The organism is Amycolatopsis japonica, assembly GCF_000732925.1.
Taxonomy (GTDB): domain Bacteria; phylum Actinomycetota; class Actinomycetes; order Mycobacteriales; family Pseudonocardiaceae; genus Amycolatopsis; species Amycolatopsis japonica.
Genome location: NZ_CP008953.1, coordinates 734,736 through 846,699, shown reverse-complemented (window position 1 = coordinate 846,699; position 111,964 = coordinate 734,736). Strand labels below are relative to the sequence as shown.

At 68.2% G+C, this 111,964-nt stretch carries 112 protein-coding genes, 2 tRNA genes and 1 riboswitch (2 of these 115 only partly in view); of the genes, 53 read left to right on the top strand and 61 right to left on the bottom strand.

The window, feature by feature from the left end; all coding sequences use genetic code 11:
* A protein-coding gene (locus AJAP_RS04275; protein ID WP_038522369.1) for a DUF4190 domain-containing protein crosses the window boundary here: on the bottom strand, positions 1 to 195 show its 5' portion. It extends 357 nt beyond the left edge of the window; the window shows 195 of its 552 coding nt (coding positions 1-195); its start codon is at positions 193 to 195; the stop codon falls past the left edge of the window.
* A 224-nt stretch (positions 196 to 419) separates the two neighbouring features.
* Between AJAP_RS04275 and AJAP_RS04270 the strand changes: the two genes are divergently transcribed.
* Both AJAP_RS04270 and AJAP_RS04265 read left to right on the top strand, forming a co-directional pair.
* Complete coding sequence (locus tag AJAP_RS04270) at positions 420 to 1,619, top strand: sensor histidine kinase (protein ID WP_174491995.1); 1,200 nt, start codon at positions 420 to 422, stop codon at positions 1,617 to 1,619.
* Between the two features lie 30 nt (positions 1,620 to 1,649).
* Positions 1,650 to 2,297 carry a response regulator transcription factor gene (locus tag AJAP_RS04265; RefSeq protein ID WP_038508305.1) on the top strand — a complete coding sequence of 216 codons (648 nt, stop codon included), beginning with the start codon at positions 1,650 to 1,652 and terminating at the stop codon, positions 2,295 to 2,297.
* On the opposite strand, the gene AJAP_RS04260 is transcribed toward AJAP_RS04265, so the two are convergent.
* From AJAP_RS04260 to AJAP_RS04215, 10 genes are all read right to left on the bottom strand, one after another.
* Positions 2,270 to 2,854 carry a DUF7010 family protein gene (locus AJAP_RS04260; RefSeq protein ID WP_038508304.1) on the bottom strand — a complete coding sequence of 195 codons (585 nt, stop codon included), beginning with the start codon at positions 2,852 to 2,854 and terminating at the stop codon, positions 2,270 to 2,272. The genes AJAP_RS04265 and AJAP_RS04260 overlap by 28 nt on opposite strands.
* The gene (locus AJAP_RS04255) at positions 2,854 to 3,690 is read right to left on the bottom strand and encodes an alpha/beta fold hydrolase (protein ID WP_038508302.1); all 837 of its coding nucleotides are present in this window, start codon (positions 3,688 to 3,690) and stop codon (positions 2,854 to 2,856) included. The genes AJAP_RS04260 and AJAP_RS04255 overlap by 1 nt, the downstream gene beginning before the upstream one ends.
* 22 nt (positions 3,691 to 3,712) lie before the next feature.
* A complete protein-coding gene (locus tag AJAP_RS04250; protein ID WP_148311445.1) occupies positions 3,713 to 4,243 on the bottom strand; it encodes a hypothetical protein in 531 nt (176 codons plus the stop codon).
* 346 nt (positions 4,244 to 4,589) lie between these two features.
* Complete coding sequence (locus tag AJAP_RS04245; protein ID WP_038508300.1) at positions 4,590 to 5,096, bottom strand: winged helix-turn-helix domain-containing protein; 507 nt, start codon at positions 5,094 to 5,096, stop codon at positions 4,590 to 4,592.
* A 1-nt stretch (position 5,097) separates the two neighbouring features.
* Positions 5,098 to 6,333 (bottom strand): sulfite oxidase, encoded by a 1,236-nt coding sequence (locus AJAP_RS04240; RefSeq protein ID WP_038508299.1) that lies wholly within the window; start codon positions 6,331 to 6,333, stop codon positions 5,098 to 5,100.
* An 81-nt stretch (positions 6,334 to 6,414) separates the two neighbouring features.
* A tRNA-Leu gene (locus AJAP_RS04235) sits at positions 6,415 to 6,488 on the bottom strand.
* Positions 6,489 to 6,527: 39 nt separating this feature from the next.
* On the bottom strand, positions 6,528 to 7,028 hold the full coding sequence (locus AJAP_RS04230) for a DUF4231 domain-containing protein (protein WP_228688245.1): 501 nt from the start codon (positions 7,026 to 7,028) through the stop codon (positions 6,528 to 6,530).
* 77 nt (positions 7,029 to 7,105) lie between these two features.
* Positions 7,106 to 8,434, bottom strand: a complete 1,329-nt coding sequence (locus AJAP_RS04225) for an NAD(P)/FAD-dependent oxidoreductase (RefSeq protein WP_005155795.1) — start codon at positions 8,432 to 8,434, stop codon at positions 7,106 to 7,108.
* Between the two features lie 84 nt (positions 8,435 to 8,518).
* Positions 8,519 to 9,211, bottom strand: coding sequence for a uracil-DNA glycosylase (locus AJAP_RS04220; protein ID WP_038508296.1), 693 nt, complete (start codon positions 9,209 to 9,211; stop codon positions 8,519 to 8,521).
* Entirely contained in the window at positions 9,208 to 9,888 is a 681-nt protein-coding gene (locus tag AJAP_RS04215) for an endonuclease V (RefSeq protein ID WP_038508293.1), read from the bottom strand. The genes AJAP_RS04220 and AJAP_RS04215 overlap by 4 nt, the downstream gene beginning before the upstream one ends.
* 28 nt (positions 9,889 to 9,916) lie before the next feature.
* Between AJAP_RS04215 and AJAP_RS04210 the strand changes: the two genes are divergently transcribed.
* Positions 9,917 to 11,413: a S10 family peptidase gene (locus AJAP_RS04210; RefSeq protein WP_038508292.1), complete on the top strand. Its 1,497-nt coding sequence runs from the start codon at positions 9,917 to 9,919 to the stop codon at positions 11,411 to 11,413.
* 344 nt (positions 11,414 to 11,757) lie between these two features.
* Positions 11,758 to 12,510, top strand: coding sequence for a hypothetical protein (locus tag AJAP_RS04205; protein ID WP_228694857.1), 753 nt, complete (start codon positions 11,758 to 11,760; stop codon positions 12,508 to 12,510).
* Positions 12,511 to 12,598: 88 nt separating this feature from the next.
* On the opposite strand, the gene AJAP_RS04200 is transcribed toward AJAP_RS04205, so the two are convergent.
* The 12 genes from AJAP_RS04200 to AJAP_RS04145 all read right to left on the bottom strand — a co-directional run bounded on the left by AJAP_RS04200 (position 12,599) and on the right by AJAP_RS04145 (position 25,564).
* Positions 12,599 to 14,320 (bottom strand): S8 family serine peptidase, encoded by a 1,722-nt coding sequence (locus AJAP_RS04200; protein WP_038508289.1) that lies wholly within the window; start codon positions 14,318 to 14,320, stop codon positions 12,599 to 12,601.
* 77 nt (positions 14,321 to 14,397) lie between these two features.
* Positions 14,398 to 15,396 (bottom strand): ABC transporter ATP-binding protein, encoded by a 999-nt coding sequence (locus tag AJAP_RS04195; protein WP_037340729.1) that lies wholly within the window; start codon positions 15,394 to 15,396, stop codon positions 14,398 to 14,400.
* The gene (locus AJAP_RS04190) at positions 15,389 to 16,381 is read right to left on the bottom strand and encodes an ABC transporter ATP-binding protein (RefSeq protein WP_038508287.1); all 993 of its coding nucleotides are present in this window, start codon (positions 16,379 to 16,381) and stop codon (positions 15,389 to 15,391) included. The genes AJAP_RS04195 and AJAP_RS04190 overlap by 8 nt, the downstream gene beginning before the upstream one ends.
* A 6-nt stretch (positions 16,382 to 16,387) precedes the next feature.
* On the bottom strand, positions 16,388 to 17,341 hold the full coding sequence (locus AJAP_RS04185) for an ABC transporter permease (RefSeq protein WP_038508285.1): 954 nt from the start codon (positions 17,339 to 17,341) through the stop codon (positions 16,388 to 16,390).
* Entirely contained in the window at positions 17,334 to 18,260 is a 927-nt protein-coding gene (locus tag AJAP_RS04180; protein WP_016337270.1) for an ABC transporter permease, read from the bottom strand. Before AJAP_RS04180 ends, AJAP_RS04185 begins: the two co-directional genes overlap by 8 nt.
* Before the next feature lie 87 nt (positions 18,261 to 18,347).
* On the bottom strand, positions 18,348 to 19,967 hold the full coding sequence (locus tag AJAP_RS04175) for a peptide ABC transporter substrate-binding protein (RefSeq protein ID WP_016337271.1): 1,620 nt from the start codon (positions 19,965 to 19,967) through the stop codon (positions 18,348 to 18,350).
* Between the two features lie 256 nt (positions 19,968 to 20,223).
* Positions 20,224 to 21,177: a Ppx/GppA phosphatase family protein gene (locus AJAP_RS04170; RefSeq protein WP_037342450.1), complete on the bottom strand. Its 954-nt coding sequence runs from the start codon at positions 21,175 to 21,177 to the stop codon at positions 20,224 to 20,226.
* Between the two features lie 23 nt (positions 21,178 to 21,200).
* Positions 21,201 to 22,355 carry a lytic transglycosylase domain-containing protein gene (locus AJAP_RS04165; protein WP_038508283.1) on the bottom strand — a complete coding sequence of 385 codons (1,155 nt, stop codon included), beginning with the start codon at positions 22,353 to 22,355 and terminating at the stop codon, positions 21,201 to 21,203.
* 184 nt (positions 22,356 to 22,539) lie between these two features.
* Positions 22,540 to 23,049, bottom strand: coding sequence for a DUF501 domain-containing protein (locus AJAP_RS04160; protein WP_038508282.1), 510 nt, complete (start codon positions 23,047 to 23,049; stop codon positions 22,540 to 22,542).
* Positions 23,050 to 23,073: 24 nt separating this feature from the next.
* Entirely contained in the window at positions 23,074 to 23,436 is a 363-nt protein-coding gene (locus tag AJAP_RS04155; protein ID WP_123799156.1) for an FtsB family cell division protein, read from the bottom strand.
* Positions 23,437 to 23,628: 192 nt separating this feature from the next.
* Positions 23,629 to 24,915, bottom strand: a complete 1,287-nt coding sequence (gene eno, locus AJAP_RS04150; RefSeq protein WP_038508280.1) for a phosphopyruvate hydratase — start codon at positions 24,913 to 24,915, stop codon at positions 23,629 to 23,631.
* A gap of 160 nt (positions 24,916 to 25,075) precedes the next feature.
* The gene (locus tag AJAP_RS04145; RefSeq protein ID WP_038508279.1) at positions 25,076 to 25,564 is read right to left on the bottom strand and encodes a VOC family protein; all 489 of its coding nucleotides are present in this window, start codon (positions 25,562 to 25,564) and stop codon (positions 25,076 to 25,078) included.
* Positions 25,565 to 25,635: 71 nt separating this feature from the next.
* Between AJAP_RS04145 and AJAP_RS04140 the strand changes: the two genes are divergently transcribed.
* Positions 25,636 to 26,049: a tetratricopeptide repeat protein gene (locus AJAP_RS04140; RefSeq protein ID WP_016337278.1), complete on the top strand. Its 414-nt coding sequence runs from the start codon at positions 25,636 to 25,638 to the stop codon at positions 26,047 to 26,049.
* A gap of 28 nt (positions 26,050 to 26,077) precedes the next feature.
* On the opposite strand, the gene AJAP_RS04135 is transcribed toward AJAP_RS04140, so the two are convergent.
* Positions 26,078 to 26,647 carry a helix-turn-helix domain-containing protein gene (locus AJAP_RS04135; protein ID WP_007028810.1) on the bottom strand — a complete coding sequence of 190 codons (570 nt, stop codon included), beginning with the start codon at positions 26,645 to 26,647 and terminating at the stop codon, positions 26,078 to 26,080.
* Positions 26,648 to 26,701: 54 nt separating this feature from the next.
* Here AJAP_RS04135 and AJAP_RS04130 point away from each other — a divergent pair, with 54 nt between their 5' ends.
* Complete coding sequence (locus tag AJAP_RS04130; RefSeq protein ID WP_038508276.1) at positions 26,702 to 27,622, top strand: NAD(P)/FAD-dependent oxidoreductase; 921 nt, start codon at positions 26,702 to 26,704, stop codon at positions 27,620 to 27,622.
* On the opposite strand, the gene AJAP_RS04125 is transcribed toward AJAP_RS04130, so the two are convergent.
* Positions 27,595 to 28,299, bottom strand: a complete 705-nt coding sequence (locus AJAP_RS04125; RefSeq protein ID WP_038508274.1) for a lysozyme family protein — start codon at positions 28,297 to 28,299, stop codon at positions 27,595 to 27,597. The two genes, AJAP_RS04130 and AJAP_RS04125, sit on opposite strands and share 28 nt — an antisense overlap.
* A 274-nt stretch (positions 28,300 to 28,573) precedes the next feature.
* Between AJAP_RS04125 and efeU the strand changes: the two genes are divergently transcribed.
* Genes efeU through AJAP_RS04105 form a run of 4 tightly spaced genes read left to right on the top strand, consistent with a single transcriptional unit; the run spans position 28,574 to position 32,255 of the window.
* Positions 28,574 to 29,413, top strand: a complete 840-nt coding sequence (gene efeU / locus AJAP_RS04120) for an iron uptake transporter permease EfeU (RefSeq protein WP_037340711.1) — start codon at positions 28,574 to 28,576, stop codon at positions 29,411 to 29,413.
* Positions 29,414 to 29,418: 5 nt separating this feature from the next.
* Positions 29,419 to 30,549: an iron uptake system protein EfeO gene (efeO, locus tag AJAP_RS04115; protein ID WP_038508273.1), complete on the top strand. Its 1,131-nt coding sequence runs from the start codon at positions 29,419 to 29,421 to the stop codon at positions 30,547 to 30,549.
* The gene (efeB, locus tag AJAP_RS04110) at positions 30,546 to 31,811 is read left to right on the top strand and encodes an iron uptake transporter deferrochelatase/peroxidase subunit (RefSeq protein WP_038508271.1); all 1,266 of its coding nucleotides are present in this window, start codon (positions 30,546 to 30,548) and stop codon (positions 31,809 to 31,811) included. The genes efeO and efeB overlap by 4 nt, the downstream gene beginning before the upstream one ends.
* 33 nt (positions 31,812 to 31,844) lie before the next feature.
* Complete coding sequence (locus AJAP_RS04105; protein ID WP_038508268.1) at positions 31,845 to 32,255, top strand: PPOX class F420-dependent oxidoreductase; 411 nt, start codon at positions 31,845 to 31,847, stop codon at positions 32,253 to 32,255.
* A gap of 67 nt (positions 32,256 to 32,322) precedes the next feature.
* Here AJAP_RS04105 and AJAP_RS04100 read toward each other — a convergent pair whose 3' ends face one another.
* From AJAP_RS04100 to AJAP_RS04075, 6 genes are read right to left on the bottom strand one after another with little or no spacing between them, the layout of a single operon-like run.
* Positions 32,323 to 32,883 carry a hypothetical protein gene (locus AJAP_RS04100; RefSeq protein ID WP_038508267.1) on the bottom strand — a complete coding sequence of 187 codons (561 nt, stop codon included), beginning with the start codon at positions 32,881 to 32,883 and terminating at the stop codon, positions 32,323 to 32,325.
* Between the two features lie 8 nt (positions 32,884 to 32,891).
* Positions 32,892 to 34,265, bottom strand: coding sequence for a hypothetical protein (locus AJAP_RS04095; protein WP_038508265.1), 1,374 nt, complete (start codon positions 34,263 to 34,265; stop codon positions 32,892 to 32,894).
* The gene (locus AJAP_RS04090; protein ID WP_038522363.1) at positions 34,262 to 35,065 is read right to left on the bottom strand and encodes an ABC transporter ATP-binding protein; all 804 of its coding nucleotides are present in this window, start codon (positions 35,063 to 35,065) and stop codon (positions 34,262 to 34,264) included. Before AJAP_RS04090 ends, AJAP_RS04095 begins: the two co-directional genes overlap by 4 nt.
* 17 nt (positions 35,066 to 35,082) lie before the next feature.
* Positions 35,083 to 35,898 carry an anti-sigma factor family protein gene (locus tag AJAP_RS04085; RefSeq protein ID WP_038508264.1) on the bottom strand — a complete coding sequence of 272 codons (816 nt, stop codon included), beginning with the start codon at positions 35,896 to 35,898 and terminating at the stop codon, positions 35,083 to 35,085.
* The gene (locus AJAP_RS04080; RefSeq protein ID WP_038508262.1) at positions 35,895 to 36,437 is read right to left on the bottom strand and encodes an RNA polymerase sigma factor; all 543 of its coding nucleotides are present in this window, start codon (positions 36,435 to 36,437) and stop codon (positions 35,895 to 35,897) included. The genes AJAP_RS04085 and AJAP_RS04080 overlap by 4 nt, the downstream gene beginning before the upstream one ends.
* 54 nt (positions 36,438 to 36,491) lie before the next feature.
* Positions 36,492 to 36,908, bottom strand: coding sequence for a winged helix-turn-helix transcriptional regulator (locus AJAP_RS04075; protein WP_037340693.1), 417 nt, complete (start codon positions 36,906 to 36,908; stop codon positions 36,492 to 36,494).
* A gap of 66 nt (positions 36,909 to 36,974) precedes the next feature.
* On the opposite strand from AJAP_RS04075, the gene AJAP_RS04070 reads away from it, so the two are divergent.
* Positions 36,975 to 37,889 carry an NADP-dependent oxidoreductase gene (locus AJAP_RS04070; RefSeq protein WP_228694855.1) on the top strand — a complete coding sequence of 305 codons (915 nt, stop codon included), beginning with the start codon at positions 36,975 to 36,977 and terminating at the stop codon, positions 37,887 to 37,889.
* Here AJAP_RS04070 and AJAP_RS04065 read toward each other — a convergent pair.
* The 4 genes from AJAP_RS04065 to AJAP_RS04050 all read right to left on the bottom strand — a co-directional run bounded on the left by AJAP_RS04065 (position 37,886) and on the right by AJAP_RS04050 (position 44,480).
* Positions 37,886 to 38,806: a MazG family protein gene (locus AJAP_RS04065; RefSeq protein WP_038508259.1), complete on the bottom strand. Its 921-nt coding sequence runs from the start codon at positions 38,804 to 38,806 to the stop codon at positions 37,886 to 37,888. The genes AJAP_RS04070 and AJAP_RS04065 overlap by 4 nt on opposite strands.
* Positions 38,803 to 39,807: a hypothetical protein gene (locus tag AJAP_RS04060; RefSeq protein ID WP_038508257.1), complete on the bottom strand. Its 1,005-nt coding sequence runs from the start codon at positions 39,805 to 39,807 to the stop codon at positions 38,803 to 38,805. Before AJAP_RS04060 ends, AJAP_RS04065 begins: the two co-directional genes overlap by 4 nt.
* 147 nt (positions 39,808 to 39,954) lie before the next feature.
* The gene (mfd, locus tag AJAP_RS04055) at positions 39,955 to 43,509 is read right to left on the bottom strand and encodes a transcription-repair coupling factor (protein ID WP_051972336.1); all 3,555 of its coding nucleotides are present in this window, start codon (positions 43,507 to 43,509) and stop codon (positions 39,955 to 39,957) included.
* 56 nt (positions 43,510 to 43,565) lie between these two features.
* Positions 43,566 to 44,480 carry an LLM class flavin-dependent oxidoreductase gene (locus tag AJAP_RS04050; protein WP_038508254.1) on the bottom strand — a complete coding sequence of 305 codons (915 nt, stop codon included), beginning with the start codon at positions 44,478 to 44,480 and terminating at the stop codon, positions 43,566 to 43,568.
* 85 nt (positions 44,481 to 44,565) lie between these two features.
* Here AJAP_RS04050 and AJAP_RS04045 point away from each other — a divergent pair, with 85 nt between their 5' ends.
* On the top strand, positions 44,566 to 45,330 hold the full coding sequence (locus AJAP_RS04045) for a helix-turn-helix transcriptional regulator (protein WP_038508252.1): 765 nt from the start codon (positions 44,566 to 44,568) through the stop codon (positions 45,328 to 45,330).
* Here the strand turns inward: AJAP_RS04045 and AJAP_RS04040 are convergent.
* Together AJAP_RS04040 and AJAP_RS04035 are read right to left on the bottom strand one after the other, a co-directional pair.
* Positions 45,320 to 45,826, bottom strand: coding sequence for a DedA family protein (locus AJAP_RS04040; protein ID WP_038508250.1), 507 nt, complete (start codon positions 45,824 to 45,826; stop codon positions 45,320 to 45,322). The genes AJAP_RS04045 and AJAP_RS04040 overlap by 11 nt on opposite strands.
* Entirely contained in the window at positions 45,798 to 46,400 is a 603-nt protein-coding gene (locus AJAP_RS04035; RefSeq protein WP_038508249.1) for a class I SAM-dependent methyltransferase, read from the bottom strand. Before AJAP_RS04035 ends, AJAP_RS04040 begins: the two co-directional genes overlap by 29 nt.
* 131 nt (positions 46,401 to 46,531) lie before the next feature.
* On the opposite strand from AJAP_RS04035, the gene AJAP_RS04030 reads away from it, so the two are divergent.
* The 3 genes from AJAP_RS04030 to AJAP_RS04020 are packed head-to-tail and all read left to right on the top strand — an operon-like array spanning position 46,532 to position 49,560.
* Entirely contained in the window at positions 46,532 to 47,698 is a 1,167-nt protein-coding gene (locus AJAP_RS04030) for a sensor histidine kinase (protein ID WP_038508247.1), read from the top strand.
* Positions 47,695 to 48,354 carry a response regulator gene (locus AJAP_RS04025; RefSeq protein WP_037340667.1) on the top strand — a complete coding sequence of 220 codons (660 nt, stop codon included), beginning with the start codon at positions 47,695 to 47,697 and terminating at the stop codon, positions 48,352 to 48,354. The genes AJAP_RS04030 and AJAP_RS04025 overlap by 4 nt, the downstream gene beginning before the upstream one ends.
* A gap of 21 nt (positions 48,355 to 48,375) precedes the next feature.
* A complete protein-coding gene (locus AJAP_RS04020) occupies positions 48,376 to 49,560 on the top strand; it encodes a PQQ-dependent sugar dehydrogenase (protein ID WP_038508245.1) in 1,185 nt (394 codons plus the stop codon).
* On the opposite strand, the gene AJAP_RS04015 is transcribed toward AJAP_RS04020, so the two are convergent.
* Positions 49,557 to 50,282 (bottom strand): SDR family NAD(P)-dependent oxidoreductase, encoded by a 726-nt coding sequence (locus AJAP_RS04015; RefSeq protein WP_038508243.1) that lies wholly within the window; start codon positions 50,280 to 50,282, stop codon positions 49,557 to 49,559. The genes AJAP_RS04020 and AJAP_RS04015 overlap by 4 nt on opposite strands.
* Before the next feature lie 33 nt (positions 50,283 to 50,315).
* On the opposite strand from AJAP_RS04015, the gene AJAP_RS04010 reads away from it, so the two are divergent.
* The gene (locus AJAP_RS04010; RefSeq protein WP_038508242.1) at positions 50,316 to 50,837 is read left to right on the top strand and encodes an isochorismatase family protein; all 522 of its coding nucleotides are present in this window, start codon (positions 50,316 to 50,318) and stop codon (positions 50,835 to 50,837) included.
* A 3-nt stretch (positions 50,838 to 50,840) separates the two neighbouring features.
* Positions 50,841 to 51,233, top strand: coding sequence for an NUDIX hydrolase (locus tag AJAP_RS04005; protein ID WP_038508241.1), 393 nt, complete (start codon positions 50,841 to 50,843; stop codon positions 51,231 to 51,233).
* A 3-nt stretch (positions 51,234 to 51,236) separates the two neighbouring features.
* Here AJAP_RS04005 and AJAP_RS04000 read toward each other — a convergent pair whose 3' ends face one another.
* The 3 genes from AJAP_RS04000 to AJAP_RS03990 all read right to left on the bottom strand — a co-directional run bounded on the left by AJAP_RS04000 (position 51,237) and on the right by AJAP_RS03990 (position 53,600).
* Positions 51,237 to 51,875 carry an LppU/SCO3897 family protein gene (locus tag AJAP_RS04000; RefSeq protein WP_038508240.1) on the bottom strand — a complete coding sequence of 213 codons (639 nt, stop codon included), beginning with the start codon at positions 51,873 to 51,875 and terminating at the stop codon, positions 51,237 to 51,239.
* An 82-nt stretch (positions 51,876 to 51,957) separates the two neighbouring features.
* Complete coding sequence (locus AJAP_RS03995) at positions 51,958 to 52,551, bottom strand: TetR/AcrR family transcriptional regulator (RefSeq protein ID WP_026466989.1); 594 nt, start codon at positions 52,549 to 52,551, stop codon at positions 51,958 to 51,960.
* Positions 52,552 to 52,649: 98 nt separating this feature from the next.
* Positions 52,650 to 53,600: an acyl-CoA desaturase gene (locus AJAP_RS03990; RefSeq protein ID WP_038508238.1), complete on the bottom strand. Its 951-nt coding sequence runs from the start codon at positions 53,598 to 53,600 to the stop codon at positions 52,650 to 52,652.
* Between the two features lie 173 nt (positions 53,601 to 53,773).
* Here AJAP_RS03990 and AJAP_RS03985 point away from each other — a divergent pair.
* From AJAP_RS03985 to AJAP_RS03965, 5 genes are all read left to right on the top strand, one after another.
* Positions 53,774 to 53,845 (top strand) — tRNA-Gln (locus AJAP_RS03985).
* A 43-nt stretch (positions 53,846 to 53,888) separates the two neighbouring features.
* A complete protein-coding gene (locus AJAP_RS03980) occupies positions 53,889 to 55,637 on the top strand; it encodes a GGDEF domain-containing protein (RefSeq protein ID WP_038508236.1) in 1,749 nt (582 codons plus the stop codon).
* Between the two features lie 44 nt (positions 55,638 to 55,681).
* Positions 55,682 to 57,169 carry a bifunctional UDP-N-acetylglucosamine diphosphorylase/glucosamine-1-phosphate N-acetyltransferase GlmU gene (gene glmU / locus AJAP_RS03975; RefSeq protein ID WP_037340648.1) on the top strand — a complete coding sequence of 496 codons (1,488 nt, stop codon included), beginning with the start codon at positions 55,682 to 55,684 and terminating at the stop codon, positions 57,167 to 57,169.
* Positions 57,166 to 58,146: a ribose-phosphate diphosphokinase gene (locus tag AJAP_RS03970; protein WP_037340645.1), complete on the top strand. Its 981-nt coding sequence runs from the start codon at positions 57,166 to 57,168 to the stop codon at positions 58,144 to 58,146. The genes glmU and AJAP_RS03970 overlap by 4 nt, the downstream gene beginning before the upstream one ends.
* Positions 58,147 to 58,275: 129 nt before the next feature.
* Positions 58,276 to 59,151 carry a TIGR03621 family F420-dependent LLM class oxidoreductase gene (locus AJAP_RS03965; protein ID WP_038508234.1) on the top strand — a complete coding sequence of 292 codons (876 nt, stop codon included), beginning with the start codon at positions 58,276 to 58,278 and terminating at the stop codon, positions 59,149 to 59,151.
* Here the strand turns inward: AJAP_RS03965 and AJAP_RS03960 are convergent.
* On the bottom strand, positions 59,145 to 59,762 hold the full coding sequence (locus AJAP_RS03960) for an NAD(P)-dependent oxidoreductase (RefSeq protein ID WP_038508233.1): 618 nt from the start codon (positions 59,760 to 59,762) through the stop codon (positions 59,145 to 59,147). The two genes, AJAP_RS03965 and AJAP_RS03960, sit on opposite strands and share 7 nt — an antisense overlap.
* A gap of 96 nt (positions 59,763 to 59,858) precedes the next feature.
* Entirely contained in the window at positions 59,859 to 60,980 is a 1,122-nt protein-coding gene (locus AJAP_RS03955) for a hypothetical protein (RefSeq protein WP_083649832.1), read from the bottom strand.
* 339 nt (positions 60,981 to 61,319) lie between these two features.
* On the opposite strand from AJAP_RS03955, the gene AJAP_RS03950 reads away from it, so the two are divergent.
* The 4 genes from AJAP_RS03950 to AJAP_RS03935 all read left to right on the top strand — a co-directional run bounded on the left by AJAP_RS03950 (position 61,320) and on the right by AJAP_RS03935 (position 63,380).
* Positions 61,320 to 61,925, top strand: coding sequence for a 50S ribosomal protein L25/general stress protein Ctc (locus tag AJAP_RS03950; protein ID WP_038508231.1), 606 nt, complete (start codon positions 61,320 to 61,322; stop codon positions 61,923 to 61,925).
* 10 nt (positions 61,926 to 61,935) lie between these two features.
* A complete protein-coding gene (gene pth / locus AJAP_RS03945) occupies positions 61,936 to 62,532 on the top strand; it encodes an aminoacyl-tRNA hydrolase (RefSeq protein ID WP_038508230.1) in 597 nt (198 codons plus the stop codon).
* A 159-nt stretch (positions 62,533 to 62,691) separates the two neighbouring features.
* Positions 62,692 to 63,051, top strand: a complete 360-nt coding sequence (locus AJAP_RS03940) for a DivIVA domain-containing protein (RefSeq protein ID WP_038508228.1) — start codon at positions 62,692 to 62,694, stop codon at positions 63,049 to 63,051.
* Entirely contained in the window at positions 63,051 to 63,380 is a 330-nt protein-coding gene (locus AJAP_RS03935) for a DivIVA domain-containing protein (protein WP_038508226.1), read from the top strand. Before AJAP_RS03940 ends, AJAP_RS03935 begins: the two co-directional genes overlap by 1 nt.
* A 60-nt stretch (positions 63,381 to 63,440) precedes the next feature.
* Here the strand turns inward: AJAP_RS03935 and AJAP_RS03930 are convergent, their stop codons facing one another.
* From AJAP_RS03930 to rsmA, 5 genes are all read right to left on the bottom strand, one after another.
* Positions 63,441 to 65,132 carry a fatty acyl-AMP ligase gene (locus AJAP_RS03930; RefSeq protein WP_038508223.1) on the bottom strand — a complete coding sequence of 564 codons (1,692 nt, stop codon included), beginning with the start codon at positions 65,130 to 65,132 and terminating at the stop codon, positions 63,441 to 63,443.
* A 51-nt stretch (positions 65,133 to 65,183) separates the two neighbouring features.
* The gene (locus AJAP_RS03925) at positions 65,184 to 66,956 is read right to left on the bottom strand and encodes an ABC-F family ATP-binding cassette domain-containing protein (RefSeq protein ID WP_038508222.1); all 1,773 of its coding nucleotides are present in this window, start codon (positions 66,954 to 66,956) and stop codon (positions 65,184 to 65,186) included.
* 67 nt (positions 66,957 to 67,023) lie between these two features.
* Positions 67,024 to 67,989 carry a 4-(cytidine 5'-diphospho)-2-C-methyl-D-erythritol kinase gene (locus AJAP_RS03920; RefSeq protein WP_007028772.1) on the bottom strand — a complete coding sequence of 322 codons (966 nt, stop codon included), beginning with the start codon at positions 67,987 to 67,989 and terminating at the stop codon, positions 67,024 to 67,026.
* A gap of 122 nt (positions 67,990 to 68,111) precedes the next feature.
* A complete protein-coding gene (locus AJAP_RS03915; protein ID WP_038522356.1) occupies positions 68,112 to 69,122 on the bottom strand; it encodes a methionine ABC transporter ATP-binding protein in 1,011 nt (336 codons plus the stop codon).
* A 213-nt stretch (positions 69,123 to 69,335) separates the two neighbouring features.
* A riboswitch (SAM riboswitch) is annotated at positions 69,336 to 69,426 on the bottom strand.
* 242 nt (positions 69,427 to 69,668) lie between these two features.
* On the bottom strand, positions 69,669 to 70,505 hold the full coding sequence (rsmA, locus tag AJAP_RS03910) for a 16S rRNA (adenine(1518)-N(6)/adenine(1519)-N(6))-dimethyltransferase RsmA (RefSeq protein ID WP_038508220.1): 837 nt from the start codon (positions 70,503 to 70,505) through the stop codon (positions 69,669 to 69,671).
* Between the two features lie 40 nt (positions 70,506 to 70,545).
* On the opposite strand from rsmA, the gene AJAP_RS03905 reads away from it, so the two are divergent.
* Positions 70,546 to 71,112, top strand: a complete 567-nt coding sequence (locus tag AJAP_RS03905) for a GNAT family N-acetyltransferase (RefSeq protein WP_038508218.1) — start codon at positions 70,546 to 70,548, stop codon at positions 71,110 to 71,112.
* Positions 71,113 to 71,273: 161 nt separating this feature from the next.
* Positions 71,274 to 72,299: a DUF222 domain-containing protein gene (locus AJAP_RS03900; RefSeq protein WP_051972335.1), complete on the top strand. Its 1,026-nt coding sequence runs from the start codon at positions 71,274 to 71,276 to the stop codon at positions 72,297 to 72,299.
* 58 nt (positions 72,300 to 72,357) lie between these two features.
* Here the strand turns inward: AJAP_RS03900 and AJAP_RS03895 are convergent, their stop codons facing one another.
* The 3 genes from AJAP_RS03895 to metG all read right to left on the bottom strand — a co-directional run bounded on the left by AJAP_RS03895 (position 72,358) and on the right by metG (position 76,788).
* Positions 72,358 to 73,737, bottom strand: coding sequence for a resuscitation-promoting factor (locus AJAP_RS03895; RefSeq protein ID WP_038508216.1), 1,380 nt, complete (start codon positions 73,735 to 73,737; stop codon positions 72,358 to 72,360).
* A 413-nt stretch (positions 73,738 to 74,150) separates the two neighbouring features.
* Positions 74,151 to 74,987 carry a TatD family hydrolase gene (locus AJAP_RS03890; RefSeq protein ID WP_038508215.1) on the bottom strand — a complete coding sequence of 279 codons (837 nt, stop codon included), beginning with the start codon at positions 74,985 to 74,987 and terminating at the stop codon, positions 74,151 to 74,153.
* 7 nt (positions 74,988 to 74,994) lie between these two features.
* Positions 74,995 to 76,788 (bottom strand): methionine--tRNA ligase, encoded by a 1,794-nt coding sequence (gene metG, locus AJAP_RS03885; protein ID WP_084098030.1) that lies wholly within the window; start codon positions 76,786 to 76,788, stop codon positions 74,995 to 74,997.
* A gap of 62 nt (positions 76,789 to 76,850) precedes the next feature.
* On the opposite strand from metG, the gene AJAP_RS03880 reads away from it, so the two are divergent.
* The 5 genes from AJAP_RS03880 (at position 76,851) to AJAP_RS03860 (ending at position 81,392) form a co-directional block, all read left to right on the top strand.
* Complete coding sequence (locus AJAP_RS03880) at positions 76,851 to 77,447, top strand: PadR family transcriptional regulator (RefSeq protein ID WP_037340610.1); 597 nt, start codon at positions 76,851 to 76,853, stop codon at positions 77,445 to 77,447.
* 87 nt (positions 77,448 to 77,534) lie between these two features.
* Complete coding sequence (locus AJAP_RS03875; protein WP_038508211.1) at positions 77,535 to 78,545, top strand: ATP-binding cassette domain-containing protein; 1,011 nt, start codon at positions 77,535 to 77,537, stop codon at positions 78,543 to 78,545.
* Positions 78,535 to 79,299, top strand: a complete 765-nt coding sequence (locus AJAP_RS03870; protein ID WP_037340604.1) for an ABC transporter permease — start codon at positions 78,535 to 78,537, stop codon at positions 79,297 to 79,299. Before AJAP_RS03875 ends, AJAP_RS03870 begins: the two co-directional genes overlap by 11 nt.
* A gap of 91 nt (positions 79,300 to 79,390) precedes the next feature.
* Positions 79,391 to 80,005 (top strand): glycoside hydrolase family 25 protein, encoded by a 615-nt coding sequence (locus AJAP_RS03865; RefSeq protein WP_037342442.1) that lies wholly within the window; start codon positions 79,391 to 79,393, stop codon positions 80,003 to 80,005.
* A gap of 109 nt (positions 80,006 to 80,114) precedes the next feature.
* Positions 80,115 to 81,392, top strand: a complete 1,278-nt coding sequence (locus AJAP_RS03860; protein WP_038508210.1) for an aminodeoxychorismate synthase component I — start codon at positions 80,115 to 80,117, stop codon at positions 81,390 to 81,392.
* Here the strand turns inward: AJAP_RS03860 and AJAP_RS03855 are convergent, their stop codons facing one another.
* On the bottom strand, positions 81,393 to 82,352 hold the full coding sequence (locus AJAP_RS03855; protein WP_038508209.1) for a quinone oxidoreductase family protein: 960 nt from the start codon (positions 82,350 to 82,352) through the stop codon (positions 81,393 to 81,395).
* Positions 82,353 to 82,529: 177 nt separating this feature from the next.
* Between AJAP_RS03855 and AJAP_RS03850 the strand changes: the two genes are divergently transcribed.
* Complete coding sequence (locus AJAP_RS03850; RefSeq protein WP_228694993.1) at positions 82,530 to 83,006, top strand: QsdR family transcriptional regulator; 477 nt, start codon at positions 82,530 to 82,532, stop codon at positions 83,004 to 83,006.
* Here AJAP_RS03850 and rsmI read toward each other — a convergent pair.
* Positions 83,003 to 83,839: a 16S rRNA (cytidine(1402)-2'-O)-methyltransferase gene (rsmI, locus tag AJAP_RS03845; RefSeq protein WP_038508206.1), complete on the bottom strand. Its 837-nt coding sequence runs from the start codon at positions 83,837 to 83,839 to the stop codon at positions 83,003 to 83,005. The genes AJAP_RS03850 and rsmI overlap by 4 nt on opposite strands.
* Positions 83,840 to 83,907: 68 nt before the next feature.
* On the opposite strand from rsmI, the gene AJAP_RS03840 reads away from it, so the two are divergent.
* Together AJAP_RS03840 and AJAP_RS44690 are read left to right on the top strand one after the other, a co-directional pair.
* The gene (locus AJAP_RS03840; RefSeq protein ID WP_038508204.1) at positions 83,908 to 85,479 is read left to right on the top strand and encodes a dolichyl-phosphate-mannose--protein mannosyltransferase; all 1,572 of its coding nucleotides are present in this window, start codon (positions 83,908 to 83,910) and stop codon (positions 85,477 to 85,479) included.
* A 103-nt stretch (positions 85,480 to 85,582) separates the two neighbouring features.
* The gene (locus AJAP_RS44690) at positions 85,583 to 86,143 is read left to right on the top strand and encodes a hypothetical protein (protein ID WP_228694854.1); all 561 of its coding nucleotides are present in this window, start codon (positions 85,583 to 85,585) and stop codon (positions 86,141 to 86,143) included.
* A gap of 82 nt (positions 86,144 to 86,225) precedes the next feature.
* Here AJAP_RS44690 and AJAP_RS03825 read toward each other — a convergent pair whose 3' ends face one another.
* Entirely contained in the window at positions 86,226 to 87,998 is a 1,773-nt protein-coding gene (locus AJAP_RS03825) for a serine/threonine-protein kinase (protein ID WP_038508203.1), read from the bottom strand.
* Between the two features lie 183 nt (positions 87,999 to 88,181).
* Here AJAP_RS03825 and AJAP_RS03820 point away from each other — a divergent pair, with 183 nt between their 5' ends.
* Together AJAP_RS03820 and AJAP_RS03815 are read left to right on the top strand one after the other, a co-directional pair.
* The gene (locus AJAP_RS03820; RefSeq protein WP_038508201.1) at positions 88,182 to 90,053 is read left to right on the top strand and encodes a propionyl-CoA synthetase; all 1,872 of its coding nucleotides are present in this window, start codon (positions 88,182 to 88,184) and stop codon (positions 90,051 to 90,053) included.
* Positions 90,054 to 90,162: 109 nt separating this feature from the next.
* Positions 90,163 to 91,743, top strand: coding sequence for a beta-N-acetylhexosaminidase (locus AJAP_RS03815; RefSeq protein WP_038508200.1), 1,581 nt, complete (start codon positions 90,163 to 90,165; stop codon positions 91,741 to 91,743).
* Positions 91,744 to 91,792: 49 nt separating this feature from the next.
* Here AJAP_RS03815 and AJAP_RS03810 read toward each other — a convergent pair whose 3' ends face one another.
* Positions 91,793 to 92,404 carry a TetR/AcrR family transcriptional regulator gene (locus AJAP_RS03810; protein WP_038508199.1) on the bottom strand — a complete coding sequence of 204 codons (612 nt, stop codon included), beginning with the start codon at positions 92,402 to 92,404 and terminating at the stop codon, positions 91,793 to 91,795.
* Positions 92,394 to 93,089 (bottom strand): MOSC domain-containing protein, encoded by a 696-nt coding sequence (locus AJAP_RS03805; RefSeq protein ID WP_038508198.1) that lies wholly within the window; start codon positions 93,087 to 93,089, stop codon positions 92,394 to 92,396. The genes AJAP_RS03810 and AJAP_RS03805 overlap by 11 nt, the downstream gene beginning before the upstream one ends.
* A 39-nt stretch (positions 93,090 to 93,128) precedes the next feature.
* Between AJAP_RS03805 and AJAP_RS03800 the strand changes: the two genes are divergently transcribed.
* Positions 93,129 to 93,701 carry a TIGR03086 family metal-binding protein gene (locus AJAP_RS03800; RefSeq protein WP_038508197.1) on the top strand — a complete coding sequence of 191 codons (573 nt, stop codon included), beginning with the start codon at positions 93,129 to 93,131 and terminating at the stop codon, positions 93,699 to 93,701.
* On the opposite strand, the gene AJAP_RS03795 is transcribed toward AJAP_RS03800, so the two are convergent.
* Positions 93,655 to 94,038, bottom strand: a complete 384-nt coding sequence (locus AJAP_RS03795) for a DUF779 domain-containing protein (protein WP_038508195.1) — start codon at positions 94,036 to 94,038, stop codon at positions 93,655 to 93,657. The genes AJAP_RS03800 and AJAP_RS03795 overlap by 47 nt on opposite strands.
* Complete coding sequence (gene exaC / locus AJAP_RS03790) at positions 94,038 to 95,561, bottom strand: acetaldehyde dehydrogenase ExaC (protein ID WP_037340578.1); 1,524 nt, start codon at positions 95,559 to 95,561, stop codon at positions 94,038 to 94,040. Before exaC ends, AJAP_RS03795 begins: the two co-directional genes overlap by 1 nt.
* A gap of 105 nt (positions 95,562 to 95,666) precedes the next feature.
* Between exaC and AJAP_RS03785 the strand changes: the two genes are divergently transcribed.
* From AJAP_RS03785 to AJAP_RS03765, 5 genes are all read left to right on the top strand, one after another.
* On the top strand, positions 95,667 to 97,148 hold the full coding sequence (locus AJAP_RS03785) for a helix-turn-helix domain-containing protein (protein ID WP_038508194.1): 1,482 nt from the start codon (positions 95,667 to 95,669) through the stop codon (positions 97,146 to 97,148).
* Positions 97,149 to 97,216: 68 nt separating this feature from the next.
* On the top strand, positions 97,217 to 98,017 hold the full coding sequence (locus AJAP_RS03780) for an SGNH/GDSL hydrolase family protein (RefSeq protein ID WP_038508193.1): 801 nt from the start codon (positions 97,217 to 97,219) through the stop codon (positions 98,015 to 98,017).
* The gene (locus tag AJAP_RS03775; protein ID WP_038508192.1) at positions 97,996 to 98,553 is read left to right on the top strand and encodes a TetR/AcrR family transcriptional regulator; all 558 of its coding nucleotides are present in this window, start codon (positions 97,996 to 97,998) and stop codon (positions 98,551 to 98,553) included. The genes AJAP_RS03780 and AJAP_RS03775 overlap by 22 nt, the downstream gene beginning before the upstream one ends.
* A 248-nt stretch (positions 98,554 to 98,801) precedes the next feature.
* Complete coding sequence (locus tag AJAP_RS03770) at positions 98,802 to 99,860, top strand: sensor histidine kinase (RefSeq protein WP_038508191.1); 1,059 nt, start codon at positions 98,802 to 98,804, stop codon at positions 99,858 to 99,860.
* Entirely contained in the window at positions 99,857 to 100,522 is a 666-nt protein-coding gene (locus tag AJAP_RS03765) for a response regulator (RefSeq protein ID WP_038508190.1), read from the top strand. Before AJAP_RS03770 ends, AJAP_RS03765 begins: the two co-directional genes overlap by 4 nt.
* On the opposite strand, the gene AJAP_RS03760 is transcribed toward AJAP_RS03765, so the two are convergent.
* Positions 100,486 to 101,949, bottom strand: coding sequence for a phytoene desaturase family protein (locus AJAP_RS03760; RefSeq protein WP_038508189.1), 1,464 nt, complete (start codon positions 101,947 to 101,949; stop codon positions 100,486 to 100,488). The two genes, AJAP_RS03765 and AJAP_RS03760, sit on opposite strands and share 37 nt — an antisense overlap.
* A 94-nt stretch (positions 101,950 to 102,043) precedes the next feature.
* Here AJAP_RS03760 and AJAP_RS03755 point away from each other — a divergent pair, with 94 nt between their 5' ends.
* From AJAP_RS03755 to AJAP_RS03730, 6 genes are all read left to right on the top strand, one after another.
* Entirely contained in the window at positions 102,044 to 102,778 is a 735-nt protein-coding gene (locus AJAP_RS03755; RefSeq protein ID WP_037340562.1) for a DUF2786 domain-containing protein, read from the top strand.
* Positions 102,779 to 102,857: 79 nt separating this feature from the next.
* A complete protein-coding gene (locus tag AJAP_RS03750) occupies positions 102,858 to 103,613 on the top strand; it encodes a GNAT family N-acetyltransferase (RefSeq protein WP_084098027.1) in 756 nt (251 codons plus the stop codon).
* A 28-nt stretch (positions 103,614 to 103,641) separates the two neighbouring features.
* The gene (locus tag AJAP_RS03745) at positions 103,642 to 103,983 is read left to right on the top strand and encodes an ArsR/SmtB family transcription factor (RefSeq protein ID WP_038522344.1); all 342 of its coding nucleotides are present in this window, start codon (positions 103,642 to 103,644) and stop codon (positions 103,981 to 103,983) included.
* Complete coding sequence (locus AJAP_RS03740) at positions 103,980 to 104,249, top strand: hypothetical protein (protein WP_038508185.1); 270 nt, start codon at positions 103,980 to 103,982, stop codon at positions 104,247 to 104,249. Before AJAP_RS03745 ends, AJAP_RS03740 begins: the two co-directional genes overlap by 4 nt.
* A gap of 108 nt (positions 104,250 to 104,357) precedes the next feature.
* A complete protein-coding gene (locus tag AJAP_RS03735) occupies positions 104,358 to 106,532 on the top strand; it encodes an MMPL family transporter (protein WP_038508183.1) in 2,175 nt (724 codons plus the stop codon).
* Complete coding sequence (locus AJAP_RS03730) at positions 106,525 to 107,247, top strand: class I SAM-dependent methyltransferase (protein ID WP_038508182.1); 723 nt, start codon at positions 106,525 to 106,527, stop codon at positions 107,245 to 107,247. The genes AJAP_RS03735 and AJAP_RS03730 overlap by 8 nt, the downstream gene beginning before the upstream one ends.
* Here AJAP_RS03730 and AJAP_RS03725 read toward each other — a convergent pair.
* The gene (locus AJAP_RS03725; RefSeq protein WP_038508180.1) at positions 107,244 to 108,617 is read right to left on the bottom strand and encodes a UTP--glucose-1-phosphate uridylyltransferase; all 1,374 of its coding nucleotides are present in this window, start codon (positions 108,615 to 108,617) and stop codon (positions 107,244 to 107,246) included. The genes AJAP_RS03730 and AJAP_RS03725 overlap by 4 nt on opposite strands.
* Before the next feature lie 31 nt (positions 108,618 to 108,648).
* Complete coding sequence (locus AJAP_RS03720) at positions 108,649 to 109,221, bottom strand: 5-formyltetrahydrofolate cyclo-ligase (protein ID WP_084098564.1); 573 nt, start codon at positions 109,219 to 109,221, stop codon at positions 108,649 to 108,651.
* A gap of 218 nt (positions 109,222 to 109,439) precedes the next feature.
* Between AJAP_RS03720 and glp the strand changes: the two genes are divergently transcribed.
* The 3 genes from glp to sepX form a co-directional block, all read left to right on the top strand.
* Positions 109,440 to 110,711 carry a molybdotransferase-like divisome protein Glp gene (glp, locus tag AJAP_RS03715; protein WP_038508176.1) on the top strand — a complete coding sequence of 424 codons (1,272 nt, stop codon included), beginning with the start codon at positions 109,440 to 109,442 and terminating at the stop codon, positions 110,709 to 110,711.
* Complete coding sequence (locus AJAP_RS03710) at positions 110,711 to 111,382, top strand: GNAT family N-acetyltransferase (protein WP_016337357.1); 672 nt, start codon at positions 110,711 to 110,713, stop codon at positions 111,380 to 111,382. Before glp ends, AJAP_RS03710 begins: the two co-directional genes overlap by 1 nt.
* Positions 111,383 to 111,543: 161 nt before the next feature.
* A protein-coding gene (gene sepX / locus AJAP_RS03705; RefSeq protein WP_038508173.1) for a divisome protein SepX/GlpR crosses the window boundary here: on the top strand, positions 111,544 to 111,964 show its 5' portion. The gene runs 395 nt beyond the window's last position; the window shows 421 of its 816 coding nt (coding positions 1-421); it begins with the start codon at positions 111,544 to 111,546; its stop codon lies off the right edge, out of view.

Sequence of the window (111,964 nt, the reverse complement as noted above, 5' to 3'; positions counted from 1 at the left end):
GGCGATACCGGTGATGGAGAGCCCCTTGTTGGAGGCTTTCCCGTTCTTGACGCGGATCAGCCCGATGATCGAGAAGATCAGGCCGAGGATCACCAGCGGCCAGGCGATGACGCCGACGAACGGGATCGGGGAGAAGACCAGCCCCACCAGGCCGAGGACGAAGCCCGTGACGCCGATGCCGTTGCGGGGCGGCATCGGGCTGGCGGGGGCTTGCGGGGCCGGCGTGTAGGGGGTTTGCTGGGTCACGGGGGATTTTCCTTTCCAAAGGGATGAACGAGGCGGCATACAACCAGCGATCGCGAGGTGTCCGCGTCGTCCTCGGCGCGCGAACCCGGTACGACGAAAGTCGTAATCCACGCGCCGTGAAGGACCGCTTCCGCTGATGCCTCCGGCCAAGCGGGTTTGCGTACGCTCAGCGCATGGCAAGGCGTGTGCTCGGTGTGGTGCTCACCGTCGTGGCGGTCGCGGCGTGCGTGATCAGCAGCATTTTCGTCTTCAGCGCCCAGGGTTACCTTCCGGCGACGCAATCCTTCGACCCGACGTGGTGGTCCACGCTCGGTTTCCTCACCGGGATCGCGGCCGCGGTCATGCTCTGCTGGCGGCACAAATGGCCGGAACTCGTCCTCGGTATCGCCTTGGTGCCGCCGCTCTGTTTCCGGTCCGACGCGCTGGCCGCGTTGGTCGCCCTCGCCGCCTTGGCCGCGCGCCGCCGCGACCGCGTCCTGTGGAGCGGGTCCGTCCTGGTCTACGTCGCGACCGCGTGGGCGTTGTTCGGCGACGCCAACCGCCATCCCGACGTGACCGTCGCGGGGCAGATCGTCGGCAAGCAGTTCTCCGCCGTGCAGCTGATGGGGACGTTGACGGTCGCCGTCGTGATGACGGCCGTGCCGCTCACCGTCGGAGTCGTCCGCGGGATGCAGGACACGCTCGCGATCCGTGAGGCCAAGGAAGAAGAACTCCGCGCCGAAATGACCCGCCGCGCGGAACGCACCCGGATCGCGCGCGAGATGCACGACGTCCTCGGGCATCGGCTCTCGCTGCTGTCCTTGCAAGCCGGTGCGCTCGAAGTCAGCAAGGGGCCCGCGACGACGGAGGCGGCGAAGACCGTCCGCACGACCGCGCGCCAGTCGCTCGAAGATCTGCGGCAGGTCATCGGGGTCCTCCGTGATGGCCAGGGTTTCGGCGAAAACAGCGAGAACGGAATCCATCCGGAGCCGCCGCAGCCGACGCTGGCGGACATCCCCGAACTCGTCGCCAATGCCCGCCGGGCCGGTTTGGGGGTCAACGTGACGATCCTGCTCGACGACGCGGGCGGCGCGCCGGCCTTGCTCGGCACGACCGCGTACCGGATCGTGCAGGAGTCGATGACCAACATCCTGAAACACGCTCCGGGCGCGACGGCCGACGTTTCGGTTCGCGGCGGGCCCGGGAACGGGCTCACCGTCGAGGTCGTCAATCCGCTGCCCGCGATCGCCGCGGCGGGAAAGCCGCCGGGCGCGGGCGCCGGACTGGCCGGGATCGGTGAGCGTGTCACGCTGATCGGCGGGAACGTCAGCGCGGGCCCCACCGAAGAGCGCACATTCGCCGTCCGGGCTTGGCTACCGTGGGGACACCACTAACCTGTCCGGGTGAACCAGCGCCCACTGCGAGTGCTGCTCGTCGACGACGACCCGCTCGTGCGAACCGGTTTGTCGATGATCCTGTCCAGCACGGGCGACATCGAGGTCGTCGCGGAAGCGGGCGACGGGGACGAAGCCGTGCCGAAGGTGTCCATGCACGCGCCCGACGTCGTGCTGATGGACATCAGGATGCGGCGGATGAACGGCCTCACCGCGACCGCCGCGGTCACCGCGCTGCCCAATCCGCCGAAGGTTCTCGTGCTCACCACCTACGACCTCGACGAATACGTCTTCGACGCGCTCGGCGCGGGCGCCAGCGGATTCCTGCTGAAGGAGGGCTCGCCCCAGGAGATCATCGACGCGGTGCGCGTGGTCGCGGCGGGTGAGGCGATGCTCTCGCCGAGGACGACGCGGAAACTCATCGGGCATTTCGTCGCGACCAGGACGAGCCCGCGCCGTCATCGGGCGCGAGCCGGGCTGGGCACCCTGACCGAACGCGAGCGGCAGATCGTCACCGCCGTCGCTCAAGGCGGGACCAACGCCGAAATCGGCGTGGAACTGCACTTGAGCGAGGCGACGGTGAAGACCCACATCACCCGGATCTTCGCGAAACTCGACGCGACCAACCGGGTCCAGCTGACGATCTTCGCTTACGAAGCCGGGCTCGTCGCTCCCTGACCTTCCGTCGCGAGCAGCCCGGCGGCGACGGTCCCCCAGAGCACCACGGCGCCTCCGAAGCCGGGCAGGAGCTGCCAGGCCGCGGCCCAGCCCGCGATCGCGAGCACGGCGGCCAGCACGGCGACAGCGCACAACAAGGCGCTCAGCACCAGGAAACGCCGTGAGCCGAACAATTTCGCGAACGGCAGGAAGTGCAGGCCGACCACGAAGAGCACCCAGGCGGGCACGGCTTCGGGAAGGTCGAAAACCGCCGAGAGCACCCTGGCCCCGGCGAAGATCCCCACCAGCATGAGCAGCACGGCGATCCCGTACTGCTTGCCGAACGGGCTTTCCTCCCGGCCGCCGCCCGCGGGCAGCCCGGCGCCCCGGCGGGCGGTCAGGACCAGCCAGCCCACCAAGCCCAGCACCGCGACGATGCCCACGACGACCAGCGGCGTCGATCCGTCGCCGACGGAGGAGGCACCGAAGAACCACCATCCGGCACCGAATCCCACACCGATCGCGGAACTGATCAGCAAGGTGATCAGATGCCCTTTGGTGAACCGCGCGTCCGTCATCACGCGAGCCCGGCGAGGATGGCGGCGGCCTCCTGCGGATGCACGAGGAAACGGACGTGGCTGCTCGTCAGCGACCGCACGTCCGTCGCGTTGCCCGGGGTGAGCGCGTCCGCCTCCTTGATGAAACGGTCCTGCAGCGCGAGCGGCATCGACCGGTCTTCGGTGAGCCTGATGTAGGTGCGCGGGATCCGGCCCCAAGTGGCGGCGTCGGCGAGTTCGGTCCCGGCGTCGAGGCTCTCGTCCGGTTCGAGAGTGTTGAGGTAGGCGAAGAATTCCTGGTCGGTGCCGTCCTCGATCATCGCGGTCTTCAACGCGGCCAGCAGCGCGGGATCGGCGGTGCGCCAGTTCATCCGGAGCGCGCCGAGTTCGGCCGGATTCGCGACGACGACCCCGCCGACGTCGTTCAACGCGCTGCTCGCGTACTCGGGCCCCTGCATGTACTTGCCCACCGTCGCGTCGACGCAGCACCACGCGGAGATGTAGACGATCCGGTCGATCAGCTCCGGGACGGCGTTCGCGACGCCGGTGAGCGGCAGCCCACCGCGGCTGTGCCCGACCAGGATGACGGGACCGTGCTCGGCGACCTTGCGCACGACGTCCACCACCTGCTCGACGGCCTCGGCCAAGGTGGCGCCCGCCTGGCTCGACGGCGCCGTGGCCAGCGCTTCGAGGTCTTGCGGCGCCTGGTAAGCGGGGTGGAAACCGGCGGCGAAGCCGTGTCCGGGAAGGTCGACGGCCAGCGTGCGGTGGCCGAGCAGGGCGAGCTCGCGTTGCAGCGGTCCCCAGGTGAACGAGGCGCTGTTGGAACCGTGGAGCAGGACGTAAGTGGGATTCACGGTTCGATCTTCCCATCCCGCATCAGCGCTTCTGGACGAAATACACCTTGTCATCCGTCACGGCGCCGACCTGGATCGTCACGTCTCCCGGTGCGTCGACGAACCCGACCCTGAACGTGAGTTCCTTGCCCGGCAGGATGTCCTGGCTCGGTGTCCCGCCGAGGCCGGCGTTGGTGTCGAAGACCTGCTCGGCGCTGGTGTTGCCCATGGTGGCTTGAACGAGCAGCATCGCCGCGGACCACGGCTTGTCCGAGTGGTTGACGACCGTCACCTGATAGCTCGTCGCCTTCGCATTCTGAGCCGGAGCGGCGTATTCACCGGTGGTGAAAGCCTTCGGGTCCGAGACGGTGATGTCCACGGCAGTGCCTCGATGGGTTTCTCCCACGGCGTACATCTGGCCGCTGGCCTTCTTGTCCGATTCGGGCAGACCGAGCTTTTCGTTCAGTTCCTTCACCGCCGCTCCCTGGGCGATGACTGTGAAGACGACGGCCAGCACACACAAGACAACGCCGATGGCGGCGAGGATCTTCTTCGAGCCGAAGAGCGCGATCACGCCGAGGACGAACCCGACACCGGCGACCACGGCCGTGAGGTTGTTGAAGAAGATGATCGGAGAGCCGACGACACCGACGATGCCGAGAATGAGCGCGGTCCAAGCGAGTCCCGCGAACTTCGTGGGACGCGGAACCGGATGGGCCGTGGGTACGGGCGATGGCGGGTTCGGGGCGTACATGTCAGACATCTCCAAGAGATCGAGGGCGACCGCTTAGAGGCCGCGGATCAGCCGAGTGTCTGACAATTCGAGAAAGTGTCGCGTTGTGTTACCTCGGAGGATCCCTCGTCATCGCACCGTAACCAATAACGACTTGAGTGAGTGACTGACGCACCGAGATCGTCACTCAGTCCGCGATGAGCACCTGGCCTGCCCCGTCGAACCGGTAACCGACCCCGCGCACCGTCGCGATCGGTGTCAGCACGGGTTCCAGCTTGCCGCGGATCTTGCGGACGTGGACGTCCACGGTCCGGACGTTGCCGCCGGACAGACCCCACACCCGCTCCATCAGCGTGATGCGGTCGAAGACGCGGTCCGGATTCCGGCTCAGGAACAGCAGGAGGTCGAACTCGAGCCTGGTGAACTCCAGTACCTCGCCGCGCAACAGCACTCGCCGCGAATCCGGCTCGATCCGCAGCGGCGGGCCGGACTCACTGGATCGCCGCCGTCCGGCGAGTTCGACGACCTGGCCGGTTTGGACGGTCCGTGCCGTCAGCGTCACACCGACAGTGTCCTCAAAGGACTCAAGTAGGCGTGCGGCGATAGTGGCGGCGTGCTCGGAGTCGGTGCTCACTCGCAACGCCAGGGTCAGCTCGACGGTCGGCTCGATGCTCACCGCGACCGACTGCGTCATCTCACACCACCCGGACCGGATGCCGGACGACGGCGTCGAACAGGTAGCCCTGGGTGTTGTGCGGGGTGACCTCGGGCTGGGTGACACCAGTGATGTCCGTGGCTCGCGCCCGCAGCGTGTGGACACCGGGAACACCGGCGCGCCAAGGGATCTCCCAGCGCTGCCACCCTCGATCCGCCGCCGCGCCCACGAACTTCGCCTGCCGCCAACCGCTTCCGGTATCGACGTCGACCCGCCTGATCCGGCCGTTGCCCGACCACGAGCGCCCGCGCAGCACCTGCCTGTCACCGGCCGCGAACTCGGCGTTCCAGGGCAGTTCGAACGCGCTCTTGACCACCTGCCGGGTCACGAGCGTGCCCTCCGCCGGATAGTCCGGCCCGAGCAGCCGGTAGTACTGCGTGTTCCACGGGGACACCAGTGGCGTTTCGGAGACTTCGATGCGCCCCAGCCATTTGATCGACGAGATCCCGGCCCAGGAGGGTACGACGAGCCGCACCGGATGGCCGTGATCCGGCGGAAGCGGGTGGCCGTTCATCTCGTACGCCAGCAGAACGTCCTGCAGCGCCTTCGCGACCGGTAGCGGACGGCGCACCTTTCCCAGGTTGACCCCGCCGGTGACGTAATCGGCGTCCAGCCCCTCCGGCAGGACGTCGACCGCGTTCCGCGTCAGGCCCGCTTTGGCCAGCACCGTGGCGAGCCGGACACCACGCCAGCGCGCGACGCCGATCGCGCCGAGCTTCCAGGCCGTGCCCGACACCGTTTGCCCTTGCTGGCTGGTGAAGTAGCTCCGTCCGTTGCCCGCGCATTCGATGGCGGAAGTGATCGTCTCCGACGGCAAGCGGAGCAGATCCCGGTAGCTGAACTCGACGGGCCCACCACTCAGCCCGCTCCCGAAGAGCTTCAGCCGCCAGGTGCCGACGTCGATCGTCGGAGTGGCGGTGTGGTTTCGCACGAAGAACCGCTCGACCGGAGTCAGGTAGCCCTGGCCGCTCAGCGCCTCCCAGCGCGTCTCCGCGTTGGTGCCGTAGACCTCGAAGATCTCCGGCGGCAGGGGTTTCACGATCGGTGTGGCCGCCGATGCCGTGCCGGACGGAAGCGCGCCGAGCGCCGTCAGCGCGAGTGAGCCGCCGGCCGTCAGCTGGAGCATCCCGCGCCGCGACAGCGCCTTCCCCGCCCGCCATTGCTCGATCCGCGTGCGGTCATAGGTGGCTTCGTCGGTCAGGCCGGTTCCGGTCATGCGGCTCATTGTCGGCAGCGGCCGACCGCGCGGACCAGCATGTCCACAGAGCGGAACACTTCAGGTCCGGGACGCCGTTCGTGCCCCGGACGGGGATCGAACCCGCACTGTGTCGATTTTAAGTCGACTGCCTCTGCCAGTTGGGCTACCGGGGCACGGGTCAGCCTAGGCGATGCCACAACCGAGGCGATGACCTAGTTCGCCTTGTCGGCTTGGCGATACTTCAGCCAGCTGTTCCCGACGAGGTCCCAGATCGCCTGGTACTGGTCGAATCTCTCGCGCAACACGGCCTGATCGAGCTCTTCGGGCGGCGTCGAAGCGATGTAGTAGGTCAGCTCGTCACGCAGCCGGTAGAACTTGTACTGGCCTTCTTCCATCAGCACCCACAGCGAACGCCACGCGAAGAACGGTTCGAGCACGTTCACCACGGTGACGACGGCGACCAGCGCGAACGCCGTCCCCGTCCACGGATTCAGATTCTGCAATCCGAGGATGATCGTCGAGGTCGCGGACAGCAGCAGCGCCAGTACCCGCAGGATGACCGACCTCGTCCGGAACCGGCGTTTGCGGATCCGCGCGTACTTCGTCCCCTGTTCGATCCGCTCCACGAGGTCGTGGGCGAGTTCGAGCGGGGTCAGCCCCGGCCGGGGAAGGGCGGATTGGATGGGCGGCTTCAACTTCCGGAATGCCTGCACCGGCACACCTTAAACGCCGTGAAGGCCTCCTTCCCTACGTTCAAGGTAGGGAAGGAGGCCTTCACGGAACTACGAAATCAGGACTTCGACAGCCGGTCGAACTCTTCGCGCGGGTTGTTGATCTGGCCGAGCGAGATGACCTCGCGCCGGAACAGGCCACCGAGCATCCAGTCGAACAGGATGCGGATCTTGCGGTTCCACGTCGGCATCGCCTTGAGGTGGTACGCGCGGTGGAAGAGCCAGGCCGGGAAGCCCTTGATCTTCAGGTTCAGCGCGTCGGCGACACCCTTGTGCAGGCCGAGGCTGGCCACCGCACCCAGGTTCTTGTGGTAGTAGTCCTTCGGCTTGCCGCCGCGGATCACCTTGATGATGTTCTTCGACAGCAGACGCGCCTGGCGCACGGCGTGCTGCGCGTTCGGCGGGCAGGTAGCGGTCGGATCCTGCTCGGTACGCGAGAGGTCCGGCACGGCGGCGTTGTCACCGGCGGTCCAGACGTCGGGGTGCCCGACGACCTGCATCGCGGCGGTGGCCTCGACACGGCCGCGCTTGTCCAGCGGCAGGTCCGAGCTGGCGAGCACCGGGTTCGCCTTCACGCCGGCGGTCCAGATGATCGTGTCGGTGTCGAATTCGGTGCCGTCCGAGAGCACGACGTGGCCGTTCTCGAACGACTTCGCCGCTGTCGACAAATAGACTTCGATTCCGCGCTTCTCGAGCTGCTCGACGGTGTACACACCGAGCGTCTCGCGCACCTCGGGGAGGATCCGCCCGGCGGCCTCGACGAGCACCCAGCGGATGTCCTCGACCTTGAGGTTCGGGTAGTAGTTCTCCACCGCGAACCGGGTCATGTCCTCGAGTTCGGCGAGCGCTTCGATACCGGCGAACCCGCCGCCGACGACGGTGAACGTCAGCAGGCGCTTGCGCTGCTCGGGATCGAGCGTGCTGGCGGCCTCGTCCAGCTTCGTCATGACGTGGTTGCGCAGGTAGATCGCCTCGCCGATGGTCTTGAAGGCGATACCTTCTTCGACCAGGCCCGGGATCGGCAGGATGCGCGCGACGGCGCCGAGGGCGACCACGAGGACGTCGTAGTTCAGCTGCTCGACGTGCCCGTCGGCGGCCTCGACCGTCACGGCTTTGCGCTCGTGCTCGATCTTCGTCACGCGCGCGGTGAGCACGTGGCAGCGCTTGAGCACGCGCCTCAGCGGCACGACCACGTGCCGCGGTTCGATCGCACCGGCCGCCGCCTCGGGCAGGAAGGGGGCATAGGTCATGTGCGGCTGCGGATCAACGACCGTCACGGACGCTTCGTTGGCCCGGAGCATCTTCTGGAGCCCGTACGCCGTGTAGAGCCCGACGTACCCACCACCAAGGACGAGGATCCGTGTCGGTTCCGACTTAACACCAGCCATATTCCTATAGTCGCACCCATCTGCTGAGATCGCTCGCAGACCCCATCCGGCTGTGACCAGCGTCGCCACGGTTTCCGCACCGATTCAGTTCAGGCCGGCCGCCGAGGTCGCGGAGGCCAGGACGTCGCACACCATGTCAAGCGTCAGGCGGCCGGTCTGGACATTGCGCTGCGACACGTGGTAACAGCCGAAAAGACGCAGGTCGCCGAGTTCTGCTTCCACCCCGTGCCCGAACTTCGGGCGTGGCGCGGGCACCGGCCAGCCCGCCTCCGCGAGCACCGGCAGCAACGCCTGCCAGCCGAACGCGCCGAGCACCACGACGGCCTTCAGTGTCGGTTTCAGCAACGCGAGTTCGGCCGCGAGCCACGATCGGCAGGTCTCCCGTTCCTCAGGTGTGGGCTTGTTGGCGGGTGGCGCGCATCTCACCGGGGAGACCATCCGGGTGCCACGCAGCTCGAGCCCGTCACCTATATGGGTCGAGGTCGGCTGTGACGCCACCCCGACCCGGTGAAGCGCCTTGAAGAGAACGTCACCGGACGGGTCGCCGGTGAACAGGCGGCCGGTCCGGTTCGCGCCGTGCGCCGAGGGAGCCAGTCCGACGATGGCCAATGACGCGTCCGGCGGGCCGAAGCCGGGCACCGGCCGGGCCCAGTAGGTCTCGCCGGCGAACGCCGCCCGCTTGACCACGGCGATCTCCTCACGCCAGGCGACCAGCCGCGGGCAGGCACGGCAGTCCACGACCTCGGCGTCGAGTTCGACGAGCGAACGGAACCTCATAACGCTTCTTTCAGGGTGTCTCGGGCGAGGCGGTCGGCGTGCCGGGTCGTCTCCGGCTGACGGAACGACGGTGCCAGCCGCAGCACCTGGCGGCACGCGTTCTCCAGCGAGATCTTGTGGCCGACGGAGACGTAAACGGGCTTCACGCCGTCCTGGGTGCGCAGGACCGCGCCGACGACCTCGCCCCCGTCCAGCAGGGGTGCCCGCGAGCCACGGGTGCCGCCGGGTTCGTCGTGCTCGCCGACGAACCGGGTCTTGCCGACCCCGATGGACGGCAGGCCCGTCACGACCCCGACGTGGCAGGCGAGCCCGAACCGGCGCGGGTGCGCCAGGCCGTGCCCATCGCAGACCAGCAGATCGGGGACGTGATCGAGCGCGCGGAGGGCGTCGAGCAGCGGAGGAAGCTCACGAAACGCGAAAAGGCCCGGTTCGTACGGGAACGAAACCCGGGAAACGACCGATCGCTTTTCCACGACGCGGAATCCGGAGGTTTCGAGGGTGACGGCGGCCGCGGCGATCAGGCCGCTGCCCTCGTCGTACGCGACGTCCAGCCCGGTGACCGTGACGATCTCTTGTGGACAGCGATCCTCGAGATCGACCAGGCCACGCAGGGTTTCCTGGATCTCGATCGCCTGCCCGGGCGTGCTCGGGCGATCATGCGCCGTGACGATGTCCACTCCTACAGACTGCCAGTAAGTTGGAGGCATGCCGGACACGAATCCCGATTCGAAGGCCACCGACGAGAAGGACACCCCGTCGGTGGAAACCAAGGTCGAGCCGACCGACGACCTGGTCACCACGAAGCACACGCTGACGCTCAAGCGCAAGAAGCTCGCCTACACGGCTCAGACCGGGCGGATCGTGCTGCGGAAGGAGGTCATCACCGACGGCAAATCCGAAGGCCACAAGGCCAAGGCCGAGGTGTTCCTGACCTCCTACACGCTCGACGACGCGGAGCCCGGTTCGCGCCCGGTCACGTTCGCGTTCAACGGCGGGCCCGGCTCGGCGAGTGTCTGGCTGCACATGGGCCTGCTCGGCCCGCGCCGCGTGCTTTCGGGCGATGTCGACGACCCGGTCGCGCCGCCCTACGGGCTGACCGACAACCAGGAAACCCTGCTGGCGCACAGCGACCTGGTGTTCATCGACCCGGTGTCGACCGGCTATTCCCGCGCCGTGGACGGCGAGGCGGCCAAGGAGTACCACGGGTACACCGCCGACATCGAGTCCATCGGCGAGGTCATCCGGCTGTGGGTCTCGCGCAAACAGCGCTGGCTGTCGCCGAAGTTCCTGGCAGGCGAGTCGTACGGCACGCTCCGCGCGGCCGGGCTGGCGTCGCATCTGCAGGAACGCCACGGGATGTACTTCAACGGGCTCCTGCTGATCTCGTCCGTGCTGGACCTGGGCACGCTGCGGTTCACCGAGGGCAACGACCTGCCGTACTCGCTCTACGTGCCGACGTACGCGGCGATCGCGCACTACCACGGGCTCCACGGCGACCGGCCGCTCGACGACGTCCTCGCCGACGCCGAGGACTTCGCGGCCAAGGAACTCCCCTGGGCCCTCGCCCGCGGCGCCCGTCTGTCCACACAGGACCGCGCGGAAGCGGTTGCGACGCTCGCTTCACTGACCGGGCTGAGTGAGTCCTATGTGGACCGGGTCAACCTGCGGATCGAGCACGTCCGGTACTTCACCGAACTGCTGCGTGACAAGGGCCTGGTCGTCGGCCGGATGGACGGCCGGTTCACCACCTGGGAGCCCGACGGCGGACGCGAGCACATGAGCGACGATCCGTCGATCTCGCGGATCATCGGCGCCTACACGGGCGGGCTCAACCACTACGTGCGGGCCGAACTCGGCTACGAGAACGACCTGCCGTACGAGATCCTCTCGACGGACGTCTTCAAAGCCTGGTCGTACTCGGACTTCGAGGGGCGCTCAGTGTCCTCTGTGGACTCGCTCGCCTCGGCCATGCGGGCGAACCCGCACCTTCGGGTGCACGTCGCCTTCGGTCACTACGATGGCGCGACGCCGTACTTCGCTTCGGAGCACGTGTTGGCGCGACTGCAGATTCCCGAGGAACTGCGGGAGAACATCGACACGGCGTACTACCCGGCCGGGCACATGATGTACGTGCACGAGGAGTCGCGGGTGCGGCAGGCGAAGGACCTGGCTAAGTTCATCAAGGCCGCTTCGGGAAAGTAGCCACCCGCGGCCACGTCGCTGACCACAGATGCCATGAAAGGTCCTTTCCTTGCAAAATTTGCAAGGAAAGGACCTTTCATGGCAGTGCGGGATCGAATTTTGTCGGGCCTGCCGGTCACTGTGTCGGCATGTACCTATCACGAGCTCCACAAACGGACTCATACCTACGTCAACACAGTCGACACGGCGTCATCCGCGTGGCGACCCTGGAGCAACTCGGGGTCACGCAAAGCACGTCGTATCGAAGATGTCAGCCTGGTGGACGGTGGACTCACCTGCTACCAGGCATCGTCCTTCTCTCGAAAGAGCAGCCAAGCGCGCGGCAACGAGTAGAAGCCGCGCTGATGCTCACTGACTCCAGGGGAATCATCACCGGCTTCGAGGCCGCACGACGATACGGACTACGGCAGTCCGGCCCTCATGGGACCGTCCATGTACTCATTCCACAACAGCGCAAGGTGCGAAGCGTCAAGTTCGCGATCATCGAACGAACGATCGCGATGCCGGAACGCCGCGTGATCGAAGGGGTACCGCTGGCGGCACCGGCTCGAGCCGTCTTGGATGGCGTAAGGCGCATCCGAGATCTCGACCCGGTTCGCGCTCTGCTCATCGAAGCCATCGAGACAGGCCTCTGCACAGTGGACGAGTTGAGCGCCGAGCTCGAATCCGGCAGCAGGCGAGGAACAGCTCTCCCTCGCGCCGTGCTCCGAGAGCTCGCCGCCGATGTCAAGTCCGTCCCTGAAGCGGCATCGCTCGCGATCTGGAAGAAAGCGGGACTGCCGCCTGCCGAGCGGAACGTCAAGATCTACGACGCCTTCGGCAACTACATCGGCAAGCCGGATTCATGGTGCGACGAGCTCGGCATGGCATGGGAAGTCGATTCGTATGCCTTCCACTTCGGCAGGGACGTCTACCGGAAGACCCTTCACCGCAACAATCGCTATGCGGCTGCGGGGATCATCGTCGTCCAGACCTTGCCGTCTCGGATTCGCGACGAACCGGAGAAGGTCATCGCCGAACTCCGTGCCGCGGCCGACGCAGCGGCGCGACGCCCGAGACCTGATGTCACTGTGGTCCGCACCGATCGAGCCGCCTAACGATCCACCCCCGCACATGCTATGAAAGGTCCTTTCCTTGCAAATTTTGCAAGGAAAGGACCTTTCATAGCACTCTAGAGACCGAAGATCAGCCGCGCAGGAACTCCGAACCGCGCGTCACGGCCGACCAGGCGTCAACGGCACCGTGACCGTAGAAGCCGTTGAACGAAGCGTCACCGGTGCAGGTCGCGGTGAACGACGCGTCCCGGCCTTCCTTCAGGTAGTCGACGGTCCGCGGCGTCGGGCAGGCGATGTCCGAAGCCGTGCCCTCGAGCACCCGCTGCACGGCGTCCGGGTTCATCCCGAAATCGCGCGAACCCTTGCCGTACTGCGAAACGATCAGCGCCGCGACACCCGTCGCGTGCGGCGACGCCATCGACGTCCCCTGCAGCCACTGGTAGTAGCCGACGCGGCCGTCAGCGGCGGTCGCCTTCTTGACACCGGCGGTGACACCGTCGGGGGTGACGTTCCCGTCCGCGTCGATCATGCCTTCGGCGACACCGACGTTGCGCGGGTAGGTCGAGAGGATCTGGTTCTCGACCGTGCGGAACCACGGAGTGCCGTAGTAGTCACGGAAGTAGCCACCGGGCGCGGAAACCGAGATCTGCTCGGTCCCGTAGTTCGAGTAGTCCGCCTTCGCCTGCGACGGGCCGAAGGACGAGACGCCGATCGTGTGCGGGCCTTCGATGGGCAGCGAGAGGCAGCTCGCGTTGTCGATCTGCCGCGGGTGCGTGCTGTTCGACGGGTAGCCCGGGCTCGACGCGTCCGGCTGCGGGGCGGCCAGGTCGCTGTGCTGGTTGCCCAGCGAGACCACCTGGGTGACACCCTTGCGGTGCGCGTAGTTCAGCGCGCGGGTGGTCGCCTCGATGATGGTGCGCTGCTCGGCCTGCTGCTCGGGCGTGTCCGCCGGGTTCGCGGTGCAGTTGTACAGCCAGGGGTCCGTGAAGAAGCTCATGTTCACGACGTCCACACCGGCGTCGCCGGCGTAGGTGATCGCGTCCACGGTCGGCTGCAGGAAGAAGAAGCCCGAGTCCTGCCCGGCGCGAAGGTTCACCAGCGTCACGTTCGGGGCGACGCCCGAGACACCGAAACCGTTCGCGGCGGCGCCGATGGTGCCGGCGACGTGCGTGCCGTGGCCGTTGTCGTCGTGGTCAACCGGGTCGACACAGCCGCGGAACTCACACGGTCCGTCGACGACGCCGCCGTTCACGTCGGAGACGATGTCCTTCGTGAAGTTCCGCGACGCGGCGCGGTCGAAGTTCGGCGCGATGTCCGGGTGGCTGCCGTCGACGCCGGTGTCGATGACGCCGACCTTCACCCGCTTGTCACCCGGCTGCTTGGTACGCGAAAGGTCCGACCGGACGGATTTGAGTCCCCAGAGCTGATCGTCGAGCGGGTCCATGCCGACGGTCTTCGCTTCGACCTGCTTCTTGGCCGACGCGGCGCCGCGGCCTTCCTTCTCGACGACACCCGGCTTGACCTTCGCCTTGCCCTGCTTCGGCGCGGTACCGATCGCCTTCGCCTTGGCGGCACCGAAAACCGCGCGGTCCGCGGAGACCCGCTCGGCGAAACCGTTGGCGGGCGCGGTCGCGGTGATCAGGCCGACCGCGGCGTTGCTCGTCACGACGGTGCCCCCAGCGGCGCGGATCGCCCTTTCCACCGAGGCCACGCTCTGGCCTTCACGGGCCAGTACGGAGAATTCGGTCGCCGCACCGGAAAGCTGCGGCTGCGCGGAAGCCGTCGGCGCGGCCACGATTGCACCGAACAGCGGTACCGCGAGCGCGATCACGAGAGATCTTGGCTTTTTCACTTCCTGCCTCCTGAAGAATGCTATTCGTGCAAACTACGTCAGCTGTCCATCACGTATCAACGAAGTCCCTACGAAAGTCAGGGGACGACGGTTTTCTCCTCCGCGAAATGACAGGCGGACAAATGCCCACCGGACCGGGTGATCAATTCGGGTTCCTGATCCGCGCAAATGTCCTGCGCCTTCCAGCATCGCGTGCGGAACCGGCAGCCGGACGGCGGATCCAGCGGGCTCGGAACGTCGCCTTCCAGGCGGATCACCTGCCGCTGCCCGCGTAACGCCGGATCCGCGACCGGCACCGCGGACAGCAGCGCCTGCGTATAGGGATGCGACGGATGTTCGTAGATCTCCTCTTCCGTCCCCATTTCCACGATCTTGCCGAGATACATCACCGCGACCCGCGTGGAAAGGTGACGCACAACGGACAGATCGTGTGCGATGAACACATAGGAAAGGCCGAATTCCTTCTGCAGTTCACCGAGCAGGTTCATCACCTGCGCCTGGATCGAAACGTCCAGCGCGGAAACGGGTTCGTCGCAGATGATGACCTTCGGCCGCAACGCCAGCGCCCGCGCGATCCCGATGCGCTGACGCTGCCCGCCGGAGAATTGGTGCGGATAGCGGTTGATGTGCTCGGGGTTCAACCCGACGACGTCGAGCAGCTCCCGCACCTTCGCCGCCCGCGACCCCTTCGGCGCCACCTCGGTGTGGATTTCGAAGGGTTCGCCGATGATGTCGCCGACCGTCATCCTCGGGTTCAGCGAAGTGTACGGATCCTGCAGCACGATCTGGATCTCGCGCCGCAGCCTCCGCAGTTCCGCTCCCCGCAACGCGAAGATGTCGCGGCCTTCGAAGGTCGCGAGCCCGCCCGTGGGTTCCTCCAGCCGCATCAGCACCTGGGCCAGCGTGGACTTGCCACAGCCGGACTCCCCCACGACGCCGAGTGTTTCCCCCGGCATCAGGTCGAAAGAGACACCGTCGACGGCCTTCACGTGCCCGATGGTGCGTTTGAAGAGGATCCCCGCCCGCACCGGGAAATACTTCACCAGGTTCTCGACCCGCAGAATGGGCTCAGACACGGCCGCTCACCACCTCGTCGGCGAAGTGGCAGGCGCTGACCCGGCCGAAACCGAGACTGTGCAGGGCGGGCCGTTCGGTCTCGCACCGGCTTTCCGCCCGTGGGCAGCGCGGATGGAACGGGCAGCCGGGCGGCACGTTCAGCAGGCTCGGCGGCAGGCCCTTGATGGTCTCCAGCGTCTGTCCTTTGAGGTCGAGCCGCGGCAGCGAGGCCATCAGCGCCTCGGTGTAGGGATGCCCCGGCGAGCGGAACAACTCGGTGACGTCGGCCTGTTCGACGATCCGGCCCGCGTACATCACGGCGATCCGGTCGGCGACCTCGGCGACCACCGCCAGGTCGTGGGTGATCAGGATCAGCCCCATCCGCCGTTCGGCCTGGATCTCCGCCAGCAGGTCCATGATCTGGGCCTGCACGGTGACGTCGAGCGCGGTCGTCGGTTCGTCCGCGATCAGCAGATCCGGGTCGAGCGCGAGCGACATGGCGATCATCGCGCGCTGCCGCATCCCGCCGGAGAACTGGTGCGGATACTCGCGGACCCGGCGGGCGGCCGCCGGGATGCGCACGATGTCGAGCAGTTCGATCGCCCGTTTGCGCGCATCCTTTTTGGACATACCGAGCCGCACCCGCAGCTGTTCCTCGATCTGGAAGCCCACGGTGAACACGGGATTCAGCGCCGACAGCGCGTCCTGGAAGATCATCGCGATCTCCCCGCCCCGCACTTCACGCCGCCGCTCTTCGGTGGCGGTGAGCAGATCCTCACCGCGGTACCGGACGGCACCACCGGTGACGACGGCGGGCGGACTGTCGAGAATGCCCATCACCGTCTGCGCCGTGACACTTTTACCGGAGCCCGATTCGCCCAGCACGGCAAGGGTTTCCCCTGCGTGCACGGAGTAGTCGACCCCGTTGAGCACGGTCGCGACCCCGTCGGAGGTGCGGAATTCGACGTGGAGGTCTTCCACTTCCAGCAGCAATTCGTCGGTCACGGCCGATCACCGGGCCTTCGGGTCGAGCGCGTCGCGGATCCCGTCACCGAGCATGACGAAAGCGAGCACGGTGATGGTCACGAACCCGGCGGGGAACAACAGCATGTGCGGATTCACCCGGAAGTAGTCCCGCGCGTCGCTGATCATCACGCCCCACGAGACGACCGGCGGCCGTACGCCGACACCGAGATACGCCAGTGTCGCTTCCGCGCCGATGAACGCGCCGAGCGCGATGGTCCCGTAGACCAGCACCGGCGCGACCGTGTTGGGCAGCAGATGCCGGAACACGATGCGCGGCGTGCTCGCGCCGAGACCACGCGCGGCCTTGACGTAGTCGAGCTGTTTGGCCACCAGCGTCGCCGACCGCATGATGCGCATCGCCACCGGCCAGCTCAGCGCGGCGATCGAGACGACCACCTGCACGATGATGGTGACCACGCCGGGATTCGAGCCGGGCGCGTTGAACGTGGTCAGGATGACGATCGCGCCGAGCACGAACGGCAGCGCCGCGAAGATGTCGCCCACCCGCGAGAACAGGCTGTCGACGAGACGGCCGTAGTACCCGGCGACGATCCCGACCACCGAGCCGATCAGGATCGTCAGGATCGTCGCGAAGACACCGACCAGCAGCGACGCCCGCGCGCCGTGGATGGTCCGCGCGTAGACGTCGTAACCCTGGTTGTCGTAACCGAACCAGGCGTCCGCGGACGGTCCTTCGTTGGCGTGGAGCAGATCGCTGAACCCGGCGGGCCGGGAACTGAACAGGTCCGGCGCGATCGCGATGAGCACGACGAGCGCGATGATGACGGCGGAGATGATGAACGACGGCCGCTTGCGCAGCATCCGCCAGGCGTCGCCGCCGAGACTGCGCGGTTTGTGCGCCACCGCGGAATCGTCGGCGACACCGGCGCTCGCGACGTCCACAGAGGACACCCCGCCGGCCACATTGGGGTCAGTCATAACGGATCCTCGGGTCGAGAACGGCGTAGAGCAGGTCGACGATGAGACTCACCAGCAGGTAGACCATCACCAGCAGGACGACGACGCCGGTGACGGTGGCGCCCTCCCGGTTCTGGATACCGCGGAAGATGAGCCCGCCGATGCCGTTGATGTTGAACACGCCTTCGGTGACGATGGCCCCGCCCATGAGCGCGCCGATGTCGGTGCCGATGAAGGTCAGCACCGGGATCACCGAGTTCCGGAGCAGGTGCACACCGACGACCCGGCTGCGCGGCTGTCCTTTCGCGACGGCCGTGCGGACGTAGTCGGCGTGCCGGTTCTCCGCGATGCTCGTTCTGGTCAGCCGGGCTATGTAGGCCATGGAAAGGCTGCCGAGCGCGATTCCGGGCACGATCAGTTCGCCGATCGTGGCGTCCTCGGACACGCTCGCGTCGATGATGCCCAGTTCCGAACCGAGGACGATCTGCAGCACGATCGCGGTGACGAACACCGGGATCGAGATCAGGAACGTGGTGGACATCAGCACGAGGTTGTCGAGGAAACCCTTGCCGCGCAGGCCGGTCAGGATGCCGGCGGACAGGCCGATGATCGCTTCGATGGCCACCGCGATGAGGGCGAGCCGGACGGTCACCGGATAGGCGTTGCCGATCAGCTCGCCGACCGAGACACCGTTGAAGGTCTCGCCCCAGTCGCCGGTGAACAGGTTGCCGAGGTATTTGAAGTACTGGACGAAGATCGAATCGTCGAGGTTGAACTTCGCCGTCATCATCTCGATGTAGGCGGGCGGGCAGGCGACCTGGCCGCATTTGCCGGCGAACGGGTCACCGGGCACCGCCCACACGAGGGCGTAGATGAGGAACGTCGTGCCGAAGAAGACCGGGATGAGTTGAAGTAGTCGTCGAAGGATGTACTGGGGCATGGGCGTGCCGTCCTGGGGATCGCGTGGTGGGAGCCGTGGGTCCGGCCGGCCGGGAGCGGTGCGCTCCCGGCCGGCACGACCACGCGATTACTTCGCCGCGACCTCGATGGACGAGTAGTCCGCGAGACGACCGAAGTCGAGCTTCGCGACCTTGAGCCGGTTCGACTTGCCGCCGACACCCTTCTCTTCCCACACGGGGATCTGCGGCAGATCCTTCGCGATCAGGTCCTCGGCCTGCTGGTACAGCTTGATCGCGGCCGCCTTGTCGGCGGTCTGGTCCGCCTGGGTCAGCAGCGCGTCGACGGCCGGGTTGTTGTACGTGGAGTCGTTCGACGAACCGGTGCTCTTGTAGCGCGGGTTCAGGTAGTTCTCGATCGACGGGTAGTCGGCGGACCAGTCAGAGCGGCCCATGCCGGTCAGCTGGCGGTTGTTGACGATGCTGCGCCACTGCCCGAAGTCGGTCGCCGGCACGAAGTCGCATTCGACGCCGAGCGCGTTCTTGATGCTGTTGCACGCCGCGACCAGCGGCTCCTTGCGGCCACCGTCGGCGTTCGAGGCGATGGTCAGCTTGCCGGTGAACCCGGACTTCGCGAAGAACTCCTTGGCCTTCACCGGATCGAACTTGCAGAACTCGCCGCAGACACCGGGCCGGTAGCCCTCGATACCGCGCGACACGTAGCCGTCGGCGGGCGCGTAGGTGTCGTTCATGACGGTCTTGACGATCTGCTCGCGGTCGATGGCCAGCGAGATCGCCTTGCGCAGGTCGAGGTTGTTGTAACCCGGGACGTAGTACGGAAGGGCGAGCGCGCTGATGCCGAGCAGCTTCCCTTCGACCAGACGCTCACCGAGGTCGGTCTTGTACTTGCCGCCGGCCTTCGCCGCGGGCGGGAGCGCCTCCATGAAGTCGAGGCGGTTGCTCAGCAGATCCTGGTACGCGGTCTCCTGGCTGGTGTAGATGCGGACTTCCAGGTCCTTGAACTTGACCTTGTCCTCGCCCTGGTACTCGTCGTACCGCGTGAGCTTCATGTTCTGGTTGGGCGTGCGCGAAACGAACTTCAGCGGGCCGTTGCCGATCGGGGCCTTGGCGAACGCCTCCGGGTCGGCGAAGAACTTGTCCGGCAGCGGCGCGAAGGCGAGGTAACCGATCTTGGTGGCGAACACCGAGAACGGGCCCTTGAGGGTGACCTGGAACTCGTAGTCGTTCACGACCTTGAGCCCGGACATCTCCTTGACGGCCGGTTCCTTGGCGCTGATCTCGTCGTAGCCCTGGATCTGCTCGAAGAACGACGCGTTCTGCATGCCGTTCTTGCCGTTCGCGCTGTAGTTCCAGGCGTCGACGAAGTTCTTGGCCTTGACCTCGGTCCCGTCGTGGAACTTCCAGCCCTTTTTGATCTTGATGTCGAAGACCTTGGAATCGGTCGTGTTGATCGATTCGGCCATCAGGTTGTACGGCTCGGCGGTGTCGGATTTGTAGCCGACCAGCGCCGAGAAGACCGGCTTGAGGGCCTTGGACCCGCCGAGCTCGTTGGTGTTGGCGGGAATCAGCGAGTTCTCCGGCTCGGTGCCGTAGACCGAAACCGACGCGTTGGCGTCGGTGGCGCCGGATCCCTTGTTCTCACCGGACCCACCACCCCCACAGGCCGTCAGCAGCAGGGCCGCCGTGGCCACCACCGCCGTCGCTCCCCAGAACCCGCGTGAAGCCCGCATGTCCCCTCCAACTCTCGTCGTCGGATTGTCGGCGGGCGCTGGTCGCGCCCTACCGCCCAGAAGGTGAGACGACGCTATGGGACAGGTGAAGGCGATCACAGTGCGTTGGTGTTGCAAATGTGTGACGGTCTCCCGGACCACCCGGTTAGAGCACAACGTTGGTAGGAACGACGCTGCGCCGAATGGCCCAATCCTGGCTGGAGGTCACCACTTGATCACCTAAAGAAATGGCTTCACGTAAGAGAAAACCCGGCTGTCAAGCCAAGGACAGCGCGATCCCGTCGAGGATGTCGTGCTCGGAGATCACCAGCTCGTCGGGACCACCGCGCGTGGCGAACTGCTCCGCCAGCACCTGCACGATCACCGAGCCGCCGCCGATCACGTCGACCCGGCCCGGGTGGATCACCGGGTTCGCGGCGCGGGTGGCGTGGTCGGCCGTGAGAAGCGACTGCGCGACCCGGTCGATGTCGGCGTGGGAGAGCTTCGAAAGGTGCGTGCGCTCGGAGTCGTACTCCGACAGGCCCTGCGCCACGGCCGTCAGGGTCGTGACCGTCCCGGCGACGCCGATCCACGTCTTGGCGGTGGACACGTCCACGACGTCGAAGGCCTCAGTGAGCACCTTCGCGGCCAGCTCGCGGGCTTCGGCGATTTCGGCCGCGGTCGGCGGGTCCGACTTCAGCGCGCGTTCGGTGATCCGCACACAGCCGATGTCGACCGACTTGGCCGCGATGACCTCGGCCTGGCGGCCGTCCCAGGTGCCGACCACGAGTTCGGTCGAACCGCCGCCGACGTCGACCACCACGAAGGGACCGTCGTCGGGATCCTGCTCACCGACTGCGCCGGTGAAGGAAAGGCGCGCCTCTTCGTCGCCGCTGATGACCTCGGCCTCGGTGCCGAGCACCTCGCGCGTCATCGCGAAGAACTCGTCGCGGTTGCTCGCGTCACGGGTCGCGGACGTCGCGACCATGCGGACCTTCTCGACACCCTTGCGGCGCGCGGCGATCGTGTAATCGGCCAGCGCCTTGCGGGTGCGTTCGAGCGCCTCGGGCGCCAACTTGCCGGTGGCGTCCACACCCTGGCCGAGGCGGACGATCCGCATCTCACGGTGCAGGTCGCGCAGGTCGACCGTCCCGTCGTGGCGGGGGGTCAGCTCGGCGACGAGCAGGCGGATGGAGTTGGTCCCACAGTCGATCGCGGCAACACGAGGCATGCCCCGAGCTTAGACAACGCCGATCAAGTGGGATTGACACCGTCACTGACCGGCGTCGACGTTCCGGTCCCCGACGGCTCCCCGCAGGGCGGCAATGTCGGAGTCGAAGTGGGCGACGTGCTCGACGATGGCGGGGTAGTCGACGAGGTACAGGTCGGTGTGGTCGACGTCGGAGGAGTCGGCGTATTCGAGGTGGTTCCCGGCTTCGACGACGACGAACCCGAATTGCTCGGCGGCAGCGAGGTCGACGGCGGCGGCGTCACCGAACCGGGTGGTGTCGACGGCACCGGAGGCGGCGGCACCGACACGGGCGGCGGAGCGGCACCGGCGTTCGGCGCGCCGATGGGCACCTTGCTGTCCGGTGTCGGCAGCACCCCCGTGCGGTAGGCCTCGGCCCAGATCAGCACGGTGTTCACGTAGGTGTCCGAGTTGTTGTAGCGGAACACGGCCGCGCGCAACTGATCCGGCTTCGACAGATCGAGACCGCCGGAGCACAGGTACCGGCCCGTGCCCAGCGCCGCGTCGAAGATGTTGTTCGGATTGGATTCGCCGTCGCCGTTGCCGTCGGAGGCGTAGCGGGCCCAGGTCGACGGGATGAACTGCGTCGGGCCGACGGCGCGGTCCCAGACCGTGTCGCCGTCGAACTTCCCGCCGTCTGTGTCCGGGATGGCCGCGAACGGGCCGGCGCCGTTGAGCTGCGGGCCCAGGATCGGTTCGAGAGTGTTGCCCTTCGCGTCGACGTAACCGCCGCGCGCGTGGTTGGACTCGATGCGGCCGATACTCGCGATCAGCGCCCAGTCGATGTGGCAGCCGGGCTGTTCGGCGATGAGGATGTCGGCGGCGTTGCGGTACGCGGCGAGCGCGGTGACCGGGATGCCGAGCGGTCCGTTGGGGAGTTCGTCCGCGGGGAGCGGGAGCGGGGTCGGCTCGTTCGGCAGGCTGCCGTCGACACCGATCTGCTGGACCAGCGGGTTCTTGGGGTCGTAGCCGCCGACGAGGGCGACGTTGTCGGTGTGGATCGTGCTCGCCGTCGCGGCCCAGCTGCCGGTACCGACGACCGCGGCACCGGCCGGGACGATGGCGAGGACACCTCCGGTCACCGCGGCGATCGTGCGGTGCCGGAGACAGAGTCTCCGGACATGACCGGAGACCGCGCCTGGCACCTGCCTCACGCGCATACCCCTGAACCCCTCCCGGCGGATCACGACTCGGCGATCCGGTAAACCCACCCCGACAAACCCAAGACTGGCACCCAGCCTGCCGCATGCGGTGACCGGTTTCACCCCATTGAGGACGACCAGTTGGCCGACATCGGGTGAATTAACCCGCCTGGAGGAACTATCTGTACACCAGCGGCCGGTGTTACCCCTGGCAGTCGCCCGATGGCCATCCGTTCGCCTTCAACAACGCGAGGGTCTCGTCGCCGAACGGGTTCACGCCGGGGCCGACGGCGAGCGTGTGCGCGAGGTGGACGTGCAGGCATTTGACGCGGCCGGGCATCCCGCCCGCGCTGACCTCGTGCCCGAGCGAGTCGATGGCGTCGCGTTCGGCGAGGTAGCTCTCGTGGGTCCGCTGGTAGGCGGCCGCCAGCTCGGGGTCCTCCGCGAGCCGGTCGGTCATCTCCTTCATCAGCCCGGACGCTTCGAGCGTGCCGACCATCGACGTCAGCTTCGGGCAGGTCAAGTAGTAGAGCGTGGGGAACGGCGTGCCGTCGTCGAGGCGGGGGCTGGTCTGCACGACCGACGGGTGGCCGCTCGGGCAGCGCGCGGCGACGGCGCGCAGCGCACGGGGTACCCGGCCGAGCTGTTCCGCGATGATCTCGCGGTCGGCGTCGGTCACGGGCTCGAAGGAAGACTTTTCCGTGCTGTTCACACCCCTAAGGCTAAAGGGAGCGCTTCAGCCGCCCGCGACCTGATCCCACAGCTTCTCGTACCAGGAGCCCGCGGGCACCGGCTGCTGACCTTGCGGCTGTCCCTGCTCGGGCGCCTTGTCCTCGGGGAGCTGCACGATGTACGGCGTCTCGCCGGGCTTCACGAAACCGAACCGTTTGCGGGCCTCGGCCTCGATCTGCGCCGGGTCGCTCAGCTCGGCCTTGCGGCCTTCCAGCTGGGTGACGCTGCGCTGCAGTTCGGACTGCAGCTGCTGCTGTTCGTTCACTTCGGACTTCTGGCTGAGGTACGTGCGCAGCGGGACGGCGATGGTGAACGCGAGCGCGCACACCACGATCGCCACCACCGCGGCCCGGCGGGTGGTGGACATGCCGAGCACCTTCGCGGCACCCGATGCCCGTTTCGCCGCCAGGCTGCGGCGCAGCCGGGTTCGGGCGCGGACCTCCGTCGTCGTCGTGCGACGGGCACGCTCCGGCCGGCGGCCCCTGCTGGAGCCACCACCGCTCACGCGCCCGCCGCCACGGCGGGTCGTCCGCGCCCTCCCCCGGTCCGCCATCGTTCGTTATCCCTCGGCGCTGAACCGCGGGAACGCGAGGTCGCCGGCGTAGCGAGCCGCGTCGGCGAGGGTCTCCTCGATGCGGAGCAGCTGGTTGTACTTGGCGATCCGCTCGCCGCGCGCCGGGGCGCCGGTCTTGATCTGGCCGACACCGGTCGCGACGGCGAGGTCGGCGATGAAGGTGTCCTCGGTCTCGCCGGACCGGTGGCTCATCATCGACTTGTAGCCGTAGGAGGTGGCCAGCGAGATCGCGTCGAGGGTCTCCGACAGCGTGCCGATCTGGTTGACCTTCACCAGCAGCGCGTTGGCGGCGCGGCGGGTGATGCCCTCCTCGAGGCGGTCCGGGTTGGTGACGAACAGGTCGTCGCCGACCAGCTGGACCTTCTCGCCGATCTCGGTGGTCAGCTGGACCCAGCCGTCCCAGTCGTCCTCGCTCAGCGGGTCCTCGATGGACACGAGCGGGTAGTCGCGGACGAGCTCGCCGTAGTAGGCGGACATCTGCTCGGCGCTCTTCTTCGCGCCTTCGAACGTGTACGCGCCGTCGGAGAAGAACTCCGTCGCGGCGACGTCGAGCGCGAGCGCGACGTCGCGGCCCGGGGCGTACCCGGCCTTCTCGATCGCCTGAAGGATCAGGTCGAGCGCTTCGCGGTTGTTCTTCAGGCTGGGCGCGAAGCCGCCTTCGTCACCGAGGCCGGTCGCCAGGCCGCGGCCCTTCAGGACCGACTTCAGCGAGTGGTAGACCTCGGTGCCCCAGCGCAGGGCTTCGCGGAACGACTCGGCGCCGATCGGCGCGATCATGAATTCCTGGATGTCGACATCGGTGTCGGCGTGCGCACCACCGTTGAGGATGTTCAGCATCGGCACCGGCAGCACGTGCGCGTTCGGCCCGCCGAGGTAGCGGAAGAGCTCCAGCTCGGCCGACTCCGCGGCGGCCTTCGCGACGGCGAGCGAAACACCCAGGATGGCGTTCGCGCCGAGGCGGGACTTCGCCGGCGTGCCGTCGAGGTCGACCAGCTTCTGGTCGACGATGCGCTGGTCGACGGCGTCGGTGCCGACCAGGTCCGGGCCGATCTCGTCCAGGACGGCCGCGACCGCGCGCTCGACACCCTTGCCGTTGTACCGGCCGGTGTCGCCGTCACGCAGCTCGACGGCTTCGTGTTCGCCGGTGGACGCACCCGAGGGGACCGCGGCCCGCGCCAGCGTGCCGTCGTCGAGAGCCACCTCCACTTCGACCGTCGGGTTGCCTCGCGAGTCCAGAATCTCGCGAGCGCCTACCTGCTCGATGAGCGCCACGCCATGCTCCTCATGTGGGTTGTGCCTGCGGTGACCGGGCCCAGCCTAGCCGTCACCGCAGTTCACCCGTTGGAGGCACGCGCCACATCAGCCGCCGACCGGGCTTTCCAACCTTCCTCCCCACCGCCACCCTCAACGGAGGAGCGTCGCTCCGCAGTACCTACTCCATGGCCGGTTCGTCCGCCCGGACTTCCTTCCAGCCCGACGGAAGCTCGACCGTGTCGGAGAACTGCTGCCAGAAGGTCCAGCTGTTGCCGCCGATGTCGGAGACGGTGAACACGCGGGCGCCGTACGGCTGGTCCTGGGGCGCGTCGATGTCGGCGTCGTCGCCCAGCGCGGCGCGAACCCGCTCGTACTGCGCGTCGGCGTCGGCGACGTAGACGATGTTCAGCTGCCCGACCGGGCCGTCGACGCCCTTGGCCTGCCAGTACTCGGGGCCGACACCGGCCAGCTGGATCTTGGCCGGACCGGCGCACAACGTGGCCTGGAACACCTCTCCGGAGCCGTCGGCGAAGCGCACTTCCTCGGTGAACCCGAACACTCTGACCAGCCACGCGACCGCCTCGGTGGCGTCGGCGTAGTAGAGGTACGGCGCGAGCCCGAGGTATCCGGGCTCGTTTTCGGGCCTATCCGCTTCGGTACTGCTCATGGCAGGACAGTCCACCATGACCGTTTCAGCAGTCGAGATCGGCCCTGCCCAGGCGTATCGTGGAGCGGACCATGATGGATGCCGAACCCGCCCCAGAACCCGGCCCGGACCCGTCCGGTGAGTCACGGTTCCGCGCCTTCCGTCAGGCGGAGGCGCTGGTCGAAAGCCGCAGGCCGCTCGACGCGCTCAAGGCACTCGAGCCCTTGCTGGAACACGAAACCGACAAACCGAGTGTTCAGTTGCTGGCGGGCCGCGCGTACTTCCACTCCGCACAGTTGCGGCGGGCCGAGCGTGCCTTCACCCGGGTGCTGGAGCTGGATCCCACCGATCATTACGCGCGGTTCGTACTCGGACGGACCCTCCAGCGCCTCGGCCGGTTGACCGAGGCGCTCGCGCAGATGCGGATAGCGTCGGCGATGCATCCGATCCCGGAGTATCTGGAGGCGATCAGCGAGGTCAGCGCGCGGATCGCGTTGCGCGACTGAGCCGCCGGGGAGCAAGGGACCTTTGCTCTCATTTCGACCTGGCCCGCAGATGCGCCCGTTCGCCCTGCTTGCCGAACAGCACCAGCAGCTCCACCGGCCCCGGACCGGCGCTGCCGAACCAGTGCGGCACCCGCGTGTCGAACTCCGCGGCCTCGCCGGGGCCCATCGTGAAATCGCGATCGCCGAGCAGCGCCCGCAACCGTCCACTGAGGACGTACATCCATTCGTAGCCCTCGTGGGTGCGCTGCACCGGCTCGATGTCCTCGACCGGGATCAGCAGTTTGAACGCCTGCGGCTGCCCAGGCTGCGCGGTCAGCGCCCACGCGGTGAACCGGCCGAACTTCTGCGCCTTCATCCGGACCCTCGGATCGGCGGGTTCGGGTTCGCCGACCAGTTCGTCGAGCGGGACCTGATGCGCCGCCGACAGCGTGAGCAGCAACTCCAGTGTGGCCTTCCGCGTGCCCGATTCGAGCCGCGAGAGCGTGCTGGCGGAGATCCCCGTCGCCTCCGACAGCGCGGAGAGGGTGGTGCCGCGTTCCTTGCGAAGGGCCTTGAGCTTCGGGCCGACCTCGGCGAGCCGCCGTTCGATGTCCTCCATGCCTTCAGTTTGCCAAATCGGCAATGAACTTTGCCAACTTTCGCAGAGATCCGGATGCTCGGGACCATGAGCGAAGAATTCGACGTGGTGATCATCGGTGGTGGCGTCGCGGGCCTCAGCGCGGCTTTGGTGCTGGGCAGGGCGCGGCGCAAGGTGGCCGTGATCGACGGCGGCACCCCGCGCAACGCGCCCGCCGCGCACGCACACGGTTTCCTGACCAGGGACGGCATCCCGCCCAAAGAACTACTGGAGATAGGCCGTGAGGAAGTCCGCGCGTACGACGTCGAGATCATCGACGACGTCGTCCACCGGCTGCGCCACGACAAGGCGGTGGAACTGGCGAGCGGACGGGTCGTCGGCGGACGGCGGATCGTGGTGACCACCGGGCTGGCCGACGAACTGCCGGACGTCCCCGGCGTCGCGGAGCGCTTCGGCGCCGACGTGCTGCACTGCCCGTATTGCCACGGCTGGGAGGTGCGCGATCAGCGGTTCGGCGTGCTCGCCACGTCCGAGAAGTCGGTCCACCAGGCGCTGATCGTCTGGCAGTGGAGCAAGGACTTGACCTTCTTCACGCATACCCAGCAGCTCTCGGCCGAAGACCGGGCGAAGTTGACCGGGCTGGGCGTCCGGCTCGTCGACGGGAAGGTGTCCGAGCTCGCCGTCGAAAACGACCGGCTGACCGGCGTCCGGCTCGTCGACGGAGAATTCGTCGAACGCGACGTCGTGTTCGTCGGCCCGAAGTTCGTCCCGCACGACCGGCTGCTCGCCCAGGTCGGCTGCGCCCGTACCGAAAGCGGCTCGATCGCGGTGGACGCGCAGGGCCGCACGAACGTCGACGGTGTCTGGGCGGCGGGGAACGTCGTCGATCCGATGGCGCAGCTCGTCGTCGCGGCGGGCGACGCCTACCGGATGGCGACGGCGCTCAACTTCGATCTGGTGCTCGAAGATCAGGGCGCGACGCTGGCGTCCGCGTAGGTGTCGGCCGCGCTGAAGACTTCCTGGACGTAGGGCACCGCGGGGTTGAACACCCGCATCGACTTCCACCAGCCGTCCGGGGTGGCGACGTCGTCGCCGGCGGCGCAGAGGTAGCGGGCGGTGGCGAAGGCGGCGTCGTCGAGGTCCTTCGGATCCGGCTGCTTGCCGTCGCTCCTGGCCCGGGCGGAGTGCTTGGCCCAGATCTCGGGCGCGAGCGTGATCGGGCCGGGCCTGCCCTGCGCCGTCTCGACGTGGGAGATGCCGGCGAGGGTCGCCCACGAGAGATGACAGCCCGGCTTCTGCCGCCGCAGCCACATCTCGGCCCGGCCGTAGGCGGACAGATCGGCGACGGAGAGCCGGGTCTTCGCGGCCACGCGCTTCGCCCAAGTCTCCAATTCGGCCGCGTCGGAAACGGTGGGCCGGTCGGGCGGTGCGGCGAGCCCGGCCCGCGGCGTCGCCGCCCCGGGCTGCGGCTTCTGGTCGGGAACGGCGAGCGCGGGCTGAGGCTGAGGTGCCGGAGGCGGTTCCTCACCGGCAGGCCGGTTCACCCCGACCGTCATGATCAGCACCACGCCCGTGAGCACGAGCCCGCCCGCGAAGGCGAGCCTGGGGACGTACGGCGGCAGAGGGCGCGCTGGATGCTCCGGGGCGTCGGTGCTCTGGGCGGTTTCGGCCACCCGGACAGGTTACTTCGCCACACTTCCGGGCGATGACCCATTCGGCTTACGAAGCCAACTGACGGTAAAGCGAATCGGTAACCGGTCCTCGGCGGCCGATTCGTTATCTGAAGCACCGAGTTCACGCTGACCTGGGAATGCTTCAAAACACCCCGTCCGATCAAGGTCTCTTCAAGCGTTTCGTCCAGTTCTGGACCGTGTCACTCCCCCTGGACTTTCAGGGAAGCCTTACCTAAAACCAGGAGGTTCAGTCGGCACGACCAGGGAGAACGACGTGTGGTTCGCGAGTGCGCTCATCGGCCTGCGTGAAGGCCTCGAAGCGGCCCTCGTCGTCAGCATCCTCGTCGCGTTCCTGGTCAAGACCGAACGACGGCACGCGCTGCGCTGGGTCTGGCTCGGGGTCGGCGTCGCGGTCGCGCTGTCGGTCGGGGTCGGCGCGATCCTCACCTACTCCACCGCCCAGCTGACCTTCGAACAGCAGGAGCTGCTCGGCGGCACGCTGTCGATCGTCGCGGTCGGTTTCGTGACGGCGATGATCTTCTGGATGCGCAAGGCGTCGAGGACGATCGCCGCGGAACTGCGCGGAAAACTCGACGAAGCGCTCGACGTCGGCCCGGTCGCGGTGCTCGTCCTGTCGTTCTTCGCCGTCGGCCGCGAAGGCCTGGAGACGGCGGTGTTCTTCTATTCCACCGTGCAGACCGCGCAGGGCGGCACTACCGAACCGTTGATCGGTTTCAGCGCGGGAATCCTCGTCGCGGTCGTGCTGGCGTACCTGATCTACCGCGGCGCCGTCCGGTTCGACCTCGGCAAGTTCTTCACGATCACCGGTGTCCTGCTGGTGTTCGTCGCGGCGGGCGTCCTCGGCTACGGCCTGCACGACCTGCAGGAGGCCGCCTTCCTGCCCGGGCTGACCACGCTCGCGTTCGACGCGTCGGCCGTCCTGCCGGAGGACAGCTGGTACGGCGCGCTGCTCAAGGGGATCTTCAACTACTCGCAGCAGACGACGGTCCTGCAGGCCGTCGCGTGGGTCGCCTACGTGGCGATCGTGCTGCCGCTGTTCCTCAGGCCCAAGAAGAAGGCCACGGCACCCGCCGCGGCCGCGATCAAGGAGTGACCCTCGTGTCTCGTCGATTCCCGCTCGTCGCGCTCGCCGGCGTCGGCGCCATCGTGCTCACCGCCTGCGGTGGCGGCGAGGAAGCGCCCACCGCGGCCGGCGGCCCGATCAAGGTCGAAGCCTCCGACTCGGCCTGCGCCGTCTCGGCGACCACCGCGAACGCGGGCAACGTGACCTTCGAGATCACCAACAAGGGCACCAAGGTCACCGAGTTCTACCTCTACGCCGAGGGCGACCGGATCATGGGCGAGGTCGAGAACATCGCGCCGGGGCTGAACCGGCGGCTCATCGTCGAGGTCACCGAAGCGGGCAAGTACCAGACCGCGTGCAAACCCGGTATGACCGGCACCGGCATCCGGGGCGACTTCACCGTCACCGGCGGCGGCGCGAAGCAGAACGACCCGAACTCGCAGAAGGCGCAGGCGGTCAAGAGCTACGCGGAGTACGTCGCGAACAACACCAAGGCGCTCGACGAGGAGACCGCCAAGTTCGTCGCGCTGGTGAAGGCGGGCAAGGTCGACGAGGCGAAGGCCGCGTACGCCCGCACGCGCGTCTACTTCGAGCGGGTCGAGCCGGTGGCCGAGAAGTTCGGCGACCTCGACCCGAAGATCGACGCGCGCGAGGCCGACCTCGAACCGGGCCAGAAGTTCACCGGGTTCCACCGGCTGGAGAAGGATCTCTGGGTGACCGGCCTGCAGGCCGACTCGCCGCAAATCGCCGATCAGCTCGTCGCCGACGTCAAGGAGCTGGTGACCAAGTCGGCGTCGATCGAACTGAACGCGCTCGACCTGGCCAACGGCGCCAAGGAACTGCTCGACGAGATCGCCACCGGCAAGATCACCGGCGAGGAGGAGGCGTTCTCGCACACCGACCTCTCGGACTTCCAGGGCAACCTCGACGGTTCGAAGGCCGCGATCGCCTCGCTGCGTCCGCTGCTGCAGGCGAAGGACCCGGCCTTGGTGTCCACTTTGGACAAGGAGTTCGGCAACGTCCAGGCACTGCTGGACAAGCAGCGTGAAGGCGACGGCTTCAAGCTGTACACCACGCTGAGCCAGGACCAGGTCAAGGAATTCGCGTCGGCGGTGGACGCGCTGAGCGAACCGCTGAGCAAGGTCGCCGAGGTCGCGGCGCAATGACCGGCGCGGAGCACACCCCGGTCACCCGCCGGAAGCTGTTCGGCATGGCGGGCGCGGGCGCCGCCCTGGTCGGAACCGGGGCCGCGGCGGGCTTCGGCGCGAACCAGCTCCTCGGCGGGGACAGCCCGGCGCAGGCGGCGCAGAGCGTCGTCGAGTTCCACGGCGAGCACCAGGCCGGGATCGTGACTCCCGTGCAGGAGAACCTGCATTTCGTCGCGTTGGACGTGACGACGAAGGATCGCGAAAAGCTGGTCAAGCTGCTGCGCACGTGGACGGACGCGGCGCGGCGGATGACCGCGGGCCAGGAGGTCGGGACGGGAGGCGCCGTCGGTGGCGCCCCCGCCGCCCCGCCGAGCGACACCGGCGAGGCACTCGATCTGGCGGCGTCCTCGCTGACGCTGACGATCGGTTTCGGCCCGTCGCTGTTCGACGACCGGTTCGGGCTCGCCTCGAAACGGCCCGCCGCGTTGATCGACCTCCCGCTGTTCCCTCAGGACAAACTCGATCCCACGCGTAGCGGCGGCGACATCTGCATCCAGGCTTGCGCGGACGATCCGCAGGTGGCGGTGCACGCCATCCGGAACCTGGTGCGGCTCGGTTTCGGTGTCACCGCGGTGCGCTGGTCGCAGCTCGGCTTCGGTCGCAGCTCGTCGACGTCGCGGGCGCAGTCCACGCCGCGGAACCTCTTCGGGTTCAAGGACGGGACGCGCAACATCAAGGCCGAGGAGACCGACGTCCTGCGCGACCAGGTGTGGGCGACGGCCGAAGACGGGCAGCCGTGGATGGCGGGCGGGTCGTACCTGGTGGCCAGGCGGATCCGGATGCACATCGAGACCTGGGACCGGGAATCGTTGAAGGGCCAGGAAGGGATCGTCGGCCGGTCGAAGGGCGCGGGCGCGCCGCTGGGCCAGGCCGCCGAATTCGACACCCCCGATTTCCAGGTCGGCGGTGCCGGCGGCGAGAAGCTGATCCCGGAGGATTCCCACGTCCGGCTGGCCTCGCACGAAAACCTGAACGGGGCACGGATCCTGCGGCGTGGCTACAACTTCGTCGACGGTTCCGACGGTGTCGGGCATCTCGAAGCGGGGCTGTTCTTCCTCGCCTTCAACCGGGACACGCGCAAGCAGTTCGTGCCGATGCAGCAGGCGCTGTCGTCGAAGGACGCGATGATGGAGTACCTGCAGCACACCGGATCCGCTCATTTCGCCGTGCCGCCGGGCGTGCGCGAAGGCGGTTTCTGGGGCGAGGGCCTGTTCTCTTGACCTCCAGTTAAGTGGAGGTCACACACTGGGCTCATGTTCAGTGAAGCGGAACTCGACTACCTCGCCACCCAAGGTCTCGGACGGCTCGCGACGGCGCAGCCGGACGGCACGCTGCAGGTCAGCCCCGTCGGCTACGCCTACAACACCGAGACCAAGACGATCGACATCACCGGCTACGAACTGGCGAAGAGCAAGAAGTTCCGGAACGTGGCCGCGAACGGGCAGGCCGCGTTCGTGGTGGACGACATGCCTTCACAGGACCCGCCGCGGATCCGCTGCCTCGAGATCCGCGGCCGGGCCGAGGCGCTCACCGGCGCCCGCACGGCCGACGGGCATTTCGACGGCGCGGTGATCCGGATCCACCCGTCGCGGATCATCAGCCTCGGCGTCGACGACCCGGACCACGACCCGCTCGATCTCGTTCCGCACAACCGGAACGTCTGAGCCCGTCGGATGTCATGAAAGGGCCGTTCCTGACGAAAAACGCCAGGAACGGCCCTTTCATGACATTTCAGCGGCGGTTACCGAAGACGGCGTAGCTCCCCAGGCCCGCCACGGCGAGCGCCACGGCGGTCCACGTGGCTTCCGCGACACCGGCGGGCTGGAAGAGCCACGTGATCACCAGCTGCGCGCTCTCCGTGCTCGACGTGGTGGCCCAGACCAGGAACGCGACCGCGAAGCCGAACAGCGGCAACGTCCACCCGAAGGCCCCGCCGAACAACACCGCGGCGATCCCCGCGAGACCGAGCAACCCGCCCGCGTTCCGCACGATGACCTCCACCGGGACCCGCTCCGCCTCCCACAGCCGCGGCAGCAGCGCGGCACCGGCGCCGAGGCCGCCGATCAGCAGGAGATGCAGGACGCGGCGAGGCGCCCAGCGGATCGCGGCGGTCCGGTCGAGATCGGTGTCCTGCCCGCTGAGGCCGATGGCGGTCACCGCGATCGCCACCAGGAGCGCCAGGGAGACGGGGATCTCCGACCAGCGGTCCCGCGCGAGGAACCAGATCACGGCCATGCTCACCGCCAGCCCCGCGAAGGACGCGGGCATGGCGCGCGAGCGCGCGTACAGCACCGCCCGCCTCATCGGGCGCCGCCGAGGAGAACGTCGAGCTGGTTGCCTTGGCAGGTCAAGCCGGCCTGCCGCTGCGCGACGATCCGCTCTCGCTGCACATCGGGCGGCAGAGCACGGAAGGTCTCCCACTTCCGCACGACCTCGTTCTTCGTGTCGTCGCTCAGCCAGGAGGCCCCGGTCACCTTCCACTCGCCGAGGAACCAGCTCGACGAGATCGACCGCGCGGTGAGTTCGTCCAAAAAGGACTTGTTGACGCCTCCAAGGCTGTAACAGGTCGGCGTCCCGGAGCCGGCGACCAGCGTCCGCGTCATGTCGTCCGAATTCAGGACCGAACGGATGGACCAATCCACCAGGTCCACGTAGACGGTGCCGGCGGCACGCGGCGGCACCTCGTCGTAGCCCAGCCGCCGGTCCAGCGCCGCGACCTTGACCGGCGCGTCCGGCAAGGTTCCCAGCAGCCGCAACGCTTCCTTGCCCGGCGCGGCGAGGCGTGGCAGTTCGGCTTCGAGCATGCGGGGAACGCAGACCGGGCCGTCGCAGACCATCTCGGTCGCGGCCGGGTCGGAGACCTCGGCTTCGGCCGTGCTGCCGGGAAGAACGGGCAAGGCGATCACGGCCGCCGCCAAGACGGGGACGGCGGCGAGCCACTTCGCCCGCTTGGAGCGGGCGGCCAGCAGGAGGAATCCGGTGGCGGCCAGTCCGGCGAGCCAGACCCCCTGCCCGAGATCCATCGAGCCCGCCGTGGTGTTGAACGGATCCCTGACGACGTCCATCGCGGGAGAGAGCAAGGAGATCCGGAACGGCACGATTCCGGCCAGCACGCTGCCCTCCGCCCCGGCGAACTGGAACAGGAGCACGACCACGAAAGCGGCGACGGCGACCGCGGGCGCGGTCAGCGGATGCGGCAGCAACCGGCCGACCCCGAGCCCGATCCAGGCTCCCGCGAGCATCGCGAGCACACCGACCACGACGATCGGCAACCAGCCGAAGGTGAAGAACCCGCCGTTGAAAGCGGATTGGACGGCACCGACGGCGAAGATCAGCAGGAAGCCCAGCACCAGGAGGCCGCCCAGCGCACCGGCGAGTTTCGCGGCCCGCTGCCAGCCGGGGCGCGGCATGGTGGTCATGAGTTCGACCGTGCCGGACCGGCTGTCGCGCATACCTTGGATGACCCCGGCGCCGATCGCGATCGGCCACAGGAACACCAGCAGGAACCGGCTCCATTCCGCGGCATGCGTCCAGTGCTCGTCCCAGGCGAGCGGCGGCTTCGTCCACGGCCCGCTGAACGAATAGAGGAAGCCGAACGCGACGACGAGAATGGCGAGCGTGGCCCAAGGGGCGATGGAACGGCGGGCTTCGGTCCGCAAGACGCGAGTGTTCACCAGTTCCCCTTCCCCGGCTCGTGCCCCAGCAGCGCCGAGTAGCCGCGCTCGATCGGGCTGTCGCCGACGTGCTCCGCGCTCCCGGCGGCGGCCAGTTCGTCCGGAGTGCCCTGGAAGACGAGCTTCCCGTTTTCGAACAGGACGACGTCGGTGCACGCCGTCGCGACGTCCTCGACGAGGTGGGTCGAGACGACGACGCAGGCGTCCCGGCCCAGTTCCTGCATGAGCTCACGGAAGCGCACTCGTTGCGCCGGATCGAGTCCGGCGGTCGGCTCGTCCAGCAGGAGGATGTCCGGATCGTTGACGATCGCCTGCGCGATCCCGACCCGCCGCACCATTCCGCCGGACAGCGTCTTCATCCGGTCGTCGGCGCGATCGGCGAGGCCGACGCGTTCGATCGACCGTTGCACCGCGCCTGGGATGGCCTCTTTGGGCATTTCCTTGAGCCAGGCGATGTATTCGACGAACTCGCGGACGGTGAATCGCTTGTAGAAACCGAAATTCTGCGGCAGATAGCCGATCCGGCGGCGCAGGCGGCGCTGATCGGTGAACCCCCCGACGGATTCACCGAGCAGCGCCAGCCCGCCTTCCGCCGGCCGGAGCACCGTCGCCAGTGCCCGGATCAGCGTGGTCTTCCCGGCCCCGTTCGGGCCGAGCAGACCGTGCACCCCCGTGCCGAGATCCAGGTCGAGCCCGTTCACGGCGAACTTCCGTTTGCCGACCCGGACCTTCAGCCCCTCCGCCTTGATCTGCCACGCGTAGGTCGTCGGCGCGACCTCCGCGGCCCCGACAGCACGCATCATGTTCTCCCCTTCGTTCAACGTTCGGATCCGGTGAGCAGGCCGAAGACGCTCCGCCGGAGCACCACCACGACCGCGGTCACCGCGAAGATCGCGCCCCACACCGGGAGCAGCCGGGGTTCGAGCGCGGTGGCACGCCCTTGCGAAGCCACCGCGGGCGCCAAGATCACCGCCACCCAGACCCCGGCGAGGACATAGGCCGCCCGCACCACGCCGATCAGCCCGCCGAGCGCGAGCGTCCCGGTGGTGAAGGCCAGGCTCGGCAGGAGACCGAGCCCGAATCCGCCGCCACCGAGCCAGCTCGAAAGGGCCTGGATCGGCAAGACGACGGCGAGGACCGCCGTCGTCCGGCGGAGCAGCAGGTAGAGCCCGGCCCTCGGCGTCGAAGTGACGAGTTCGTACGCGGGGTCGAGCCCCTTCGCCCACGACACCGCCACCCCGAGCACCGGCAGGACCGGTGAGAACAGCTGGACGAACGAGTAGCCCTTGCTCCCGGTGAACCCGACCCCGTCCAGCAGGACACCGATCGCCGGGATCAGGAGGATCATCACCAGCCACGGCAGCATCACCGGCGTCACCCAGGTGTGCAGCCGCCCGGCCCACCGCCTCCGCATCGGGCTCGGCCCCGCTTCGGCGAGTTTCGGCCCCAACCCGGCCCAGACGTCGTCCACCAGTGCAGACACCGACGGCAGGCTGAGGGCGGACAACCGCCCCCGGCATTCCGCGCACGATTCGAGATGGGCCTCGACCGCCCAGACCTCGTCACCGGCCAAGCCGTCGTCGCCGAGGACGTAACCGGCGAGGAGCTGTTCGGACACGTGTTCCTTGTTCACGACAGCGCCTCCCGCATCGCGATCCGAGCCCGCCTGGCGCGGGTTTTGACGGTTCCTTCCGGCACGCCGAGCAGGACCGCGGTCTCGCGGACGGTCAGCCCGTCGAGCACCATGGCCTGCAGGACCTGCCGGAGTTCGGGAGCGAGCCGTCGCAGCGCGTCACCGACGTGGTCACCGACCGCACCGGCCAGCGCCTCGTCTTCGGCCGCAGGTGAAACGGCCGTTTCCGCGACCGGCAGCGGCTGCGCGAACTTCGCCCGGCGGCGGAAGGCGTCGACCAGCCGCCTCGCGGCGATCGTCCACAGCCAGCCGACGGCGCTTCCGCCGACGGCCGCACCGGCGAACGCGCCGGCCGCGCGCCAGACCGCGAGGTAGGTCTCCTGCATCACCTCGGCGACGATCTGTTCGTCGGCGCAGCGACGACGCAGGCGCACGGCCAGCCACGGCGACGTGCGGCGGTAGAGCTCCTCGAACGCCGCACGGTCGCCTTTGGCGGTGCGACGGACGAGCTGCTCTTCGTCCGGTTCCGTTCCCTTCACATCCGGCAAGACGCCGAGATCACCGAAACGGTTCTCACCCGATTGTGTTCCGCATCACAGCGGCCGGACGGCTTCGGCGGCTTTCTCGTCGAAAGCGGAGCGTGAAGCGAGGATCTGGTCGACGTTTTCGACGGCCCATTCGGCGACGGCGTTCGTCAGCCTGCCGACATCGACGCCGAGCGGCGTGAGCCCGTACTCCACCCGCGGCGGAACGGTGGGATAGACGTCGCGCCGGATCAGCCCGTCCCGCTCCAGCGAGCGGAGCGTCTGGGTCAGCATCTTCTGCGTGATCCCGTCGAGCAACCGGCGAAGTTCGCTGAACCGCATCGGCCGTTCGTAGCGCCGGATCGCGCCGAGGACGTAGAGCGCCCATTTGTTCGCGAGCACTTCGATGACCGTCCTGGACGGGCAGTCACGGCCGTGCACGGCCACCCATTCCTCGAACAACCGCCGCTCGTCGAAGGTACCCATGAGGTACCTAGATATCAGTGGAGTGCCTACTTCACAACAGGTACCGACCGCGAAATGCTCATTTCCATGCGGAAGATCCAGCAAGTCTCCTTCGGCGGACCCGGCGTCCTCGAACTCACCGAATCCGAAAAACCCGTTCCGGGAGCGGGCCAGGTCCTGGTGCGCGTCCACGCGGCCGGGGTCAATCCGGCCGATTGGAAGATCCGGAACGGGCTGGTCGTCGGCGAACTGCCACTGACCGTCGGTCTCGATTTCTCAGGTGTGGTGGATTCGGCCGGGACACGGTTCCAGCCGGGGGACGAGGTCTACGGCGTCACCTTCCCGCCGAACGGCTCGTACGCCGAGTACATCGCGGTCAGCGAGGACGCGCTCGCGCCGAAACCCAAAAGTCTCGATCACGTCGAGGCTGCCGCGCTCCCCATCGCGGCACTGACCGCGTGGCAGCCGTTCACCAAGGTGTTCCCGGTCGGACCGGGACACCGCGTGCTCGTCCACGCCGCGGCCGGCGGGGTCGGACATCTCGCCGTCCAGATCGCGAAGGCCCGTGGCGCGTACGTCATCGGAACCGCCAGGGCGGCGAACCACGCGTTCCTGCGCGACCTCGGCGCCGACGAACTCATCGACCACACGGCCGACGATTTTTCGAAATCGCAGGTCGTGGACGTCGTACTGGACCCGATCTCCGGGGATTACGGTCCCCGGTCGCTCGACATACTCGAACCGGGCGGTTCGCTGATCGACATCGTCGGGCACGGCCCGGACCGGACGGAGGTCCGGCGGAAAGCCGCGGAACTCGGGGTCCGTTTCGACGAGTTCTACGTCTCCCCGTCCGGAACCGATCTGGCCGAAATCGCCACTCTGGCCGACGCCGGTTCACTACGCGTCTCGATCGCCGAGGTCCTCCCCCTCGCACAGGCGGCGAAGGCACACGAACTGAGCGAGTCCGGACGCGTCCGGGGCAAACTCGTGCTGACGATCTAGCTCGGCCAGAACTTGCGCCAGCCGTCGGCCTCAAGCGTCGTCGGCTCCAGGCCGGCGTCCCGGGCGGCCTGTTCGGCGTCCCGGATGTCGCGCGCGAACCGCTTCGCGACGGCGCGGAGCTCGCCTTCGGGATCGATCCCCGCCCGGCGCGCGGTCGCGGCCACCCGGAACAGCTGGGCCGCCGCCTCGGCGCCGTCGGGGAACAGGTCGAGCGGGATCCCGGCCCGGCCGCTGCGCTGGCCGAGCTTCCCGGCGAGCGCCACGGCGGGCTGCCCGAGCGCCACACCGTCCACAATGGACTGACGGCTCTTCTCGGCCTGCTTCAGTTCTTCCCATTTGAGGTTCTGATCGCTGACGGTCTCGACCCGCGGAGCGTCGGCGAAGACATGCGGATGACGCCCGACGAGTTTTGCGACCAGATCGGAAGCGACCTCGTCGATCCCGAACGGATCGGCCGCGTCCTCGACGGCGACGCGTGCGTGGAAGAGCACCTGGAGCAGGACGTCGCCGAGCTCCTCGCGCAAGGCGACCCTGTCGCCCTCCTCGATCGCGTCGAGCAGCTCGTAGGTCTCCTCGACCAGGTACTGGCGCAGCGATTCGTGGGTCTGGACGGCGTCCCACGGACATCCGCCCGGCGAACGCAGGCGGTCCATCACCTCGGCGGCCTCGACCAGCGGCGGAACAGGTCCTTCGATCACCCGCGCACCCGCCCTGATCAGCGCCGCGGCCTTGGCTTCCCGGCGCGAACCCGCGATGAGCACGAGGTCGCGGACCTGCGTGTCACCGAGCGCGGGCACCCCGAAAACGTCGGGATCGACATCGGAAGCCGCGTACACGGCGGCGCTGCTTCGCAGGATCGGGAGTGCCGCGGCGGGCAGTGTCGCCCCGCGGGCGATCACGACGACGGCAGCGGTCACGGGTTTTGCGGCGCGGCACCGTGCACAGGCAGCACGATGCCCTTCTTCGAAGCTTCGTTGGGCGCGAGGTCCATGCCGACAACATCCCACACGCCATAGCGCGGGTTCACCTTGAGGTCGACCTGGTCGAGGTACGGCTGGAGGAGCCGGATACCCACTCCTGCCAGCTGCTGAGCGGTCGGCTGCGTGGCCTGGTCCGACGCGACGGGCTTGTCCGCGGCCCGCTCGCGCATCACGACGACGACCCAAAGCGGCTGCTGCGGTGTCGGCTGGAAGGCGGCGACGGTGTTGGGTTCGAGACCGAACAGGACGGTGGCCGCGGTCGCGGGCGACTGCATCGCCGGCAGCTTCTGGCCGGTGCCCGCCTGCGTGTCGGCGGTCTGCTGGTCCTGCGCGATCAGCTCGGCGGCCGCGTTCGGCGACGCGGCGAACTTCTTGGCCTTCTCGATCGCCTGCTCGCGCAGCTTGTCCGCGTCGGAACCGGTGGCGTCGGTCGAGGAGACCGAGCTGAAATCGAACGTGACGGTGAGCTTGTCGAGGTACTTCATCGCGAGCTGGGTCTGCAGCGCCGCGTCGACCAGGGCGTCGCGGTGGTCCCGCACCCGCGCCACGAGCTGCTGGACGCTCAGCGCGGGATCGTTCTGCGGGTTGGCCTCCATCGGCTTGGCCAGCGGGTCGTTCTGCAGCGCGTTCACGACGAGGGACTCGTCGACCCGGACGCCTTCCCGCTGAGCGGCGCGCTCGGTGAGGTCGTGCAGGATCTCCTGCCGGACGATCTCGCGGCCGACGAGGTCGAGCTTGTGCTCGCTGGCGAGCTGCTGCCCGTACGGGTGTTCACGGACGGCCTTGTCGATCAGCTGCTGCACGCGATCCACCGAAACGGTTTTGCCGTCGATGATCACCGCGGCACCGACCTGCCCGGGGCCGGCGTTGCATCCGGCGAGAAGGAGAGAACCGGCAAGAACCCCGACCAGCGCGCGACGGCGCCCCATGATCCGCATCACAGGGCCTACCCTCTCATACCGGCCCCGGCGAGAGAACCAGGTCATAAGTCGCGATTCGGCTTCTCGCGAGCACCGAAAGTCCGTGAAGGCCTCCTTGACGGACTCTGGGTCCCTCAAGGAGGCCTTCACGGACAGGCACGCCGTCTACGCGACGGGTGCCGGCGACTTCATCAGATTCGTCAGCAGCTTCGCGCACCAGTCCAGCAATTCCTCGTCGCGCAGCGCCGGGGCGCCCATACGACCACCGGCAGGGCCCTCCGTCGGCTTCGGCACGGAGACCGTGTTCGTCACAGCCTTGTAGAGAGCCTTGGGGTACAAGCGCTTCAGCCGCACCATCTGCGAATCCGCCAGCGGCAGCGGCGCGAACCGGATCGACGTGCCCTGGACGGCGACCTCGGTGACGCCCGCCGCACGGCAAGTGTGCCGGAACGCGGCGACCGCGAGCAGCCTCCGCACCGGGGCGGGCGGCTGACCGTAGCGGTCGATCAGTTCCTCGCGCACGGCGTCGAGCCCGGCCTGGTCGGGAGCGGCCGCGATCTTGCGGTACGCCTCCAGCCGCAGCCGCTCGCCCGGCACGTAGTCGTGCGGGATGTGCGCGTCCACCGGGAGATCCACGCGGACCTCGGCGAGCTCCTCCTCTTCGGAGGTTTCAGCGCCCGCGTGCCGGCGGAACGCGTCGACCGCTTCGCCGACGAGCCGCACGTACAGGTCGAAACCGACTCCCGCGATGTGCCCGGACTGCTCCGCGCCGAGGATGTTGCCCGCGCCGCGGATCTCCAGGTCCTTCATCGCGACGGCCATACCCGCACCCAGTTCGGTGTTCTGCGCGATGGTCGCGAGCCGGTCGTGCGCCGTCTCGGTGAGCGGTGCCTCCGGCGGATACAGGAAGTACGCGTACCCGCGCTCGCGCCCACGCCCGACCCGGCCGCGCAACTGGTGCAGCTGCGCGAGCCCCAGCAGGTCACCGCGTTCCACCAGCAGCGTGTTGGCGTTCGAGATGTCCAGCCCGGTCTCGACGATCGTGGTGCAGACGAGCACGTCGTACTCGTTCTCCCAGAAACCCTGGATGATCTTCTCGAGTTTCTCCTCGTTCATCTGCCCGTGCGCGGTGACGACGCGCGCCTCCGGCACCAGTTCGCGAATGCGCTTCGCGGCCTTCTCGATCGAGGAAACCCTGTTGTGCACGTAAAAGACTTGGCCGTCACGCAGCAGCTCGCGCCGGATCGCGGCGCCGACCTGCTTGTCGTCGTACGCGCCGACGTAGGTCAGGATCGGGTGCCTGTCCTCGGGCGGCGTCAGGATCGTGGACATCTCGCGGATGCCGGCGAGCGACATCTCCAGCGTCCGCGGGATCGGCGTCGCCGACATGGTCAGCACGTCGACGTGGGTCCGCAGCGCCTTGATGTGCTCCTTGTGCTCGACGCCGAACCGCTGCTCCTCGTCGACGATCACCAGGCCGAGATCCTTGTACCGGATCCCGGTCTGCAGCAGGCGGTGCGTACCGATCACGATGTCGACGTCGCCCGCGGCCAGCTGCTCCAGGATGGCGTCGGACTCGGCCTTGTTCGTGAACCGTGAAAGCCCCTTGATCTTCACTGGGAACGAACTCATCCGTTCGGTGAAGGTGTTGAGGTGCTGCTGCGCGAGCAGCGTCGTCGGCACCAGCACCGCGACCTGCTTGCCGTCCTGGACGGCCTTGAACGCCGCGCGCACCGCGATCTCGGTCTTGCCGTAGCCCACGTCGCCGCAGATGACGCGGTCCATCGGGACGCCGCGTTCCATATCCGACTTGACCTCGTCGATCGCGGCGAGCTGGTCGTTGGTCTCGGTGAACGGGAAGGCGTCCTCGAGTTCGCCCTGCCACGGCGTGTCCTGCGCGAACGCGTGCCCCGGCGCGGCCTGCCGCGCGGCGTAGAGCTGCACGAGTTCGGCGGCGATCTCCTTGACCGCCTTCTTCGCCTTGGCCTTGGTGTTCTTCCAGTCCGATCCGCCGAGCTTGTTCAGCGTGGGCAACTCGCCACCGACGTAGCGGGAGACCTCGTCGAGCTGGTCGGTCGGGACGAACAGCCGGTCCCCCGGATGCCCGCGTTTGGAGGAGGCGTACTCCAGCAGCAGGTACTCGCGGGTCGCGCCGGCGACGGTGCGCTGCACCATTTCGACGAACCGGCCGATGCCGTGCTGATCGTGCACGACGTAGTCGCCCGCCTTGAGGGCGAGCGGGTCGACGGCGTTGCGGCGCCGCGACGGCATCTTGGTGCTGAAGTCCTTTGTGGACGTTCCGGCGCCCGAGCCGCGACCGGTGAGGTCCGATTCGGACAGCACCACGAGGGCGCGCTCCGGCGACACGAAACCGTCCGACAGACCGCCGCACGTCACCGTCACGACGCCGGCCGTCAGCGGACCGGTGATGCCTTCGGCGAGCGACGCGGGGACATCTCCCGCCGACAGCTGCTCGACGGCGCGGGCCGCGGTGCCGTGCCCGGCGACGACGAGCACGGCCGTCCCGCCCGCCGCCGTGTGGGCGCGCAGATCGGTCGTCGCGCGCTCGACCTCGCCGCGATAGTTCGGCGCGGCCTCGATCGAGACGCGGTAAACGTCGGGATCGTCGCTCGCCAGCTGCGTCAGCGTCCACCAAGGGCGCTTCGTCTCCTGAGCGTGCTTCGCGATCTCCGCGAGGTCCCGGTACGCGGACGCCCCGAGGTCGATCGGCGCCTGACCGCCCGCGGCGGCCGTGGTCCAGGACGCTTCGAGGAACTCCTGCCCCGTGCGGACCAGATCGGCCGCGCGGGCGCGGATCTTCTCCGGATCGGCCAGCAGGACGTGCGTGCCCTGGGGCATCGCGTCGGTCAGCAGGTCCAGCTCGCCCTCGCACAGCACGGGGATGAGCGCCTCCATGCCCTCGACGGGGATCCCGCCGGAAAGCTTGGTGAGCATCTCGGTGAGCTGCGCGTCCGCCTCGTACGTCGTCGCGAGCTCGGCGGCCTTCGCGCGGACCGGCTCGGTGAGCAGCAGCTCACGGCACGGCGGCGCGCTGACGTGCTGGATCTCCCCGGGCAGCGAGCGCTGGTCCGACACCGCGAACGCGCGGATCTCGCTGACCTCGTCGCCCCAGAACTCGACCCGCACCGGATGCTGCGCCGTCGGCCCGAACAGGTCGAGGATGCCGCCGCGCACGGCGAACTCGCCGCGCTTCTCGACCATGTCCACCCGCGTGTACGCGAGCTCGACCAGCCGCTCCAAGAGCCCTTCGAAGCTCTGCTCCTCGCCGACGACCAGGTCGATCGGCGCGAGCGAACCGAGCCCGGGCGCCATCGGCTGGATCAGGCTGCGGACGGTCGCGACGACGACGCGCAGACCGTCCGAGCCCGTCTTGAGCCGGTGCAGCACCTCCAGCCGCCGCCCGACGGTGTCCGCCCGCGGGGACAGCCGCTCGTGCGGCAGCGTCTCCCAGGACGGGAAGTCGACGACGGCGCCTTCGCCGAGGAACGACTTCAGGGAAGCGGTCAATTCGTCCGCCTCGCGGCCGGTGGCCGTCACCGCGAGCACGGGGCGGCCGGCGCCCTCGTCCGCGGCGAGGGCACCGGCGACCAGCTGGCGGGTGGCGATCGCGCCCTGGAGTTCGAGCACCGGGGCACCGGCCCGCTCTACGACCCCGCGAAGGGCCGGATCGGGAAGGATGGAATGAAGGAGTCCGGACAATGGAGCGTTTGTCACCGTCCCAGCCTACGTGGGGGCACCGACAGTCCGCCGCGCGATTACCGGGGCAAGGCGTCGAACACCTTCGGGAGCTGCTCGTCGAACTCGGCCGGTTCCTGCGTCGCGATACGGATCAGCATGTGTTCGGCACCCGCGTCCTGGTACTCGCGCAACCGGTCGGCGACCTGCTCCGGGCTGCCCGCGACCAGCATTTGGATCTTCTCGACGAAGTCCAGCGGGACGCCGTAGTTCCGCTGTGCGTAGTCCTCCAGCCGCTCGCGTGCCCTGATCGGGTCATCCTCGATGAGCACCGTCGCGAACAACGCCGGTGTCACGGGGCGTACGGCCGTTTCGCGGATCTTCGCGAGGCCGTCGGTGTAGTCCGCGACGTCGGGCGGGTACGGCAACCAGCCGTCGTAGAGCCGCCCCGCACGCTTCAGCGCGCCCGGGGTGAAGGCGGCAAGCCACACCGGCGGGCCACCGGGACGGTGCGGTTCCGGGTACTCCGGCAGGGCGTCGTAGTGCAGCACGTCGCCGTGGAACGGGCCACTCTTCCCGCTCCAGACGTGCCGCCACAACGCGACGATGTCGTCGAGGCGGGCGCGGCGGCGTTCCCACGGGACCCGGGTGAACGCGAACTCGGGTTCGCTGCGACCCGCGAATCCGGCACCGACGCCGAGCGTGACGCGGCCCTGGCTGAGGAGGTCGAGTGAGAGGATCGCGTTCGCGGAAAGGAGCGGATCCCGCAACGCCGGCAGCAGCGCGGCGGTGCCGAGGGTGACCCGCTCGGTTCTGGCGGCGAACGCGCCGAGCAACGTCAAGGAATCGATGGGCGCCTTCGCGAGAGTGTCGCCGACCCAGACCGAATCGAAGCCGAGGCGTTCGGCTTCGACCGCGACGGCGACCATTTCCGGCGCGGTGCGCCCGGCGTCGAGGGTGGACCGATAACTGGGGACGACCAGACCGAATTTCATGCCGGAAGCATCTCCGCGGCGGGGAATCGTCTCAATTCCTTCGAGGGAATGGCGACGCCGACGACGTCTCGGCCAAGATGACGCCATGGTTTCCGGATTCGGCCCCGCGCTCCGGGGCTGGCGCGAACGACGGCGGCTTTCCCAGCTGGAGCTGGCGATCCGGGCCGGGACCACGCAACGGCACGTGAGTTTCCTGGAAGGCGGCCGGTCGATCCCCGGCCGCGGCCTGGTGCTGCGGGTCGCCGAATCGCTCGAACTGCCCCTGCGTGAACGCAACGGCCTCCTGCTCGCGGCCGGGTTCGCCCCCGGTTTCCCCGAAACCGAATTGGACGATCCGAGCCTGCGGCCGGTCCTCGACGGTATGCGGCGGCTGCTCGACGGGCACCGCCCGTATCCGGCCATCGTGGTCGACCGCTACGGCGTGCTCGTCGCCCGCAACGACGCGCTCGACCTGCTGTTCGAGGACGTGGCGCCGGAACTGCTGGAAGAACCTGTCAACACCCTGCGGCTCGCGCTGCACCCGAAGGGGATGGCGCCGAGGGTGCGCAACCTCGCGGATTGGGCCCGGCACATCCTGGAGCGGTTGACCCAAGAGATCGCCCACGCGCCCGACGAGCGGCTCACCGCGCTGCTGGCCGAACTCGAAGGTTACGTTCCGGCTCCCGGTCCGCCTGGGCCCGATCATCTCGGTTTCGCGGTGCCGATGCGCCTGTCCACTTCCGCGGGCGAACTGCGGCTGATCACGGCCATCACGACGTTCGCGACCGCGGCCGATGTCACGGTTTCGGAATTGAAACTGGAGACGTTCCTCCCCGCCGACGCCGAGACGGCGGCGATCCTCACCCGCTGACCCAAGCTCCCGCGTGGCCCAAGAACAGCTCGGCGCACGCCCACACGACGGCCGCGCAGACACTGCCGGGCACGAACCGCCGGTACGGCATCTCGGCGGCTCCCGCGATACGCGGCACGACGGTCCGCACCCCGGCCAGGCAGCGGCCGGCGATCACGGCCGGGACGCCGAACCGGGCGACGGCCCGCTCCACGCGCTCCCACCGATCCCGGCCGAACCGCCGCCCGAACCGCGTGGTCCGCAGCCGCGGGCCCAGCCGCCGCCCCTCCAGGAAGGCGATCTGGTCGCCCGCCACGGCGGCACCGATCGCGACCGTCAACGCCATCGGCAGGTCGAGCGTGCCCCGTCCGGCGAGGAACCCCATCAGCAGCAGACTGGACAACGTCGGCAGCACGATTCCCGGCAGCAGCGCGGTTTCCAGGAAGATCAGGGCGCCGCAGACGAGGTAGACGAGCACGGGCGGCGACTCAAGAAGCGGCCGCAGCAGGCTGTCCACGACGCCTCCCCGCCTTCTGTGGCAGCGCCGCGCGATGTACGAAGGCGGGCGGCAGGTTCGGCCAGACCAACGGGGTCCGGCCGGTCACAGCGAACCGGTCCCGCAGCGCCGCGCCGAACCTGCGGGCGGGCGTCGTCCAGGCCGCGTGCGCGTAGGCGAACGTCGTGAACCGTCCATGCGGCGCGAGGATCTCCGTGACCTGATCGAGGATCCGCAGCTGCCGTTCACCGGGCATGACCGTCCACGGCAGCCCGGAGACCACGACATCGGCGGCCTCGTCCACATACGAAAGCAAGTTTTCGGCGGACCCCTCGACGACCTCGACGTCCCCGTGCCGGGACCGCAGTTCCCGCGCCAGCCGCGGATTGATCTCGACCGCGATCAGCCGCGCGCCCGGTGGCAGGCGACGGACGACGGCGCCGGTGAACACACCGGTCCCGGGGCCGAGTTCGACGACGAGCCTGGCGCTTTCCAGGCCGAGGCCCGCGGTCATGGCCTCCGCGAGTTTCGGGGAGCTGGCCGCGACGGCCCCGGTCAGGACGGGATGGCGGAGGAATTCCCTGGTGATCGACATGTTCCCGACGCTAGGAACGGGTTTCGTCGCTCCGCGTCGGCTTCGTCGGCCGATTCCGTCCTCCCGTGGGAGGACCCCGGGAGTACCCCAGGACGACGCGCTCCCGTGCCGGGCGGGGTTACGTTCGAACGGTGCAAAGGCTGCTCGACCGGCTCCGCGCCCACCCGTGGGTGACCGACCTTCCCCTGTACGCGTGGTTCGTCTTCCTCGCGCCGACAGGATCGTCGTCGGCCCCCAAGGCCGTCCTGCTGGTGCCGTACCTCTTCCTCGTCCCGCTGCTCTGGCGGCGGCGCCACCCCGAGATCGTCGCGGTGCTGATCGTCGCCGGGGTCACCGCGCAGTACACGACGGAGCTGTGGGCCTACGACCGCGGCCGGGGCGAACTGGCCATGGCCGTCGCGCTCTACACGCTGGTCCGCGCGGGGAACCGCCGATTCGCCGCGCTGATCGCCGGCGCGATCGTCATCCTCGACGTCACGTGGGGTCTCGCCTGGGGCGTCACCACCGAACAGGGCTCCTGGCTCGCCATCGGCGCGACGATCCCGCTGCACGTCGCCGCTTGGGCGCTCGGCGAGTTCCTCCGTGCGCGGCAACGGCTTTCGGCGGAGGAAGCGACGAAGGCGGAGCTGGCCGCGTCCGAACAGGAGGCCCGCGCCCGGGCCGCCGTCGCCGAGGAACGCACCCGCATCGCCCGCGAACTGCACGACGTCCTCGCGCACAGCGTGAGTGTCATCGTGATCAACGCCGAGGGCGCGAAACTCATGCGCGACAAGGATCCCGAGGTCGTCGACCGGACACTCGACACGATCGGCAAGGCGGGCCGCGACGCGCTCGCCGAGCTGCGCCGTCTGCTGGAAGTCCTCCATGCCGGCGAAGCCGCCCGAAGCCCGCAGCCGACCGTCGCGGAGCTTCGCGACCTGGTCGCGCAGGTCAGCGCGAGCGGACGGGAGGTGGATCTCCAGGTCACCGGGGACGCCGAGGGGTTGCCGCCGAGCGCCGCGCTGCAGGCGTACCGCATCGTCCAGGAGTCGCTGACCAACATGATCAAACACGCGCCGGGGGACGCGAGCGGCCAGGTCGAGATCGATTTCGGCCAGGGCGGCCACCGCCGGAACGTCCGGATCGAGGTGACGAACACCGGCGGCAGCGAACCCGTCGCGCCGCGGCTCCCGTCGTCCGGCCGGGGGATCGCCGGCATGACCCAGCGCGTCGAGATGTTCCACGGCACCCTCGACACCGGACCTACCCGCGACGGTGGCTACCGGGTCGCCGCGAATCTGGTGGTGGAGGCGGGATGACGGCGGTGAAGGTGCTGATCTGCGACGACCAGGAACTGGTCCGGGTCGGGATGGGGATGATCGTCACCAGCCAGGACGACCTGACCGTCGCGGGCGAAGCCACCAACGGCGCCGAAGCGGTCGAGGCCGCCGAGAAGCTGCGGCCGGATCTGGTCCTGATGGACGTCCGGATGCCCGTGCTCGACGGCGTCGCGGCGACCGAGCGGATCTGCCGGTCGCTTCCGGACACCCGGGTCCTGATGATCACCACGTTCGACCTCGACGAGTACGCGTATGCCGCGTTGCGTGCCGGTGCCAGTGGTTTCCTCGTCAAGGACGCGCCCGCCGACGAGATCCTCGTGGCGATCCGCGGTGTCCTCCGCGGCGACTCGATGGTCTCCCCCTCGGTGACGAAACGGCTGCTCGACCGCTACCTGGCCGACGAACGGGACGCCGGTGAGAGCGCGCGGCTCGAAACGCTGACCGAACGCGAGAAGGACGTCCTCTCGCTCATCGCGCGCGGCCTGACGAACTCCGAAATCGCCGCGAAGCTCTACATCGGGGAGACGACCGTGAAGACCCACGTCGGCCGGATCCTCGCGAAGCTCTCGTTGCGCGACCGTGTGCACGCGGTCGTGTTCGCCTACGAAAGCGGTTTGGTTCGCGCGGGCGGTTGAGCACGGTGGCATGCTGATGTCATGCGCACTTCCGCCGTCGTCGCGTTCGCTTCCCTGTCCTTGCTGGTCACGGCCTGTTCCGGGGCGTCGAGCGAGACGGTGCAGAGCGCGCCGCCGGTCACCTCGAAGCCCGCGGTGTCGAAGCTGAAGGTCGAGCAGGTGACGGCCGGGCTCGAACACGGCTGGGACGTCGGTTTCCTGCCGGACGGGAAGATCCTCGTCACCCAGCGCCCCGGGAAGCTGGCCTTGATCGAGGGCGGCGCGAAGCGTGACGTCGCCGCGGACTTCTCCGATGTCCACGTACGCGGCGAAGGCGGCCTGATGGGGATGGTGATCAGCAAGGACTTCGCGACGTCACGCGAGTTCATCACCTGCCAGACCCACAAGGAAGGCGACAAGGCCGTCGACATCCGGCTGGTCACCTGGCGGCTTTCGGACGACGGCGCGAGCGCCACGAAGGTCAAGGACCTGCTGACCGGCCTGCCGGTGAACCCCAGCGGCAGGCATTCCGGCTGCCGTCCCGCGTTCGGCGCGGACGGGGCGCTCCTCGTCGGCACCGGCGACACCGCCCGCCCGCAGCACCCGCAGGACCGGACGAGCCTCGGCGGCAAGGTGCTTCGCGTCGACGCGAAGACCGGGAACGCGTTGCCGGACAACCCGTTCGCGAAATCCGCGAACCCGAACGAACAGCGTGTGTTCACGTACGGGCACCGTAACGTCCAGGGCGTCACGGTCCGCCCGGGCACCGGGCAGGTGTTCACCGCGGAGCACGGGCCGAGCATCGACGACGAGGTCAGCCTGGAGACCGCGGGCGGGAACTACGGCTGGGACCCATCCAAGGGCGGCACCGAGACCAGCTATGACGAAAACGTCCCGATGACGGACAAGCAGCGCTTCCCGGACGCCGTCAGTCCTTTGTGGACGACCGGCGAGATCACCGAGGCGATCTGCGGCGCCGAGTTCCTCACCGGCTCGCAGTGGGGAGCGCTCGAAGGTTCGCTCGCCGTGACGGCGCTGAAGGGACAGAAACTCCTGCTGTTCCGCCTCGACGACGCCGGCAAGGTCACCGAAGTGACGCTGCCGCCGGAGTTCGACGACAAGTTCGGCAGGCTGCGCGCCGTCCGCAGCGGTCCGGACGGCGCCCTCTACATCACCACTTCGGAAGGCCAGGACGACAAACTGCTGAAGGTCACGCCCAGTGCCTAACGGCCGAGGTGAGCTCCGCCGTTGACGTGGACGATCTGCCCGGTGACGTGCCGCGCCTCCGGGCTAGCCAGGAAGGCGACCACTTCGGCGACGTCCGCGGGCTCGCCGGCGCGTTTGGTCAGCGTGTTGCCGATCAGCCACGCCCGGCGCTCGTCGGAGAGCTTGCCCTGGAAGAACTCGGTGTCGCCGACCAGCCCGGGCGCGACGATGTTCGCGGTGATCCCGCGCGGACCGAATTCCCTTGCCACGTCGACGTTCCACGCCTCCAGCGCGGCCTTGGCGGCACCGTAGGAGCCCGCCCCGGTGCGCGCGGCGATCGAACCGATGGTGACGATCCGCGCCCCGTCGGCGAACCTTTCCCGCAAGGCACGGGTGACCAGGACGGCGGTGAAGACGTTCGCGTCGAGATTCGCCTGCCAGTTCGCGGCGAACGACTTCAGGTCTTCGGCCTGCCCGCCGCGGAAGTCGGTGTTCCCGCCCGCGTTGTTGACCAGGACGTCGACGCGCTCCGGCAATTCGGCCAGTGCCCGTTCCACCGCCTCCGGATCGGCCGCGTCGAACGGGACCGGGTTCGCGCCGAGCAACGTGGCGGCCTCGGTGAGGACCTGCTCGCGACGGCCGGTGATCGTCACCCGATCACCTCGCGCGGCGAAGGCCGCCGCGACCGCGTAGCCGATTCCCGTTCCGCCGCCGGTGACCACTACTTCCCTGTTCTGCCCCATGTCTCCAGCATAGGGACCACTAGGCTTCCCCTCATGACGAAGATCGACCCGGCGACGACGGCGCTCGTCCTGATCGACCTCCAGACCCGGATCGTCGCGCTGGAGACCGTGCCGATCGAAGGCACCGAAGTCGTATCGAACGCCGTCCTGCTGCGAGACGCTTTCAGCGCGGCCGGCTCGCCGATCGTCCACGTGCGGGCGCACCGGCCGGACGTCGACGAGCAGCCGCCCAGCAGCGAACTGGTCGCCGAACTGACACCTCGCGAGGGCGAGCACCTGATCACCAAGAACACGATCGGCGCGTTCTACCGCACCGGACTCGACGAACTCCTGCGCGGACTCGGCGTGAAGACGCTGGTGCTCGCCGGCATCGCCACGGAGTACGGCGTCGAATCGACGCTGCGGGCCGCGATCGACCACGCCTACGAGACCATCGCCGTTTCGGACGCGATGGCGGGCATCGCCGCGATCTCCCACGAATCGGCGATCACGAAGGTGTTCCCGCGGCTGGGCGAAGTGCTCACGACCGCCGAAACCGCCGCGGCGCTGGGCTGACCCATGATCGACAAAATCGCTTTGCTGTCTTTCCAGGACGGCCGTGTCCTCGGCGCCCGCTCGCGCGGCAAATCCGTGTTCTACCTGCCCGGTGGCAAACGCGAACCCGGTGAAACCGACGCGGAGACACTGATCCGCGAAATCCGCGAGGAACTGAACGTCGAGATCGATCCGGCGACGATCGAAAACGCCGGATCGTTCGAGGCGCAAGCCGACGGGCACGCGTCAGGACTCGTGGTCCGGACGACCTGCTACCTCGCCGAATTCAGCGGAACACCCACGGCCAGCAGCGAAATCGAGGAAATCGCGTGGCTGGGCCATGCGGACAGGGACCGGCTCTCCGCGGTGGGCAAGCTCATCTTCGACCACCTGCGGGAGACCGGCCTCCTGCGCTGACCGCTACTTCTTGAGGTCGTCCAGGCACAGCACCCGCGACTGCGGGAGCGTGCCGCCCGACCGCTGCCACTGGATCTTCTCGTCGGTCGACGGCACCTGGGTGCACACCGTGCTGCCGTCGACCAGGAAGGTCGCGCTCTTCTCGATGGCGAGGACCTTGTACCGCGCTGTCGCGCAGTCCTCCTTCGTGAGCTTCTTCGCGTCGACGACGCCGTCGGGGAGGCAATCACCGACCACCGGCGCCCGCTCGCCCGGGTTCTTCAGGTCTTCCAGGCAGAGGAGGGTGCCGTCAGTGGCCCCCTTCTTTCCTTGGAAGAAGTAGGCGTCCGTCGTCGGGTAGTCGTCGCATTCGGACCCGCCAGAGAGCCTGAGCCCGATTTCCGACTTGTTCTCCTGTTTTCCGACGACCTTGAAGGTGGCGTCCGATGTTCCGCATTCGGTGTTCTTGACGCTGTCCGCGTTGTCGACACTGCCCTTCAGGCAAGCGCCGACCTCGGTGCTCGACGCCGTGAACGGATTCGCGACGAAGAACGCGATCAGGGCGATGACGCCGAAGATGCCCAAGCGGATGACGGGCTTCAGCCACGTTCTCTTCTTCTGCGGCACCATCTGTTCGACGGCGGGCGCGGGATAGTTCTCCACGGTTGTTCCCCCAGGTAAATGATCTCTATGGGGGACGTAGCGCTCACCACCCGGGAAACGTTACTGCCGCGCGACGCAGGTCTCAGTGCAGCCGCAGCTTGGGCTTGTGCTCCAAATTGGACAGACCGTTCCACGCCAGGTTGACCAGATGCGCGGCGACCTCGTCGCGCTTCGGTTTCCGGGCGTCGAGCCACCACTGCCCGGTGAGCGCCACCATCCCGACGAGCGCCTGCGCGTACAGCGCGGCCAGCTTCTCGTCGTAGCCCCTGGCGGCGAACTGCTGCGCGAGGATGTGCTCGACCTGGCTGGCGATGTCGTTCAGCACCGTCGAGAACGTGCCCGTGGAACTCGCGACCGGCGAATCCCGCACCAGGATGCGGAAGCCGTCGTGCGAGTCTTCGACGTAGGAGAGCAACGCGATCGCCGCCTGCTCCAGCATCACCCTCGGGTGTCCACCGTGGAGGGTGGAGACCATCCGGTCGAGCAGCAGCTGCGTCTCGCGGTCGACGACGACGGCGTAGATGCCTTCTTTTCCGCCGAAGTGCTCGTAAACCACCGGTTTGGAGACGTTCGCGCGGTGCGCGATCTCCTCGATGGACGTTCCTTCGAAACCCTTCTCCGCGAACAGGGCCCTGGCGACGTTGAGCAACTGCTGCCTGCGCTCGCTCCCCGTCATCCGCACCCGGGCCACCGGAGCGACAGGACGCGCCCCGGTGACCGCTTCACGTTTGGTCCGCCTTCTCCCCGCCATCGCAGAAGACTAACGCGACCTCGCTATTTGCTTTCAGCGGCGATGCGCGCGAGGCGCTGCGGGGTCGGCCAGCGCACGTCGTAGGCCCAGCCGAACTTCTCGAAGATCCAAATGAGCCGCGCGGAAAGGTCGATCTGGCCGCGCTGCACCCCGTGCCGCGCCGAGGTCGGGTCGGCGTGGTGCAGGTTGTGCCACGACTCGCCGAAGGAGAAGATCGCCAGCGGCCAGAAGTTGGCCGATTTGTCGCGGGCGGCGAACGGGCGCTCGCCGATCATGTGGCAGACCGAGTTGACCGACCAGGTCACGTGGTGCAGCACGCAGACCCGCACCAGCCCGGCCCAGAAGAACGCGGTCACCGCGCCCCAGAACGACCAGGTGATCAGTCCGCCCAGGATCGCGGGCAGCACCAGGGTGAGCAGGCTCCACAGCCAGAAGAGGTCGTCGACCTTCTTGATGGCCGGGTCCTTCACCAGGTCCGGCGCGAACCGCTCCGCGTTGGTCTGGTCGCGCTCGAACAGCCAGCCCATGTGCGCGTGCCAGAACCCCTTGGCGATGGCGAGCGGCGAGGTGCCGAACAGCCACGGCGAATGCGGGTCGCCGTCGCGGTCGGAGAAGGCGTGGTGGCGCCGGTGGTCGGCGACCCAGGTGATGACGGGGCCCTGGACGGCCATGCTGCCGGCGATCGCCATCGCGACGCGCAGCCACGGCTTGGCCTTGAACGAGCCGTGCGTGAAGTAGCGGTGATAGGAGACGGTGATTCCGAGGCCGCTGATCGCGTAGAAGACCACGAACAGGCCGACGTCGACCCAGGTCAGTCCCCAGCCCCAAGCGAACGGGACGGCCGCGAGCAGCGCGGCGAGCGGGAAGATGACCCCGAGGTAGACCGAGAGCTGCACGGCGCCCGATCGTTGTCCGTCGATTACCGGTTTGGGGCCCTTCGCGGGCTTCTGGGAACGGTCGAGGGTAGCCGTCATGCAGTCACTTCTTTTCTACGCGCAACCCTGAGGGTTTCCCTAAGGGTGACCTTACCTACGATGCCGTAAGTTACGGTACAGGAGGTTTCGTCCCCTGTGGAGTGCCCGCGACGGTGAGGCCACCCCCGGGCGCACGTGGACGTCCCCGACATGGCTATCCTGACCAGGATCGATCCGCCGTAGTGTAATCGGCAGCACTTCAGATTTTGGTTCTGACAGTTCAGGTTCGAATCCTGGCGGCGGAGCAGACGAACAGATGACCAGCGGCGTTTTCAACGGTGGGGGTGTGTGCGGCTGACCGAGGACGCGACGACCAGTGGCAGGCGGCCGGCGCTTGCGGAGATGTCCGACGCCTGGCTCTACGGCCGCGCGCGCGAACTCGGTGCGGCCATACAGCGCGTCACCTTCGCCGAGCAGCTGGACATCATCACCAGCCTCGACGAACTCCTCGACGAGACGCAGCGCCGCGGCGAACCCCTGCTGGTCGCGCAGCTGCTGCGTTACTCCGCGGCGGCCAGGCTGGTCACCCGCGGCCTCGCCGCCGAAGCCGAACCCAGGCTCGACGAGATGCTCGCGCACACCCGGCGGCACGGTCTCGCGCTGATGCGGGCCGACGCGCACGCCATGCGCGGCCGTCGGCTGGTGATCGCCAAACAGGAGGACGCCGCCCTCACCGAGATCGCCAGGGCGCTGGCCATCCTCGATGATTCCGCGGTCCCGGACCGTCAGATCGGCAGGCGCAACTGGGACCGGATGCTGTCCACGACCCTGGTCGACTGCTGGCTGGTGCTGAACCAGCTGGGCGTCTACGAGGCGGCCGAGGAGGCCATCGCCCGCGCCGCGCAGGCGATCCGCGACAGCGCCAGCCCGCACGAGATCGCGCTCCAGCTGATCAACCGGGTCAAGATGCTGCTGGGCTGGGGCCTGCGCCTCGAACGCATCGAGCGGTACGACGAGGGGGCGGACAAGTTCCGCACCGCGGCGTCGATGGCCCAGGCCGCCGAGGGCCCGTTCACCGAATCGCTGTTCCCGCGCAAGGCCGGGGTGCCCGCGATCGACCAGGTCGGCGTGCTCGCCGCCGCGGCCGCGCTGGCCTCGCCCGATTCGTCGCATATCGAGCGGCTGACCTCGCTGCTGCATCCGGAACTGGTGTTCCCGCACGAACGCGAGATCATCGCCATCGCACTGGCCCGCTGCCTGGACAACGACGGCCGCCGCGAGGACGCGCTGCAGGTGCTCAAAGAGGTCCGCGAGGACAACGAAGAGGGCTCGCTGCCGTCGATGCGGTTGAACCTCGCCCGCGAGCTGGCCAGGCTCGACACCACGCCGGACTACGCGTCAGGGGCGAGCCAGTCGCTGATCGACTACGCGACCATCCTGGAAACGGAGATGTGGTCGCTGCGGGAATCGCAGATCGCCACGCTCAACGCGCGGCGGGAGCACGAGCGGCTCTCCGCCGAGCACGGCGCCATCACCCAGCAGGCGCTGCAGGACCCGCTCACCGGGTTGCCGAACCGGCGCGCGCTCGACGAAAAGCTGCGTTCGCTGGCGTCGTCCGCCGACGCCCAGCCGCTCGCGGTGGCGCTGGTCGACCTCGACGGATTCAAGGACGTGAACGACAAGCAGTCGCACGCCGAAGGTGACAACGTGCTCCGTGTCATCGCGAGCACGCTGCGCGACGCCCTGCGCGGCGACGACGTCGTCGCCCGCTACGGCGGAGACGAGTTCATCGTGCTTCTACCTGGGGCTCCGGCCTCCGCGGCGAAACAGGCGCTGGGTCGTTCTGTGAATGCCGTCGCATCTCTGCCGCACCATCTTTCGCACGGCGTCACCCTCTCCGTCGGCCTTGTCTCGCTCCGCCCGCAGGAACGGGCCGAACAGGTCCTCGCGCGCGCCGATGCGGCCATGTACCAGGCGAAACGCGGCGGCGGGAACCAGGTTTCGTCGGTGAACTCGATGGCCATCGATCCGGTGACCGGATGGCCCGGCGAGGATGCTCCGACCGACCCCGCGTGGGACGCCGAGCAGCCCACGTAGGATCAATGCCCGACAACCACCGTTGGTGAAATGTTGGGAGTGCCGTGACCGGCCCGCTGAGCACGTTGATCCTCGCCGCGGGTGAGGGCACCCGCATGCGCTCGTCCACCCCGAAGGTGCTGCACCCGATCGCCGGCCGCCCGTTGGTCGAGCACGCGGTGCGGGCCGCCGCGGGACTGAACCCGGAGCACCTGGTCGTCGTCATCGGCCACGGTCGCGACTCGGTCGGCGCCCGGCTGGCGAACGTCGGCGAGGCGCTCGGCCGCGAGGTCGTCACGGCCGTCCAGGAAGAGCAGAAGGGCACCGGGCACGCCGTCTCGTGCGCGCTCTCGGCGCTGCCCGCGGGGCTGACCGGCACCGTCGTCGTCAGCTACGGCGACGTCCCGCTGCTCGACACCGAAACGCTCGCTTCCCTGGTCGCCGAGCACACCTCCACCGGAAACGCGGTCACCGTGCTGACCGCGGTCGTCGAGAACCCGACCGGCTACGGCCGGATCATCCGCGACGAAAACGGCGTCGTCACCTCGATCGTCGAGCAGAAGGACGCCACCCCCGAACAGCACGAAATCGCCGAAATCAATTCCGGCGTCTACGCCTTCGACGCCTCGGTCCTGGTCGACGGGCTTTCGAAGCTTTCGACCGACAACGCCCAGGGCGAGCTCTACCTCACCGACGTCCTCGGCATCGCCCGCGGCGACGGCAAGGGCGTCGGCGCGCTGGTCATCGACGATCCGTGGGTGACCGAAGGCGTCAACGACCGCGTCCAGCTCTCCGTCCTCGGCGCCGAGCTGAACCGCCGGATCGTCCGCGGCTGGCAGCGGGCGGGTGTCACCGTCGTCGACCCGGCGAGCACCTGGATCGACGCGGGCGTGACCTTGTCGCGCGACGTCGTCATCGAACCCGGCGTCCAGCTGAAGGGCTCGACGTCGGTCGGCGAGGGTTCGCAGATCGGCCCGGACAGCACTCTGGAGAACGTCTCCGTCGGCGCGGGCGCGTCGGTGGTGCGGACGCACGGTTCCGATTCGGAACTGGGCGACGGTGTGAAGGTCGGCCCGTTCACCTACCTGCGTCCCGGCTCCAAACTGGGGACCAAGGGCAAACTCGGCGCTTTCGTCGAGACGAAGAACGCCGACATCGGCGCCGGCACGAAGGTCCCGCACCTGACCTACGTCGGCGACGCGACCATCGGCGAGAACAGCAACATCGGGTGTTCCAGCGTCTTCGTCAACTACGACGGCGTGAACAAGCATCACACCACGATCGGCTCCCATGTGCGGCTCGGCGCGGACAACACGTTCGTCGCCCCGGTGACCATCGGCGATGGCGCTTACAGTGGGGCAGGCACCGTGATCAGGCAAGACGTGCCCCCGGGCGCGCTCGCCGTGTCCACCGGGCCGCAGCGCAACATCGAAGACTGGGTGTCCCGGCGCAGGCCGGGCACACCCGCGGCGGAAGCAGCTTCCGCCGCGAAGCAGGACACCACCGCCGTGTCCGATTCAGATAAGGGAAACGACGGGGAGTCGCCAGCATGAGCTCGAAGTCCGGAACACCGAAGAAGAACCTGATGCTGTTCTCCGGGCGCGCGCACCCGGAGCTCGCGGAAGAGGTGGCCAAGCACCTCAACGTGTCGGTCGTCCCGCAGACCGCGCACAATTTCGCCAACGGGGAGATCTTCGTCCGGTTCAACGAATCGGTGCGCGGGACCGACGCGTTCGTGATCCAGAGCCACCCGGCGCCCATCAACGAATGGGTGATGGAGCAGCTGATCATGGTGGACGCCCTCAAGCGCGCGAGCGCCAAGCGGATCACCGTGATCATGCCGTTCTACCCGTACGCGCGGCAGGACAAGAAGCACAAGGGCCGCGAGCCGATCTCCGCGCGCCTGATCGCGGACCTGTTCAAGACCGCCGGCGCCGACCGGATCATGACGGTCGACCTGCACACCGCGCAGATCCAGGGCTTCTTCGACGGTCCCGTCGACCACCTGCTCGCGCAGAACGTGCTGGCCGCGCACATCAACAAGACCTACCAGGACGAGAACATCACCGTCGTCTCGCCGGACTCGGGCCGGGTGCGGCTCGCCGAGAAGTGGGCGGCGCAGCTGGGTGACCGGCCGATCGCCTTCATCCACAAGACCCGCGACCCGGACAAGCCGAACCAGGCCGTCGCCAACCGCGTCGTCGGCAAGGTCCGCGGTCAGCTGTGCGTGCTGATCGACGACATGATCGACACCGGTGGCACGATCGTGAAGGCCACCGAGGCCCTGCTCGACGAAGGCGCGGCCGACGTCGTCATCGCCTCGACCCACGGCATCCTGTCCGACCCCGCCACCGAGCGGCTGTCGAACTGCAAGGCGCGCGAGGTGATCGTCACCAACACGCTGCCGATCCCGGAGGAGAAGCGGTTCCCCGGGCTGACCGTGCTGTCCATCGCGCCGCTGCTGGCGCAGGCGATCCAGCAGGTCTTCGAGGACGGGTCGGTCACGTCCCTCTTCGACGGCAACGCCTGATCCCCGACGAAGCAAGGGACCTTTGCTCTCACTCTCTTTCGGAGAGTGGTAGCAAAGGTCCCTTGCTTCGTTTTCGGCTCCTCGCGAAACGGCGCGCGCCAGGCCTTCCCTCGTGGCTAGGTTTCCGGCATGGGGAAATTCAAGTTCGGCGTGAACCTGTGGGGCGCCGAGAGCCGCGAGAACTGGGTCGCGAAGTGCCGCCGCGTCGAGGCCCTCGGATACGACGTCATCTCCGTGCCGGATCACCTAGGCCCAGGACGGAACTCGCCTTTCCCGGCGCCGACCATGGCCGCCGCCGTGACTCAACGGCCCCGCGTCGGCACTCTCGTCTCCAACGTGCCCTTCTACAACTTCGCGCTCTTCGCGCGCGACGTCGTCACGACGGTGAAGATGACCGGCGATCGGCTGGACCTGGGTCTCGGCTCCGGTCACATGAAATCGGAATTCGACGATGCAGGCCTGCCGTGGATCCCGGCCAAGGAACGTATCGAGTACCTCACCAAGGGCCTTGACCACCTGCGTGAACACTTCGCCGCCGAAGGGATCACGCCCCCTCCGCTGCTCCTCGCGGGCAACAGCGACGGCGTGCTCTCCCTCGCCGCCCGCGAAGCCGACATCGCCGGCTTCGCGGGCCTTCGCCAAGCACCGGGAAAGCCGCCGGGAACCTTCCGGCTCGACGACGCCGAACGCATGGACGAGCGCATCGCCTTCTTCCGCTCACACGCGAACGGCCGGGATCCCGAACTGAACGTGCTCGTCCAGCGGGTCGTGGTCACGGACGACCGGCGCGCGGCCGCCGAGTCCTGGCGCGAAGAGCTGAAGGACCAGGACAGCCTCGACGTCGACGCGGTGCTCGAAACTCCCCAATTGCTGTTCGGGACCACCGACGAGATGGTCCGGCAGCTCCAAGAGCGTCGCGAGCGGTACGGCTTTTCCTACATCACGGTGTTCGAGCCGATGCTGGAAACGTTCGCGCCGGTCGTCAAGGAACTGTCCGGTCAGTAAGCGACGCAGAAACGCTGGCGGCGGCGCTCCGGCTTGTCGATCTCGTCGACGAACGCGATCGCGTAGTCTGCGCCGCTGATCTTCGATCCACCGTTCTCGTCGGTCAGGAGCACGTCGCCGCCGAGCCGGAACTCGCCGGTCCGCTCGCCCTCGGCCCACGCGCCGAACTCCGCGGCCGGGCTGACGTAGAACCAGTCGACGTCCTCGGGAAGCTTCCGGAACGCCTCCAGCACCTCGGCGTGCGCACCGGCCTCGCCCTTGTACTCGTCCGGGAACTCGGGGGTGTCGATCAGGCGCGGCCCGCCTTCGGCCACCTTCAAGCTGCCGGCCCCGCCAACGACGCCGATCCGCGCTCCGTTGTCCTTCGCGGCCTGGGCGATCGAGGGCACCGCGTCGAGCAGACCGCTCTGCCCGTGAACCGCGATGACCAGGACGTCCGCGCCCTTGGCGACGTCGGCCAGGAAGGCCTCGTCGTAGAGCGAGCCCGCCTTGGTCCCCTCACCCTCGGCGTTCCTCGACACCGCCAGGACCTCGTGGCCGCGGCCGCGTGCCTCCGCGGTGATCTTTCCGCCCGCGTACCCGGTTCCTCCGAACACAACCAACTTCGCCATCGCGTTTCTCCCTTTTCATCGGCGACCACGCCGATGCTAAGAACGCAAGATCGGCTACTTCAACGTATGCAACGCACCCCGGGGTGAGTGTGCAGGTCAGCCACCCAGCGCGGCGAACTCGGACTTGAGCTTTTCGCGGACGGCGTTGACGTCGACCGCCGCCCGGACCTCGCCGCGTGCCGAAGGCTTCGCCTGCACCTGGTAGCTGGCGTTCCGATTCGGCAACTTGAACTTGACCTCGCAGGTCATGCTCGTCGTGGCGCCGGGTGCCGCGTCGGCGTTCGCCGTGCAGCTCTGCGCGCCGAGGGATTGAGCGGTGAAATCGACGGTCAGCGTCAAATGCACGGGCGTCCCGCTCACGCCACCGATGACGGTGTTGGCGACGTCGATGGTCGCCCGGCAGTTCCCGACGAAATCCGTGCAGTCCAGCTTGTCGTTGACGACGCTGACACTCACCTGGGCGAGCGCGTCGAACGGCTGCCCGATTCCCCCGATCGCGCCGTCCAGATCGGTCTGGAGCTTTTTGAGCGCGTCCCCGGCGAGCGGTTCGACCAGCATCTCGGCACCGAGCGTTTTACCGCCCGCCGCGGCGACGAGGGAAGGCGCGAAACTGACCACGCGGTGCGGCGCGGCGGTGGTCACGCGCAGTGCCCCGAGCCCGCTCCCGACGTCGTAGACCTCGGTCCCGTCGGGCAGCTTCGACCGGACCGGATCGGTCAGCGGGTCCATCGCCGACACCGCGGTCCTCAGTGTCGACGCGGCCCTGCGCGGGCTGAGCACCTCGACCGCGTTCACCGGCAGGTCCGAGCCGTCCGTACGTACCCAGTTGGTGCCGTACTGCTCACTGTTGCCGAGCCCGTGCGCCTTCCAGTACTCCGGCGTCGCCGAGAGGTACAGCTGCTTGTCGGCGGAGATGATCTGAATCGGCTGACCGTCGACCGGGAGGGCCCCCTGCGCGCTGCCGCTACGGGTGATCCGGAACTGCAATTCTGCGGGTTTGCCCGAAGCGTCCTTGATTGTCGACTTGTAGACGACGGCGGGCGCTTGCTCAAGCGCCTTCAAGGCACTCTCGACGGCGCCGCGCTGTTCGGCGCGCCTGTCCACTCGCTGCTGTTCGGCGGGCGAGATCCCCGCCGCCCCGTCGATGGCGACGTCGCAACCCGCCAGGAGGCAGCACAAGGCGGCGATCGCGCCGATCCTCGACCGTCGTGCCGCCATTCCGCCCCCTTTGTCTCGAGTGCGAGGAGATCACACCTTAGAAAAGGGGTCGCGCACCACCGCATCCGCGGGTTCCCGAAGCAGCTGTCACCGACTTGTCACCTGAACGAGCCACCCGGCGGGACCCCGGCGCGACCGCTTGGTCTACACTTTCCCGGTCTCGGCGAGGCGGGTTCCGTGAGCACCTGGTGCCCGACGTGATCGACGCGGCGGCTTGAGTGGCCACACGCGGTCGAGCACGCCTGTGGAATTCGCCGCCGAACACCCGAACCGCCCGAACCATCCCCACCTCAGCATGCTTTCGCTGAACATGTTGGTGAATTGAAGGAGTGCTACACCGTGTCCGAGGTAACCCTGTCCGTCGAGCCCCGCACCGAATTCGGCAAGGGTGCCGCGCGTCGCACGCGTCGCGCCGGCAAGATCCCCGCGGTGCTGTACGGGCACGGCTCGGAGCCGCGCCACTACGCCCTTCCCGCCCTCGAGTTCGCCCGCGTCGTGCGTGAGAACGGCAGCAACGCCGTCATCACCCTCGAGCTCGAGGGCAAGAGCGAGCTGGCGCTGACGAAGACCATCGTCGTCCACCCGCTGAAGAACTACATCGAGCACGTCGACCTGCTGGTCGTCATCCGCGGCGAGAAGGTCACCGTCGACATCCCCGTCGTCGTCACCGGCACCCCCGGCCCGGGCACCCTGGTCACCACCGACCTCGACGCCATCCAGATCGAGGTCGAGGCGCTGCACATCCCCGAGCAGGTCGAGGTCTCGGTCGAGGGCGTCGCTGCCGGCACCCAGATCAACGCATCGGACGTCATCCTGCCGAAGGGTGCCTCGCTGGTCACCGACCCCGAGGCGCTGGTCGTCGCCGTGAACGAGGCGCCGTCCGAGTCCGCGCTCGAGGGCGAAGAGGCCGAGGCTGCGGAGACCCCCGCCGAGGACGCCGAATAAAGTCACCGGTGTGACCGAAGCAGTACTTCCCGGGGCCGGCGAGCAGATCCTGCTCGCCGGCCTCGGCAATCCCGGCCCCCAATACGCGGGCAACAGGCACAACGTCGGCTTCATGGTGCTCGACGAACTGGCCGGCCGCGTCGGCGGCAAGTTCAAAGCGCACAAGAGCGGCGCCGAAATCCTCGAAGGCAGGCTGGCCGGCCAGCGAGTGGTTCTGGCCAAGCCGCGTTCGTACATGAACCTCTCGGGCGGCCCGGTCGTGGGCGCGGCCCGGTTCTACAAGATCCCCCCGGCCGGTGTCGTGGTCGTCCACGACGAGCTGGACGTCGACTTCGGCGCGCTCAAGATGAAGCTGGGCGGCGGCGACAACGGACACAACGGTCTCCGCTCGATCACCAAATCCCTGGGCACGAAGGATTACTACCGTGTCCGTTTCGGCGTCGGCAGGCCTCCGGGGCGGCAGGATCCGGCCGATTTCGTGCTGAAAGACTTCTCGACGGTCGAACGCAAAGAGCTCGCTTTCGAGATCGATCGTTGCGCCGACGCCGTTGAAGCGCTTATCAGCACCGGTCTCGCGGCGGCCCAGAACACCTTCCACGCTGGGTGAATCCGCTCACATGGCGGTGCGTTACAGCTCGTCACTCGAAGGCGTTTCACCACGCCCCTGATCGAGTCGTGGAATAGGGCGAGCTCTTCCGGGGAACTCTCAAACCCGTTAGGACGGAATGCGGAGATCGCATTCCCCACCGAAACCGGAGAGAGTTTCATGTCGTTTACGGCCGAAGACATCACCGGCGCCACTTTCCCCAACGCCCCGATCGGGCGGCGCGGATACGCCAAACACGAGGTCGACGCGTTCCTGGAACGGATCGCCGACACGATCTCGGACCGGGACGACCTGACGGCCGCCGAGGTCCACCACGTCATGTTCTCGCGTCCGTTGATCGGGAAGCGCGGCTACGACGAACGCGAAGTCGACGATTTCCTCGACAAGGTCGAGGGGCAACTCGCCCACCGGACCGGCCAGCACGCACTCCACGTGCCCGGCGCCCGCGAAGAGGACGAAGCCACCGCCGAACGCGCCGTTCCGGACCGCGGTCCCATCGAGACCCTCCGGGAGCGCTAGTGCCCGTCACCGCGTTCGAGGCCAGAACCCGGCAGTTCGACAGGGCGCCGATCGGTGCGCGTGGCTACCACGAACCCGCGGTCGACGCCTTCCTCGAGCGGGTCGCGGCGACTCTCGACGGCGACGACGACCTGTCGGTTTCGGACGTCCACAACGTGGCGTTCGCCAAAGCGCCGCTCTCGAAACGAGGCTACGACCCGGCAGCCGTCGACGCGTTCCTGCGAGACGTCGAGGGGACGCTGGCCGGGTTGTCCCAGTCCTCCGGCTACTACATAGCGCCTGCCCTGGAGCACACCCATAACCGCAAGCCCCTGTGGCGACGTCGCTGACCAACGGGAGGTGCCGCGAAAGGGCCGGGCCGCGATACTCGCGGGCCCGGCCCTTTCGTCTCAGCTGGTCGCCGCGTTCTTGGCGATCTTGTCCGCGAACTGGACGGCGGTCGCGGCCCGCTTCACCTTGCCCGAAGGCGTCTTCGGCAAGCTCCCCGCAGGGAGCACCACAACGGCGAAGGGCCGCATGTCGACGGCGCCGCGCACCTTGGCCGCGACCTCCTTCGCCAGCGCCTTCTCCGTCTCCGGGTCCCCGGCGAGTTTCGATTCGACGACGACGGCGAACCGCTCCCGTCGGCTGCCGGCATCGAGCCGCACGGCCACGGCGTTCCCCGCGCGCACCCCTTCGACCGAAGTCGCCGCCCGTTCGATGTCGGTCGGATACAGGTTCCGGCCGCCCATGATGATGACGTCCTTGCGACGGCCGCAGATCACGATCATGCCGTCGACCAGGTAACCGAGGTCGCCGGTGAGCAGCCAGCCGTCCTCGTCCTGTGTCGCGAGCGGACCTTCCATGGTCAGGTACCCCGGCGTCACGGCCTCGCCGCGCAGTCGGATCTCCCCGACCTCGCGTTCCCCGAGCACGGTTCCCTTGTCGTCGACGATCTCGGCCTCGAGCCCGTCGAGGGGCGGCCCGAGCACGGCGAACGACCGGACCTCGTCGGTCCCACGGCGCGAGTCGCCCTCGGGGACCGGCACCGCGCGGTTGTCCGTCTCGAGCGCATCGGCTTCGACGACGTCCAGAGTCAAGCCGGTGAACAACGGCGCGAACGAAACCGCGAGAGTCGCCTCCGCCATGCCGTACGCCGGGAAGACGCATTCGGCGGGCATTTTGAAGCGCGCCCCGGCATCGACGAACGTCTGCACGGCCGTTTCGTCGATCGGCTCGGCGCCGTTCAACGCGATCCGAAGCTTCGAGAGGTCGTACTCGTTGTCATCCTCGACGCGGGCCATCCGCCTGCCCACGATCGCGTACGCGAAGTTCGGCGCGGCCGTAGTCGTGCCGTTGTACTTGCTGATCAGCCGAGGCCAGATCAACGGTCCCGACAGGAACTCGAGCGGCGTGATCTTGACGAGCTCGACTCCGAACGTCATCGGGACCGTCAGGAAGCCGACCATCCCCATGTCGTGGAAGGTGGGCAGCCACGAGACCATCACGTCGACGTCGAAATCGAACTCGGCCCGATCGACCATCGCCTTGACGTTCGAATACAGGTTTCCGTAGGTGATCTGAACGGCCTTCGGGTCGGCCGTGGACCCGCTGGTCAGCTGCAGGAGCGCCGTGTCCGATTCGGCCGTCGGTACGGGCTCCGCCAACGGTTCCGCTTCGAGCAGCTCGGTGATGACCTGGAAGGCAATGCCGTGCTCGGTGAGCACCGGCCCCAGCTGGTCGAACGGCTCGCCGAGCAGAACCAGGCCGGAACCGATCATCCGCAGCACGCGAACGGTGTCCTCGGCCCATTCCGCGAGGTCGGTGCGCTGCGTCGGCTGGTGCAGCATCGTCACGCTGCCTCCGGCGAGCCAAACCGCCTGAACCGTCGGCGCGATCAGCGACGGCGCCGCCGCCAGGACCGCGACCGCTTTACCGGGCTCCAGCCCGGCCGCCACCAGACCCCCGGCGACCCGCTTGGCCTGCTCGTGGATCTCGGCCCAGGTCCGCCGAACCGGCTCCTTGGGCTCCCCGGTGACCATTCCCCGCTGCTGACCTCGCCCCGCCGCGGTGGCGACGAGCGTGTCCACGAACCGACTCATGCGCGTCACACTACTGTCCGCGCTGGAAGACCCGCGCGCCGTCGTGTGAACTCATTCGATCGCTTCGGAGGTCTCAAGCCACTGAGCTTCGACCTCCTCTTTCTCCGTTTCGACAGCCTTCAGTTCGGTGTTCAGCTCGATGAGCTTCGTAGGATCGGTCGCCGCGGCGAGCAGCGCCGCATGCAACTTCTCTTCCTTCGCGTGCAGCTGGTCGAGCTTGCGTTCGAGACGGGACAGCTCCTTCTGCGCCGCACGCTGCTCCGCGGCACTCTTCTTGGGCGCGGAGGCCTGAGCGTTGCCCGCCTTCCGGTCACTGCCCGCCTTTTCGAGGCTCTTGGCGCGCCGGTCCAGGTACTCCTCGATCCCGCCCGGCAAATGGGTCACCTGCCCATCCCCGAACAGGGCCACGATCGTGTCGCAGACGCGTTCCACCAGGTACCGGTCGTGCGAGACGACGACGAGGCTGCCCGGCCAGGAATCCAGCAGGTCTTCGAGCTGCTGCAAGGTGTCGATGTCGAGATCGTTCGTCGGCTCGTCGAGCAACAACACGTTGGGCTCGGCCATCAGAAGCCGGCACAACTGCAGGCGGCGCCGTTCGCCACCGGAAAGGTCTTCGACCGGCGTCCACTGCCTCGCCGCGGGGAACCCCAACTTCTCGGCGAGCTGCGAAGCGGTGAGCTCCTGCTTGCCGAACACGACCCGGCCGGACACCTCTTCGATCGCCTGCAGCACGCGCAGATCACCTGGCAGGTCGTCGAGCTCCTGCCGCAGGTGGGCGAGGCTGACCGTCTTGCCCTGGATGCGTCGCCCCGTCTCGGGCTCCTTGTCGCCGCCGAGCAGCTTGAGGAGCGTCGTCTTGCCCGACCCGTTGACGCCGACCAGACCGACCCGATCGCCGGGCCCGATCCGCCAGGTGACGTGATCGAGCAGGGTGCGGTCGCCGACGGTCAACGTGGCGTCCTCGATCTCCAGCACGGTTTTGCCCAGCCGCCGACGCGCGAACGCCTGCAGCTCGACCGAATCACGCGGCTCCGGCACATCGGAGATCAGCGCCTCAGCCGCCTCTACGCGGTAACGCGGCTTCGAGGTCCTAGCCTGCGGGCCGCGACGCAGCCACGCGAGCTCCTTACGCGCCAGGTTCTGCCGTTTCTCCTCGGCGGTCGCCGCCAGCCTCGCCCGTTCGGCCCGCGCGAAGATCCAGTCCGCATACCCGCCTTCGTACTGCTCGACGCGGCCGTTGGTGACCTCCCAGGTCAGGCTCGCGACCGTGTCGAGGAACCACCGGTCGTGCGTGACGACCACGACCGCGATCTTGCGGTTCAGCAGGTGATCCGCGAGCCAGCGCACGCCTTCGACGTCCAGGTGGTTGGTCGGCTCGTCGAGGACCACGAGGTCCAGTTCGCCGGTGAGAGCGGCCGCCAGCGCCACCCGTCGGCGTTCGCCACCGGACAGGTTCGCGGTTTCCTTCTCGACGCCTAGAGCGGTGATCCCCAGACCGTCCATAATGGACCGGACACGCGCGTCAGCGGCCCACTCGTGCTCCGCGCCGTAGCGTTCCAGCACGACATCGCCGACAGTGCTGCCGGCGGGAAGCTCGGTCCGCTGAGTGACCACGGCCATCCGCAAGCCACGGACCTGACTGACCCGTCCTGTATCCGGCTCGCTGATCCCCGCGAGAACCTCCAGCAGCGTCGTCTTCCCGCCCCCGTTGAGACCGACGACACCGATACGCTGCCCCTCCGCCACACCGAGCGAAACACCGTCGAGCAGCGGGCGCACCCCGAAGGACTTGCTCACCGACTCCAGGTTGACCAAGTTGGCCATGCCTCAGCCGATCCTTTCCGAAAAGCTTGCACCACAACGAATTAGTCGATGTCCATTTCGGACACCCTCACGCGTGCACCCGCGGCGGTGACGGCCGCGGCGCGTCGTCGCCGCCGACCAGCCGCGCTCCGGGCACCGGCCCGTGCGCGACGCGTACCGTGCGGCAGACACCCGCGCCGGACAGCTCCGCGGCGACCTCGACGGCCGACTGGGCATCCGCGCACAGAAAGGCACAGGTCGGTCCGGAGCCTGAGACGGTGCCGGCGAGCGCACCCGCGTTGACCCCCGCCCGCAAGGTACGACGCAGCCCCGGCCGCAACGAGACGGCGGCCGCCTGAAGGTCATTACCCAGAAGCAGCGCCAGCTGCCGCGGGTCACCGGACGCCAGCGCCTCGACCACCGGAGTGTGCGAACCGATCCGCGGCGGGCTGCCCTCTTCACGCAACTTGTCCAGCTCGCCGAACACCCTCGGCGTCGAAAGACCTCGCTGGTCGAAGGCCAGAACCCAATGGAAGGTGTGCCGCGACAAGACCGGCACCAGCTGCTCACCTCGGCCGGTGCCCAACGCGGTCCCGCCGTAGAGCGCGAACGGGACATCGCTGCCGAGCTTCGCGGCGATACCCGCCAGTTCGTCTCGGGAGATGTCGAGCTTCCAAAGCGACGCGAGCCCCACCAGGGTCGCGGCCGCGTCGGCGCTGCCACCGGCCATCCCGCCCGCCACCGGGATGCCTTTGCGCAGTACGACCCTGACCTTGGACTCGCCGTCCGCCTTGCCGACGTGTGCCGCCAGCGCCTGCGCCGCCTTCCAGGCGAGGTTGTTCGCCCCTGTCGGTACGGAGCCTTCGCCTTCGCCGTAGACCTCGACACCGGGATCCTCGGTGACCGCGACGGTCACCTCGTCGGTCAAAGAAAGCGCCTGGAACACGGTCACCAGCTCGTGGTAACCGTCCGGGCGTACGTCACCGACCGACAGGTGCAGGTTGACCTTGGCGGGAACCCTGACGGTTACTGGGGGCGGTACGACGGCGAGCACCCGTCAAGCCTACGTGGCCGTTCCACTTGCGCTGTCACCAGGAGAAAAGAGAACAGGACGAGTCGGACACGAACGGGCCGCCCCGGACGGATTTCGTCCTGGGCGGCCCGTTCGTGGAGGAATCAGGCAGCGACACCCTGCGGTCCGCGGACCGGGTGGGTCACGTGGCCGCCGCGCTCGGCGATCCAGGCGAGCGCGGCGTCCGCACGCTCACCGCGGACACCGAGACGGAACCGGCCAACCGGCGTGTCGCCGATCCGGGTCAGGCCACCGCCGATGGTGGCGAGTTCGACGTCGAAGCGACCGGCGGCCTCCGGGAGCAACGCACCGACCGAGGCGAAGCCGACCAGCACGACGTCCACCGCGCGGTCGTACTTCGAGGCCTGCGCACGCCCGGTCTCGATCGCGGGAAGCAGCGCCTGCGCAGTACGGCTGTTCGGGTCGGAGACCAGGTCGAGCACGGTCCCGCGTTCGATGATCGCCCCGGCTTCCAGAACCGCGACGTCGTCGCAGACACGGCGAACCACGCCGGCGTCGGGAGTGGTGAGCAGCACGGTGACTCCGAGCTCGGCACGGGCCCGGTCGAGCACGGTGAGGACCGCGCCGGACTCCTCGGCCTGCACGCCGGCGGTCGGGTCGTCGGCCAAGAGCACGGACGGCCCGGCGGCCAGCGCCTTGGCGATGGCCACTCGGCGCAGCTGCCCTTCGGACAGGTCGCCCGGCCGCTGCCCCGCCCGGGGGGTGAGCCCGACCAGGTCGAGCAGGTTGCCGACCCGGTTGCGCCGCTGCGGCCCGTCGAGACCGAGCTGTTCGAGCGGCGAAGCGATGTTGCCGGCGATGGTGCGCTCGGCGAGCAATTCCGGTTTGGTGCTCACGACACCGACCTGCCGCCGGATCTCGCGCAGACGGCGTCCGTCGAGAGTCCCTGTGTTGAGGCCGTCGAGGCGGACGACGCCACGGTCGGGACGCTCCTGAAGACCGATGCAACGAGCGAGGGTCGACTTGCCGGAGCCGGCCGGGCCGACGACTCCGAACAGCGAGCCCGCTTGGATGTCCACGCTCACATCGCGCAGCGCGACGACGGGATTTCCGTTGAGGGGAAAGGATTTGGACAGGTTTTCGACAGTGATCACGAGAGGCTCCATGCGAATGGGGCGCTGCTTCTTTCGAGCGCGCCGACCGTCACCGAGTGACCGTCCGGAAACGGACGGTTTTCAGAGGTAAGGGAGAAGGACTCAGGCAGTAACGGTGGAGCGTCGACACGCACTTACCGTGCGGCGACCTTCATCGACGACACGTCGCCTGGTCAGCAGGAGCGGGTGGGTGACCCTGTTCATTAGGCAAAGCCTCCATCGGTCCTGGCTGTAGCACCTGCCCTGTGGAGGGTGGTTGCTGCGACTTCGGCGAGCCAGGTCTCTCAGTCGCTCGGGATGGCTCACTGAGTAAAACCGATCCCACTGGATGAAAGCAAGCGCGTAGGCGCAGATCACACGTCTGGTCGCGTCCATAATACAGGATGGGGCGTCCAGATAATGGAACACAGTCAGGCGCCTTCGACTTGCGCCAGGCGCGCTACCTGCTAAGACAACGCCGGCTCATACAGATCGAGAAGGCTTACGCACGTGCCGACGTGGCGCGGCTGACGTTCGCGCGGTGCCGGTCACATCCGAGGCAGGCGATCAACCGGCGACCGCGGCAATCCGCGCGAACTGGTGGACATCCAGCTGTTCACCGCGGGTCTTGGGGTCGATTCCCGCCTTCTCGAGCAGCTCCCCCGCGCGTTCGGCGGAACCGGCCCATGACGCCAACGCGGCACGCAAAGTCTTCCGCCGCTGGGAGAAGGCGGCGTCGACCACCGCGAACAATCGCTCCCGGTCCACGGACGACACCACCTCGCCCCGTTCGAAAGCGACCAGTGCGGAGTCCACGTTCGGAACGGGCCAGAACACCGCGCGAGGCACCGCGGCGACCTTGCGCGCCTTTCCGTACCAAGCGAGCTTGACGCTGGGGACGCCATAAGTCCGGCTCCCCGGGCCGGCCGCCATCCGGTCCGCGACCTCGGTCTGGACCATCACGAGACCGCTGGTCAGCGACGGCAGTTCAGCAAGCAGGTGAAGCACGACCGGAACTGCGACGTTGTACGGCAGGTTCGCGACGAGCGCCGTCGGACGCGCGGGCAGGTCGTCGGACGTGATCCGCAACGCGTCCGCGCCGACGACCGTCAGTCGTTCGGCCCCGCCCCGTTCGGCTGCGGTATCCGGCAATCGCCCAGCCAGCACAGGGTCGATTTCGACCGCGACGACCTCGGCGCCGGTCGCGAGCAGTCCGAGGGTCAACGAGCCGAGGCCCGGCCCGACCTCCAGCACGACGTCGCCTTCACCGACCCCCGAGAGGTCGACGATGCGTCGCACCGTATTGGGGTCGTGCACGAAGTTCTGGCCGAGCTTCTTGGTCGGACGTACGTCCAGCTCGGCCGCCAGCGCCCTGATCTCCGCAGGACCGAGCAGTTCAGTCACCCGACGATCGTAACCAGCCCCGGTGGGCCACGATTGGCCGGTGGACGACGTTGTACTCGAAGGCGAGAAAGTCCGGCTGCGCGACTGGAGGCCCGGCGACCTCCGACCGCTTCGCGACCTACTCGATCCCACGCGGCCCTGGCATGAAACGAACGGGCCCTATTTCGGCACCCCGACCGCGGCGGCGGCCGACTCGACGGCACGCGAACTCACCACGCCCAAGACCGAGCCCGTCGATCCCCGCACCAGCCTCGCCGTATGCGATCTGAAGGACGGCAGGTTGATCGGCAGGGTCAGCTGGTACTGGGAAAGCAGGCAGACCGACTGGCGGCGGATGGGGTTGGCGATCTACGACGAGCGGTACTGGGGCGGCGGATACGGCACTGAGGCCTTGCGCCTGTGGACGACCTATTTGTTCGCTCGCACCGACACGCTCCGCCTGGACTTCGCCACGTTCTCGGGGAACCCGGGGATGATCGCCGTCGGGCGGCGGCTGGGGTTCGTGGAGGAAGGCCGGTTCCGGCGCGCGCGACGCTGGGCCGGAGGCGTGCATGACGCCGTCGTCTATGGGGTGCTCCGCGAGGAGTGGGACCGGATGACCGGATGACCGCGGAGCTGTGATCCCGCCCCCACCATCCGTATGGCGTTTTCGAACCGACACGTATCCCACTCCCGTGTGATCGGCGCAGGTCAGCGCAGGCGGAGCGTAATGATCATCCACCCGATCGATACCGTGCATTCGTTCGAATCTGCCTCGACAATCGAGGGATGACCAGCAAAAACAATCCCAAGGCCTTCCCGCTCAACCTGCCGGAAGGTGACGCCGAACTGCTCCTCGACGAGTTGCAGACACGGCTACGCGAAGGGCGACGTCTGTTCGCCGAAGTCGGCCAGATCCTGGCCGAGATCGAGTCACGTGGGGTCCGAGACCTCTACGGATACAACTCGATCGCCGCCTTCTACGAGCATGTGGCTCGAGTGCCTCGAGCAGAGGCTCAGAGAGTGACCGGCAGAGCGCTCGCGCTCAATTCGAGACGGGCGCGCGACGGCACGACGATCGACCCCGTCGCGCCGTTGACCGGTGAATCGGCCAGCACCGGCGCGTTGGCCGAGGCCGGTATCGACCGGATCGTCACCGTCATGAAGAGGCTGCCGGACCACCTCGACGCGGACGAGCGGCTTGAGGCCGAAAAGGGCCTGGTCGAACTCGCGGGCGTCGCAAGACCGCGCGACGTCACGATGGCGGGCACCGACCTGCTCGCGCGACATGATCCGGATGGGAAGCCCAAAGACGATCCCGAGCCGAAACGTCAGCGAAGCGAATTCTGGTTGCGCCAGAAACGGACCGGCCGCTGGGACATGCGCGGAAACCTCGACCCCGAGACGGGCGCCCGCCTGAACGCGCTCCTGGTGCCGCGTGCGTATCCGGCTCCCGGCGAAGTAGCCGACGACCGTGCGCCCGCGGAGAGACGCGGCGACGCGTTCGCGGAGATCGTCGATCTCGCGGAGGCCGGCCCGGACATCCCCGCGCCCCGGCAGACCGCGGAGCGGGTCACTGAGGAGCCTCAGCCCGCACAGCCCAGCGAGGAACCCGCGAGCCGCCCTAAGCCCACCCAGATGCCGCCACAGGGCCGCCAGAGCCCCTACCGCGGCAGCGGCGAGGGCGTTCAAGAGTCCGCCGCGACTGAACGATCCCGGAATGTCGCTCACCTGCGTCCCCCTCGATGGTGGGCACGACTGTCGAGACCGAGATCCGGGAACGCGGCGCAACCTCATAAGCCTTTAACGGCCTGAAGGCCACCTTGCGGGCGAACCCACACGGTGACCTTCAGGAAAGGAGGATGATCTGGCGTCAGGCCTTCTTGCCGCAGTGCGGCCAAGCGCCGTAGCCACCACGCGCGTCGCGAACCTTCTCGGCGACAGCGATCTGCTGGGCCTTGCTGGCCTGGTGCGGGTACGCGGCGTACTGCTCGCCACCGTAGGCGTCCCAGGTGCTCTTGTTGAACTGCAGGCCACCGTAGTAGCCGTTGCCGGTGTTGGCGGCCCAGTTGCCGGTCGACTCGCACTGCGCGATGCGGTCCCAGGCTCCGGCGTCTCCGATGACCGGATCGGCGGGCTTCTTGGTTCCAACCTTGACGATCTTGGGCTTGGCCTCGGTGATGACCTCTTCCGAGACCTTCTCGCGGCCGACCTCTTTGCCGTTGCGCTTGGTGACCTTGTAGGTCACGGTCTTCTGGCCCGGGGTGCCCGGGTCCTCGACCTTGGTCTTGCCCTTTTCGAGCTCCGGGTCGTCGACCTTCTGCTCGGGCGGAGCGATTTCCTCGTTCTGCTTGACCATGGTGACGCCGGTCCGGCTGATGTGGACCTCGGCGCCGTCGACCAGCTTGACGTCGAGACCGCCGACGGCCTCGTCGTCCGGGCCGAGGGTCATCCGGAGCTCACCGAGGAATTCCTGGGTGGTCACCGAGTTGGTCTGAACCTTGCGCGGTTCGTTCGCACCGTCGTAGACCGTGACGTTCTTGAGGGTCTTGACCTCGACGGTGGCGCCCTCGAGCGGCAACTCACCGTTCTGCGGGAGCGAAGTCCAGGTGCCGGCCTTGGCGAGGTCGGCGCGACCGAGCTGGTTCAACGCTTCGCCGAGGTTGGTCGCGCGGACCCAGGACTCCTGCTGCGGCGCGCCGTCGACGATCAGGTTCAGCTTGCGGCCGCGCTCAAGCTTGATGACGCCACCGTCGCCCACCTCGGCCTGAGGCGAGGGCGAGAGCGAGTCGTGCGCGCCGACCGAAAGACCGGCGTCTTCGAGGACCTCGCCGACGGTGTCGCCGAAGCTGTGGACGGTCTGCTGCTTGCCGTCGACGTCGAGCGTGACGCTCTTGTTCATCGCCATCGCGGCCGCGCCGCCACCGCCGAGTGTAAGCAGCACCGCCATGACGGTCCCCTTGAGGAACCGCTTCTTCCAGACGCGGGTCGAGTTCGCGATGACCTCGTCCTTGGTCGCGACCTTCATCGGCGCGCCCGCGGTGCGGTCCTCGGCCATCTCGTCCGGAATGACGATCGGAGGAAGCATGGTGGTCTCGGCGCTGATCAGGCGGATCAGCTCGTCGACGTCAACGTCGATCTCGGCCATCAAGGCGTCGGCGTCGGGGCCGAGCGCTGCCAGGACGTCCTGGTGCGTGATGCGCGGATCGTCGGAGTAGTCGAGCTCGCCGTAGTGGGTGTCGCGGTCGAGCACGGCGACCGAGCCGGCGGAAGCGAAGGTGTTCGTCTCTGCGCCGAGGCGCGAGCCATCCTGCCTACTGCTACCAGTCACTGGGTCGTTCCCTTTCCCAAGACGTCGAGGAGCTCGACAACCGCTCCACTACGTCCTTCGTCTCGATGCGCTCTTCGGCACACCTCTAGAAGTCCGACACCCGCAGCCAGCGCCATCGTCACGGTTCCAGGCCGTACCGCTCCTGGTTCCGCTTCCCCGACGTGCACTGACGTGACTGTGGGCGTAACAGCCGGAAACCGCATGAGCGGGTACCGACCGGCACGATCACGGGACAGTAACGAACCTCGCCGGGTTGCGCAAACACCGCCCGGAATGTCGTGACGTTGGTCACTCATCAGAGTGGACCATTGCTGATCACTAATGTCGCAATCCGTTCAACCGGCGGTGACTGTCGGCAAACGGAAGACCCGCTCAGCGGTCTTTCGCACCGATTCGGCCACCTCGTGCACCGCCTCGCCCCTGAGGGTGGCGAGGTGCCGAACCGTGTAGGCGGCGCAGTAGGGCTCGTTCGGCCGCCCACGGAACGGATGCGGGGTCAGGAAGGGAGCGTCCGTTTCGACGAGGTACTGGTCCGCCGGCACGATCCGCGCCGCCTCGTGGAGACCCCGGGCGTTGCGGAAGCTGACCGTCCCGGCGAAGGACAGCACGTATCCCGCGTCGACACACCGGCGAGCGATGTGCTCGTCCCCCGAGAAACAGTGGAAGACGACCTGCTCGGGCGCCCCCTCTTCCTCGAGGATCCGGAGAACGTCGTCGTGGGCGTCTCGATCATGGATCATCAGCGGCTTGCCGATGCGCTTGGCGAGATCGATGTGCCACCGGAAAGCGTCCTGCTGGGCGTCGTGAGGCGAATAGTCCCAGTAGTAGTCGAGGCCGGTCTCGCCGACCGCGACCACTCTGGACTCTTTCGCGAGACTCTCCACTTCGGATTTCTCGGCTTCGGAGAATTCCTTGGTGCGCGTGGGATGGATCGCGACGGCGGCCCAAACCCGCGGGTCCCAAGTGGACGCTTGCGCGGCCCAGCGAGCGGCCGCGAGATCGTCCGCGACGGTGATCACCCGTGACACGCCGGCGCGCTCGGCGCGGTCGACCACGGCTGTCACATCAGCCGCGGTGACCGCGCCGCACGCGTCGAGGTGGGTGTGCGCGTCCACCACCGAAACCGGCAACCTGTCCGGGACCGGCGGCAGCTCCTTCTTCTCCGCACCCATCAGTTGCTCATTTCGAGATCGGCGCCCATTCGGGACCGGTCTCGCCGAGCTCCGGGTCCAGCTTGGCGAACAGCGGGGTCGGCTTGTCCAGAGGCTTGCCCACCTCGATGGGCACGGACTTCCAGCGCGCCTGCTCGGCCTTGTAGTCCCCGGTGATGATGGGGTTGATCCGGCCGGGGATGTCGAGGTCCTCGACTTCCTGAAGCTCGGGCTGGGCCGCCCAGACACCGGTGCCGCCGAGGGCCTCGTGCACCTTCTGCGCCGAGTGGGGCAGGAAGGGGGTCAGCAGCGTGTTGGCGTCGGAGACGACCTGCAGGGCGGTGTGCAGAACACTGTCGCGCCGCGCGGGGTCGTCCTTGAGCTTCCACGGCTCCTGGTCCGAGAGGTACCGGTTGGCCGCGGTGACGACGCGCATGGCCTCGCTCGCCGCTGCCTTGAACCGGGACCGCTGCAGGTGGGCGCCGGCGGTGTCGAACGCCTTGCGGGAGAGCTCCTTGAGCTCCTCGTCGGCGGCCGTGGGGGCATCGGGACGCGGGATTGCTCCGACGTTCTTGTGCGCCATCGAGATGGACCTGTTGACGAGATTGCCCCACTCGTTGGCCAGCTCGAAGTTGGTCCGGCGGACGAATTCGTCCCAGGTGAAGTCGGTGTCCTGGGTCTCGGGGCCCGCCACGGAGATGAAGTACCGCAGCGTGTCCGGGCCGAAGTCGCGAAGGAAGTCGTGCACGTAGATGACCGTGCCGCGCGACGTCGAGAACTTCGAGCCGCTCATCGTGAGGAACTCGCTGGAAACGATCTCGTCGGGCAGGTGCAGCTTGCCGTACTTGCCGGGCACGCCACCTCGGTCGCCCTCGCCGTTGTGACCGAAGAGCAGGGCGGGCCAGATCTGGGCGTGGAAGGTGATGTTGTCCTTGCCCATGAAGTAGTAGGAGCGGGCCTCCGGGTTGCTCCACCACTCCTGCCAGGCGTCCGGGTTGCCGGTCCGGCGCGCCCACTCCACGCTCGCCGAGAAGTAGCCGATGACCGCGTCGAACCAGACGTAGAAGCGCTTCATCGGCTGGTCGCGCCAACCGTCCAGCGGAATCTTCACGCCCCAGTCGAGATCGCGGGTGATCGGCCGCGGCCGCATGTCGTCGATCAGGTTCTTGGTGAAGTTGAGGACGTTCGGACGCCAGTCGGTCTTGCTGGACAGCCATTTGCCCAGGGTCTCGACGAACGCGGACAGGTCGAGGAAATAGTGCTCGGTCTCGACGAACTTCGGCGTTTCACCGTTGATCCGGGACTTCGGGTTGATCAGCTCGGCCGCGTCGAGCTGATTGCCGCAGTTGTCGCACTGGTCACCGCGCGCGCCGTCGTAGCCGCAGATCGGGCAGGTGCCCTCGATGTAGCGGTCGGGCAGGGTGCGGCCGGTCGAGGGGCTGATCGCGCCCCGGGTCGTCTTGGGGACGACGTAACCGTTGCGGTGCAGCGCGAGGAAGATCTGCTGCGTGACCTCGGCGTGGTTACCCGTGGTGGTGCGGGTGAACAGGTCGTAGGTGAGGCCGAGCCCTTGCAGGTCCTGGCCGATCTGGCGGGTGTACTTGTCGGCCGTCTGCTGGGAGGTCATGCCTTCTTTGTCGGCCTGGACGGTGATCGGGGTGCCGTGTTCGTCGGTACCGGACACCATGAGCACCCGGTTGCCGGCCATTCGCTGGTAGCGGGAGAAGACGTCGGACGGGACGCCGAATCCGGACACGTGGCCGATGTGGCGGGGGCCGTTGGCGTAGGGCCAGGCCACCGCAGTCAACACTGGGGTGCTCATGCTTGTTTAGCCTACGGACGTCGTCTAAGGCATTGTTGTCCGGGAGAGGATCGGAGGCCTCGGTGTCCGCCACGCGTCTGCTGGTGCTGGGTGTCGTGCGCATGTACGGCAAGGCACACGGCTACCAGGTCCGGCGCGAGCTTCTCTCGTGGGCGGCCGACAAGTGGGGCAACGTCCAGCCGGGTTCGATCTATCACGCGCTGAAGAAGATGACCACCGAAGGCCTTCTGGAACAGGTCGAGGATGCCGAAGCGGGCGGCGGGCCCGACAGGATCGCGTACAGGCTGACCGAAGACGGAGAGACCGAGTTCCTCGTGCAACTCGGCAGGGCGCTGTCGAGCGACGACGCCACGGGGTACTCCCTGTCCGCGGCTGTCACGTTCATGCCGACACTTCCCCGCGCGCAGGTGCTGGCCTTGCTGAAACAGCAGCTGGCGAATATGGAAGCGCACGCCCAATCAACCCATTACGCCCGCGAACACGCCGTCGATCTGGGGAAGCCTCCCCACGTGAGCGAGCTGTACCGCCTGTGGAGCGTGCACGCGGAAGCGAACGTGAGCTGGATGAGGGATCTGATCGGCCGTCTGGAAGCCGGCGAGTACGTGATGGCGGGCGAAGGCGCGGACGACGAAGCCGTGTTCGGCGCACCACCCAAGTAATCAAATTTGACTACGGAACGACTCCTAGGGCACAGTGCGTCCAGCCACTAGTCAAACTTGACTAGCTGAGCACCGAAAGGAGTAGACATGATCAAGGCACGCGGCCTTGAGCGGCGGTTCCGCCGCAAGGGCCGCAATGGGGGCGAGGTCCACGCCGTCAAGGGCGTCGATCTCGACGTGTCGGCCGGGGAACTGGTCGGCTTCCTCGGACCGAACGGCGCGGGGAAGACCACGACCCTGCGCATGCTGACCACGCTTCTCAAGCCCACCGCCGGTGAGGCGACGGTCGGCGGCTGCGACCTGCTCGCCGACCCGCTGGGGGTGCGCCGGCGAATCGGCTACGTCGCACAGGGCGGCGGCACCGCGCCGGCGAGCAAGGTCGTCGAGGAGATCGAGTTCCAGGGCAGGCTGTACCGGATGAGCAAGGAGGACGCGCTCGCCCGTGGGGCCGTTCTCGCCGAGCAGCTGGACCTGGCCGGGCTCGACCAGCGGACGACCGCGACGCTGTCGGGTGGACAGCGCCGCCGGCTCGACATCGCGCTCGGGCTGATCCACTCGCCCGGTCTCGTCTTCCTCGACGAACCGTCGACGGGGCTCGACCCGCAGAGCCGGGCGAACCTGTGGGACCACATCCGCAGGCTGCGCGACGAGCAGGGCGTCACGGTCTTCCTGACCACGCACTACCTCGACGAGGCCGACGCGCTCTCCGATCGGCTGATCGTCATCGATGACGGGAAGATCGTCGCCGAAGGCACGCCGGACTCCTTGAAAGCGAGGGTTTCCGGCGACAGCGTCGTCATCGGGGTCTCACCGGAGTCGGCGGAGGAGACCGCGGAGGTCGCTGGCCGCCTTGAAGGGGCACACGAAATGACGGTCACCGACGGTACCGTGCGTTTCCGGGTACCGCGCGGGGACACCGCGATGCCCGAACTGCTGCGGGCGCTCGACGCGCGTGGCATCGCGATGACGTCCATGCAGGTGCACCGGCCGACGCTCGACGACGTGTTCCTGACCCTGACGGGCCGGAGCCTGCGCGACGCCGAAGAGGGCGCGACGACCGACTCCGCCGAGGAGAAGGAGACCACGCATGTTGCATGACACCTGGTTGATCTTCCGCCGTGACATGCTCGCGGCGTTGCGCAACCCGACGTGGCTCGCCATCGGCATCATGCAGCCGCTCCTCTATCTGTTCTTCTTCGGGCCGCTTCTGGTGAAGGCGCTCAACGCGCAGGGCCTGTCCGATGTGGACGGATGGATGATCTTCACCCCGGCGATCATCGCGCAGCTCGCGTTGTTCGGCAGTTCGTTCGTCGGTTTCGGGCTCCTCGCTGAATACCGGTCGGGCGTGGTCGAACGCCTGCGGGTCACCCCGGTGAGCCGGGTGGCCTTGTTGCTGGGCAAGGTGCTCGCCAACGCGTTGCAGACCGTCGTCCAGGCCTTGCTCATCATCGCTCTGGCGTATCTGGTCTTCGACCTGAACGCGCCGTTCAGCGGCGTGGTGCTCAGCCTGGTGATCGTCTTCCTTCTGTCGGTCACGCTGGCGTCGTGCTCGTACGCGCTGGCGCTGACCCTCAAGAGCGAAGATGCCTTCCCTGCTTTGCTCAACGCGGTTCTCATGCCGCTGCTGCTGCTTTCCGGAATCCTGATCCCGATCACCGCGGGCTCGGCGCCGGATTGGCTGTACACGATTTCCCGCATCAATCCGTTCCGGCACGTGGTGGATGTCGAGCGGAACAGTTTCCGCGGCGACTTCTCGATGGACGCGCTGTTCACCGGCAGCGTCGTGGTGCTGGTCATGGCCGTTCTGGCCATCTGGTGGGGCTCACGGACGTTCCAACGCGAAAACGCCTGAGACACGCTGTACCGAAAGGTCACCTTGCGGCCGCTCCGCGGACGTAAGGTGACCTTTCGGTCGTACTGGGGCGAATTCGAGGCGGGTGGGTTTGATAGATCCGGAAGGCGAGCACGGCGTCACCCTGTCCCACCGTGAGACGGTGACGGACTGGGCAGCGGTGCGCGGCGCCGACATCCGGTTCGCGTCGGTCACCGTCACCGAGAACACCAACTGGCGGGACGCCGCGGCGGAACGCAATCTGGCCGGCGCGCAACATGTCGGCATCCACACCGGCGCGCGGCACTACGCACGTCCTGGCGCCGTCCATGACCAAGCCGAGCATTTCGTGCGGACGGCGAGCGCGCTCGGCGCCTTCGCGCCCGGTTCGCTCGCGCCCGCGCTCGAAGTGGAGGCGCCCAGCGTCGACGACCGGTTCATCAAGGCATGGATCAAACACGTCAGGCAGGCGGCGCGCGTCGAACGCGTCCTGGTGTACGCGGGGCTCGACTGCTGGACGAACCGGTTGCGGCCGGACAAATGGGCGGACAGCGAAGTGGTGTTGTGGCTGGTCAGGCACAACGAAATCCCGGGAAGACCGGGCTGGTTCCACTCGCGGCTGGGATTGCATCAACACGGTTTCGGCGCCGGGCTGCCCGGTGTGGACGGACCGATCGCGCAGGATGCCGTGGTCTATCCCTTCAAACTGACCGACGTGCTCTTGTAGTTTCCGCTGCGTGACGAGAGATGCGCACGACGTCACCAGGTGGTCGCGGATCTCACTTTCCGGCAGAGGCGGGTTGCTTTTCCGGCCGCTCGAACGGTGACAATGTCGCGTGCGGTTGATGTGCCGGAAGCTGCGGACCGACGCCGGGCCCGAACGGGCACTGGCGGTCCTCGGCGCACGCGCCGAGAAGCTCGGGCTCGCACCGCCCGCCGCGCTTTGCGGCGAGTGGTTCTCGTCGCGCGCGGTCATCGCGCTGAACGCTTCGCTGACTCCGGTCCATGACGTGGCCGAAGCGTTCTCGATCCCCACTCGGATGCCTGACGTTCGTGACGCGGTGCCCGGTGCGGTCGGGGGCGGCTGGTTCGGTTACCTGAGTTACGACCTGACCGATCCCTCGGGCCGTTCCGGATCGCTTCCCCCGGCCGCGTGGGGCTGGGTCGACCGGATTCTCCGGCTGGACGCGGACGGAACCTGGTGGTTCGAAGCCCTGATTCCCGATGGCGATCCGGATCCGGTCGACGAAGTGTCCGTGGTGGAATCCGCGCTCGCCCAGGTTCCCGAGGCGACGACCTGGAGTTCCGGCCCGTTGTCACGACCGCTTCCTTCGGAGCACTACGACGCCGTCAAGGCGTGTGTGCACGCGATCGAAGCCGGCGAGCTTTTCCAGGCGAACATCTGCGCCCGCTTCGGCGGAAGGTTCACCGGCGATCCGATCGCGTTGTTCGCCGAAGGGGTGCGTCGCCTGGGAGCCCGCCGGGCGGCGTTCCTCTCCGGGGACTGGGGCTCGGTCGTCTCGTTCTCCCCTGAGCTTTTCCTTGCCAGGCATGGGCGAAGCGTCCGGTCGACGCCGATCAAGGGAACTCTGCCGCGGCGGAACGCCGCTGACGAACACCTCGCGCGGCGGCTTCGGGAATCCACCAAGGACGTCGCCGAGAACGTGATGATCACCGATCTCGTCCGCAACGATCTCGGCCGGGTGTGCGCCACCGGCAGCGTGCGTGTCCCCGAACTGCTCGCGGTCCGGCCCGCGCCGGGGGTCTGGCATCTGGAGTCCACTGTGGAGGGATCGCTCGCCGACGGGATCAACGACGCGGCACTGCTCGCGGCCACGTTCCCGCCGGGCTCGGTAACGGGCGCGCCGAAGATCCGCGCGCTGGACCTGATCGCCGAGCTGGAGCCCACCGCGCGCGGCGTCTACACCGGCGCGATCGGCCTCGCTTCACCGATCGCCGGCCTGGAACTGAACGTCGCGATCAGAACCTTCGAAATCCACGAAGGCACGATCGCGCTCGGAGTCGGCGGCGGGATCACCGCCGACTCCGACAGCGACGCGGAATGGCAGGAATGCCTGCACAAGTCCGCCCCGCTGGAGCGCCTGCTCGGCTAGCTACTTGGTGGGATCCAGCAGGAGCTTGCCCATCGTGCCGCGCGAGCGCAGGGCCTCGTGGGCGGCGCGAGCGTCGGACAGCGCGTACTCGCCACCGGCGACAGCGCGGATCCGGCCGGCGAGGGCCAGCTCGAAAAGCTCGTCGAGCGTGCGGCCGAAGACGTTTCCGGGAAGTTTGAACGCGTGCGGCAGCCACATCCCGGCCACGGCGGTGCTGTGCCCGAGGAGGTTGCGGGCTTCGATCGGCTTCGGGTTCTCACGGCTGGCCATTCCGTAGAACGCGAGACGGCCGAACGGCGCGAGGGCCGCGATGCTCTGGTCCGTGACCGCGCCGCCGGTCATGTCGAGCACGATGTCGACGCGTTTGCCGCCGTTCGCCTCGCGGAGCGCGTCGGTCATGTTCTCGGCCCGAGAATCGATGGCGACGTCGGCGCCCAGTTCGAGGGCGAGGGCGCGCTTCTCGTCGCTGCTGGCGGTCGCGATGACCCGGCTCGCTCCCCAGGCCTTCGCGAGCTGCACGGCGATGGAGCCGACCCCGCCCGCGGCCGCGTGCACGACGACGGTTTCGCCCGGTTCGAGATGAGCGCTCTTGCGCAGCAGAAGCGAGGCCGTGGTGCCCTGGACGATGAAGGAGAGCGCGGTCAGGTCGTCGACGCCGTCGGGAACGTCGTAGCTGGTGACGTCGTCGGCCACCGCGCGCTCGGCATAACCGCCGCCGCCGTTGAGCAGCGCGACGACCCGTTTGCCGTCGGCGGTGCGACCGACGACCTCGCCACCCGGGACGAGCGGGAGCTTGCTCGGCGCGAGGTACGAGTTCTCGGCCTGATGTGTGTCGGCGTAGTTGATGCCGATCCGGTCGACCTCGACCAGCCGCTGACCTGGGCCGGGGACGGGATCGGGAAGATCGACGAGGTTGAGCACCTCGGGTCCGCCGAACTCGGTCACCTGTACTGCGCGCATCCGCATCCTCCTCGTCGAGATGAGACATTCTTGCATATGTCTCATGCATGAGACGTCGCGTGATATGTTTCACGCATCGAAACCGCACTCGAACGCCAGCTGACCTCGCCGCGCCCGGACGCCCTGCGCGCGTTCACGATCGCGCGCGCCCGCTTTCTGGAGGGGCGCCGGGTGGACATGGGCGAACTGGCGAGCGAACTCGGGATCAGCCGGGCAACGTTGCACCGCTGGGTCGGCGGCCGGGATCAACTGCTCGGCGAAATCCTTTGGTCGATGACCGTGGAGGTCTTCGAAGCGCGGTCTTCCGGCAAACTCGGGCGCGGCGCGGAAGGGATCGCGGAACTCGTCGGCACCTTCGTCCGGACCGTGAACGGCTCGAAACCGTTCCGGGAGTTCCTGCGCAACGAGCCCGAGCGGGCGTTGCGGATCCTGACGACGAAGGCCAGCGTGGTGCAGAGCCGCGCGATCGGGAAGATGCGCGAGTTCCTGGACGAAGAGGTCGAGGCCGGGCGGCTCACTCCGCCACTGCCGGTCGAAGATCTGGCTTACCTGCTGGTGCGGATCGGCGAATCCTTCATCTACACCGATGTCATCACCGGCGACGAACCCGATGCCGGGAAGGCGCACGCCGCCGTGACGGCCTTGCTGTCCTAGCGCTTGCGGGAAGCGAGAACAGCGTCGTAGAGCTCCTTCTTCGACACCCCGGCCGCCTCGGCGACCTCGGCGGCGGCGGACTTGAGGCGTTCACCCGCTGAGACACGCGACGAGACCTCAGAGACCAGGTCTTCGACGCTCACCGAACGCGGCGGCGCACCCGCCAGAACGACGGTGATCTCACCCTTGACCCCCTCGGCGGCCCAAGCGGCCAAATCCGGCAGATTGCCGCGTTTGACCTCTTCGTAGGTTTTGGTCAGTTCGCGACAGACGGCGGCACGACGCTCGGGGCCCAGGACGTCGGCGGCGTCGGCGAGGGTGCTCGCGAGGCGATGCGGAGATTCGAAGAACACTGCAGTACGGGGCTCGTCCTTCAACGAACCGAGCCATTTCGCCCGTTCACCGGGCTTGCGCGGAGCGAAACCTTCGAAACAGAAACGGTCGCAGGGCAGGCCGGACAGCGCGAGCGCCGTGGTCACCGCGGACGGGCCGGGCAGGCAGGTCACCGGCACGTCCGCCTCGACACAGGCTGCCACCAGGCGGAATCCGGGATCCGAGACGCTCGGCATCCCCGCGTCGGTCACCAGGAGCACCGTCTCACCCGCTTGCAGCGATTCGAGCAATTTCGGCAGACGGGCGGTCTCAACGTCCTCGTAGAAGCTGACGACGCGTCCGACCGGCGAGACGTCGAGGGCCGCGGTGAGGGAGCGCAGACGCCGGGTGTCTTCGGCGGCGATCACGTCGGCCGTCGCGAGGGCTTCGGACAGGCGCGGCGAAGCGTCACGGACGTCTCCGAGCGGGGTGGCTGCCAGCACGAGGCGTCCTTCGGTCATTCCCGAAGGTTAACCGGTTCGCAGATCCGGACACCGAGTTCACTCTTCCGCCCGTAGGATCATGCCCCGTGACCGCACTGCTGACCCGCGACAACGAGAGCGTGCGGCCGGATCCGGTCGACGCGCTCAGGCCACCGAACGACCGGGAGGCCACCCTCCTCGGCCGCGGCATGCCGACGGACCGCCTGCGCGGCTGGATCGTCACGCTGGTGCTGACGCTCATCGGCGGCATCGTCCGGATCCAGAACCTGGGGACGCCCACGGACAAGGGCACCCCCGTCTTCGACGAGAAGCACTACGTCCCGCAGGCGTGGCAGATGCTGCGCAACGGCGGTTACGAGGACAACTACGGCTACGAGCTGATCGTCCACCCGCCGCTGGCGAAGCATCTCATCGCGATCGGCGAGTGGTTGTTCGGCTACAACGCCTGGGGCTGGCGGATCATGCCGGCGCTGGCGGGCACGCTGATCGTGTTCCTCACCATCCGGATCGCCCGGCGGCTCACGCGGTCGACACTGCTCGGCGCGGTCGCCGGGATCCTGGTGATCAGCGACGGCGTCCTGCACCTGCAGTCACGCATGGGCATGCTCGACATCTTCATCGCGTTGTTCGTCCTCGCCGCGTTCGCCTGCGTGCTGTGCGACCGCGACCAGGTGCGGCGACGGCTCGCCGTGGCCGTCCGCGAAGGCTGGATCGACGAATCCCGGTTCGGCCCGAAGCTGGGTTTCCGCTGGTGGCGGTTCGCCGGCGGCCTGATGATCGGGCTGACCTTCGGCGTCAAATGGTCGGCGCTCTACTACATCGCCGCGTTCGGCCTGCTCACCGTCTTCTTCGACGTCGCCGCGCGCCGGGCAGCCGGGGTGCAGCGGCCTTGGGTCGGCACGCTGCGCCGCGACGTGCTGCCCGCGCTGTGGGCGATCGTCGTCATCCCGATCCTGGTGTACTTCGCCTGCTACTGGGCCTGGTTCGCGAGCGAGACCGCGACCGACCGCAACTACGTGGCGATCAAGGACGTCGATCCCGGTTTCTGGGCCTGGATGCCGCCCGCGTTGCGGTCGCTCGGCGACTACTCGATGAACGTGCTCGACTTCCACGCGAACCTGGTGACACCCAAGGACAAACCGCATCCATGGGAGTCGAAGCCGTGGACCTGGCCGATGGGGCTGCGGCCGATGCTCTACGCGTACGCGGGCGGCACGGACGCGACCGGCTGCGGCGAGTCGACCTGTGTGCGGGCGACGATGCTGATCGGGACGCCGGCGATGTGGTGGCTGGCGCTGCCCATGCTCGGCTGGAGCGTGTGGCGCTCGGTCTTCCGCGCGGACTGGCGCTACGCCGCCGTACTCGTCGGCTACCTCGCCGGGTACCTGCCGTGGTTCACCAACCTCGACCGTCAGATGTACTACTTCTACGCGACGCCGCTGGCGCCGTTCCTGGTACTCGGGTTGACGCTGGTCCTCGGGCAGATCCTCGGCAGCGCGAAACGCGGCTTCGAGCGGCGGGGCACCGGTCTGCTCGTCGTCGCCCTCTACGTGGGGCTCGTCGTGGCCAACTTCGCCTGGTTGTGGCCGATCCTGAACGGCAACGCGATCACGAACGAGCATTGGAACGCCGAATTGTGGCTTCCGTCCTGGAAGTGATCGCGTCCCGGCCCACAACCTCGTGATTTTCCCGATTCAAGTGTGACACTTGCCCCCGAGTTGTTACTCTTCGCTGGTCAACAGCAGCTCTACAGGGGGCATCATGACGATCCGACCGCTCGGAGCGGCCTGCGCGGCCGCGGCGTTGTTCTTGATCGCGGGGTGCGAAGAGCAGACGCCGGGAACGGCGTCGCCGCAGACCTCGGCCGTTCCGAGCACTTCCGAAGCGCCTGCCACCAGCACGACGCAAGCCAGCGCTTCGAGGCCTTCGGCGACCGCGGCGACCGTCTCCGAGGCCACCACACCCGCCGCCGGCGGCGCCGTGGCGCACACCCCGGACGGCGCCGCGAGCGTGATGGAGGAGTATCACCACGCGCTGGGCGACAAGGACCTCGAAACCGTCTGCCGGATCACCGGGCCGGCGTTCGACGGCGGGATGAAGGAATGTCGTCAGCTCACCCCGATGCAGTTCGGGATGCTCTCGGCCGACGACGTGAAGAAGCTGAAGGCCACCCGCGTGGACCGGGCGAAGCTGCAGAGCAAGGGAGCGGACAAGGTCGTCGTCCCGCCGGGGGCGATCGCGCCGCAGATCGCGATGATGGCGGCTCAGCCCAAGACGTTCACCATGGCCTGGCGAGGCGGGACCTGGGTCATCGTCGACTGAAGGAGAGCAAGGGACCTTTGCTACCACTCATCTCGATGTCGAGACAAGTGGCAGCAAAGGTCCCTTGCTCCCTTTTCGCAGGTCAGCGCGGGTGACGCTGAGGCTGCGGCTGCTGGTGGGGCTGCGGTTGCTGCTGCGGAGGGCGACGCGTCACGATCTGCGTCACCGGGCCGTCCGGCGACTTCCCGGCCCGGGCCAGCCAGCCTTCGACGTCGCGCCGCACGGCGGTGAGCGTCGGGCGGCGGCGTGGCTCCTGGTCGAGCGACGCGATGAGGATCCGGGCGTGTGCGCTGCGGTTCGGCAGCTTCGACACCGGTTCGGCGCGGGCGGCGGCCATCAGCGCGGCCATCGGGGTCTCCCGGGTGCCGCGCGGCGGTTGACCCGAGAGCGCGTAACTGACCGTCGCGGCGAGCTGCCAGGCGTCCGACGCCGGGCTGGCCGGCGAGCCCATCGCCTGCTCGGGGGCGACGAAGTCCGGCGTGCCGATCATCATCCCGGTCGCGGTCATCTTCGAGTCGCCCTGGCTGCGGGCGATGCCGAAGTCGATCAGGTGGGCGAGCCCGTTGCGGTCGAGGATGATGTTCGACGGCTTCAGGTCCCGGTGCAGCACACCCTTCTCGTGCGCCGCCGCGAGCGCGCCGGCCATGGTCGACCAGAGCCGTCCGGCGGCGATGTCGTCGAGCGGGCCCTGCGCGTCGACGATCTCGGCCAGCGAGCGCCCTTCGAGGTACTCCATCACCAACGCGAGCCCGTCGGGTTCCTCGACGAGGTCGTACACCTTGACGCAGTTGGGGTGGTTCACCACGGCCAGCGCACGGGCCTCGCGCTGCATCCGTTCCTCGGTGTCGCGGTCCGGCGCGTGCGCGATCTTCAGCGCGACCGTGCGGTTGAGCTGCGTGTCGACCGCTTCCCAGACGGTGCCGAAACCACCGTGGCCGAGCCGCCGGACGCGCTTGTAGCGGCTGCCGCCGGAGTTGCGGGAACCCGGCGGAGGCGGGATCGGGCCCGGGGCGGCGGCCAGCGCGGGTGGTTCGGGCGCCTGCGCCAGCGCGGTCGCCGGGTACTGCTTGGCGGGCGGGGGCGGCAGCTGCGGCTGCGGTTTCGGGGCGGGCGGCTCCGGGCGGTACGGCTCGACCTTCTGCCGGGGCTGCGGGTCCGGCCGGTTGATCACCGACCACGGCGGCGGGCCGACCAGCGCGACCGGGATCAGCCCCAGCACGCTGAACGGCAGGAACCCGAGCCAGAAGTGCACCGCGGTGTTCGCGCCCATGCCGACGCTCGCCAGCACCATCAGCACGAACGGGATCCAGAAGAACCGCGAAGGCCACTTCGGTCCCCGGCGGAACGCGGTGCGTGCCTGCAGCATCACGAACAGCAGCGACAGCGCGGGCAGCCCGACCAGCAGGATCAGGTAGAAGACGTATCCCAGCTGCATCCCGTTCGGGTAGAACAGGACCTCGTACACGTTCTGGCCGCGGCCGAGGTACGCGCTCTGCGTGCCGATCAGCGGGTTGTACTCGGTGTTGAAGGTCGACAGATCGCTGCCGGAGAAGCCGGATTGACCGCCCGACTTCGACGAGGCGGCCTCCTGGTAGACCTGCGAAAGGCCGGTGGCCAGCAGCCACGGCAGCAGGAAGACGGCGACCACGCCGATCCCGCCGAACACCGACAGGGTCACCACGTCGTAGCGATTGCCGGTGCCTTTGCGGATGATCGCGACGATCATCGCTCCCAGTGCGGGCAGCAGCGCGACCAGCGCTCCCGCGGTGCTCGTCGCCCACACCCAGTCCCCAGGCCAGATCCCTGGCCCGAACAGGCTGTGCGCGAACGAAAGCAGCGCGCTCGCTAGTCCCATGGACCCTGCTCCCCTCGCTCGTCGAGGCCGTTTCCGGCGGTTTCCCCCTAGTCCAGCTTAGGACGCTCCATGCCCTCACAGGGTTGCCGGGTTGTCGCGGGCGTCTCTCCGCCGTTACCACCAGGCATCGGCCGGTTCGGAAGTCCATGATGGTCCCCGTACCCGAACGCGAAGGAGCATTCGATGCACGCCGAGTCGTACCAGCGGAGCCTCGAAGACCCGGAGGGTTTCTGGCTCGAAGCCGCACAGGCGATCGACTGGACCCGCACGCCGACGCAGGCGCTCGACGCGTCGAAAGCGCCCTTCTACCGCTGGTTCCCGGACGGGGAGCTGAACACGGCGTTCAACGCGCTCGACCGGCACGTGCGGGACGGCCGCGGCGAGCAGACCGCGCTGATCTGGGATTCGCCCGTAACCGATTCGGTTCGCCGGTTCACCTACGCGGAACTGCTGGACGAAGTCGCGCGCTTCGCCGGCGCGCTCGCCTCCCTCGGTGTCGGGAAGGGCGACCGCGTCATCGTGTACATGCCGATGGTCCCCGAAGCGGCGGTCGCGATGCTCGCGTGCGCCCGGCTCGGCGCGGTGCATTCGGTCGTTTTCGGCGGCTTCGCGCCCAAGGAGCTCGCGGCGCGGATCGAGGACGCGAAACCCAAGGTCATCGTCGCGGCGTCGTGCGGGATCGAGCCGACGCGGATCGTCGAGTACAAACCGATCATCGACGAGGCGCTCGCGGGCACCGCGCACCAGCCGGCCAAGGTCGTGGTCCTGCAGCGGGAACGCGCCCGCGCCGACCTGGGTGAGCGCGACGCCGACTGGGCCGAACTGGTCGCGAACGCCTCCCTCGCCGATCCGGCGCCGGTCGCGGCCACCGACCCGCTGTACATCCTCTACACCTCCGGCACCACGGGGAAGCCGAAGGGCGTCGTGCGCGACACCGGCGGGCACGCGGTCGCGCTCGCCTGGTCGATGAGCGCGATCTACGACATCCGGCCGGGCGACGTGTGGTGGACGGCGTCCGACGTCGGCTGGGTCGTCGGCCATTCCTACATCGTCTACGCGCCGCTTCTGATCGGGGCGACGACGGTCATGTACGAGGGCAAACCGGTCGGAACCCCGGACGCGGGCGCGTTCTGGCGCGTCATCTCCGATCACGGGGTGAAGGCGTTGTTCACCGCGCCGACCGCGCTACGGGCGATCAAGAAGGTCGATCCGGACGGCGTCGAAATCGGAAAATACCAGCTCAGCGGATTCAAGACGTTGTTCATGGCAGGGGAACGACTCGATCCGGAGACCTATCACTGGGCGCACGACAAGCTCGGCGTACCGGTGATCGACCACTGGTGGCAGACCGAGACCGGCTGGCCGATCGCGGCGAATCCGCGTGGTTTGGAACCGATGCCGGTCAAACCCGGTTCCGCGACGAAACCGGTGCCGGGCTGGGACGTGCGGATCCTGGACCAAGCCGGCGATCCGCTTCCCGCCGGGCGCGAGGGCGCCATCGCCATCAAACTGCCGCTCCCGCCGGGATCGCTGCCGACGTTGTGGCAGGACGACGAGCGGTATCACGAGGCGTATCTTTCGCGGTACGAAGGCCACTACCTGACGGGTGACTCCGGGTACGTCGACGAAGACGGCTATCTGTTCGTCATGGGCCGCACCGACGACGTCATCAACGTCGCGGGGCACCGGCTTTCGACCGGTTCCATGGAGGCCGTGCTGGCGTCGCATCCCGCCGTCGCCGAATGCGCCGTGATCGGGGTCCGCGATCAGCTCAAGGGGCAGCTTCCGCGCGGTTTCGTGGTGCTGAAATCGGGCGCCGACATCGACGCCGAAACGCTCAAGGCCGAATTGGTCGCGCTGGTGCGGCGCGACATCGGCCCGGTCGCCGCGTTCCGTGACGTGTCCATTGTGGACGCGCTACCGAAGACGCGGTCCGGGAAGATCCTGCGCAAGACCATGCGCGGCATCGCCGACGGCCGCGACGAACAGGTGCCGTCGACGATCGAGGACGCGAGCGTTCTCGATGCCCTGAAAGCGGTTCTGCGCGGCGAGTGACCGATGATCGGTACGGCGTACTGGTCCGATCGGGTGTTGTCGGCTTTGCCCTATTGGTCTATACCTTCTCAGGGAAGAGAGTCTCCAGTTATCCGACCGGAGGTGCTCCATGAGTAAACGCCTGTCCAGAACCGTGCTCGGCGTGGCCGTCCTGAGCCTCGTGACGCTCGGGCTGCCCGCCACGGCGAGCGCGGGACAGCACGCGAAGGCCGAACGGACCGTCACCGACGTCGTCCCCGCGCCGGTCGACGCGAAACCCGACCCCCGCGCGAACTTCCGCCTCGGCCCCGCGACCGTCATCCGCACCGACCGCGAAGGCAAGCAGGTCGCCGAATACCTGGCGGGCCTGCTCCGGCCCGCCACCGGTTACCGGCTGCCCGTCGTCAGCGGCCACCGCGGCGGCGGCCCGGCCATCTCGCTCGAAACCGGTCACGCGAGCGACCGCGTCGGCAGCGAGGGTTACCAGCTCAAGGTGTCGCCCTCCGGCGTGACCTTGAAGGCGAACACCGACGAGGGCCTGTTCCTCGGCGTGCAAACGCTGCGTCAGTTGCTTCCTTCGGCGATCGAGGCGAAGACCGTCCAGAAGCGGTCGTGGGTGGTCTCGGGCGGCACGGTGCTCGACTATCCGCGCTTCGGCTACCGCAGCGCGATGCTCGACGTCGCCCGGCACTTCTTCACGCCGGACCAGGTCAAGCTGTACATCGACCAGATCGCGCAGTACAAGATCAACAACCTCCACCTGCACCTGAGCGACGACCAGGGCTGGCGGATCGAGATCAAGAGCTGGCCGAAGCTGGCGACCGTGGGCGGCCAGACGGCCGTCGGCGGCGCTCCCGGCGGTTACTACACGCAGGAGCAGTACAAGGACCTGGTGCGCTACGCGGCTTCGCGGCACATCACGATCGTTCCCGAGATCGACATGCCGGGTCACACCAACGCGGCCCAGTATTCCTACGCCGAACTGAACTGCGACGGCAAGCCGATACCGCCGCGCACGGACATCGAGGTCGGCTACAGCTCGCTGTGCATCGGCAAGGACATCACCTACAAGTTCGTGGACGACGTCATCCGCGAGCTGTCGGCGATCACCCCCGGGAAGTACATCAACATCGGTGGCGACGAAGCGCACTCGACCACCCCGGCCGACTACCAGACCTTCGCCACGAAGGTGCACCCGATCGTCGCGAAGTACGGCAAGACGATCACGGGCTGGCACGACATCGCCAAGACGAATCCGCCGGTTTCGGCCGTCCCGCAGTTCTGGGGCACGACCGGGACGGACGCGAACGTCGCCGCCGCGGCGGCCCGGGGCAACAAGATCCTGATGTCGCCCGCGAACAAGGCGTACCTGGACATGAAGTACCACCCGCAGACGCCGCTCGGGCTGAGCTGGGCCGGCCTGATCGAGGTCAAGACCGGGTACGACTGGGATCCGGCCACGTACCTGGAGGGCGTGACGGAGAAGAACGTGATCGGGGTCGAGGCGCCGCTGTGGTCGGAAACGCTGATCACCAGTGACCACATCGAGTTCATGGCGTTCCCGCGGCTGCCGGGTTACGCCGAGATCGGGTGGTCGCCGAAGGATTCCCGCACCTGGGACGCCTATCGGCTCCGGCTGGCGAAGCAGAGCCCGCGGTGGGTTCAGCAGGGCATCGACTTCTACCGGTCCACGCAGGTCGACTGGAAGTAGCGTGCGATGAAAGGTCCTTTCCTTGCGAAATTTGCGAGGAAAGGACCTTTCATGGCACGGCCGCGGCGTCGAGGCGGGCGGTGATGGCGGCCCGAGCCAGCGCGTAGGGCTCGGTACCGCCGAACATCACCGAATCGGCGTTCGCGGCCCGCCCCAGCGCGTGCAGCTCGAAGGCCAGCCGGTTCACGTCGACGGACTCACGCAGGTGCCCGGCCTTCCGCGCCTCGACGGCGGTGGACCGGATGAACTGGGCGAAGGCCCGGCTCGCGTTCGCGACCGCGTCGTGCACCCGGCCGGTCCGCGCGTCGAACTCGGCGCCGGTGTTGAAGAAGAAACAGCCGCCCGGGAACACGCGGCGTTCCGAGTAGTCGAGCCAGTTCGCGCACAAGGCGCGCAGCCGCGCGATCCCCTGCTCGACCTCGAGCGTCGGCTCGACGACGTTCTCCGCGAAGATCGCGCTCGCCGTCTCGACCGCCGCGAGCTGCAGTTCCTCCTTGGAACCGAACAGGGCGAACACCCCGGATTTGCTCAAGTCCAATTCGGTGGCGAGCCTGCCGAGGGACAACCCGTCGAGCCCCTCGACGGACGCGATGTCCACGGCGCGCCGAAGCACGATCCGCCTCGTCGCGTCACCGCGGGCCACCCGGCCGTCAACCGGCATTCCGTTCCTCTCGCCGCTTCTTCGCCGATGCCAGGCCGTCACGGTACTGCCGGGAAAGCGACGGCGCCGCGAGCACCCGGTCCAGCAGGGCCCAGTACGCGTCCCGCCGCTCGTCGTCGAGCTGGGCGACGTTGGTGAACGACGCGACATACACCTCGGCGATCGTCGGGCTCATCAGATCGCGTTCTTCGAGCGTCATCCGTCCCGACGTGGGCACCACGCCCGTCCGCAGCACCCGCAGGTACCAGCCGCTGCGACCGGAATCGATCATCGCCGGGATGACGTCCTTGCGCCCGGTCTTCATCGCGAGCTTGAAGCACGGCGTCCGCGGCTGCGAAACCTGGACCAGCGTGTCTCCCCAGGCCCAGACGTCGCCGACCCGGACGTCGTACTCGTCGGCGCCCGTCACCGAGGCGTTCTCCCCGAAATCACCCGCGGACACCGGGAAACCCTGCTCCGCCCAGGCGGCGTAGTGCGACGCCGGGTAGACGTAGACCGCCTTGTCGACGCCGCCGTGGACGGTGCGGTCGGCCTGGTCGTCGCCGGCCAGATTGATCTCGTCCAAATCCAGGAACGGCGTCTCCACCCGCGATTTCGCGATGGCGCTGTACACCGGGACGTCGCGCTTCGTCCCCAGTACCGACGGACGCCCGACGAAGACCTCGTTCACTTCGAGAGTGTTCACCTCTAGAAGATAGCACGATCGTTCGTATACATTGCCGCTATGGATCTCATCGCACTCACCACCCGGGCCCATCGGGCCACCGGAGCCACGATCGCCGGAATCGGCGCGGACGACTGGGACCGCTCGACCCCCTGCGCCGAGTGGACCGTCCGTGACATCGTGAAACACCTGATCGAGGGGCACGATTCCCGCACCGCGCAGGCGACGGGCCACCCGATGAAGAGCCGGCCGTCGGCCGACGACGAACTCGCCGGCTCATACGAAGCGAGTTCCGCCGAGTTCCTCGCGGCCTTCGACGGCGAAGCGCTGGAGAAGACTTTCGATTTCGGGAGCTTCGGCCCGCTCCCCGGGAAGAACGCGCTGGCCGTGCTGTTCGTCGACACGCTCACCCACGACTGGGACCTCAACACCGCCCTGGGCCGTGAACACCGCTGGGACGACGAGCTCGCGACGGCCGCGTTGAAGGTGGCGGGCCGCTATCCCGACGTCACGCCGGTCCGCGGGCCCGGCGGCGCCTTCGACCACGCTGTCGAGGCACCGCCGGACGCCGGACCGGGCGCCCGGCTCATCGCGTTGCTGGGCCGTTCAGCTCGGCCGATTCCTCGTCGCTGAACAACCGGGACCGGATCAGGAAACGGACCCCTTCGGGCGCCTCCAAGGAGAATCCGCTCCCTCGGCCGGGGACGACGTCGATGGTCAGATGCGTGTGCTTCCAGTACTCGAACTGGGGGCCCGACATCCACACCGGAACGTCGTCGACGCCTTCGACGCTCAGGTCACCAAGGTGGACATCGGACGCCCCGGTGCGGAATTCGCCCGCCGGGTAGCACATCGGGGCGCTCCCGTCGCAGCATCCGCCGGACTGGTGGAACATCACCGGCCCGTGAAGCGACACCAGCCGCCGCAGCAGATCCGCGGCGGCCGGTGTCAAGCCGACCCGCTCGGCCATCAGAAGAACCCGAGCGCACTGTCCGAATAGGACACCAGCATGTTCTTGGTCTGCTGGTAGTGGTCCAGCATCATCTTGTGGTTCTCGCGCCCGATCCCGGACGCCTTGTAGCCGCCGAAGGCCGCGTGCGCCGGGTACGCGTGGTAGTTGTTGACCCACACCCGGCCCGCTTGGATATCGCGGCCGGCGCGATAGGCGGTGTTGCCGTCGCGCGACCAGACACCGGCGCCGAGGCCGTACAGCGTGTCGTTGGCGATCTTCAGCGCGTCGGCGTAGTCGTCGAACCTGGCCACCGAGACGACCGGGCCGAAGATCTCCTCCTGGAAGATCCTCATCTTGTTGTCGCCCTCGAAGACCGTCGGCTGCACGTAGTACCCGCCGGACAGTTCGCCGCCGAGGTCGCTGCGCTCGCCGCCGGTGAGGATCTTCGCGCCTTCCTTCTGACCGATGTCGATGTAGGAAAGGATCTTCTCCAGCTGGTCGTTCGAGGCCTGCGCGCCGATCTGCGTCTCGGTGTCGAGCGGGTGCCCCTGCTTGATCTTCTTGACCCGCTCGACGGCGTCGCCGAGGAACCGGTCGTAGATACCGGACTGGATCAGCGCCCGCGACGGGCAGGTGCAGACTTCGCCCTGGTTCAGCGCGAAGAGCGCGAAGCCTTCCTGCGCCTTGTCGTAGAACGCGTCGTTGGCGGCGGCGACGTCGTCGAAGAAGATGTTCGGGCTCTTCCCGCCGAGTTCGACGGTGACCGGGATGATGTTCTCGCTGGCGTACTGCAGGATCAGCCGTCCGGTGGTGGTCTCACCGGTGAACGCGACCTTCCGCACGCGGTTGCTCGACGCGAGCGGCTTGCCCGCCTCGACGCCGAAACCGTTGACTATGTTCAGCACGCCCGGCGGGATCAGATCGCCGATGAGCGACATCAGCAGGTGGATCGACGCCGGGGTCTGCTCGGCGGGTTTCAGCACGATCGCGTTGCCCGCGGCCAGCGCGGGCGCGAGCTTCCAGACCGCCATCAGCAGCGGGAAGTTCCACGGGATGATCTGGCCGACGACACCGAGCGGCTCGTGGAAGTGGTACGCGACGGTGTTGTCGTCGATCTGGGAGATGCCACCTTCCTGGGCGCGCAGGGCGCCGGCGAAGTAGCGGAAGTGGTCGATGGCCAGCGGGATGTCGGCGGCGAGGGTCTCGCGGACCGGTTTGCCGTTCTCCCACGATTCGGCGACGGCGATCGCTTCGAGGTTCTGTTCCATCCGGTCGGCGATCCGGAGCAGCACGTTCGCGCGCTCGTCCACCGACGTCCTGCCCCAGGCCGCTGCCGCACCTTCGGCGGCGTCGAGCGCGCGGTCGATGTCGGCGGCGGTGCCGCGGGCGACCTCGGTGAACACCTGTCCGGTCACCGGGGTCGGGTTCTCGAAGTACTGACCGCTCGCGGGCGGTACGTACTCGCCTCCGATGTAGTGGTCGTAGCGCGACTCGTAGCTGACGACGCTGCCTTCGGTGTTCGGTGCCGCGTACTTGGCCATCTTTCCTGCCTCATCGCTAGGGGTGGCGGATGACGGCGAAGCTAGGGCGGGTGAGGTTGCACGCACGTTGCAACGAAGTGAGCGCGGTCACCTATTCTCGGAAACGTGGCAGAGCGGCCCGCTGGAGAGTCCTCGCCGCGTGACCCCCAGGCGTACGCGCGGCTGCTGAAGGACGTCCACGACGCCGTCCTCTCCGGGGTTCCCGCGCCGCGTTCCCCCAGGTCGATCGTGTCCGCTTCGTGGAATCGCTCGCTCGCCGCGCACGTCGATCCGGACACCGGCGTCGCCCCGCTCGTCTACGACTCCGGCGAGGTGAACGGGCTGCGCGACGAGCATCCGCTGGCCCCGGTCCTGCCGATCCTGCGGCAGACGCTGGTGAGCATCGCCGACGACGCCGAGCACATGATGATCGTGACCGACGCGGCCGGGCACATCCTGTGGCGGGAGGGCGCCGCGGGCGTGTTGCGGCGCGCGGACGGCGTGATGCTCGCCGAAGGCACGCGCTGGAGCGAGGACGTCATCGGCACGAACGCGATGGGCACCACGCTCGCCACCGGGGAGCCGGTGCAGATCTATTCGGCCGAGCACCTGGTGCGGACCTATCACGGCTGGACCTGCGCGGCGGCGCCCGTACGCGATCCGGAGACCGGCGCGCTGCTCGGCTCGATCGACGTCAGCGGTCCGCTGCGGACGGTCCATCCCGCGATGCTCGCGCTGGTCACGGCGGCCGCCCAGCTCGCCGAAGGCCAGCTGCGGGCCCGGCTCGCGATGCGCGACGAGCGGCTGCGGGCCGCGAACATGACCCATCTGGAAGCGTTGCGTGGCGCGCCGGGAGCACTGCTCTCGGCGAAGGGCCGCGTGCTGGCGGCCGAGTCCTGCGGCGACCTTCCCTCCACTGTGGACATCAGGCCCGGCGGTGGCGCGGTCACCCTGCCCGACGGGCGGCTGGGCACAGTGGAGCCGTTGAGCGAGGGCTACCTGCTGCGCCTGCGGAACCGGGGCGCGTCGCGGCGGCCGCGGCTCGCGCTGGAGTTCCTCACCGACGGGCCACCGTCGACCACAGTGGACGGTCGCGAGGTGCCGTTCACCTTGCGGCACGCGGAGATCCTCACCCTGCTGGCGCTGAACCCGGGCGGCCTCTCGGCGGAGCGGCTGGCCCTGCTGCTCTACGGCGAGAGCGGTAATCCGGTGACCGTGCGCGCGGAGATCCACCGGCTCCGGACGCGGCTCGGTTCGGACATCGTGCAGACGCGGCCGTACCGGCTTTCCGCCGAGGTGGACGCCGACTTCCTACGCGTCCGCGCGGCGCTCAAACGAGGCGACGTCGCGGCCGCGGCGGACGCCTTCCGCGGTCCACTGCTCGCCGAATCGGAGTCGCCCGCCGTACGCGAGGAGCGCGAGGCCGTCACCGCGTCGGTCCGGCGGGTCGTCCTCGGCAGCGGGGACGCGTCGGCGTTGTGGTCGTACTGGGAGACCCCGTGCGGGGCCGACGACCTGGAGATCGTCGACGCGCTGTGCCGGGTGCTCCCGGACGGCGATCCGCGGCGCGCCGTCGCCTTCACCCATCGGAACCGTCTCGACCGCTGAGTAGACAGCGTCTACATCGGTTTGATAGACAGTGTCTACAAGGTGAACTCGCGGTTACGGAGATCTGGATGGGCTACCAACGTTTCGTCGCGCTCGGCGACAGCTGCGCCGAAGGGCTGGCCGATCCGCATCCGTCGGGCGGTTTCTACCGCGGCTGGGCCGACTTCGTCGCGCACCGGCTCGCCGAGGACGAGCCCGGTTTCCGTTACGCCAATCTCGCGGTCCGCGGGCGCAGGCTCGACCAGATCCACGCCGAGCAGACCCCGGCGGCGACCAGGCTCCAGCCGGATCTGATCGCCTTGTTCGGCGGCGGCAACGACGTGATGAGCCGCGGCTGGGACGCGCGCACGGTCGCCCGCCGCGTCGACACCGCCATCCGCGCCTGCACCGAGATCGCGCCGCGGGTCGTCACCTTCACCCTCAGCGACATCTCGCACCGCATGCCGATGGGCCACCGCATGCGCCCGCGCATCGTCGCGTTGAACGACGCCGTCCGCGAGGCGTCCGTCAGCTACGGCGCGACGCTGGTCGACCTCTGGCCGGACGACGCGGCGCAGGATTCCCGCTACTTCGGCCCGGATCGGCTGCACCTGTCCGAGCAGGGCCACCGGCGCCTGGCCGCACACGTTCTCGGCAAGCTCGACGTCTCCCACGACCCGGCCTGGCTCGCCCCGCTGCCCGGTTCGGCCGGACGGCCCGGCCTGCGCGCGGATCTGCGCTGGCTGACCAGGGAGGTCCTCCCGGTCGCGGTCAGCCGGTTCCGCAACCGGCTCATCGGCCGCCAGCCGGGCGACGGCTTCCTGCCGAAACGCCCCGACCTGCTGCCCGTTCTCGAGGAGACCCGGTCGTGGGCGCCCGAACCCGCCTGATCGACACCGCGGCGGCCCTGCTGGCCGAAGAAGGCGTCGGCGCCGTGACACTGCGCGGGATCGCCAAAGCGGCGGGCGTCTCGCACGGCGCGCCGCTGCGGCATTTCACCGGCCGCGCGGCGCTGCTTTCGGCGGTCGCCACCCGCGGTTACGTCGAACTCCTCGAACGCGGCGCCGACCTGCCGGCCGGGACACCCCGCGAACGGCTCATCGCGGCCTGCCACGGCTACCTCGATTTCGCGCTGGCCAATCCGGCGATGTTCGAGCTGATGTTCCGCCGCGATCTCATCGATCCGGACGATCCCGAGCTCACGCGGGTGAGCAGCGCGGTGTTCGACTTCTTCGCCGCGTTGGTCGAGGACGTGCAGGAAGGCGGCTGGCATCCCGCGACCGATCCGCGGCTGCTCGCGTCGTCGCTGTGGGCGTCACTGCACGGCCTCGCCCAGTTGTGGCTCTGGGGCGGCCTGGCGGGCGCGAGCTTCGCGCCGACACCGGAGCGGGCGCTGGCCGTCACGTTGGACGCCTATCTGGGCTGAGGCTCGGCGAAGAGGCGGCCTGTTCCGGATATCCCCTCCCGAAGGCCCTCTTACCCGGAGCGGGTCATCCTCTTCGCCGAGTTCGGGGAATGGAATATCCATCCTGTTCCGACGTTATCCGGACCGATCACCGAGCGGAATCCCCGCGAGTCGGAAGCCGGGGTAAACCTTGGCGGTATATGGCGCGATGAATACCGCGCTGGTTGCAGGAATTGGGCGCCCTCTCGCCGCGACGGTAACTTGCGGAAGTGCCGTCCCTCTTCTCTCTCCTCCGCGCACGGCCGCTGCTCACCGACTGCCTGATCACCGCGGCGGCGGCCACCCTTCTCGCCTTGGGCGCGGCACCCCGCGGCGGTTCGTTCGGCGACCCGGCCGGGGCGGGTGTCGTCCTCGCGGTGCTCATCGCCCTCCCGCTGATCGTGCGCCGCCGTCATCCGATCGGGGTCCTGCTCGCCTCGGTCTCGCTCATGACCGTCTACACCGCCTTGGGTTACCAGGCCACGCTGGGCGAACCCTCGGCGTTCATCGCGGCGTACACGGTGTGGGCGCGGTATTCGCCGCCCAAGACCATCCCGCCGACCATCCCCGAACGGCTCGGCCACCTGCGCGCGGACCGGAGGCTGGAACGCGCCGTCCGCGCGGAACGGGAGATCCGGCTCGAAGCGGAACAGGCCGTCGTCGAGGAGCGCATCCGCATCGCCCACGAGCTGCACGACGTCGTGTCCCATCACATTTCGGTGATCGCAGTGCAGGCGAATCTGGCGCGGTACGTCTTCGAATCCTCCCCGGACACCGCGCGCACCGCGCTGGACACCATCACCGGGACCACGACCGAAGCACTCGACGAACTGCGGCGACTGCTCGGCGTACTACGCCCGCCTCAGCGCGAAACCTACGAATACCGACCCCAGCCCGGCCTCGCCGACCTTCCCGCACTGGTCACCCGTGTGCGTGAAGCCGGCCTCACGGTGAAGACGCGGACCATCGGCGAACCGCGACGACTTCCGCCGGGGCAGCAGCTGTGCACCTACCGAATCGCGCAGGAAGCGCTTACCAACGTGCTGAAACACGCGGATGAGGCGATCGTGGAACTCGTCCTCGAATACGGCGAGGACGCGCTCGTGCTGAGTGTGCGCAATTCCGCGTCCGAAGGGACACCACCACCGAATCCGGCGGGACATGGCCTCATCGGAATGCGTGAACGGGCGAGAATGTACGGTGGTTCGATCGAAATGGGACCGGCCGGATCCGGTGGTTTCGCGATCGAACTGACCCTTCCCTATCTGCCGCAGGAGCGAGCCCGGTGACCAGTGTGCTGGTGGTCGACGACCAGGATCTCGTCCGGGCGGGATTCGTCGCCCTGCTCGAAGCCGTTCCCGGCGTCCGGGTCGCGGGCGAGGCGCGAGACGGGCTCGAAGCCGTCGAGAAGGCTCGTGAACTGCGTCCCGACGTGATCCTGATGGACATCCGGCTTCCCGAACTCGACGGAGTGAAGGCGACCGAGCGGATCCTCGCGGACACCGGGGCGGAAAAGCCGCACGTGCTCATGCTGACGGTGTTCGACCTCGACGAATACGTCTACACGGCGTTACGCGCGGGCGCGGCGGGTTTCCTGCTCAAGGACAGCCCTCCGGAGACCCTGATCGCCGGCATCCACGCCGTCGCGCGCGGCGACATGCTGTTCGGCCCGACCATCACGCGGCGGCTCGTGGAGGCCTTCACCCAGGGCCCGCCGGAAAAGCCGGCGGCCCCGCCCGTGCTGGCCGGGCTGACCGAACGCGAAATCGAGGTGCTGCGTTTCGTCGGCACCGGCATGCCGAACGCGGACATCGCCCGGAGCCTGCTGGTCAGCGAGGCCACGGTGAAAACGCATCTGAACCGCTTGATGACCAAGCTCCGGATCTCCAGCCGCGCCCAAGCCGTGGTGATGGCCTACGAAACGGGACTCGTACGACCCCGCGGTTCCTGAATCACCCGCTCGAAATCCCTCCCCAGCACGGCTTTCGCGGCGTACCAGCCGCCCATCCCGTGCACGCCGGGGCCCGGTGCCGTCGCTGCCGAACACAGGAAGACACCGCCGAGCGGCGTCCGGTGCGTATTCCATCGGGCGACCGGCCGCCCGAGTACCTGCCGCAGATTCACCGCGCCGGCCGCGACGTCGCCACCGGGATAGTTCGCGTTGTAGGCCTCCAGTTCCGGCGCGGTGACGCAACGGCTCGCCAGGATCGTGTCGGAGAAGCCGGGCGCGAACCGTTCGATGCGCCGCCGGACGAGCTCGGTGACGTCTCGCGGATCCCCATGCGGCACATGGCAATACGCCCACACCGGCCGCTTGCCCGGCAACCCGCGGGACGGGTCGATCGCCATCGGATCCGACACGAGCACGAACCGGTCGTCCGGATCTTCTCCGCGCACGATGGCGTTTTCAGCGGCGTACACCTCGTCTCGTGTGCCTCCGAGATGGACGGTGCCCGCCTTGCCGACCCCCGGCGCCGCCCACGGAACCGGTTCGGACACCAGGAAATCGACCTTCGCCGCGCCGGGTCCGTAGCGGTAGGCCTCGAGCGCCTTCCGGTAGCGCGGCGGCAACAGCCCGCTGGCGATGTCGAGGAAACCGCGCGGGGCGATGTCGAGGATCACCGTGCGCGACTTCGCCAGTCGCCGCAGATCGGTGATCCTGCTTCCGGTGTGGATCCGTCCGCCGCGGGCGCGGAGATCGGCGGCGAGCGCCTCGGTGATCGTCCGGCTTCCGCCGCGGGCGATCGGCCAGCCCGTCGAGTGCGCGAGGTGGCTGAGCAGCAGTGTCGCACCGGCCGCCGCGAGTGAGGGCTGGCGGCTCATCACGTGCGCGGAAACCCCGGCGAGCAGCGCGGGCGCTTCCGGGCCGGCGAACAAGCGGCGTTCCGAACCGGACGCGAGCAGCGCGATCCTGGCCGGGAGGAGGGCCGCGGCGCGCGGGTCGCGAGGCGGATGGCGAAGGTCTCCGAGCAGGAGATCGGCCAGTTCACGGCTGCGTTCGGCCAGCGGACCCAGCAGACGGCGCCACCGGGGGCCGTCCACGCCGAGGGCGTCACAGGTCCGGTCGAGATCTTCGTACGCGAGACCGGCCCGGTCACCGCCGAGAGGATGCGCGTACGCGATCTCCGGCCGCAGAAGGTCGACACCGTGCTCGGCGAGGCCGAACCAACGGAAGAAAGGAGACGCCGCGGCCAGCGGATGTCCGGTGGCGCAGATGTCGTGCCGGACCTCGTCGTCGAACAGCGAAACCGTGCGCGTCCCACCGCCGATCTCTTCGGCCGCTTCGTGCACTTCGACCGTCAGCCCCGCCCTGACCAGCAGCACCGCCGCCGCGAGCCCGTTCGGTCCGGAACCGACCACCGACACGTCGACCGACATACCGCCCCCTCACCGGGATCCGGACCTCTCGTCCGAATATTGTCGGACCTCTCTCCTAGATTGATCCGCTCCAACCCAATCAGGAAGGAGGACCATGCCCGACCATGACACGCTGCTCGCGCGCGTCCGGAAACTCCTCGCGAAGGCGGAGGACCCGGCGGTCACCGAGGCCGAAGCCGAGTCGTACAACACCAAGGCCGCCGAACTGATCGCCCGGTACGGCATCGATCAGGCCTTGCTGGCCGCCTCCGGGGCGACCGCCGACGAGATCACCCAGATCAAGATCCCGATCGACAACCCGTACAGCCGGGACAAGGCGGGCCTGCTCACGAACATCGCGCATCCGCTGCGCTGCCGGGCCCTGCTGCACCGGCTCGGCCAATCGGTCACCGCGGTGACGGTGTTCGGTTTCCGCTCCGATCTGGAGCGGACGGAACTGCTGTACACGAGCCTGCTGCTGCAGGCGACCACCCAGCTGACCAGGGTCCGCCCGGAGAACCGGGTGTTCGCGGGCGAATCGCTGGCCGCGTACCGGCGGACGTGGCTGCACGGATTCTCCGGCGCGGTCTACGAACGGCTCCGCAACAGCGAGGACACCGCGGCCCGGACCCATACGGCCACCGCCGGTCACCGCTCGGCCGAACTGGTGATCCAGGATCGGACGGCGATGGTCAAACAGGCGTACGACGAGCAATACGGCGACCTGCGCTCGGCGCCGCCGAGGCGGCTGTCCGGCAGTGGCTATCTCGACGGCCACTCCGCGGGCGAGCGCGCCAACCTCAACACCACCGGAATCACCGGACGGCGCCGCGCGCTGCCCGTGCGCTGATCAGTACCACTCCGCACGGATGACACCGTGCCCGAAAACCACCTCGTGAGAATCGCGTGTCCTCGGGTCTACTGAGGACATGATCGTGATCGAAGACCTGGCCACCAGGCCCGAACTGCGCGAGCCCGCGCTCGGCCTCGGCGGCGTCGGCGGCGAATTCCTCCAGTACGGTCTGGCCGGACTGCTGGCGAAGTCGTCCCACCTGGCCGCCCGCTGGCCGGAATACTTCCTCGTGCTGCTGGAAGACGGCGTTCCCGTGGCGAGAACCGCCGCCGTCCCGGTCGGCTTCCCGACCGCCGAACGCCCGGAACTGCCGGACCACGGCTGGGACGCCGCCCTGATCTGGGCCGCGGAAGACCTGCTGAGCTCCCGTGAGACGAATACGTTGATCGCACTCGAAGTGATGGTCGCGCCAGGCCGCCGTGGTGGCGGCCTGGCCACAAAAGCGTTGGAAGCGTTGAAAAAACGCGCTTCGGAAACAGGGATGCGCAAACTCGTCGTGCCGGTCCGCCCGGCTGGGAAGGAGAACGAACCAGGACTGTCCTTTGAGGACTACATCGCCCGCCGTCGCGCGGACGGGCTGCCGGAGGATCCGTGGCTGCGCACGCATGAACGGCTCGGCGCCCGGTTCCGGAAAGTGGCGCCGTTCGCGATGACGGTCACCGGCACCTTCGCCCAGTGGAAGGCGTGGACCGGCGTCGAACTCCAGGACGGTCTCACGGCCGTGCCGGGCGGGATCGCGCCGGTGCTCGCTTCCTCGGCGCTGGACGTCGGCGTCTACACGGAGCCGAACGTCTGGCTCGAGCACCTGGTAGACGAAGGCAGCACCTGCTAGATTTCTTTGGCATGTGCAGGAGCTCGGCATGACCGCCACCGGACCGTCCGGCGACGAGCTGCTGCGGCTGCTGGGGGCGCTGGCGAATCCGCACCGGCTGCGGATAGTCGCAGCACTGCGTGCGGAGCGCGCGTATGTCAGCCAGCTGGCGCGGGAGCTCGGCATCAGCCGGGCGTTGCTGCAGCTCCACCTGCGCAAACTGGAGGCGGCCGGGCTCGTGTCGGCCGCACTGGAGCTGTCGGAGGACGGGAAGGCGATGAAGTTCTACGAGGTGAAACCGTTCCTGGTCGAGCTGAGCCCGGACACCATCGCCGCCGCGGCACCGACGCTGAGCACACCGGCACCGGGTGACGAGGGGGAACGATCGTGAACTGGCATCAATGGCAGGAGGTCGCCGGGCTGATCGGCATCTTCGTGTTCCTCACCGTGGTGATCACGGTGGTCGTGTGGCAGTTCGGCGCGACCATCCGGGCCAGGGGCGCGCTCGCGCGCGAGCAGGAATACCGCAGGCTCGCCGAGAAAGCCGTCCAGGCGCAGGAAGAGACCGAACGCAAACTGACCGAACTCGACGGACGTCTCGCGGATCTCCGGAAGAGCGTGGGCACGGTCGAGCGGATCCTCAAGGAGGTCGACTGACCACCGGTGAAAGACCCTGGGCCGCCGAGCGGCAACTCGACGGCCCAGGAAGAAGAAGCAAAACCTCGCCCGAGGCATCTCACTCCTTCACGTAAAGGACTGTAGTTCATGCTGCCCGAAAAGATCGCCGCCTGGTCCATGCGGCACCGCGCGGTCACCCTCGCCGGCTGGGTCGCCCTCGTGGCCGTCGCCCTGCTCTCGGGAACGCTGATGGACGGCGACAGCCGCCGGAGCACCGATCCCGGCGAATCCGGCCGCGCCCAGACCGCTTTGAACGCGCAAAACACCTTCGACCCGTTCCGCGAAAACGTCCTCGTCGAGGCCAAGGAACCAGGCTCGCCGCCGTTCGCCGCGAACGAAGAACTCCGGCGGGCGACCGATGACCTGGTCATCACGCTTACCAGGAGCGGCTCGGTCACCGACGTCCGCTCGCCACTGGCCGACGCCGAACGGATCTCGGCCGACAGCGCGTCCGGACTCGTCGGGTTTTCCATCGCGGGCGGCGAAAAGGACATCCGCCCGAACTTCGAGACCGCGACGGCGCGAGTGGCCGAGGTCGCCGCCCGGCATCCGTCGGTCCGGTTGAGCCAGTCCGGAGATCTGAGCCTGTCGACCGTGGTCGACAAGGGCATCCGCGAGGACGTCAAACGCTCGGAACTCCTTTCCCTGCCGCTGACGCTGGTGATCCTGCTGATCGTCTTCGGGGCGCTGGTCGCCGCGTCGGTCCCGTTGCTGCTGGCGGGCACGAGCGTCGCGGCGACGTTCGGGTTCCTCTCCGTCGTCGACGACTTCACCCCGATCAACAGCGCGACGACGGTGATCACCCTGCTCATCGGGATGGCGGTCGGCGTCGACTACTCGCTGTTCTTCCTCAGGCGGCAACGGGAAGAGCGCGCACGCGGGCACTCGATCGACGCCGCGACCCGGATCGCCGCACGGACGTCAGGGCACGTCGTGGTCGTCTCCGGGCTCACGGTCGTCCTGTGCGTGAGCGGGCTGGTGTTCACCGGGCTCGACAATTTCACCGGCCTCGCGATCAGCACGGCGTTCGTGGTCGGCCTCGCCGTGCTCGGTTCGGTCACCGTGTTGCCCGCGCTGCTCTCGTTGCTGGGCGAAAAGGTCGATCGCGGCCGGATTCCCTGGCTGGGCGAGCGGCGCACCACGGCGGATAAGTCGCGGTTCTGGTCCGCGACCGCCCGCGTGGTCACCCGGCGGCCGGCGTTGTGGGGCGGGCTGGGAGCCGCGTTGCTGATCCTGCTCACGCTGCCCGCGCTCGGCATGCGCCTGCAAGATCCGACTCCGGCGGAAAGCCTGCCGCGGTCGCTGCCCGCGATCGACGCCGCAGTCCGCACCCAGGCGGCCTTCCCCGGCGTGGTCTACCCCGCCACGGTGGTGCTGACGGCCGAGAACGGTGGCCCGGTCGACAGCCCGGCCCTGCGGTCGGCGATCACCGATCTCGAACGGCGGATCAGGGAAACCTCCGGCGTGCTGAACAAACCCATCGCCGTCGCGGGCGTCGACGAGGCCGTGGTCGTCCGGGTCCCGCTCTCCGGCGCCGGCCGGGACGCGGAATCCGATACGGCGCTCGCGAAGCTGCGTACCGAGGTACTCCCCGAGACGATCGGGAAGGTGGACGGCGTCGAGTACGCGGTGTCCGGCCGGACGGCGAATGCCCGCGATTTCGCGGACCGGGTCGTCGAGCGGATGCCGCTGGTCTTCGGGTTCGTCCTTCTGGCGGCGTTCGTGTTGCTGCTGCTGGCTTTCCGATCGGTGCCGGTGGCGCTCGTGTCGATCGTGCTGAACCTGCTGTCGATCGGCGCGGCCTACGGCGTGCTCACCTGGATCTTCCAGGACGGCCATTTCGCTTCCCTGCTGGGATTCGCCCCCTACGGCGGGGTCGTCGGCTGGCTGCCGATGTTCATGTTCGTCCTGCTGCTCGGGCTGAGCATGGACTACCACATCTTCATCCTCAGCCGGATCCGTGAACGCCGGGCGGAAGGCGCGGTCGCCGCGATCGTCCGCGGTACCGGCACGAGCGCCGGCGTGGTCAGCGGCGCGGCGGTGATCATGGTCGGCGTGTTCAGCGTCTTCATCACGTTGAGCGCGATCGAGTACAAGATGATGGGCGTGGGGATGGCGGTCGCCGTCCTGATCGACGCCACGCTGGTCCGCGGCGTGCTGTTGCCCGCTTTCCTGGCGTCGCTGGGAGAACGGGCGTGGCGGCGCGACCGTAAATCCGTGGCTCCCGCACGCGTCCCGGAACTATCGTCGCCGAATGCCTGACGCGCTCTTCGCCCACGCCCGGCTCGCACCGATCTACGACGCCTTCGACGGCGCTCGCGACGACCTGGACCACTATCTCGGCATCATCGGCGAACTCGGGGCCAAGAGAGTGCTCGACGTCGGCTGCGGCACCGGTTGCCTGGCCGTTCTCTTGGCCGCGCGCGGAATCGAGGTCGTCGGTGTCGATCCCGCGAAGGCGTCGCTTGACGTCGCGAAGGCCAAATACCCGGAAGGGAAGATCACCTGGATCCATGGTGACGCGCAAGCGGCGGGCGATGTGGGAGCCGATCTCGCGGTGATGACCGGGAACGTGGCCCAGGTCTTCCTGACCGACGACGAATGGAGCCGGACTCTCGAAGGCGTCCATGCCGCGCTGGTGCCGGGCGGTCACCTGGTCTTCGAGATCCGGCGCCCCGGACGCCGAGTGTGGGAGGACTGGGCGGCCGACACGGCACACGACACCATCGACGTCCCCGGCGTCGGCGAGGTCGAGCAGTGGCGCGAGGTCACCGAAGTGAACCTGCCGTTCGTGTCGTTCCGGTACAGCTACCGGTTCCCGGACGGCGAGGTCGTCACCTCGGACTCGACGTTGTGGTTCCGCGAACGCGAAGACCTGGAGTCGTTGCTGGCGGAACACGGTTTTCGCGTCCTGGACGTCCGGGACGCCCCCGACCGTCCAGGACGCGAGTACGTGTTCATCGCCCAGCGGAGCTAGAGGACTTCGCCGTCCGCGATGGTTTTCGGCCCGGTGATCTTCACATCGCCCCGGACGACGACGTCCTTTCCGAAGGTGACGTCGCCGTCCACCGCGAGGCTCGTGCACTCCTTGAGCGACGGCGCGACGGGGATACGCGCGTCGAAGTCCGGAAGGAGCTTGTAGAACTCCTTGCTCAGCGACACGACCGGCGGGGTGGTGGTGAACTCCGGGACCATCTCCCCGCCGTCGTCGAGCACGTACGCGTCGGACCGGACGACCAGCAGATCGTCGGTGGTCTTGACCGGCGCGAACCGGGTCCGCGGGATCTCGATGGCCCGCGCGCCCTCGACCGAACCGATCGCCGCGCCCATCGCCGTTTCGAGCTGGATCACCGGCGTGCTGGTGGCGTCGGCAGGATCGACGGTCTTCCGGTTCACGATCAGCGGCAACAGCGGCGCGGCGGGGTCCGCGTCCTGCAGCGCCTTCAGCCGTTCGAGATCGAACCAGATGTTGTTGGTGTTGAAGAAACGCCACTTGGCGACGTCGCCGAACGAGTCGTCCCCGTCGGGGACCTGCGCGGATTCACGCAGGACGATCCGGCCCGCTCGCCGCGCGAGGTGCCCGCCCTTGCGGTCGGCCGCGGTGCCGAGCACCGTCTCCATCGCGAACGGGATGTCCTCCTTCGCCAGCCACGCCGCGATCCGGGCGTCCGGGAGCGCGCCGAGGTTGTCGGAGTTGGACACGAAGCACCAGCGGATTCCCTCCGCCAGCAGGGTTTCGAGCATTCCGCTCACCGCGAGCGCGACGTAGATGTCGCCGTGCCCCGGCGGGCACCATTCGAGCTCCGGGTTCGCGGGCCAGGCGGCGGGCCGCCCGTCGGCGGTGATCTTCGGTTCGCGCCCCTGCAGGAAGTCGGCCGGGATGGCGTCGTCGGCGAGATCGGGATACTTCTTCAACAACTCCAGCGAAGGTTCGCGGGTGCCCGCCGAATTCATCAGGATCAGCGGAAGCCGCGCGTTGTACTTCTCCCGCGTCGAAAGCACCTGCATGGCGATGACGTCGAGGAACGTCTTCCCCGGTTTGATCTCCAGCAGCGATTTCGGGCCGGTGAGCCCCATGCTCGTGCCGAGCCCGCCGTTGAGCTTCAGAACGGCGGTGCGGTCCAGCACCCGGCGCGCTTCTTCGGTGTCCGGCTCCGGCAGATCCACGAGCCTGCTGATGTCATCGAGAGGTTCGAGTTCGTTTCCCGGCAATTCACCGGCGCCGGGTTCGGTCAGCTGCTCGAGACGCCGTCGCAGGGCCGCCAGCTCCATGGCGTGGGCGCCCGCGGAACGCATTTTCGACAGCGTTTCGGCGAAATGATCGGACAGGTGCGCGTCAGAGCTCATTGTGCCCTTTCTGAACCACTGCGTCGGGGCGTCAGTCTATTACCGGGCGCGGCGCCAAGCCTTGCTCCGGGGTCAGTACCCCGGTCATGCGGACGTCATGCGGTTCCGCCGGCAACTCGCGCACGAGTTCGGCGTCCCGGACGACGGCGATCAGTGCCGCGCCGGGCGCGGCGAAGGAAAGCGACCGGTCGTAGTACCCGGCGCCGCGGCCGAGCCGGACACCCGCGTCGTCGACGGCGAGCGCCGGGATCAGCACCAGATCGGCCGTCCCCAGCGTGTCGGGACCGAGGCGGCGTCCGGTCGGCTCGAGCAACCCCCGCAGCCGTCCCGGTCCGAGGCTCGACGGATCCTCGTAGACGGCCCACTCCAGCGGGCCCGGCGCGTCGGGGACGATCGGCAGCAGCACCCGTTTGCCCTGGTCCAGAAGTTGATCAAGCAGTGACGTCGAACCCGGTTCGGTACCGAACGGAACATAGGCACACACAATTTCACCGGGCAGCCGAGCGGCGGCCGCGGTGAGCGCCATGGCCTCCCGCGCATGCTCTTCCGACACCTGCGAACGCCGTTCGGCGGTTATCCGGGAACGCCACTCCGTTTTGCTCAGGTGTTCATTGCCGGGCTCGACCACGTGGTCAGGTTAGGCTTCACGCCTATGACAGGCGCAGCGACCACCCCGGCGGCACGGACCACGAGGAGCTTGCCCGATCGGGCGATTTCCGCGGCTTCGGACCGCATCACTCCTGGTAACGGTGGTGAACTTCAGTTCACCGACGGGCCTTCAACGCGTGCCTGGTCGAACGAACGGATCGAGATCCCCCAGTCATGACGGAACCCATCGCCGAAGCGGCCGAGACCGAAGACGCGGGACAGTTCCGTTCCGTCGAGGATCAGATCTCCCTGACCCTGGACGCGGCGGTACGTCCACGTCCGGTCCGGGTCGCCATCTCCGAGGCCCAGGGCCTCCTGTGCGCCGAAGAGGTCGTCGCCGAACACGCGCTGCCCGGTTTCGACCAGGCCGCCGTCGACGGCTACGCGGTGCGAAGCGTCGACGTCCGCTCCGCGGGCCAGGAGCCGGTGCAGTTGCCGGTGGTCGGCGAGATCGCCGCCGGTTCCCGCCAGCCGCGGCGGCTGCAGCCGGGGCAGGCCGTGCGGGTCGACACCGGCGCGCCGCTGCCCACGCTCGCCGACGCCGTCGTCCCGACCGCCTACACCGACGGTCACCAGGCCAAGGTCACCGTGCACCGGTCGGTGCCGTCGGCCGGATACGTGCGCCGGACCGGCGAAGACGTACAGATCGGCGACGTCGCCGTGCGCAAGGGCGACACCATCGGCTCGGCCCAGGTCGGCCTGCTCGCCGCGGTCGGCCGCGCGAAGGTCCTGGTCTACCCGCGACCCCGGGTTTCGATCGTTTCCGTCGGCGACGAACTGGTCGACATCGACCGCACCCCGTCGGTCGGACAGGTTTACGACGTCAACTCCTACGCGCTGTCCGCGGCCGCGCGGGACGCGGGTGCCGAGGTGAGCCGCGTCGGCATCGTCCCCGGCGATCCGAAACGCCTGCGAGAGATCGTCGAAGGCCGGCTGCTGATGTCGGAGATCGTCGTCGTCGCGGGCGGCGCCGGCGGGAGCGCGGGCGACGAAGTGCACGCCGCGCTGTCCGATCTCGGCCACATCGACATGACCCGCGTCGGCATGCACCCGGGCTCCGTGCAGGGTTTCGGCAGGCTCGGTCCCGACTCGGTCCCGACGTTCCTGATCCCCGGCAACCCGATGAGCGCGCTGGTCGTGTTCGAGGTGCTGGTCCGCCCGCTGATCCGCGCCGCGCGCGGCACCCGCAACCCGCACCGCCGGATCGTCGGCGCGCGGCTGCTCTCCCCGATCACCTCGACCAAGGGCCGGAAAGGGTTCCTGCGCGGGCAACTACTGCGCGACGAGGGCAACGGCGAGTACCTGGTGCAGCCGCTCGGCACCTCCGGCGCGCATCTGCTCGCGTCGCTGGCCGAGGCGAACTGCCTGATCAACATCGACGAAGACCTCACCGAGGTCGCCGCGGGCGAGCAGGTCAAGGTGACCTTCCTGGCCCAGCGGGCGTAATGGGCGCACCGATTTCCGGCGTCGCGTATCCGATCGAAAGCAGGCATCCGGGCTGGCCCGCCAAGCTGGGCCCACTCCGGGTGCCCGCCGGGATCCTCGCCGTCCGGCCGGTCCGCCTCCGCGACGCCGGCGAGTGGAGCCGCGTCCGGCTGCGCGATCGCGAGCACCTGGAAATGTGGGAACCGACCGGCGTCGGGCCCTGGCCGGATCGCAACGCGTATTGGTCATGGCCGTCCCAATGGCTGGCACTGCGCGGCCTGGCCAGGCGCGGTCAATGTCTCCCGTTCACCATCACGGTGGATGGACGCTTCGCCGGGCAGATCACTGTGGGTAACGTCATCCGGGCGTCGCTCCGATCGGCCTGGATCGGCTACTGGGTGTCATCGGACATCGTCCGCGGCGGCGTCGCGACCGGCGCCGTCGCCCTCGTCACCGACCACGTCTTCGACTTCGGCGGGCTGCACCGCCTGGAGGCGACCGTCCGCCCCGAAAACACTCCCAGCCTGCGGGTTCTCGCCAAAGCGGGCTATCGGCAAGAGGGACTTTTCGAGCGTTATCTCGATGTCGCGGGTGGCTGGCGGGACCATTTCTGCTACGCCGTCACCAAGGAGGAGACCGGTGACGGACTGGTCTCAAGGCTCGTCTCGAAGGGCCTCGCGGAGCGCGTTTGACCCCGTTACGGGGACGTTCCAGTGACCGCGTTACCACAAGCTGTGAGATTCACCTAATTTGGTGATGCATTTTCCGTGATCGAAACCGGCGAGTCTGCGCGGCGTGTGTGACTGTTGTGGCTAGCGTGACTACAGCAGTGGATCGGGGGAGGTGACGGGAGATGCCCAGTTCGGTGATCATCGTCGCGCTCGCAGCGGCATGGCTCGTCGTTCTCGTGCCCATGGTCGCCCGCAAGCGCCAGCAGGTCGCACGGACGACGGACTCGGCCTTGGCGGCGCGAGTCGTGCGGAGCGGGAGCACACGCCACGAGGGACCGGAGGAGTTCGCGATGGCGGAAAACACGGAACCATCGGTAGAAGACGACCTGGCCGAACTCGAGGCGGAGCTCGACGCCGACCTCGAGGACGAGGAGCCGGAAGCCGAACCGCTTCCCCAGCCCTCGCACACGGCCCGCCCGGAAAGAGAACGCCAAGGCGCGGGCTACCGTCCCGGCCGCGGCGGCTTCGACCCGGAGGCGGCGGACATCGCCGCCCGCGCCAAATACGCGTTCCGGCAGCGGGTCGTCATCGCGCTCCTGGTGC

What these genes read in the sequence shown, in the direction of transcription:
- AJAP_RS04270 (WP_174491995.1), top strand. Translation starts at nt 420, where the DNA reads ATGGCAAGGCGTGTGCTCGGTGTGGTGCTCACCGTCGTGGCGGTCGCG.
- AJAP_RS04260 (WP_038508304.1), bottom strand. Translation starts at nt 2,854, where the DNA reads ATGACGGACGCGCGGTTCACCAAAGGGCATCTGATCACCTTGCTGATC.
- AJAP_RS04245 (WP_038508300.1), bottom strand. Translation starts at nt 5,096, where the DNA reads ATGACGCAGTCGGTCGCGGTGAGCATCGAGCCGACCGTCGAGCTGACC.
- AJAP_RS04240 (WP_038508299.1), bottom strand. Translation starts at nt 6,333, where the DNA reads ATGACCGGAACCGGCCTGACCGACGAAGCCACCTATGACCGCACGCGG.
- AJAP_RS04225 (WP_005155795.1), bottom strand. Translation starts at nt 8,434, where the DNA reads ATGGCTGGTGTTAAGTCGGAACCGACACGGATCCTCGTCCTTGGTGGT.
- AJAP_RS04220 (WP_038508296.1), bottom strand. Translation starts at nt 9,211, where the DNA reads ATGAGGTTCCGTTCGCTCGTCGAACTCGACGCCGAGGTCGTGGACTGC.
- AJAP_RS04210 (WP_038508292.1), top strand. Translation starts at nt 9,917, where the DNA reads ATGCCGGACACGAATCCCGATTCGAAGGCCACCGACGAGAAGGACACC.
- AJAP_RS04205 (WP_228694857.1), top strand. Translation starts at nt 11,758, where the DNA reads ATGCTCACTGACTCCAGGGGAATCATCACCGGCTTCGAGGCCGCACGA.
- AJAP_RS04185 (WP_038508285.1), bottom strand. Translation starts at nt 17,341, where the DNA reads ATGACTGACCCCAATGTGGCCGGCGGGGTGTCCTCTGTGGACGTCGCG.
- AJAP_RS04180 (WP_016337270.1), bottom strand. Translation starts at nt 18,260, where the DNA reads ATGCCCCAGTACATCCTTCGACGACTACTTCAACTCATCCCGGTCTTC.
- AJAP_RS04175 (WP_016337271.1), bottom strand. Translation starts at nt 19,967, where the DNA reads ATGCGGGCTTCACGCGGGTTCTGGGGAGCGACGGCGGTGGTGGCCACG.
- AJAP_RS04170 (WP_037342450.1), bottom strand. Translation starts at nt 21,177, where the DNA reads ATGCCTCGTGTTGCCGCGATCGACTGTGGGACCAACTCCATCCGCCTG.
- AJAP_RS04165 (WP_038508283.1), bottom strand. Translation starts at nt 22,355, where the DNA reads ATGCGCGTGAGGCAGGTGCCAGGCGCGGTCTCCGGTCATGTCCGGAGA.
- AJAP_RS04155 (WP_123799156.1), bottom strand. Translation starts at nt 23,436, where the DNA reads ATGTCCACCACCCGCCGGGCCGCGGTGGTGGCGATCGTGGTGTGCGCG.
- AJAP_RS04145 (WP_038508279.1), bottom strand. Translation starts at nt 25,564, where the DNA reads ATGAGCAGTACCGAAGCGGATAGGCCCGAAAACGAGCCCGGATACCTC.
- AJAP_RS04140 (WP_016337278.1), top strand. Translation starts at nt 25,636, where the DNA reads ATGATGGATGCCGAACCCGCCCCAGAACCCGGCCCGGACCCGTCCGGT.
- AJAP_RS04135 (WP_007028810.1), bottom strand. Translation starts at nt 26,647, where the DNA reads ATGGAGGACATCGAACGGCGGCTCGCCGAGGTCGGCCCGAAGCTCAAG.
- AJAP_RS04130 (WP_038508276.1), top strand. Translation starts at nt 26,702, where the DNA reads ATGCTCGGGACCATGAGCGAAGAATTCGACGTGGTGATCATCGGTGGT.
- efeB (WP_038508271.1), top strand. Translation starts at nt 30,546, where the DNA reads ATGACCGGCGCGGAGCACACCCCGGTCACCCGCCGGAAGCTGTTCGGC.
- AJAP_RS04105 (WP_038508268.1), top strand. Translation starts at nt 31,845, where the DNA reads ATGTTCAGTGAAGCGGAACTCGACTACCTCGCCACCCAAGGTCTCGGA.
- AJAP_RS04090 (WP_038522363.1), bottom strand. Translation starts at nt 35,065, where the DNA reads ATGCGTGCTGTCGGGGCCGCGGAGGTCGCGCCGACGACCTACGCGTGG.
- AJAP_RS04075 (WP_037340693.1), bottom strand. Translation starts at nt 36,908, where the DNA reads ATGGGTACCTTCGACGAGCGGCGGTTGTTCGAGGAATGGGTGGCCGTG.
- AJAP_RS04070 (WP_228694855.1), top strand. Translation starts at nt 36,975, where the DNA reads ATGCGGAAGATCCAGCAAGTCTCCTTCGGCGGACCCGGCGTCCTCGAA.
- AJAP_RS04060 (WP_038508257.1), bottom strand. Translation starts at nt 39,807, where the DNA reads ATGCGGATCATGGGGCGCCGTCGCGCGCTGGTCGGGGTTCTTGCCGGT.
- AJAP_RS04050 (WP_038508254.1), bottom strand. Translation starts at nt 44,480, where the DNA reads ATGAAATTCGGTCTGGTCGTCCCCAGTTATCGGTCCACCCTCGACGCC.
- AJAP_RS04045 (WP_038508252.1), top strand. Translation starts at nt 44,566, where the DNA reads ATGGTTTCCGGATTCGGCCCCGCGCTCCGGGGCTGGCGCGAACGACGG.
- AJAP_RS04035 (WP_038508249.1), bottom strand. Translation starts at nt 46,400, where the DNA reads ATGTCGATCACCAGGGAATTCCTCCGCCATCCCGTCCTGACCGGGGCC.
- AJAP_RS04025 (WP_037340667.1), top strand. Translation starts at nt 47,695, where the DNA reads ATGACGGCGGTGAAGGTGCTGATCTGCGACGACCAGGAACTGGTCCGG.
- AJAP_RS04020 (WP_038508245.1), top strand. Translation starts at nt 48,376, where the DNA reads ATGCGCACTTCCGCCGTCGTCGCGTTCGCTTCCCTGTCCTTGCTGGTC.
- AJAP_RS04015 (WP_038508243.1), bottom strand. Translation starts at nt 50,282, where the DNA reads ATGGGGCAGAACAGGGAAGTAGTGGTCACCGGCGGCGGAACGGGAATC.
- AJAP_RS04010 (WP_038508242.1), top strand. Translation starts at nt 50,316, where the DNA reads ATGACGAAGATCGACCCGGCGACGACGGCGCTCGTCCTGATCGACCTC.
- AJAP_RS04005 (WP_038508241.1), top strand. Translation starts at nt 50,841, where the DNA reads ATGATCGACAAAATCGCTTTGCTGTCTTTCCAGGACGGCCGTGTCCTC.
- AJAP_RS03995 (WP_026466989.1), bottom strand. Translation starts at nt 52,551, where the DNA reads ATGACGGGGAGCGAGCGCAGGCAGCAGTTGCTCAACGTCGCCAGGGCC.
- AJAP_RS03990 (WP_038508238.1), bottom strand. Translation starts at nt 53,600, where the DNA reads ATGACGGCTACCCTCGACCGTTCCCAGAAGCCCGCGAAGGGCCCCAAA.
- AJAP_RS03970 (WP_037340645.1), top strand. Translation starts at nt 57,166, where the DNA reads ATGAGCTCGAAGTCCGGAACACCGAAGAAGAACCTGATGCTGTTCTCC.
- AJAP_RS03965 (WP_038508234.1), top strand. Translation starts at nt 58,276, where the DNA reads ATGGGGAAATTCAAGTTCGGCGTGAACCTGTGGGGCGCCGAGAGCCGC.
- AJAP_RS03960 (WP_038508233.1), bottom strand. Translation starts at nt 59,762, where the DNA reads ATGGCGAAGTTGGTTGTGTTCGGAGGAACCGGGTACGCGGGCGGAAAG.
- AJAP_RS03955 (WP_083649832.1), bottom strand. Translation starts at nt 60,980, where the DNA reads ATGGCGGCACGACGGTCGAGGATCGGCGCGATCGCCGCCTTGTGCTGC.
- AJAP_RS03940 (WP_038508228.1), top strand. Translation starts at nt 62,692, where the DNA reads ATGTCGTTTACGGCCGAAGACATCACCGGCGCCACTTTCCCCAACGCC.
- AJAP_RS03930 (WP_038508223.1), bottom strand. Translation starts at nt 65,132, where the DNA reads ATGAGTCGGTTCGTGGACACGCTCGTCGCCACCGCGGCGGGGCGAGGT.
- AJAP_RS03925 (WP_038508222.1), bottom strand. Translation starts at nt 66,956, where the DNA reads ATGGCCAACTTGGTCAACCTGGAGTCGGTGAGCAAGTCCTTCGGGGTG.
- AJAP_RS03900 (WP_051972335.1), top strand. Translation starts at nt 71,274, where the DNA reads ATGACCAGCAAAAACAATCCCAAGGCCTTCCCGCTCAACCTGCCGGAA.
- AJAP_RS03890 (WP_038508215.1), bottom strand. Translation starts at nt 74,987, where the DNA reads ATGGGTGCGGAGAAGAAGGAGCTGCCGCCGGTCCCGGACAGGTTGCCG.
- metG (WP_084098030.1), bottom strand. Translation starts at nt 76,788, where the DNA reads ATGAGCACCCCAGTGTTGACTGCGGTGGCCTGGCCCTACGCCAACGGC.
- AJAP_RS03875 (WP_038508211.1), top strand. Translation starts at nt 77,535, where the DNA reads ATGATCAAGGCACGCGGCCTTGAGCGGCGGTTCCGCCGCAAGGGCCGC.
- AJAP_RS03870 (WP_037340604.1), top strand. Translation starts at nt 78,535, where the DNA reads ATGTTGCATGACACCTGGTTGATCTTCCGCCGTGACATGCTCGCGGCG.
- AJAP_RS03855 (WP_038508209.1), bottom strand. Translation starts at nt 82,352, where the DNA reads ATGCGCGCAGTACAGGTGACCGAGTTCGGCGGACCCGAGGTGCTCAAC.
- AJAP_RS03850 (WP_228694993.1), top strand. Translation starts at nt 82,530, where the DNA reads ATGGGCGAACTGGCGAGCGAACTCGGGATCAGCCGGGCAACGTTGCAC.
- rsmI (WP_038508206.1), bottom strand. Translation starts at nt 83,839, where the DNA reads ATGACCGAAGGACGCCTCGTGCTGGCAGCCACCCCGCTCGGAGACGTC.
- AJAP_RS44690 (WP_228694854.1), top strand. Translation starts at nt 85,583, where the DNA reads ATGACGATCCGACCGCTCGGAGCGGCCTGCGCGGCCGCGGCGTTGTTC.
- AJAP_RS03825 (WP_038508203.1), bottom strand. Translation starts at nt 87,998, where the DNA reads ATGGGACTAGCGAGCGCGCTGCTTTCGTTCGCGCACAGCCTGTTCGGG.
- AJAP_RS03820 (WP_038508201.1), top strand. Translation starts at nt 88,182, where the DNA reads ATGCACGCCGAGTCGTACCAGCGGAGCCTCGAAGACCCGGAGGGTTTC.
- AJAP_RS03815 (WP_038508200.1), top strand. Translation starts at nt 90,163, where the DNA reads ATGAGTAAACGCCTGTCCAGAACCGTGCTCGGCGTGGCCGTCCTGAGC.
- AJAP_RS03810 (WP_038508199.1), bottom strand. Translation starts at nt 92,404, where the DNA reads ATGCCGGTTGACGGCCGGGTGGCCCGCGGTGACGCGACGAGGCGGATC.
- AJAP_RS03800 (WP_038508197.1), top strand. Translation starts at nt 93,129, where the DNA reads ATGGATCTCATCGCACTCACCACCCGGGCCCATCGGGCCACCGGAGCC.
- AJAP_RS03795 (WP_038508195.1), bottom strand. Translation starts at nt 94,038, where the DNA reads ATGGCCGAGCGGGTCGGCTTGACACCGGCCGCCGCGGATCTGCTGCGG.
- exaC (WP_037340578.1), bottom strand. Translation starts at nt 95,561, where the DNA reads ATGGCCAAGTACGCGGCACCGAACACCGAAGGCAGCGTCGTCAGCTAC.
- AJAP_RS03780 (WP_038508193.1), top strand. Translation starts at nt 97,217, where the DNA reads ATGGGCTACCAACGTTTCGTCGCGCTCGGCGACAGCTGCGCCGAAGGG.
- AJAP_RS03760 (WP_038508189.1), bottom strand. Translation starts at nt 101,949, where the DNA reads ATGTCGGTCGACGTGTCGGTGGTCGGTTCCGGACCGAACGGGCTCGCG.
- AJAP_RS03755 (WP_037340562.1), top strand. Translation starts at nt 102,044, where the DNA reads ATGCCCGACCATGACACGCTGCTCGCGCGCGTCCGGAAACTCCTCGCG.
- AJAP_RS03750 (WP_084098027.1), top strand. Translation starts at nt 102,858, where the DNA reads ATGATCGTGATCGAAGACCTGGCCACCAGGCCCGAACTGCGCGAGCCC.
- AJAP_RS03745 (WP_038522344.1), top strand. Translation starts at nt 103,642, where the DNA reads ATGACCGCCACCGGACCGTCCGGCGACGAGCTGCTGCGGCTGCTGGGG.
- AJAP_RS03735 (WP_038508183.1), top strand. Translation starts at nt 104,358, where the DNA reads ATGCTGCCCGAAAAGATCGCCGCCTGGTCCATGCGGCACCGCGCGGTC.
- AJAP_RS03730 (WP_038508182.1), top strand. Translation starts at nt 106,525, where the DNA reads ATGCCTGACGCGCTCTTCGCCCACGCCCGGCTCGCACCGATCTACGAC.
- AJAP_RS03725 (WP_038508180.1), bottom strand. Translation starts at nt 108,617, where the DNA reads ATGAGCTCTGACGCGCACCTGTCCGATCATTTCGCCGAAACGCTGTCG.
- glp (WP_038508176.1), top strand. Translation starts at nt 109,440, where the DNA reads ATGACGGAACCCATCGCCGAAGCGGCCGAGACCGAAGACGCGGGACAG.
- AJAP_RS03710 (WP_016337357.1), top strand. Translation starts at nt 110,711, where the DNA reads ATGGGCGCACCGATTTCCGGCGTCGCGTATCCGATCGAAAGCAGGCAT.